General features: G+C 71.9%; 110 protein-coding genes and 2 tRNA genes (2 of these 112 running past the window's edge). 49 read left to right on the top strand and 63 right to left on the bottom strand.

Annotated features, from left to right (window positions below; all coding sequences use genetic code 11):
- The 5 genes from AC3ANS_RS19945 to AC3ANS_RS19925 all read right to left on the bottom strand — a co-directional run.
- Positions 1-516, bottom strand: the 5' portion of a protein-coding gene (locus AC3ANS_RS19945) for a hypothetical protein (protein WP_488293320.1). Its footprint begins 456 nt before the window's first position; the window shows 516 of its 972 coding nt (coding positions 1-516); it begins with the start codon at positions 514-516; the stop codon falls past the left edge of the window.
- Between the two features lie 2 nt (positions 517-518).
- A complete protein-coding gene (locus AC3ANS_RS19940; RefSeq protein WP_488293319.1) occupies positions 519-2,177 on the bottom strand; it encodes a hypothetical protein in 1,659 nt (552 codons plus the stop codon).
- A 70-nt stretch (positions 2,178-2,247) separates the two neighbouring features.
- The gene (locus AC3ANS_RS19935) at positions 2,248-4,398 is read right to left on the bottom strand and encodes a glycosyltransferase (RefSeq protein WP_488293318.1); all 2,151 of its coding nucleotides are present in this window, start codon (positions 4,396-4,398) and stop codon (positions 2,248-2,250) included.
- On the bottom strand, positions 4,395-4,676 hold the full coding sequence (locus tag AC3ANS_RS19930; RefSeq protein WP_488293317.1) for a hypothetical protein: 282 nt from the start codon (positions 4,674-4,676) through the stop codon (positions 4,395-4,397). The genes AC3ANS_RS19935 and AC3ANS_RS19930 overlap by 4 nt, the downstream gene beginning before the upstream one ends.
- Before the next feature lie 231 nt (positions 4,677-4,907).
- On the bottom strand, positions 4,908-6,092 hold the full coding sequence (locus AC3ANS_RS19925) for a glycoside hydrolase family 5 protein (RefSeq protein ID WP_488293316.1): 1,185 nt from the start codon (positions 6,090-6,092) through the stop codon (positions 4,908-4,910).
- Positions 6,093-6,150: 58 nt separating this feature from the next.
- Here AC3ANS_RS19925 and AC3ANS_RS19920 point away from each other — a divergent pair, with 58 nt between their 5' ends.
- The 6 genes from AC3ANS_RS19920 (at position 6,151) to AC3ANS_RS19895 (ending at position 13,929) form a co-directional block, all read left to right on the top strand.
- Complete coding sequence (locus AC3ANS_RS19920) at positions 6,151-7,407, top strand: hydroxyacid-oxoacid transhydrogenase (protein WP_488293315.1); 1,257 nt, start codon at positions 6,151-6,153, stop codon at positions 7,405-7,407.
- A 1-nt stretch (position 7,408) separates the two neighbouring features.
- On the top strand, positions 7,409-10,147 hold the full coding sequence (locus AC3ANS_RS19915) for an FAD-binding and (Fe-S)-binding domain-containing protein (protein WP_488293314.1): 2,739 nt from the start codon (positions 7,409-7,411) through the stop codon (positions 10,145-10,147).
- Between the two features lie 90 nt (positions 10,148-10,237).
- Positions 10,238-11,461, top strand: a complete 1,224-nt coding sequence (locus AC3ANS_RS19910) for a class I SAM-dependent methyltransferase (RefSeq protein ID WP_488293313.1) — start codon at positions 10,238-10,240, stop codon at positions 11,459-11,461.
- Positions 11,461-12,432, top strand: a complete 972-nt coding sequence (locus AC3ANS_RS19905; protein WP_488293312.1) for a hypothetical protein — start codon at positions 11,461-11,463, stop codon at positions 12,430-12,432. The genes AC3ANS_RS19910 and AC3ANS_RS19905 overlap by 1 nt, the downstream gene beginning before the upstream one ends.
- Positions 12,416-13,420 (top strand): DNA topoisomerase IB, encoded by a 1,005-nt coding sequence (locus AC3ANS_RS19900; protein ID WP_488293311.1) that lies wholly within the window; start codon positions 12,416-12,418, stop codon positions 13,418-13,420. Before AC3ANS_RS19905 ends, AC3ANS_RS19900 begins: the two co-directional genes overlap by 17 nt.
- Entirely contained in the window at positions 13,420-13,929 is a 510-nt protein-coding gene (locus tag AC3ANS_RS19895) for an O-acetyl-ADP-ribose deacetylase (protein ID WP_488293310.1), read from the top strand. The genes AC3ANS_RS19900 and AC3ANS_RS19895 overlap by 1 nt, the downstream gene beginning before the upstream one ends.
- 6 nt (positions 13,930-13,935) lie before the next feature.
- Here AC3ANS_RS19895 and serC read toward each other — a convergent pair whose 3' ends face one another.
- Positions 13,936-15,057, bottom strand: coding sequence for a phosphoserine transaminase (serC, locus tag AC3ANS_RS19890; RefSeq protein WP_488293309.1), 1,122 nt, complete (start codon positions 15,055-15,057; stop codon positions 13,936-13,938).
- Positions 15,058-15,159: 102 nt separating this feature from the next.
- On the opposite strand from serC, the gene AC3ANS_RS19885 reads away from it, so the two are divergent.
- Positions 15,160-15,534, top strand: a complete 375-nt coding sequence (locus AC3ANS_RS19885; protein ID WP_488293308.1) for a zinc-ribbon domain-containing protein — start codon at positions 15,160-15,162, stop codon at positions 15,532-15,534.
- Positions 15,527-16,027, top strand: a complete 501-nt coding sequence (locus tag AC3ANS_RS19880; RefSeq protein ID WP_488293307.1) for a GNAT family N-acetyltransferase — start codon at positions 15,527-15,529, stop codon at positions 16,025-16,027. Before AC3ANS_RS19885 ends, AC3ANS_RS19880 begins: the two co-directional genes overlap by 8 nt.
- Here AC3ANS_RS19880 and AC3ANS_RS19875 read toward each other — a convergent pair.
- Positions 15,985-16,593, bottom strand: coding sequence for a class I SAM-dependent methyltransferase (locus AC3ANS_RS19875; protein ID WP_488293306.1), 609 nt, complete (start codon positions 16,591-16,593; stop codon positions 15,985-15,987). The two genes, AC3ANS_RS19880 and AC3ANS_RS19875, sit on opposite strands and share 43 nt — an antisense overlap.
- A gap of 111 nt (positions 16,594-16,704) precedes the next feature.
- On the opposite strand from AC3ANS_RS19875, the gene AC3ANS_RS19870 reads away from it, so the two are divergent.
- Positions 16,705-17,286 (top strand): VldE C-terminal domain-containing protein, encoded by a 582-nt coding sequence (locus AC3ANS_RS19870; RefSeq protein WP_488293305.1) that lies wholly within the window; start codon positions 16,705-16,707, stop codon positions 17,284-17,286.
- On the opposite strand, the gene AC3ANS_RS19865 is transcribed toward AC3ANS_RS19870, so the two are convergent.
- Together AC3ANS_RS19865 and AC3ANS_RS19860 are read right to left on the bottom strand one after the other, a co-directional pair.
- Positions 17,283-18,140 (bottom strand): SDR family NAD(P)-dependent oxidoreductase, encoded by an 858-nt coding sequence (locus tag AC3ANS_RS19865; protein ID WP_488293304.1) that lies wholly within the window; start codon positions 18,138-18,140, stop codon positions 17,283-17,285. The two genes, AC3ANS_RS19870 and AC3ANS_RS19865, sit on opposite strands and share 4 nt — an antisense overlap.
- Positions 18,125-19,231: a citrate synthase 2 gene (locus AC3ANS_RS19860; RefSeq protein ID WP_488293303.1), complete on the bottom strand. Its 1,107-nt coding sequence runs from the start codon at positions 19,229-19,231 to the stop codon at positions 18,125-18,127. The genes AC3ANS_RS19865 and AC3ANS_RS19860 overlap by 16 nt, the downstream gene beginning before the upstream one ends.
- A gap of 84 nt (positions 19,232-19,315) precedes the next feature.
- Here AC3ANS_RS19860 and pdxH point away from each other — a divergent pair, with 84 nt between their 5' ends.
- From pdxH to AC3ANS_RS19840, 4 genes are all read left to right on the top strand, one after another.
- Positions 19,316-19,963 (top strand): pyridoxamine 5'-phosphate oxidase, encoded by a 648-nt coding sequence (gene pdxH, locus AC3ANS_RS19855; protein ID WP_488293302.1) that lies wholly within the window; start codon positions 19,316-19,318, stop codon positions 19,961-19,963.
- Positions 19,964-20,471: 508 nt separating this feature from the next.
- Positions 20,472-21,077 carry a TetR/AcrR family transcriptional regulator gene (locus AC3ANS_RS19850; RefSeq protein WP_488293301.1) on the top strand — a complete coding sequence of 202 codons (606 nt, stop codon included), beginning with the start codon at positions 20,472-20,474 and terminating at the stop codon, positions 21,075-21,077.
- Entirely contained in the window at positions 21,074-22,810 is a 1,737-nt protein-coding gene (locus AC3ANS_RS19845) for an ABC transporter ATP-binding protein (protein ID WP_488293300.1), read from the top strand. Before AC3ANS_RS19850 ends, AC3ANS_RS19845 begins: the two co-directional genes overlap by 4 nt.
- 122 nt (positions 22,811-22,932) lie before the next feature.
- Positions 22,933-24,792: an ABC transporter ATP-binding protein gene (locus AC3ANS_RS19840; RefSeq protein WP_488296533.1), complete on the top strand. Its 1,860-nt coding sequence runs from the start codon at positions 22,933-22,935 to the stop codon at positions 24,790-24,792.
- Between the two features lie 293 nt (positions 24,793-25,085).
- Here the strand turns inward: AC3ANS_RS19840 and AC3ANS_RS19835 are convergent, their stop codons facing one another.
- The 30 genes from AC3ANS_RS19835 to AC3ANS_RS19690 form a co-directional block, all read right to left on the bottom strand.
- On the bottom strand, positions 25,086-25,382 hold the full coding sequence (locus tag AC3ANS_RS19835; protein WP_488293299.1) for a hypothetical protein: 297 nt from the start codon (positions 25,380-25,382) through the stop codon (positions 25,086-25,088).
- 67 nt (positions 25,383-25,449) lie between these two features.
- Entirely contained in the window at positions 25,450-27,489 is a 2,040-nt protein-coding gene (gene flhA, locus AC3ANS_RS19830; protein WP_488293298.1) for a flagellar biosynthesis protein FlhA, read from the bottom strand.
- A gap of 91 nt (positions 27,490-27,580) precedes the next feature.
- Positions 27,581-28,726 carry an EscU/YscU/HrcU family type III secretion system export apparatus switch protein gene (locus AC3ANS_RS19825; RefSeq protein ID WP_488293297.1) on the bottom strand — a complete coding sequence of 382 codons (1,146 nt, stop codon included), beginning with the start codon at positions 28,724-28,726 and terminating at the stop codon, positions 27,581-27,583.
- 18 nt (positions 28,727-28,744) lie between these two features.
- On the bottom strand, positions 28,745-29,506 hold the full coding sequence (locus AC3ANS_RS19820) for a flagellar biosynthetic protein FliR (protein WP_488293296.1): 762 nt from the start codon (positions 29,504-29,506) through the stop codon (positions 28,745-28,747).
- Positions 29,507-29,515: 9 nt separating this feature from the next.
- On the bottom strand, positions 29,516-29,785 hold the full coding sequence (gene fliQ, locus AC3ANS_RS19815; RefSeq protein ID WP_488293295.1) for a flagellar biosynthesis protein FliQ: 270 nt from the start codon (positions 29,783-29,785) through the stop codon (positions 29,516-29,518).
- A 10-nt stretch (positions 29,786-29,795) separates the two neighbouring features.
- Positions 29,796-30,533, bottom strand: coding sequence for a flagellar type III secretion system pore protein FliP (gene fliP, locus AC3ANS_RS19810; protein WP_488293294.1), 738 nt, complete (start codon positions 30,531-30,533; stop codon positions 29,796-29,798).
- Positions 30,534-30,598: 65 nt separating this feature from the next.
- On the bottom strand, positions 30,599-31,018 hold the full coding sequence (locus AC3ANS_RS19805) for a flagellar biosynthetic protein FliO (protein ID WP_488293293.1): 420 nt from the start codon (positions 31,016-31,018) through the stop codon (positions 30,599-30,601).
- Positions 31,018-31,764, bottom strand: a complete 747-nt coding sequence (fliN, locus tag AC3ANS_RS19800) for a flagellar motor switch protein FliN (RefSeq protein ID WP_488293292.1) — start codon at positions 31,762-31,764, stop codon at positions 31,018-31,020. Before fliN ends, AC3ANS_RS19805 begins: the two co-directional genes overlap by 1 nt.
- Positions 31,761-32,732, bottom strand: coding sequence for a flagellar motor switch protein FliM (locus tag AC3ANS_RS19795; RefSeq protein ID WP_488293291.1), 972 nt, complete (start codon positions 32,730-32,732; stop codon positions 31,761-31,763). The genes fliN and AC3ANS_RS19795 overlap by 4 nt, the downstream gene beginning before the upstream one ends.
- 157 nt (positions 32,733-32,889) lie before the next feature.
- Entirely contained in the window at positions 32,890-33,357 is a 468-nt protein-coding gene (locus AC3ANS_RS19790) for a flagellar basal body-associated FliL family protein (RefSeq protein ID WP_488293290.1), read from the bottom strand.
- Positions 33,358-33,359: 2 nt separating this feature from the next.
- Complete coding sequence (locus AC3ANS_RS19785; RefSeq protein ID WP_488293289.1) at positions 33,360-34,268, bottom strand: OmpA/MotB family protein; 909 nt, start codon at positions 34,266-34,268, stop codon at positions 33,360-33,362.
- Positions 34,268-35,035, bottom strand: coding sequence for a motility protein A (locus tag AC3ANS_RS19780; RefSeq protein WP_488293288.1), 768 nt, complete (start codon positions 35,033-35,035; stop codon positions 34,268-34,270). The genes AC3ANS_RS19785 and AC3ANS_RS19780 overlap by 1 nt, the downstream gene beginning before the upstream one ends.
- Complete coding sequence (locus AC3ANS_RS19775; RefSeq protein WP_488293287.1) at positions 35,035-35,325, bottom strand: flagellar FlbD family protein; 291 nt, start codon at positions 35,323-35,325, stop codon at positions 35,035-35,037. Before AC3ANS_RS19775 ends, AC3ANS_RS19780 begins: the two co-directional genes overlap by 1 nt.
- Before the next feature lie 193 nt (positions 35,326-35,518).
- Positions 35,519-36,382 carry a flagellar hook protein FlgE gene (locus tag AC3ANS_RS19770; protein ID WP_488293286.1) on the bottom strand — a complete coding sequence of 288 codons (864 nt, stop codon included), beginning with the start codon at positions 36,380-36,382 and terminating at the stop codon, positions 35,519-35,521.
- Positions 36,383-36,415: 33 nt separating this feature from the next.
- Positions 36,416-36,904, bottom strand: coding sequence for a flagellar hook assembly protein FlgD (locus tag AC3ANS_RS19765; RefSeq protein WP_488293285.1), 489 nt, complete (start codon positions 36,902-36,904; stop codon positions 36,416-36,418).
- Positions 36,905-36,914: 10 nt separating this feature from the next.
- Positions 36,915-38,153 (bottom strand): flagellar hook-length control protein FliK, encoded by a 1,239-nt coding sequence (gene fliK, locus AC3ANS_RS19760; RefSeq protein ID WP_488293284.1) that lies wholly within the window; start codon positions 38,151-38,153, stop codon positions 36,915-36,917.
- Entirely contained in the window at positions 38,150-39,103 is a 954-nt protein-coding gene (locus tag AC3ANS_RS19755; RefSeq protein WP_488293283.1) for a transglycosylase SLT domain-containing protein, read from the bottom strand. The genes fliK and AC3ANS_RS19755 overlap by 4 nt, the downstream gene beginning before the upstream one ends.
- A 2-nt stretch (positions 39,104-39,105) precedes the next feature.
- Positions 39,106-39,552 carry a flagellar FliJ family protein gene (locus tag AC3ANS_RS19750; RefSeq protein WP_488293282.1) on the bottom strand — a complete coding sequence of 149 codons (447 nt, stop codon included), beginning with the start codon at positions 39,550-39,552 and terminating at the stop codon, positions 39,106-39,108.
- Positions 39,552-40,856, bottom strand: a complete 1,305-nt coding sequence (locus tag AC3ANS_RS19745) for a FliI/YscN family ATPase (protein ID WP_488293281.1) — start codon at positions 40,854-40,856, stop codon at positions 39,552-39,554. Before AC3ANS_RS19745 ends, AC3ANS_RS19750 begins: the two co-directional genes overlap by 1 nt.
- A complete protein-coding gene (locus tag AC3ANS_RS19740) occupies positions 40,853-41,518 on the bottom strand; it encodes a FliH/SctL family protein (RefSeq protein WP_488293280.1) in 666 nt (221 codons plus the stop codon). Before AC3ANS_RS19740 ends, AC3ANS_RS19745 begins: the two co-directional genes overlap by 4 nt.
- Entirely contained in the window at positions 41,502-42,518 is a 1,017-nt protein-coding gene (fliG, locus tag AC3ANS_RS19735) for a flagellar motor switch protein FliG (protein WP_488293279.1), read from the bottom strand. The genes AC3ANS_RS19740 and fliG overlap by 17 nt, the downstream gene beginning before the upstream one ends.
- Positions 42,518-44,110, bottom strand: coding sequence for a flagellar basal-body MS-ring/collar protein FliF (fliF, locus tag AC3ANS_RS19730; RefSeq protein ID WP_488293278.1), 1,593 nt, complete (start codon positions 44,108-44,110; stop codon positions 42,518-42,520). Before fliF ends, fliG begins: the two co-directional genes overlap by 1 nt.
- Positions 44,111-44,117: 7 nt before the next feature.
- Positions 44,118-44,441, bottom strand: a complete 324-nt coding sequence (gene fliE, locus AC3ANS_RS19725) for a flagellar hook-basal body complex protein FliE (protein ID WP_488293277.1) — start codon at positions 44,439-44,441, stop codon at positions 44,118-44,120.
- The gene (locus tag AC3ANS_RS19720) at positions 44,441-44,833 is read right to left on the bottom strand and encodes a flagellar basal body rod protein FlgC (protein ID WP_488293276.1); all 393 of its coding nucleotides are present in this window, start codon (positions 44,831-44,833) and stop codon (positions 44,441-44,443) included. The genes fliE and AC3ANS_RS19720 overlap by 1 nt, the downstream gene beginning before the upstream one ends.
- Positions 44,833-45,189 (bottom strand): flagellar basal body rod protein FlgB, encoded by a 357-nt coding sequence (gene flgB, locus AC3ANS_RS19715; RefSeq protein ID WP_488293275.1) that lies wholly within the window; start codon positions 45,187-45,189, stop codon positions 44,833-44,835. The genes AC3ANS_RS19720 and flgB overlap by 1 nt, the downstream gene beginning before the upstream one ends.
- Positions 45,190-45,480: 291 nt before the next feature.
- The gene (locus tag AC3ANS_RS19710) at positions 45,481-45,834 is read right to left on the bottom strand and encodes a hypothetical protein (protein ID WP_488293274.1); all 354 of its coding nucleotides are present in this window, start codon (positions 45,832-45,834) and stop codon (positions 45,481-45,483) included.
- A 76-nt stretch (positions 45,835-45,910) separates the two neighbouring features.
- Complete coding sequence (gene fliS, locus AC3ANS_RS19705) at positions 45,911-46,300, bottom strand: flagellar export chaperone FliS (RefSeq protein WP_488293273.1); 390 nt, start codon at positions 46,298-46,300, stop codon at positions 45,911-45,913.
- Between the two features lie 17 nt (positions 46,301-46,317).
- Positions 46,318-47,661 (bottom strand): flagellar filament capping protein FliD, encoded by a 1,344-nt coding sequence (gene fliD / locus AC3ANS_RS19700; RefSeq protein WP_488293272.1) that lies wholly within the window; start codon positions 47,659-47,661, stop codon positions 46,318-46,320.
- Between the two features lie 131 nt (positions 47,662-47,792).
- The gene (locus AC3ANS_RS19695; RefSeq protein WP_488293271.1) at positions 47,793-48,989 is read right to left on the bottom strand and encodes a flagellin N-terminal helical domain-containing protein; all 1,197 of its coding nucleotides are present in this window, start codon (positions 48,987-48,989) and stop codon (positions 47,793-47,795) included.
- Positions 48,990-49,151: 162 nt separating this feature from the next.
- Entirely contained in the window at positions 49,152-50,003 is an 852-nt protein-coding gene (locus AC3ANS_RS19690; RefSeq protein WP_488293270.1) for a sigma-70 family RNA polymerase sigma factor, read from the bottom strand.
- 230 nt (positions 50,004-50,233) lie between these two features.
- Between AC3ANS_RS19690 and flgN the strand changes: the two genes are divergently transcribed.
- The 7 genes from flgN (at position 50,234) to AC3ANS_RS19655 (ending at position 55,942) form a co-directional block, all read left to right on the top strand.
- A complete protein-coding gene (flgN, locus tag AC3ANS_RS19685) occupies positions 50,234-50,710 on the top strand; it encodes a flagellar export chaperone FlgN (protein WP_488293269.1) in 477 nt (158 codons plus the stop codon).
- 1 nt (position 50,711) lies between these two features.
- Positions 50,712-52,058: a flagellar hook-associated protein FlgK gene (gene flgK / locus AC3ANS_RS19680; protein WP_488293268.1), complete on the top strand. Its 1,347-nt coding sequence runs from the start codon at positions 50,712-50,714 to the stop codon at positions 52,056-52,058.
- Entirely contained in the window at positions 52,058-52,972 is a 915-nt protein-coding gene (locus AC3ANS_RS19675; RefSeq protein ID WP_488293267.1) for a flagellin N-terminal helical domain-containing protein, read from the top strand. The genes flgK and AC3ANS_RS19675 overlap by 1 nt, the downstream gene beginning before the upstream one ends.
- Positions 52,969-53,394 (top strand): flagellar assembly protein FliW, encoded by a 426-nt coding sequence (gene fliW, locus AC3ANS_RS19670; protein WP_488293266.1) that lies wholly within the window; start codon positions 52,969-52,971, stop codon positions 53,392-53,394. Before AC3ANS_RS19675 ends, fliW begins: the two co-directional genes overlap by 4 nt.
- 107 nt (positions 53,395-53,501) lie before the next feature.
- Positions 53,502-53,744 carry a carbon storage regulator CsrA gene (gene csrA, locus AC3ANS_RS19665; RefSeq protein WP_488293265.1) on the top strand — a complete coding sequence of 81 codons (243 nt, stop codon included), beginning with the start codon at positions 53,502-53,504 and terminating at the stop codon, positions 53,742-53,744.
- Between the two features lie 93 nt (positions 53,745-53,837).
- Positions 53,838-55,460: an MDR family MFS transporter gene (locus AC3ANS_RS19660; RefSeq protein WP_488293264.1), complete on the top strand. Its 1,623-nt coding sequence runs from the start codon at positions 53,838-53,840 to the stop codon at positions 55,458-55,460.
- On the top strand, positions 55,457-55,942 hold the full coding sequence (locus AC3ANS_RS19655; protein ID WP_488293263.1) for a MarR family winged helix-turn-helix transcriptional regulator: 486 nt from the start codon (positions 55,457-55,459) through the stop codon (positions 55,940-55,942). Before AC3ANS_RS19660 ends, AC3ANS_RS19655 begins: the two co-directional genes overlap by 4 nt.
- Positions 55,943-55,971: 29 nt before the next feature.
- On the opposite strand, the gene AC3ANS_RS19650 is transcribed toward AC3ANS_RS19655, so the two are convergent.
- From AC3ANS_RS19650 to AC3ANS_RS19635, 4 genes are all read right to left on the bottom strand, one after another.
- Entirely contained in the window at positions 55,972-57,528 is a 1,557-nt protein-coding gene (locus AC3ANS_RS19650) for a glycoside hydrolase family 13 protein (RefSeq protein WP_488296532.1), read from the bottom strand.
- A gap of 41 nt (positions 57,529-57,569) precedes the next feature.
- The gene (locus AC3ANS_RS19645) at positions 57,570-58,304 is read right to left on the bottom strand and encodes a hotdog family protein (protein WP_488293262.1); all 735 of its coding nucleotides are present in this window, start codon (positions 58,302-58,304) and stop codon (positions 57,570-57,572) included.
- A gap of 51 nt (positions 58,305-58,355) precedes the next feature.
- On the bottom strand, positions 58,356-59,351 hold the full coding sequence (locus AC3ANS_RS19640; RefSeq protein WP_488293261.1) for a hypothetical protein: 996 nt from the start codon (positions 59,349-59,351) through the stop codon (positions 58,356-58,358).
- Positions 59,352-59,420: 69 nt separating this feature from the next.
- Positions 59,421-60,794: a cryptochrome/photolyase family protein gene (locus tag AC3ANS_RS19635; RefSeq protein ID WP_488293260.1), complete on the bottom strand. Its 1,374-nt coding sequence runs from the start codon at positions 60,792-60,794 to the stop codon at positions 59,421-59,423.
- A 46-nt stretch (positions 60,795-60,840) separates the two neighbouring features.
- On the opposite strand from AC3ANS_RS19635, the gene AC3ANS_RS19630 reads away from it, so the two are divergent.
- Together AC3ANS_RS19630 and AC3ANS_RS19625 are read left to right on the top strand one after the other, a co-directional pair.
- A complete protein-coding gene (locus tag AC3ANS_RS19630; RefSeq protein ID WP_488293259.1) occupies positions 60,841-61,527 on the top strand; it encodes an iron-dependent transcriptional repressor DtxR in 687 nt (228 codons plus the stop codon).
- A gap of 170 nt (positions 61,528-61,697) precedes the next feature.
- Entirely contained in the window at positions 61,698-62,036 is a 339-nt protein-coding gene (locus tag AC3ANS_RS19625) for a hypothetical protein (protein WP_488293258.1), read from the top strand.
- 3 nt (positions 62,037-62,039) lie between these two features.
- Here AC3ANS_RS19625 and AC3ANS_RS19620 read toward each other — a convergent pair whose 3' ends face one another.
- A complete protein-coding gene (locus AC3ANS_RS19620; protein WP_488293257.1) occupies positions 62,040-62,879 on the bottom strand; it encodes a Sir2 family NAD-dependent protein deacetylase in 840 nt (279 codons plus the stop codon).
- Positions 62,876-63,145 (bottom strand): DUF2277 domain-containing protein, encoded by a 270-nt coding sequence (locus AC3ANS_RS19615; protein WP_488293256.1) that lies wholly within the window; start codon positions 63,143-63,145, stop codon positions 62,876-62,878. Before AC3ANS_RS19615 ends, AC3ANS_RS19620 begins: the two co-directional genes overlap by 4 nt.
- 60 nt (positions 63,146-63,205) lie before the next feature.
- Between AC3ANS_RS19615 and AC3ANS_RS19610 the strand changes: the two genes are divergently transcribed.
- Complete coding sequence (locus tag AC3ANS_RS19610; protein WP_488293255.1) at positions 63,206-64,390, top strand: saccharopine dehydrogenase family protein; 1,185 nt, start codon at positions 63,206-63,208, stop codon at positions 64,388-64,390.
- 9 nt (positions 64,391-64,399) lie between these two features.
- On the opposite strand, the gene AC3ANS_RS19605 is transcribed toward AC3ANS_RS19610, so the two are convergent.
- On the bottom strand, positions 64,400-65,521 hold the full coding sequence (locus tag AC3ANS_RS19605) for a PAS domain-containing sensor histidine kinase (protein WP_488293254.1): 1,122 nt from the start codon (positions 65,519-65,521) through the stop codon (positions 64,400-64,402).
- 506 nt (positions 65,522-66,027) lie between these two features.
- Positions 66,028-66,100, bottom strand: a tRNA-Arg gene (locus AC3ANS_RS19600).
- 199 nt (positions 66,101-66,299) lie between these two features.
- On the opposite strand from AC3ANS_RS19600, the gene AC3ANS_RS19595 reads away from it, so the two are divergent.
- Both AC3ANS_RS19595 and AC3ANS_RS19590 read left to right on the top strand, forming a co-directional pair.
- Complete coding sequence (locus AC3ANS_RS19595) at positions 66,300-67,487, top strand: LCP family protein (RefSeq protein ID WP_488293253.1); 1,188 nt, start codon at positions 66,300-66,302, stop codon at positions 67,485-67,487.
- The gene (locus AC3ANS_RS19590; protein WP_488293252.1) at positions 67,484-67,681 is read left to right on the top strand and encodes a hypothetical protein; all 198 of its coding nucleotides are present in this window, start codon (positions 67,484-67,486) and stop codon (positions 67,679-67,681) included. The genes AC3ANS_RS19595 and AC3ANS_RS19590 overlap by 4 nt, the downstream gene beginning before the upstream one ends.
- Before the next feature lie 3 nt (positions 67,682-67,684).
- Here the strand turns inward: AC3ANS_RS19590 and AC3ANS_RS19585 are convergent, their stop codons facing one another.
- The 3 genes from AC3ANS_RS19585 to AC3ANS_RS19575 all read right to left on the bottom strand — a co-directional run bounded on the left by AC3ANS_RS19585 (position 67,685) and on the right by AC3ANS_RS19575 (position 69,066).
- On the bottom strand, positions 67,685-68,074 hold the full coding sequence (locus AC3ANS_RS19585) for an MscL family protein (RefSeq protein ID WP_488293251.1): 390 nt from the start codon (positions 68,072-68,074) through the stop codon (positions 67,685-67,687).
- Between the two features lie 9 nt (positions 68,075-68,083).
- Positions 68,084-68,719: an SAF domain-containing protein gene (locus tag AC3ANS_RS19580; protein ID WP_488293250.1), complete on the bottom strand. Its 636-nt coding sequence runs from the start codon at positions 68,717-68,719 to the stop codon at positions 68,084-68,086.
- A gap of 65 nt (positions 68,720-68,784) precedes the next feature.
- Positions 68,785-69,066, bottom strand: coding sequence for an FmdB family zinc ribbon protein (locus AC3ANS_RS19575; protein WP_488293249.1), 282 nt, complete (start codon positions 69,064-69,066; stop codon positions 68,785-68,787).
- Positions 69,067-69,171: 105 nt separating this feature from the next.
- On the opposite strand from AC3ANS_RS19575, the gene AC3ANS_RS19570 reads away from it, so the two are divergent.
- A complete protein-coding gene (locus AC3ANS_RS19570) occupies positions 69,172-71,793 on the top strand; it encodes a penicillin acylase family protein (protein WP_488293248.1) in 2,622 nt (873 codons plus the stop codon).
- 9 nt (positions 71,794-71,802) lie between these two features.
- On the opposite strand, the gene AC3ANS_RS19565 is transcribed toward AC3ANS_RS19570, so the two are convergent.
- On the bottom strand, positions 71,803-72,393 hold the full coding sequence (locus AC3ANS_RS19565; protein WP_488293247.1) for a 5-formyltetrahydrofolate cyclo-ligase: 591 nt from the start codon (positions 72,391-72,393) through the stop codon (positions 71,803-71,805).
- Positions 72,394-72,431: 38 nt separating this feature from the next.
- Between AC3ANS_RS19565 and AC3ANS_RS19560 the strand changes: the two genes are divergently transcribed.
- The 7 genes from AC3ANS_RS19560 (at position 72,432) to AC3ANS_RS19530 (ending at position 77,702) form a co-directional block, all read left to right on the top strand.
- On the top strand, positions 72,432-73,796 hold the full coding sequence (locus tag AC3ANS_RS19560) for a UTP--glucose-1-phosphate uridylyltransferase (RefSeq protein ID WP_488293246.1): 1,365 nt from the start codon (positions 72,432-72,434) through the stop codon (positions 73,794-73,796).
- Positions 73,789-75,039 carry a molybdotransferase-like divisome protein Glp gene (glp, locus tag AC3ANS_RS19555; protein WP_488293245.1) on the top strand — a complete coding sequence of 417 codons (1,251 nt, stop codon included), beginning with the start codon at positions 73,789-73,791 and terminating at the stop codon, positions 75,037-75,039. Before AC3ANS_RS19560 ends, glp begins: the two co-directional genes overlap by 8 nt.
- 53 nt (positions 75,040-75,092) lie before the next feature.
- Positions 75,093-75,521 carry a cyclic pyranopterin monophosphate synthase MoaC gene (moaC, locus tag AC3ANS_RS19550; RefSeq protein ID WP_488296531.1) on the top strand — a complete coding sequence of 143 codons (429 nt, stop codon included), beginning with the start codon at positions 75,093-75,095 and terminating at the stop codon, positions 75,519-75,521.
- Positions 75,522-75,523: 2 nt separating this feature from the next.
- Positions 75,524-75,994, top strand: coding sequence for a MogA/MoaB family molybdenum cofactor biosynthesis protein (locus AC3ANS_RS19545; protein WP_488296530.1), 471 nt, complete (start codon positions 75,524-75,526; stop codon positions 75,992-75,994).
- Positions 75,991-76,590: a GNAT family N-acetyltransferase gene (locus AC3ANS_RS19540; protein ID WP_488293244.1), complete on the top strand. Its 600-nt coding sequence runs from the start codon at positions 75,991-75,993 to the stop codon at positions 76,588-76,590. The genes AC3ANS_RS19545 and AC3ANS_RS19540 overlap by 4 nt, the downstream gene beginning before the upstream one ends.
- A 61-nt stretch (positions 76,591-76,651) precedes the next feature.
- Entirely contained in the window at positions 76,652-77,479 is an 828-nt protein-coding gene (gene sepX, locus AC3ANS_RS19535) for a divisome protein SepX/GlpR (protein WP_488293243.1), read from the top strand.
- Between the two features lie 150 nt (positions 77,480-77,629).
- Positions 77,630-77,702: transfer RNA gene (locus AC3ANS_RS19530), tRNA-Ala, on the top strand.
- A 157-nt stretch (positions 77,703-77,859) separates the two neighbouring features.
- Here the strand turns inward: AC3ANS_RS19530 and AC3ANS_RS19525 are convergent.
- Positions 77,860-78,867 (bottom strand): hypothetical protein, encoded by a 1,008-nt coding sequence (locus AC3ANS_RS19525; RefSeq protein ID WP_488293242.1) that lies wholly within the window; start codon positions 78,865-78,867, stop codon positions 77,860-77,862.
- A gap of 180 nt (positions 78,868-79,047) precedes the next feature.
- Between AC3ANS_RS19525 and AC3ANS_RS19520 the strand changes: the two genes are divergently transcribed.
- From AC3ANS_RS19520 to AC3ANS_RS19505, 4 genes are all read left to right on the top strand, one after another.
- On the top strand, positions 79,048-79,395 hold the full coding sequence (locus tag AC3ANS_RS19520; protein ID WP_488293241.1) for a VOC family protein: 348 nt from the start codon (positions 79,048-79,050) through the stop codon (positions 79,393-79,395).
- 228 nt (positions 79,396-79,623) lie between these two features.
- Positions 79,624-80,025, top strand: coding sequence for a Fur family transcriptional regulator (locus AC3ANS_RS19515; protein ID WP_488296529.1), 402 nt, complete (start codon positions 79,624-79,626; stop codon positions 80,023-80,025).
- Positions 80,026-80,054: 29 nt separating this feature from the next.
- On the top strand, positions 80,055-82,346 hold the full coding sequence (gene katG / locus AC3ANS_RS19510) for a catalase/peroxidase HPI (RefSeq protein ID WP_488293240.1): 2,292 nt from the start codon (positions 80,055-80,057) through the stop codon (positions 82,344-82,346).
- Between the two features lie 114 nt (positions 82,347-82,460).
- Positions 82,461-82,958, top strand: coding sequence for a peptidase inhibitor family I36 protein (locus AC3ANS_RS19505; RefSeq protein WP_488293239.1), 498 nt, complete (start codon positions 82,461-82,463; stop codon positions 82,956-82,958).
- 12 nt (positions 82,959-82,970) lie between these two features.
- Here AC3ANS_RS19505 and AC3ANS_RS19500 read toward each other — a convergent pair whose 3' ends face one another.
- From AC3ANS_RS19500 to AC3ANS_RS19485, 4 genes are all read right to left on the bottom strand, one after another.
- Positions 82,971-84,119 carry a hypothetical protein gene (locus tag AC3ANS_RS19500; protein WP_488293238.1) on the bottom strand — a complete coding sequence of 383 codons (1,149 nt, stop codon included), beginning with the start codon at positions 84,117-84,119 and terminating at the stop codon, positions 82,971-82,973.
- A complete protein-coding gene (locus AC3ANS_RS19495; protein ID WP_488293237.1) occupies positions 84,116-84,637 on the bottom strand; it encodes an RNA polymerase sigma factor in 522 nt (173 codons plus the stop codon). The genes AC3ANS_RS19500 and AC3ANS_RS19495 overlap by 4 nt, the downstream gene beginning before the upstream one ends.
- 341 nt (positions 84,638-84,978) lie before the next feature.
- Positions 84,979-85,947, bottom strand: a complete 969-nt coding sequence (locus AC3ANS_RS19490) for an N-acetylglucosamine kinase (protein WP_488293236.1) — start codon at positions 85,945-85,947, stop codon at positions 84,979-84,981.
- Positions 85,944-87,206 carry a 6-phospho-beta-glucosidase gene (locus tag AC3ANS_RS19485; RefSeq protein WP_488293235.1) on the bottom strand — a complete coding sequence of 421 codons (1,263 nt, stop codon included), beginning with the start codon at positions 87,204-87,206 and terminating at the stop codon, positions 85,944-85,946. The genes AC3ANS_RS19490 and AC3ANS_RS19485 overlap by 4 nt, the downstream gene beginning before the upstream one ends.
- A gap of 100 nt (positions 87,207-87,306) precedes the next feature.
- Between AC3ANS_RS19485 and gtfA the strand changes: the two genes are divergently transcribed.
- Positions 87,307-88,743 (top strand): sucrose phosphorylase, encoded by a 1,437-nt coding sequence (gene gtfA / locus AC3ANS_RS19480; RefSeq protein ID WP_488293234.1) that lies wholly within the window; start codon positions 87,307-87,309, stop codon positions 88,741-88,743.
- 24 nt (positions 88,744-88,767) lie between these two features.
- On the opposite strand, the gene AC3ANS_RS19475 is transcribed toward gtfA, so the two are convergent.
- From AC3ANS_RS19475 to AC3ANS_RS19465, 3 genes are read right to left on the bottom strand one after another with little or no spacing between them, the layout of a single operon-like run.
- Positions 88,768-89,385: a class II aldolase/adducin family protein gene (locus tag AC3ANS_RS19475; RefSeq protein WP_488293233.1), complete on the bottom strand. Its 618-nt coding sequence runs from the start codon at positions 89,383-89,385 to the stop codon at positions 88,768-88,770.
- Positions 89,382-90,536, bottom strand: coding sequence for a four-carbon acid sugar kinase family protein (locus AC3ANS_RS19470; RefSeq protein WP_488293232.1), 1,155 nt, complete (start codon positions 90,534-90,536; stop codon positions 89,382-89,384). The genes AC3ANS_RS19475 and AC3ANS_RS19470 overlap by 4 nt, the downstream gene beginning before the upstream one ends.
- Positions 90,523-91,275 carry a DeoR/GlpR family DNA-binding transcription regulator gene (locus tag AC3ANS_RS19465; protein WP_488293231.1) on the bottom strand — a complete coding sequence of 251 codons (753 nt, stop codon included), beginning with the start codon at positions 91,273-91,275 and terminating at the stop codon, positions 90,523-90,525. Before AC3ANS_RS19465 ends, AC3ANS_RS19470 begins: the two co-directional genes overlap by 14 nt.
- Before the next feature lie 85 nt (positions 91,276-91,360).
- Between AC3ANS_RS19465 and AC3ANS_RS19460 the strand changes: the two genes are divergently transcribed.
- The 10 genes from AC3ANS_RS19460 (at position 91,361) to AC3ANS_RS19415 (ending at position 104,846) form a co-directional block, all read left to right on the top strand.
- The gene (locus AC3ANS_RS19460; RefSeq protein WP_488293230.1) at positions 91,361-92,755 is read left to right on the top strand and encodes an FGGY-family carbohydrate kinase; all 1,395 of its coding nucleotides are present in this window, start codon (positions 91,361-91,363) and stop codon (positions 92,753-92,755) included.
- Positions 92,752-93,651 (top strand): hypothetical protein, encoded by a 900-nt coding sequence (locus tag AC3ANS_RS19455; RefSeq protein WP_488293229.1) that lies wholly within the window; start codon positions 92,752-92,754, stop codon positions 93,649-93,651. Before AC3ANS_RS19460 ends, AC3ANS_RS19455 begins: the two co-directional genes overlap by 4 nt.
- Entirely contained in the window at positions 93,648-94,322 is a 675-nt protein-coding gene (locus AC3ANS_RS19450; protein ID WP_488293228.1) for an aspartate/glutamate racemase family protein, read from the top strand. Before AC3ANS_RS19455 ends, AC3ANS_RS19450 begins: the two co-directional genes overlap by 4 nt.
- Positions 94,323-94,441: 119 nt before the next feature.
- Positions 94,442-95,827, top strand: a complete 1,386-nt coding sequence (locus tag AC3ANS_RS19445; protein WP_488293227.1) for an ABC transporter substrate-binding protein — start codon at positions 94,442-94,444, stop codon at positions 95,825-95,827.
- 44 nt (positions 95,828-95,871) lie between these two features.
- Positions 95,872-96,837, top strand: coding sequence for a carbohydrate ABC transporter permease (locus AC3ANS_RS19440; protein WP_488293226.1), 966 nt, complete (start codon positions 95,872-95,874; stop codon positions 96,835-96,837).
- Positions 96,834-97,748 (top strand): carbohydrate ABC transporter permease, encoded by a 915-nt coding sequence (locus AC3ANS_RS19435; RefSeq protein ID WP_488293225.1) that lies wholly within the window; start codon positions 96,834-96,836, stop codon positions 97,746-97,748. The genes AC3ANS_RS19440 and AC3ANS_RS19435 overlap by 4 nt, the downstream gene beginning before the upstream one ends.
- Before the next feature lie 10 nt (positions 97,749-97,758).
- Positions 97,759-100,272, top strand: a complete 2,514-nt coding sequence (locus tag AC3ANS_RS19430) for a glycosyl hydrolase 2 galactose-binding domain-containing protein (RefSeq protein WP_488293224.1) — start codon at positions 97,759-97,761, stop codon at positions 100,270-100,272.
- Positions 100,269-101,624 (top strand): GH1 family beta-glucosidase, encoded by a 1,356-nt coding sequence (locus AC3ANS_RS19425; RefSeq protein ID WP_488293223.1) that lies wholly within the window; start codon positions 100,269-100,271, stop codon positions 101,622-101,624. The genes AC3ANS_RS19430 and AC3ANS_RS19425 overlap by 4 nt, the downstream gene beginning before the upstream one ends.
- On the top strand, positions 101,617-103,341 hold the full coding sequence (locus AC3ANS_RS19420; protein WP_488293222.1) for a hypothetical protein: 1,725 nt from the start codon (positions 101,617-101,619) through the stop codon (positions 103,339-103,341). Before AC3ANS_RS19425 ends, AC3ANS_RS19420 begins: the two co-directional genes overlap by 8 nt.
- On the top strand, positions 103,326-104,846 hold the full coding sequence (locus AC3ANS_RS19415) for an FAD-dependent oxidoreductase (protein ID WP_488293221.1): 1,521 nt from the start codon (positions 103,326-103,328) through the stop codon (positions 104,844-104,846). The genes AC3ANS_RS19420 and AC3ANS_RS19415 overlap by 16 nt, the downstream gene beginning before the upstream one ends.
- A 111-nt stretch (positions 104,847-104,957) precedes the next feature.
- Here AC3ANS_RS19415 and AC3ANS_RS19410 read toward each other — a convergent pair whose 3' ends face one another.
- From AC3ANS_RS19410 to AC3ANS_RS19395, 4 genes are all read right to left on the bottom strand, one after another.
- Positions 104,958-106,049 carry a threonine aldolase family protein gene (locus AC3ANS_RS19410; RefSeq protein ID WP_488293220.1) on the bottom strand — a complete coding sequence of 364 codons (1,092 nt, stop codon included), beginning with the start codon at positions 106,047-106,049 and terminating at the stop codon, positions 104,958-104,960.
- Positions 106,050-106,244: 195 nt separating this feature from the next.
- Positions 106,245-107,009, bottom strand: a complete 765-nt coding sequence (locus tag AC3ANS_RS19405; RefSeq protein ID WP_488293219.1) for an amino acid ABC transporter ATP-binding protein — start codon at positions 107,007-107,009, stop codon at positions 106,245-106,247.
- Positions 107,006-108,478, bottom strand: coding sequence for an ABC transporter substrate-binding protein/permease (locus tag AC3ANS_RS19400; protein WP_488293218.1), 1,473 nt, complete (start codon positions 108,476-108,478; stop codon positions 107,006-107,008). The genes AC3ANS_RS19405 and AC3ANS_RS19400 overlap by 4 nt, the downstream gene beginning before the upstream one ends.
- A 380-nt stretch (positions 108,479-108,858) precedes the next feature.
- Positions 108,859-110,073, bottom strand: a complete 1,215-nt coding sequence (locus tag AC3ANS_RS19395; protein ID WP_488293217.1) for a protein O-GlcNAcase — start codon at positions 110,071-110,073, stop codon at positions 108,859-108,861.
- A 16-nt stretch (positions 110,074-110,089) separates the two neighbouring features.
- On the opposite strand from AC3ANS_RS19395, the gene AC3ANS_RS19390 reads away from it, so the two are divergent.
- A protein-coding gene (locus AC3ANS_RS19390; protein ID WP_488293216.1) for an MBL fold metallo-hydrolase crosses the window boundary here: on the top strand, positions 110,090-111,120 show its 5' portion. The gene runs 814 nt beyond the window's last position; 1,031 of the gene's 1,845 nt are visible here — the first part of the coding sequence; its start codon is at positions 110,090-110,092; the stop codon falls past the right edge of the window.

The following is a 111,120-nucleotide window of genomic DNA, read 5'->3' as shown; positions in this document are numbered from 1 at the left end:
TGGCCCGGCGTCGGACTCGGGACCGGACGCTGGCTCCTCAGGGACGGGCTCCTCGGCGATGGGCTCCTCGGCGATGGGCTCCTCGGCGATGGGCTCCTCGGCGACCGGCTCTTCCGCGACGGGCTCGTCCGCGGCCGGCTCCTCGACGAGCTCCTCGACCACCGAGAGCGGCTTGCGCGGTGTGCGGGCGCGTCGGGCCCGGGGCCGCGCCGGCTCGGGCTGAGGCTCGGGCTCGGGCTCAAGAGCGGGCTCGGGCTCAGGAGCGGGCTCGGGCTCGGGCGACTGCTCGGCGCGCGGCCGCGGCTCGGTGATCGGCGCCGGCACCGGCTCGGGCACCCGCCGCAGCGCGGCTCGGGCCTCGGCCTGGCTGTTCAGGCGCGAGGTGCGTGGCTCGACGACCTCGGTGGCCAGCGCGGCGGTGAAGTCGACCTTCCCGATCCGGGACTGGTCGGTCAACGCGGAGAGCACGTCGTCGACGGACGGCGGGGGCGCGATGCGCGGCTTCTCGTCGGTCATCACTACCCCCCGAGCTGCCCGGTGGTCACGCCGCCGGGCTGGTAGTTGGCGGGCACACTGACCAGCACGTAGCGCGGCGTGCGGAACACGACCTGCAACAACGCGTCGGACCCGGCGGCGGCGTCCGGGTAGAGCTTGGTGAGCAGGTCGCCGTTGTCCGAGACCGACATCAGCAGGTAGTCGACGCCGTGCGCGGCGGGATCGCGGGCCGCGATCTTCCACGGACCGTCGCTCTGGTCGACCCGGTCGAAGAAGTACTCCGGGTGGCCGGTCAGCATCATCACCGCGTATGTCTGCGCGTTGTCGGTGAGGATGGAGTTGTCGCGCGAGACGTTGTTGGAGATGTACTCGGCCATCGCCTGCTCGGAGAAGATGCCGACCTTCTCGTTGTTGAGGGTCTCGGCGCCCTCCTGCGACTCGCCGGTCGTGATCGCGGCCGCGAACGGGGCCTCGAGGTTCTGGTAGCGGTAGGTCTTCATCTCCTGGATCGTCCAGGGGATGCTCACCACGAGTGCGACGACGATGAGCGCCGCGACCAGGGTGCTGCCCTCCTCGGCGGAACGGGCCAGCCAGATGGCCCCGATCATGCTGATCATCAAGATCGGCAGGGCGTTGCGCATCAGCATCGGGGAGTCGGTCAGTCGCAGCACGACCGCAGCCGACGGCAGCATGATCGCGGCACCGAGCATCACCCCGAGCCACAGCGCGAACGGGTTGCCGCGGGCCACGCCCGCGAAGATCAGCGCGGGCAGCACGATGATCGCGATCGGTGCGCCGTACAGCACGAGCTCGCCGGTGCTGCGGAGCAGCTCGACGGCGGAGAACGTGTCGAGGCCGCCGGACGCGGCGGCGTCGCTGGACCGGGTGATCCAGGCGAAGGGCTTGAACAGCAGGATGAAGTTGAAGACGGTCCACAGAGCGACGACGTACACCGTCGGCGAGGCGAACCCGACCACGGTGCCCTCGACCTCGGTGCCGTCGGCTCCGAGCCGCGCCAGGATCGCGCCGATCATGATCGCGCTCAGCACGAAGAACGTGAGGCTGGTGTAGCCGGCCAGCGCGGCGATCGAGAACGCGATCCCGGCCAGCATCACGAACCGGACGTCGGCGGTGATGTACCAGGCGAACAGCGCACCCAACGCCGTGACGACGAGGGCGATCCAGACGAAGTGCCGGGTGCCGGTGGTCGCGTACAGCAGCACCATCGGGTTGGCGCCGAGTGCCAGGAGCACCGCGTACCGAAGCGGACCGGCGATCAGGGCGCGCCGCATCATCGTGTTGAACGCGACCATCGTGAACGCCGCGAAGATCGCCGAGGCCAGCGGCACGACCGCGAGCGACGTGACCAGGCCGCGGAAGATCGCCAGCGGCGCGATGAGGAGCGTGGCGAGCGGCGGGTAGTCGAAGCCGATCGCGGACAGCTTCGCCGGGTCGTTGTGCCACACCATGAGGGCGCGGTTGAGACGGTCGAGCGTCTCGAAGCCGACCACGTGCAGGTCGACCACGATCCAGTAGCCGAACCAGGTGTAGGCGACCGTGAAGAACGCGAACACGAGCGCGCTCTCCCACCAGCGGCGCTCGACGTCGTTGGGCCGGCGGCCGACCAGCTGAACCACGCCGCTGAGGCGGTCCTTGGTGTGGACGACGGACACGGTGCTCATTCGGGGTCCCCGCGGAGGCGTGAGCTGGAGGAGCGCAGCGGGGGAAGCGAGCGGCTTCGTGGGGTGAGGCTCATGACTCGTGTCCTTCGTCGAGGCCGTGCTCGGTCTTCTCCCAGTAGAACGGGTTGGTGAACAACTGGATGAAGCCCTTCCAGGCGGCCCAGCTCATCAGGCCCCAGTAGAACGGCGAGAGCAGGGCCGTGCGGGTCAGGCCGAACTCACCGCGATGCAGGCTGCCGGCGACGTTGAGGTAGACGAACACGAAGTTGCCGACGAACAGCAGCGCGCTCGCGGCGTAGAAGATGATGCCCGGGAACAGCTGCTCGATGAATCCGGCCTGGGTGAACACGTACAGCGTCGTGAGGGCCCAGAAGATCGGGTTGAGCAGCAGCACGAACGCGCTGCCCATCGTGAGGTTGAAGCTGAGGAAGCCGCTGAGGCCGGTCTGGGAGAGCAGCCGGACCGGGTTGCGCATGTGGACCAGCCAGGTCTGGATGTACCCCTTGTTCCACCGGCTGCGCTGCCGGATCCAGTTGGGGACCTGGGAGTTCGCCTCCTCGAGCGTGGTCGAGTCGATCATCGCCGTCCGGTAGCCCTCGCGGTGCAGCCGGATCCCGAGGTCGGCGTCCTCCGTCACGTTGAACGGGTCCCAGGCGCCGAGCTCGCGCAGCTTGTCGGTCACGAAGTGGTTCGACGTGCCGCCGAGCGGGATCGGGGACTCGGCCGCGCCCATGGCGGGCAGCACCAGCTCGAAGTGCATCGAGTACTCGTTCGCGAACCACGCGGTGAGCATGTTCTGGTCCTGGTTGAAGTGGTTGAGCTTCGCCTGGACGCACACCACGTTGCTCGCGACCCGGCTGAACGCGATCACGGCCTTCTTCAGCTGGTCGGGGTCGGGCCGGTCCTCGGCGTCGAAGATCACGCAGAACGAGCCGTTGGCGAGCTGGAGGCCGTAGTTGCACGCCTTCGGCTTGGTCTTCGGCTGGCTGTCGGGCACCACCACGAGGTGGAAGTGCGGCGGCAGCTGCATGTCGCGGATCTTCTGGACGGTCTCCTCGTCGTCCTCCTCGCACAGCAGCTTCACGTCCAGGCGGGTGCGCGGGTAGTCGAGGGCGTTGATGTCGCGGACCAGCCGCGGGACGATGCCCGCCTCCTTGTAGAGCGGGACGAGGATCGTGTAGATCGGCAGCTGACGCTCGTCGATCGCCGCGATCTCCTCGTCGGTGACGTCGGTCTCCAGGTGGGTGCCCAGGGCCCGCAGCGTGAGGCGGAACTTGTAGAACGACACCACCAGGTAGAGCAGGCTGCACGCCGCGACCAGGCCGATCGCCGTCGGCATCGGCCAGATCACCCCGCAGAACACGATCACGATCAAGGTGAGCACCAGGCCCGCCTTCTGACCGCCGGAGATCACCACGTGCGCGGACTCCTCGGGCCGCGTCTCCATGAGCAGCCGGGTCGAGATCTCGGCGTAGTGGCGCGAGTGCACGCGCTGGATCAGCTGGTCGAGCTCGGTGCGGTTGGCCAGCAGCTGGCGGAACGGTGACCCGAGGGCCTCCTCGACCTCGGCCGACTGCTCGGCGTCGAGAGGACGGGCGACCGCGAGCAGCACCAGGTCGTCGGTCGCCGCGACCGGCACCGCCTGGAACCCGTGCGCGAGCGTCTCGGGCAGCCGGCGCGCGACCTCGAGGTCGGGGGTGAAGTCGGCGAGGCCGACGCGCTGCATCTGGTACATCTCCGACAGCGCCGCGACCAGGACGTCCTCGGTGATCGCCTCGTGGGAGACCAGGATGTCGCCGAGCGCGTCACCGGTCCGGGAGTACTCCAGCATCGCGCGCTGCAGCTGCTCGTCGGTGATCAGGCCGCTGCGCGTGAGCATCTGGGCCATCTGCATCCGCGCCCGGCGGGCGTCCGGGGACTCGACCTCCGTCTCCTGCGGCGGGAAGACCGAGTCGATCGCGGTCACGATCTCGTTGACGGTGTGGCGCACGAGCTGCACGGGACGGTCGATCCGCTCGGCGACCACCTGGGCGGTGATGGCGTCGTCGGCATCGGCGGCGGCCACCAGCACGGTGCCGTTCGCCGAGGCGTACGGCATCACCCGGAACGTGCGGCAGATGCCCTCGGGGATCAGGTGGCGCAGGTCCCGGTCGACCCCGTCGGTGAGCCGAGGGAGGCGGCGGGTCTCGGTGCCGGGCTTGCCGGACTGGGTAGTGGTCACGGTGAGGTCCCCGCTCCGAAGCCGAAGCCGCCGGGCGAGGTGCGCCCGGCCTGCTCTGAGTGTCCGGCGGCACCCGGCTGCGCGGGCTTGGGCCGCGTGCTGCTGCCGCGCGACCGCATCACGGCGTACGCGAGGTAGGCGACACCGAGCGCCACGAGCGGCGCGATGAGGAAGGTGAGCATGGCGACGACGAGGATCACCAACGTCAGCATCAGCCCCACGACCGCGGCGCCGACCGACTTGGTTGCCGGACGCGACGGACCCGCCTGCACCGACATGATGCTTCCCCCCTGCTCAGGTGCCATCCCCGGTCCCGAGCCCGCTTGCGGGCACATGGTGGCACGCCCCCACGGGTGCCGTTCACCGATCGATGTACCTCTCGAACACCTACGGTAGTGGGGTTTCGAGCCGATCTGGTGCGGTCTGGTCCAGCGTTGACGGACTGTTGACCGATCGTTGACCGCACGTGGACCGCCTGTGTATCTAGCAGCCCGCCCGGGTGGTCTGACTCACGTCGGGAGGTGTCCGGTGAGCCAGCCGCGCACCTCTCGTCCGTACGCCGTGGGGCGGCCGCTCTCGTCCGACACCAGCGCCATCGGGTCGGCCGGGTGGTCGGCCCAGACCCAGAACAGCGCGCCCAGACCGTGCTCGTCGGCCCAGTCGAGGTAGCGCCCGACGTACCCGTCCTCGGGCCGGCGGGCGCCGAGCTCGGCGGTGACGACGGGCACGGACTCGGCGAGGGGACCCAGCACCCGATCCCAACAGCCGGCGTCGGCGCACGCCTTGAAGTCGTAGGAGTGGAACGCCGCCACCAGCTGGTCGTCGTCGGGTGCGAACTCCAGCCAGTGGCTGAGGTCGTTGGCGTAGTCGAGCCCGCCCAGCAGGATGGGCTGCCCGGCGCCGGCGTCGCGGATCGCGCTGACCACGGCGGCCATGCCTTGCACCGGGTAGGTGACCTGGCCCTGCGTCGCGGTCTGGTCGTCCTCGACCGGCGCCTGGCAGCCGCCGTCGCGCCAGCACTCCCAGGTCAGGTCGAACAGGAGCCGGTCGCCGCCGGCGCTGTAGCGGGAGTAGGGCTCGTTGAACGCGTCGAACATCACCGACGGGTTGTCCTGGTAGGCCGTGGCCACCGAGGTCCAGAACGCGATCGACTCCGAGTCCGGCATCGCGAGGTTGCCGAACTCCGGCTGGCCGATCCGCTTGCGGCTGTGCAGGTCGAGCACCACGACCATGCCGGCGCGGTTGAGGGCCGTCACGAACCGGTGCACGTCGTCGCGGTAGCCCGCGACGGTGCGCTCCTCGTACTGGTCGCTGACCGGGGCGCCGCGGGTGCCCAGCCAGCAGTCCTGGTTGAGGGGCAGCCGCACGGTGTTGGCGCCCCACCGGCGGATCGCCGCGGCCTCGGCTTCCGGGGGATCGCTCGCCACCAGGTTGTCCAGGGCGGACATCCCCCAGCCCTGCGCGCAGGCGTACTCGAAGCTGCTCCAGTTCACCCCGCGCGGCACGAAGTCGCGGCCGCTGCGGGCATCGACGATCCGGTTGCCCTCCACCACCGGGCGCGCGGCACCGGTCTCGGCCTGGACGCCGGCGGCGATCGGGTTGCGCAGCTGCAGGTAGAGGACGGCGCCGGCGAGGAGCGCCACGACGACCGCCAGCACGATCCAGCGTGTCTGAGCCCGCGCGTGCACCAGCATGGAAGCCCCCCTTCCCGTCGCACATCGTACGGGCCGGTCCGGCGGTTATGTTGGCCGAATGAGCGAGACCGTGTTCACCTACGCAGCGCCCGCGCTCAAGTTCGGCCCCGGGTCGTCCGGCGAGGTCGGGCACGACCTGGCGTCGTACGGCGCGAAGCGGGTGCTCCTCGTCACCGACCCCGGTGTCGCGGCGACCGGCCACCCGGAGCGGATCGCGGACCAGGTGGCTGCGCGGGGGATCGCGGTCACGACGTACGACCGGGTGCACGTCGAGCCGACCGACGCGTCGATGGCCGACGCGATCGCGTTCGCCCGCGACGCCGGACCGTTCGACGCGATCGTCGCGGTCGGGGGCGGCTCCTCCATCGACACCGCGAAGGCCGTCAACCTGCTCACCACCAACCCCGGCGAGCTGATGGACTACGTCAACGCGCCGGTCGGCAAGGCACTCGCGCCGTCCCAGCCGCTGCTGCCGCTCGTCGCGATCCCCACCACGACCGGGACCGGCGCGGAGAGCACCACGATCTGCGTGCTCGACGTGCTGGCGCTGAAGGTCAAGACCGGGATCAGCCACCCCCGCCTGCGGCCGACCCTGGCGGTCGTCGACCCGGAGCTGACCCTGAGCCAGCCGGCAACTGTCACCGCGGCGGCCGGCATGGACATCGTGTGCCACGCGCTGGAGAGCTACACCGCGCGGTGGTACGCCGACTTCGACGCCAAGCAGCCGGAGCAGCGGGTGCCCTACTGCGGGGCGAACCCGATCGCCGACCTGTGGTCGGAGAAGGCGCTGGGGCTGATCGCCGGCGCGTTCCGCTCCGCCGTGCGGGACGGGTCGGACCGGGCCGCTCGTGAGCAGATGGCGATGGCGGCGACCTTCGCCGGGCTCGGCTTCGGCAACGCGGGGGTGCACATCCCGCACGCCAACGCCTACCCGATCGCGGGGCGGGTCCGCGACTACCGCCCCGAGAGCTATCCCGACGAGGCGATCGTCCCGCATGGGATGGCGGTCTCCCTGACGGCGCCCGCGGCGTTCCGGTTCACGTTCGACGCCGCCCCCGAGCGGCACCTGCGGGCCGCCCGCCTGCTCGACCCCCGGGTGGCGGACGGCCCGGACGCCCTGCCGTCGGCGCTGACCGCCCTGATGCGCGACATCGGCATCCCCAACGGCCTGGCGGCCGTGGGGTACGCCGAGTCCGACGTGGACGACCTGGTCGCGGGCGCGCTGCAGCAGCAGCGGCTGCTCGCGACCGCGCCGAAGAGTCCCACTCCAGAGGACCTCGCGTCGGTGTTCCGCGCGTCGATGGAACACTGGTGACGTGTCGCAGACGTCCCCGCCGGCCCCCTCCTCCCCGGCTGTGTCAGACCTCGTCGGGGAGCTGCGTCGCCGCGGCGTCTCGGACGTCGACGACTCGACGCTGACGCGGGCGCTGTACTCCTCGGATGCCTCGCTGTACCGCGTGGTGCCCCAGGTCGTCGTGCGGCCCCGTCACCGCGACGAGCTGCTCGCGGTGCTCGACGCCGCGCACGTCACGGGTGCGCCGCTGACCATGCGGGGCGCCGGCACCTCGATCGCCGGCAACGCGGTCGGCACCGGCATCGTGGTGGACACGCTGCGGCACCTCAACCGGGTGCTCTCGATCGACGCCGAGGCCCGCACGGCGGTCGTGCAGCCCGGTGTCGTGCACGCCGACCTGCAGCGGGCGGCCGCGCCGTACGGCCTGCGCTTCGGGCCCGACCCCTCGACCCACACCCGCTGCACGATCGGCGGGATGATCGGCAACAACGCCTGCGGGTCGCGAGCCCTCGGCTACGGCCGCACCGTCGACAACGTGGTCGCGATGGACGTCGCCCACGGGCCGGGTGCGACCGACGTCGAGGCGCGACTGGGGGCGCTGGTCGACCAGCACCTGGGCCACGTGCGGACGGCCTTCGGGCGGTTCTCGCGGCAGGTGAGCGGCTACTCGTTGGAGCACCTGCTGCCGGAGAACGGCCGCAACCTCGACCGCTTCCTGGTGGGGTCCGAGGGGACGCTCGCCGTCGTCCAGGAGGCGACCGTGCGCCTGGTCGAGGACGTCGCCGAGCGGTGGCTGGTGCTGCTGGGCTACCCGTCGATGGTCGAGGCCGCGGACGCCGTGCCCACGCTGGTCGCGGCCTGCGAGGGCCGCATGATCGCGTGCGAGGGCCTCGACGCCCGGATCGTCGACCTGGTGCGCGCGCGGGGCAACGCCGTCCCCGAGCTGCCCCGCGGCGCGGGCTGGCTGTTCGTCGAGCTGACCGGCGCGGAGGCTGAGTCGCTGGCCGCGCGGGTGGTCGCGCAGGCAGGCGCCCTCGGGCACCGCATCGTGCTCGACCCGGCCGAGGCCGCGGCCTTGTGGCGGATCCGCGAGGACGGCGCCGGGCTCGCCGCGCGCAGCCTGTCCCGTCCGGCCTACTCCGGCTGGGAGGACGCCGCCGTACCCCCCGAGCGCCTGGGCGCCTGGCTGCGCGACTTCGACGAGCTGCTGCGCGAGCACGACCTCGACGGCGTGCCCTACGGACACTTCGGTGACGGGTGCGTGCACGTGCGCATCGACTTCCCCTTCCAGGTCGACGGTGTCGACGGTGCCGGCCGCTTCCGCGACTTCCTCACCGCCTCGGCGCTCAAGCTCCGCGACCACGGCGGCTCGTTGTCCGGCGAGCACGGCGACGGCCGGGCCCGCTCCGAGCTGCTGCCGCTGATGTACGACGTGGAGTCGCTGCGGCTGTTCGCTGCCGTCAAGGAGATCTGCGACCCCGCGAACCTGCTCAACCCCGGCAACATCGTCGACCCGGCCCCGCTCGACGCCGACCTGCGCCCGGCCCGGCACCGCCCCGCGATCCCCTTGGCCGGAGCCGTGCACCGCTGCACCGGTGTCGGCAAGTGCGTGGCTCCGACGACCAACGGCGTGATGTGCCCGTCGTACCTCGCGACGCGTGAGGAGAAGGACTCGACCCGCGGCCGGTCCCGGGTGCTGCAGGAGGCCCTCGACGGCGAGCTCGTGCACGGCCTCGCCGACCCGGCCGTGCACGAAGCGCTCGACCTCTGCCTGGCCTGCAAGGGCTGCGCGTCCGACTGCCCCACCGGCGTCGACATGGCGACCTACAAGGCAGAGGCGCTGCACGCGACGTACGACGGACCGGGAGGCAAGCGCCGCCCGCGCAGCCACTACCTGCTGGGCCGGCTGCCGAAGTGGGCCCGGCTCGCCGCCCCCGTGGCGCCGATGGCGAACCGGATGATGCGGTTGGGCCCGGTCGCCCGGCTCGCCAAGGCGACCGCCGGCATCGACCAGCGGCGCTCGATCCCGGCCTTCGCGCCGCGCACGCTGCGCCGGACGACGGGCGTCGCGGAGGTCGTGCCCGACGTGTGGATCTGGGCCGACTCGTTCACCGACCACTTCTTCCCGGTCAACGCGCTGGCGGCGATCCGGTTCCTGGAGTCGGTCGGCGTGACCGCCCGGGTGATCCGGGAGGACGCGTGCTGCGGTCTGACCTGGGTGACCACCGGCCAGCTCGACGAGGCTCGGGCGATCATGACCCGGACGGTCCGGACGCTGAGGCCGTACGTCGAGTCCGGGGTGCCGGTCGTCGGCCTGGAGCCGTCGTGCCTCGCGACGTTGCGCAGCGACCTGCCGGAGATGATCGGGGAGCACCTGGACGTGCTGACGTTCGCCGAGCTGCTGGAGCGGCTCGACGTGCCGCTGCCCTCGCTCGCCGGGGTCGAGGTCGTCGCCCAGCCGCACTGCCACCACGCGTCCGTGCTCGGCTGGGCGGCCGACAAGCGGCTGCTGGAGAAGGCCGGCGCGAGCGTCACCCAGGTCGCCGGCTGCTGCGGCCTGGCCGGCAACTTCGGCATGGAGAAGGGCCACTACGAGGTGTCGGTCGCGATCGCGGAGACCCACCTGCTGCCTGCGGTGCGCTCCCACCCGGACGCCGTCGTGCTCGCCGACGGCATGTCCTGCCGGGTGCAGCTCGACGACCTCGCGGACGTCCCCACGATGCACCTCGCCGAGCTGCTGGCTTCTAAGGTGACCGGGTGAACCCCCGTCATCGACGACTCGTCATCCCGATCGCGCTGGCGGCTCTGCTCCTCGTGGTCGTGATCGCGGCGGTCACGAAGTGAGCGTGCGATGAGCGAGCCGCTGCTCCGTGCGCTGAACCGGCTGCGCGAGCACATCCTCGACCCCGAGGTGCTCGTCCGCGCGGTGGCCTCGGGCCGCCAGAAGGGCACCCAGCCCACGTGGCGCCGCGCCGAGCTGAGGTACGTCGACCTCAAGGCCGGCCGGCACCTGCAGATCACGACGTACGACGAGACCCAGGCGCACACCGCCAACCATGCTGTGGCCGCCTCCGACGGGTCGAGCGCGGCTCGCGACGCCGTGGACGCCCTGCTCGACGAGCCGTTCGCCAACTGGCACGTCGACACCACCACCGAGAGCCACCAGCTGCGGGTCACCAAGAAGCTCGAGGCGGTCGTGCACACCACCGACCGGGCCGAGCCGGTGGAGATCGAGCGCGGGCACGACCGCGACAAGGCGCGACTTCTGCCCGAGAACGACCCGGTGTTCGTCGCGCTCGGGATCTCCGACGGGTCGGGCCGGCTCAAGCCGAGCCGCCAGGCCAAGTACCGCCAGGTCGAGGAGTTCCTCCGGCTGCTGGACGCCTCGATCACCGACGCGCTGGACAAGGGGCACCTGCGCCGCCCGACGCCCGAGGACCCGCTGCGGATCGTCGACCTCGGCTGTGGCAACGCCTACCTGACGTTCGCGGCCGAGCGCTACCTCAGCGGCGTGCGCGGGCTCCCGGTGCGGCTCACCGGCGTCGACGTCAAGGAGCAGTCGCGCGAGCACAACGCGGAGGTCGCTCGCGGCCTCGGCGTCTCGGCGGAGTTCGTCGTCGGCACGATCGGCGGCGTCCAGCTCGATCCGGCACCCGAGGTGGTGCTCGCGCTGCATGCGTGCGACACCGCGACCGACGAGGCGCTCGCCCAGTCCGTCGCGTGGGGCGCCCAGCTGGTGCTGGCCGCGCCGTGCTGCCACCACGACATCGCCGCCCAGATGCGGCGCTCGCCGACACCCGCGCCGTACGCCATGATCACGCGGCACGGGATCCTGCGCGAACGGCTGGCCGACACGCTCACCGATGCGCTGCGGGCCTCGCTGATGCGTCAGCAGGGCTACCGGGTCGACGTCGTGCAGTTCGTCGAGAGCCAGCACACCCCGCGCAACACCATGCTGCGTGCCGTGCGCACGGGTGCGCCGGTCAAGGGCGGCTCGGTGCGCAAGGAGTACGACGACCTCGTCGACACCTGGGGCATCAGCCCCGCACTGGCTCGGCTGCTTGACGCGCGCTGATGCTCGACCGGGTCCTCGGTCTCGCCTCGGCCGTCTCGTTCGCGATCGGCTCGCTCGCCGGGCCGGCGGGCCCGCGCGCCACGGTCGACCTGAGATTCTCCGACCCCGAGATCGTCGAGTCCAGCGGGCTGGTGGTGAGCGACGGGCTGTTCGTCACCGTCAACGACTCCGGTGACAGCGGGCGGGTGTTCGTCGTCGACGGGTCGGGACGGACGGTCGGGGTGACCTCCTGGGCCGACGACCCGGTCGACGTCGAGGCGCTGGCCCCGGCCGGGCCGGGGGAGGTCTGGGTTGGCGACATCGGCGACAACGGCGCCTCCCGGGACTCGGTGCGGGTGCTCCGGGTGCCTTATGGCCGCGGTGACCGGACGGTCACGCCCACGGCGTACACGCTGGTCTATCCCGACCACGGCCACGACGCCGAGACCTTGCTCGCGCAGCCGCGCACCGGACAGCTGTTCGTGGTCACGAAGAACATCTTCGGTGGCACCGTGTACGCCGCTCCGCGCACTCTCTCCGCCGACCACCCCAACCGGCTCCGGCCGGTGGCGGACTCGCTGGCCATCGCCACCGACGGCGCCTTCTTGCCGGACGGGCGGCACTACCTGGAGCGCGACTACGGGTCGGCCGCGGTCTACACGTTCCCCGGCCACGAGCGGGTCGCGTCGTTCCGGCTGCCCTCGCAGCAGCAGGGGGAGGGCATCTCGGTCGCCCCGGACGGGTCGGTGCACATCAGCACCGAGGGGCAGTTCAGCCAGGTGCTGCGCGTCGCCCTCCCAGCCGAGGTGGAGAAGGCGCTCGCGCCGCCCGAGCCCGCGGCTCCGACACCCTCGGCGAGTCCCGCTCCCGCGGCGGATCGCGCCGGAGGCGACGACCGACCGTGGTGGCCCTGGGCGCTCGGTGGCCTCGCCGGGCTCGGGTTTGTGGCTGGTCTCGTGCGGCTACTGACGCGCCATGGTGCGGCTGCGTAGGACGTCGCCCGACCAGCCGGGCTGGACCCGGCGCCGGGCCGGGAAGGGGTTCGTCTACCTCGACGAGCACGGCAGCCGGCTGCCCGAAGAGGACGCCCAGCGCGTCCGCGACCTCGTGATCCCGCCGGCGTGGACCGACGTGTGGGTCACGCCGTACGACAACGGCCACCTGCAGGCGGTCGGCACCGACGACGCCGGGCGGCGGCAGTACCTCTACCACCCGGACTGGCGGGCCCGACGGGACGCGGAGAAGTTCGACCGGATGCTGGAGTTCGGCAAGGCGCTGACCAAGGCGCGTGAGCTCGTCGTGCGCGACCTCGGACGCGAGGGGATGCCGCTGGAGCGAGCGTGCGCGGCCGCCGTACGCCTGCTCGATCTCGGCTACTTCCGGATCGGCAACGACGTGTACGCCGACACCAACGGCTCGTTCGGCCTGACCACGCTCGAGCGCCGGCACGTGCGGCGACGACAGGACAAGCTGGTGTTCGCGTTCGTCGGCAAGTCGGGTGTCGAGCACCGCATCGAGATCGACGACGCCGTGGTGGTCGAGACCCTCGAGGTGATGCGCCGGCGTCGTGGCCAGGACGCCCGGCTGCTGGCCTACAAGCTCGGGCGCGGCTGGCGGTCGGTGCTGCCCGAGCTCGTCAACGAGTACGTGCGCGCCTCGACCGGCATCGAGGCCACCGCCAAGGACTTCCGCACCTGGCACGCGACCGTGCTGGCCGCTGCGGCGCTCGCCGAGACACCCGAGCCCGGCCACACCAAGGCCTCGCGCAAGAGGGCGGTGGCGGGCGCGATGAAGGAGGTGTCGTGGTTCCTCGGCAACACCCCCACGCTGGCCCGCTCGTCGTACGTCGACCCCCGGGTGATCGACGCCTACGAGGAGGGCCGGACGATCCAGCGGGCGACCCGGCGCACCTACGACACCCCCGACGAGCGGCAGGGCGCGCTGGAGCGTGCGACGCTGAAGCTGCTCAAGGAGGCCTGATGGACATCACCGCGGTGCAGGGTGACATCACCCGGCAGGACGTCGACGCGATCGTCAACGCGGCCAGCAGCGCGATGCGCGGCGGTGGCGGGGTCGACGGCGCGATCCACCGGGCCGGCGGCCCGGCGGTCCTCGAGGACTGCATCGCCCGGTTCCCCCACGGCTTGCCGACGGGGGAGGCCGGCTGGACCACGGCCGGCGACCTCCCGGCGCGCTGGGTGATCCACGTCGTGGGACCCAACCGGCACGCCGGGCAGACCGACCGCTCGCTGCTGCTCTCCTGCTACACCCGCGCGCTGGCGGTGGCCGGCGAGCTCGGCGCCACCACCGTCGCGTTCCCCCTGGTCTCCGCCGGGGTCTACGGCTGGCCCAAGGACGACGCGATCGCGTGCGCGCTCGAGGGGTTCCACTCCGCCGACGCCGCCGGCACCGCCGTCACCGAGGTCCGGATCGTGGCGTACGACGCGGCGACGTACGAGCTCGTCCGCGCCGCTCTCGACGCTCGCTGACCAGCCTCAGAGACGCTCGACGACCCAGTCGATGCAGTGGGTGAGGGCCTCGATGTCGGCGGGGTCGACCGCCGGGTACATCGCGATCCGCAGCTGGTTGCGGCCCAGCTTGCGGTAGGGCTCGGTGTCGACGATGCCGTTGGCTCGCAGGGCCGCGGCGATGCGGGTGGCGTCGATGGAGTCGTCGAAGTCGATGGTGCCGATGACCAGCGAGCGGTGGGCCGGGTCGGTGACGTACGGGAACGCGTAGGGCGACTTCTCCGCCCAAATGTAGAGCGCGTCCGAGGAGGCGGTCGTGCGCGCGACCATCGCGTCGAGCCCGCCGGAGCCGTTCATCCAGTCGAGCTGCTCGGCCATCAGGAACAGCGTGGCGACCGCGGGGGTGTTGTAGGTCTGGTTCTTCGCGGAGTTGTCGATCGCGGTCGGCAGGTCGAAGAACGCCGGGATGTGGCGGCCGGACGCGGCGATCGAGGCGGCCCGGTCGAGGGCGGCGGGGGAGAACAGCGCCAGCCAGAGGCCGCCGTCGGAGGCGAAGCACTTCTGGGGCGCGAAGTAGTAGACGTCGGACTCGGTGACGTCGAGCGGAAGCCCACCCGCGCCGGAGGTGGCGTCGACGAGCACCAGGGCGTCGTCGGCGGCACCGGCGGGGCGGACGACGGGCGCCATCACCGCGGTCGAGGTCTCGTTGTGCGCCCAGGCGTAGACGTCGACGCCCTCCTCCGCGACCGCCGTGGGACGCGAGCCGGGCTCCGACGCGATCACCGACGGGTCCGCGAGCCAGGGGGCGGCCGCCGCGGCCTTGGCGAACTTCGAGGAGAACTCCCCGAACGTCAGGTGCTGGCTCTTCTCGCGGATCAGGCCGTACGTCGCGATGTCCCAGAACGCGGTCGCCCCACCGTTGCCGAGCACCACCTCGTAGCCGTCGGGCAGCGAGAACAGGTCGGCGAGCCCGCTGCGCACCCGGCCGACCAGGTCGCGCACCGGCGCCTGGCGGTGCGACGTACCCATCAGCGACGAGCCCGTCGCGGCGAGCGCGTCGAGGTGGGAGGTCTGGATCTTCGAGGGCCCGGCGCCGAACCGGCCGTCGGCGGGGAGGAGATCGCGAGGAATCTGCAGAGCGTCGGTCATGAGTGGCCTTCCGTGGGTTCGAGGTGGCGCTCGCCTGACGACGCTGTCGGCGGCCCTATTGTGTCACTCGCACCGTTTCGGACCACTCGGGGGAGACAGATCATGAGCAGCACCCAGCCCGCGCGCACGCGCACCGCGGCCCAGACCGCACTGATCGGCCTCGGCGCGCTCCTGATCGTGGGCGGCGTCGTCTGCGCGGCTCTCGGGTTCATCGCCTTCGGCAACTTCGCCGACTCCAGTGACGACCATGCCGCCCGGGACATGGGGTTCTTCGTGGGCGGTGGGTTCGCCATGGTGGTGGGCCTCGCGATCGTCGGCTTCACCCGGGCCCGGATGCTCATGGGGAACGGCGGCTATGCCCGGGTGACCTACGAACAGGGGGTCGCTCCGGCCGGTGGTCGTTACTGCTCCACCTGTGGTCGGCCCACCTCCCCGTCCGCGCGGTTCTGCGACGCCTGCGGGTCCGCGGTTGGCTGAGCTCGAGATCCGGCGCGTCGGCTACGGCCACCCCGACGCGCTGCGCCTGATCGACGAGGTCCAGGCGGAGTACGTCGTCCGGTACGGCGGCCCCGACGAGACCCCGCTCGACCCGCTGATGTTCGAGCCTCCGGACGGCAGCTTCTTCGTCGGCTACCTTGACGGCGAACCGGTCGCCAGCGGGGCTTGGCGTCGCTCCGGGGTCGAAGCACTCGGCACGACCGACACCGTCGAGGTCAAGCGGATGTACGTCGCTCCGCCCGCGCGGGGCAGGGGCATCGCGCGGCGGATGCTCGCGCACCTCGAGCAGACCGCCCGCGGCGGTGGCGCTCGCGCCGTGCTGCTCGAGACCGGGCTGCGCCAGCCCGAGGCGATCGCGCTCTACGAGTCGAGCGGCTACACGCCGGTCGCACCGTTCGGCTACTACCGCTGCGCGCCGTTGTCGCGCTGCTACGGGCGGCTGCTGCCCGCGAGCCTGCCCACCACCAGGTAGCGCTCGTCCTGGATCGGCCGGCCCCAGTAGGCCCGGTCGGGCAGCGGTCGGTGCTCGTGGGCCAACCCGGCGCCCTCCACCAGGGCGGTGGTCTCCGCCGCGGGCAGGCCGGCGCCGGTGGACCACTGGCCTTCGACGAGCACCAGCCGGCCGCCGGGGCGGAGCAGCCGCACCCAGCGCGCGAGCACCTCGGCCGGCGACGGCAACGCCCACAGGACGTGGCGGCATAGCACGACGTCGTACGTCCCTGTCTCGAGCGGCGGGTCGGCTGCGTCGCCGACGGTGAAGCTCGTGCCGGGGAAGGTGCCGACCTTCGCGCAGGCCCGGCGCACCATCTCGGGGGAGAAGTCCACGCCGTCGACCTCGTGCCCCTCCTCGGCGAGGAGCAGCGACAGCGTCCCGGTGCCGCACCCGAGATCGGCAACCCGGGACGGCACCGGCGGCAGCACGGAGCGCAGCAGCGTGCGCCACGCGTCGCGGATGACGGGAGTGCGGAGGCCGTGGTCGGGCTCGTCGTCGAAGGTCGCCGCCTCGGCGTCCCAGTGGTCGCTGTCCCGAGAGGTCATCTCCCGACCCTATGCCGGCCCCGAGGCCGGAGCCGGTGTGTGACGAACTGGGCGTTCGGGATCCAGTCGATCCGCCACGCGCGCACTGGTCTAGACCTACGCTTGTCGATCGTGCGCCTCTCGGTCCCCCTGCTCCTCACCCCTCTCCTCGGCCCCGTCGTCGGACTGCTCCTCGGCCTCGCGGTGGCCGCCCCCGCGGCCGCGGACATCGAGGACTACGCGTCGTACCAGGCGCCCCGGACCTGCCACCCTCACCCGCGGCCCGGCACGGTGGTCCTCGGGCACTGGGCGGCGCGCCACTACGGCGGTGGGTACGTCGGGTACGGCCGCAGCTGCTCGAAGAAGGACGGGCCGACCTCGGAGCACCAGACGGGCCAGGCGTTCGACCTGAGCCTGGACGCCACGAGCCCGCGGGGCCGCCGGGTCGCGGGCCGGCTGCTGGATCGGCTCTTCGCGGCCGACGGCCGCGGCAACGAGGACGCGCTCGCGCGCCGGATGGGCGTGATGTACGTGATCTGGGACGACCAGATGTACCCCGCGTGGAACGGGTTCGAGCCCGAGCCGTACCTCTCCTCGGGGTGCAGGACCCGCCGCACGTGCTCGACCACGCTGCGGCACCGCGACCACGTGCACGTGTCGTTGAGCAGGCGCGGCGCCCGGGGACTGACCAGCTGGTACGACGGGCGGCTCTAGCCCCGGCGCGCGCGCCGTTCCTGCAGGCGGCGCTGCTTGGCGACGAACCGGATCGAGGAGCGCTGGATGAAGCCCGGGAAGTAGCGGCCCAGGCGCCACTGGATCCGCGCCGTGCGCGGCGTGACCAGCATCGCGCGGTTCTCGGCGACGGCCGTCAGCACCTGGTCGACGAAGACCGCGGGGTCGAGCGGCCGCCGCACGCCCTGGCCCTTGAGGTAGAAGTCGCGGCCGTGGAACTTCCCGATGTACCCCTTGTCGAGGATCGGGGTGTCCACCGCCGAGGGGCAGACGACGGTCACGCCGACGCCCTTGGCCGCGGCCTCCGAGCGCAGCGCGAGCGAGAGGCCGACCACGGCATGCTTGGTCATCACGTACGACGTGATCAGGCCCGCCGCCATCAGCCCGCCCATCGAGGCGGTGTTGACGATCTGGCCACCGGAGACGCCGGTGCCGCCACGGGCGACCATGAGCGGGTACGCCGCAGCGACGCCGTGCACGACGCCGCGGATGTTGACGTCGATGATCGCGTCCCACTGCTCGAGCGTCAGGTCCTCGGTCTCGCCCCCGAACGTGATCCCGGCGTTGTTGAACAACAGGTCGGGGGCGACCTCCGCGACCAGGGCCTGGACCGCGCTCGCGTCGGTGACGTCGAGGGCCACGGCACGCGCGCCGATCGGGTCGGCCACCCGGGCGGCCGCGGCCGCGTCGAGGTCGGCGCAGACCACCTGGGCGCCCGCCGTGGCCAGTGCCCGGGCGAGGCAGGCGCCGATGCCGGAGCCAGCACCCGTGACGAGCGCGGTCTTGCCGCGGTAGTGCTCGGTGAGCGCGCCCGGAGGCGTCACTCGTGGCGCCACGCGGGGTTCCAGCCCGGGACGTCGGTGGCCGGCCGCGAGGCCGGGCCGGTGTAGACGGCGGAGGGCCGGATCAGCCGCCCGGTGCGCTTCTGCTCGAGGATGTGGGCCGACCAGCCGCCGGTGCGGGCGCAGGTGAACATCGAGGTGAACATGTTCGCGGGCACCTCGGCGAAGTCGAGGACGATCGCCGCCCAGAACTCCACGTTGGTCTCCAGGACCCGGTCAGGCCGGCGCTCGCGGAGCTCGGCCAGCGCCGCCTGCTCCAGCGCCTCGGCGACCTCGTAGCGGGGGGCCGAGAGCTCCTTCGCCGTGCGCCGCAGCACCCGGGCCCGCGGGTCCTCGGCGCGGTAGACGCGGTGGCCGAAGCCCATCAGCCGCTCGCCGTCGTCGAGCAGCTCCTTGACGTAGGTCCGCGCGTCGCCGCGCTTCTCGACCTCCTCGATCATGCCGAGCACCCGCGACGGCGCGCCGCCGTGCAGCGGACCGCTCATCGCGCCGATCGCACCCGAGAACGCCGCCGCGACGTCAGCACCGGTGGAGGTGATCACCCTGGCCGTGAACGTGGAGGCGTTCATGCCGTGCTCGGCGGCCGAGGACCAGTAGGCGTCGATGGCGTGCGCCTGCTTGGGGTCGGCCTCGCCCTTCCAGCGGATCAGGAACTTCTCGGCCAGCGTCGCACCCTTGTCGACCTCGGTCTGCGGCACGACCGGCTGGTGCAGGCCGCGCGCGGACTGGGCGGCGTACGACAGCACCATGACCGCCACCCGGGACAGGTCGGCGCGTGCCTGCTCGTCGCTGATGTCGTAGCTCGCGCGGAAGCCGAACGCCGGTGCGAGCATCGCGATCGCGGCCTGGACGTCCACGCGGACGTCCCCGGTGTGCACCGGGATGTTGTACGCCTCCGCGGGGGGCAGGCCGGGCGCGTAGGTACCGTCGATCAGCAGCCCCCAGACGCTCTCGAACGGGACCCGGCCCACGAGCTCCTCGATGTCCACGCCGCGGTAGCGCAGCGCCGAGCCCTCCTTGTCGGGCTCCGCGATCTCGGTCTCGAAGGCGACGACGCCCTCCAGCCCGTGGTGCACCTCGGTCATGGGACTCCTTCGTCTGGGTTCGGCGCTGGGTCAGCGGACGGCGCCGGACGCATTGTGCACCGGGCCAGGGCTAGATTCGAGGGCATGTCACACCTCGATCTCGCTGCGCTACGTGAGGAGTATGCCCGGGCGGGCCTCGACGAATCCGACCTGGCCCCCGACCCGATCACGATGTTCGACCGCTGGATGGGGGAGGCGCACGACGCCATCCGCCACGACGCCAACGCGATGGTGCTCAGCACCGTCGGCCCCGACCTGGCTCCCGCGTCCCGGGTGGTGCTGCTCAAGGGCGTCTCCGAGGCGGGCTTCGTGTTCTTCACCAACACCGCGTCCGCGAAGGGCCGCGAGCTCGCGGCCAACCCGCGGTGCTCGCTGCTGTTCCCCTGGCACCCGCTCGAGCGGCAGGTCCGCGTCGACGGGGTGGCCGCCCCGCTGCCCCGGGCCGAGGTGGAGGAGTACTTCTCCTCCCGGCCGCGTGCCTCCCAGCTGGGCGCCTGGGCCTCGCACCAGTCCGAGCTCGTGTCCGGACGGGCCGAGCTCGAGGCAGCGTTCGCCGACGCCGAGTCGCGGTTCCCGGGGGAGACGCCCATCCCCGTGCCCGAGGAGTGGGGCGGGTACGCCGTACGCCCCGAGAGCGTGGAGTTCTGGCAGGGCCGGCCTGGCCGGATGCACGACCGGCTGCGCTACCGCCGCGCCGGGGACGGCTGGACGGTCGAGCGTCTGGCTCCCTGATGGCCTGCGCGGGTGCGCGTGTGGTTCCGCTTCTTGGTTTTCGAGGAGGCGTGGTTGCGGTTCGCTGTGGTTGGGGCGGCGTGGTTGCGGTCCGCGGTCGGGTTGCGGCTGTGCGGTGGCCCGGGTGCTGTGGTGCGGGTTCACTGGCAGCCACCGCCGAAGCCTGGGGGCAGAAGTGTCACCACCAAGACCACCAAAAGCGTCACCGATGTCCTGATGCAGAACTGTCACCGATGTCCTGAGACATAACAGACGGGTGGAAACCCGATCTGCGAGGGGTGGTCTCGAGGCTCGGGCCTGGGGGCCCTCGCGCCTCAACCACCGTGCTGCGAGGTGGCGACCGGGAGGCCGGGGGCGGGGCCGGAAGCGCGCGTACCCGCTTTGCTGCTACGAGCGCGGCCACCGACGACCTGAAGCCGACCCACATGTCGAGGTGGCCGGCACGCCGGGAGTGACGGTGCGGAGAAGAACTTGTGAGTGAGTGCTCACTCACTTATCCTCGATCCTCGTGGACACCAAGAGGGAGCGGGCGCGGCCGCTGTCGCCGGAGGAGCGGCGGGCGGAGATCATCGCCGCGACCCGGCCGCTGCTCTACGCGCACGGGCGGGACACGACGACGCGGCTGATCGCGGAGGCCGCCGGCATCGCCGAGGGCACGATCTTCCGGGCGTTCGCGTCGAAGGAGGAGCTCTTCGACGCGGTGCTGGAGGCTGAGTTCGACCCGACCTCGTTCCTCGACGACGTGCTGCGGATCGACCCCGACCTCGAGCTGCGCGAACGCATGGTCGTCTTCACCACCCTTCTCCAGCGGCGCTTCGTGGGCATCTTCGGGCTGATGTCGGCGATGGGGATGCGCAAGCCGCCCGAGAACCTGCGCGACCCCCAGGTCCGCGAACGTCTGGCCGGAGGCGGCCTGGCCACGCTGCTCGCCCCGGACGCTCACCGCTTCACGGTCCCCGTCGAGCGCGTCGCCGACTTCGTCCGGCTGCTCACGTTCTCCGGCAGCCACCCCCACATCTCCGACCAGCGTCCGCTCTCCCCCGAGGAGATCGTCGACGTGGTCCTCCACGGCGTTCTGAAGGGCAGTGACGTGAAAGGCAGTGACCCACGATGATGCTCCGACTCCTGCGCGAGCGGCTCGCGCCGTACCGCTCCTGGCTGGCGCTGGTGGTGGTCTTCCAGTTCATCGGCGTGGTGGCGATGCTCTACCTGCCCAGCCTCAACGCCGACATCATCGACGAGGGCGTCACCAAGGGCGACACGGGCTACATCGTGCGCGTCGGCGCGCTGATGCTCGGTGTCTCCCTGGTGCAGATCGTGTGCTCGGTCAGCGCGGTCTGGTTCGGCGCGCGTACGGCGATGGGCTTCGGGCGCGACGTCCGGGCCGCCCTGTTCCACCGGGTGGGGACGTTCTCCGCCCGGGAGGTCCAGCACTTCGGGGCGCCGTCGCTGATCACCCGCAGCACCAACGACGTCCAGCAGGTGCAGATGCTGGTGCTGATGGCCTGCACGATCGCGGTGTCCTCGCCGATCATGATGGTCGGCGGCGTGATCATGGCGCTGCGCGAGGACGTCGGGCTCGGCTGGGTGCTCGCCGTGGTGGTCCCGGCGCTCTTCGCGAGCGTGGGGTTCGTGGTCAGCAAGATGGTGCCGAACTTCCGGGCGATGCAGGCCCGCATCGACGAGGTCAACCGGGTGCTGCGCGAGCAGATCACCGGCATCCGCGTGGTGCGCGCGTTCGTCCGGGAGCCCTACGAGGCGGCCCGCTTCGGCACCGCCAACGACGAGCTCACCGACGTCGCCGTCCGGGCCGGACGCTGGATGGCCACGATGTTCCCGCTGGTGATCCTGGTCGTGAACGCCTCGAGCGTCGCGGTCATCTGGTTCGGCGGCCACCGGGTGGACAACGGGCAGATGCAGGTCGGGGCGTTGACGGCGTTCCTCAGCTACCTGATGCAGATCCTGATGTCGGTGATGATGGCGACGTTCATGCTGATGATGATCCCGCGGGCCTCGGTGTGCGGTGACCGCATCGTCGAGGTGCTCGACACCCACACCTCGGTGCCGCTGCCCGAGGACCCGGTGGCCCCCGACCCGGCGCTGCGGGGCCACCTCGACCTCGAGCACGTCACGTTCGCCTACCCGGGCGCGGAGTCGCCCGTTCTGAGCGACGTCTCGCTGAGCGCACGACCGGGGCAGACGATCGCGGTCATCGGCTCGACCGGTGCCGGGAAGTCGACGCTGGTCAACCTGGTGCCGCGGCTCTTCGACGCGACCGAGGGTGAGGTCCGCGTCGGTGGCACCGACGTACGCCGTGTCGACCTCGACCTGCTCTGGGAGCAGATCGGCCTGGTGCCGCAGCGGGCCTACCTGTTCACCGGGACCGTGCGCAGCAACCTGCTCCATGGCAAGCCCGACGCCACCGACGAGGAGATCTGGGCCGCGCTCGAGATCGCCCAGGGGCGCGAGTTCGTCGAAGCCATGCCCGAGGGCCTGGACGCGCCGGTCGCCCAGGGCGGGACGAACTTCTCCGGTGGCCAGCGACAACGCCTGGCGATCGCCCGGGCGTTGATCCGCCGGCCCGGGATCTACCTGTTCGACGACGCATTCTCGGCGCTCGACCTGGCCACCGATGCCCGGCTGCGGGCCGCGCTGAAGCCCGTCACCACCGATGCGACCGTGCTGATCGTCGCCCAGCGGGTGTCCACGATCGTCGACGCCGACCTGATCCTCGTGCTCGAGGACGGCCGGGTCGTCGGGCGCGGCACCCATCACGAGCTGCTCGCCGGCAACGAGACCTACCAGGAGATCGTCACCTCCCAGCTCACCGCCGAGGAGGCAGCATGAGCACCCCGCAAGGTCGCTCGCAGGAGACCCCGGACAGCGGGAGCGAGAAGACCAAGAAGACGCAGGGCTTCCAGGCGACCGAGCGCATCGAGGCCCCGCAGGGCGGGCCCGGTCGCGGGCCGATGGCCGGCGGCATGGTGGGCCAGAAGGCGATGACGTTCGTGCCGTCGGCCAAGCGACTGGTCGCCCGGATGCGTCCCGACCGGGCCAAGGCGATCGTCGTGGTGGTGCTCGGCGTCGCCAGCGTGGCGCTGATGTCATCCGGGCCACGGATCCTCGGACATGCCACCGACCTGGTCTTCGACGGCTTCATCGGCCGGCAGGTCCCGGCAGGCACCCCGGAGTCGGCGCTTCCCGACGCCGTGCAGGGACGCGACGTCGTGCCCGGCCAGGGCGTCGACTTCACAGCGGTCGGCCACGTGCTGATGGTCGTGCTGGCGATCTACGCGGCCGCCTCCCTGCTCGGGTGGCTCCAGGGCTTCGTGCTCAACACCGTCGTGCAGAACACCGTGCGCCGGATGCGACAAGACGTCGAGGACAAGATCAACCGGCTGCCGCTCGGCTACTTCGACCGCTCGCCCCGCGGCGAGCTCCTCTCACGCGTCACCAACGACATCGACAACGTCAGCCAGACCCTGCAGCAGACGATGAGCCAGCTGCTCACGTCGCTGATGACGGTCGTGGCCGTCCTCGGGATGATGTTCTGGATCTCCCCGCTGCTGGCACTCGTGGCGCTCGTGTCGGTGCCGGTGTCGCTGATCGTCACCGCACAGATCATGAAGCGCTCGCAGGGCCAGTTCGTCGCGCAGTGGCGGCGAACGGGCAGCCTCAACGCCCAGGTCGAGGAGGCCTACTCCGGCCACGCGCTGGTCAAGGTCTTCGGCCGCCGTGCCGAGATCGAGCAGACCTTCGCGGAGGAGAACGACGAGCTCTACAAGGTGAGCTTCGGGGCGCAGTTCGTGAGTGGCCTGATCATGCCGTCGATGATGTTCATCGGGAACCTCAACTACGTCGCGATCGCCGTGATCGGCGGCCTGCGGGTCGCCAACGGCTCGCTGTCGCTGGGCGACGTGCAGGCGTTCATCCAGTACACCCGGCAGTTCACCCAGCCGCTCACGACCGTCGCGTCGATGGCCAACCTCCTGCAGTCCGGCGTGGCCTCCGCGGAGCGGGTCTTCGAGCTGCTCGACGCCGACGAGGAGCCGGCCGACCCTGCCGAACGTCGTACGCCGACGCGGCGCCGCGGCGAGGTCGCCTTCGAGCACGTCTCGTTCCGCTACGACGAGGACCGGCCCCTGATCGACGACCTGTCGCTGGTCGCGCGGCCGGGCCAGACCGTCGCGATCGTCGGGCCGACCGGTGCGGGCAAGACCACGCTGGTCAACCTCGTGATGCGGTTCTACGACATCGACGGCGGCCGGATCACCTTGGACGACGTGGACATCTCGGCGATGCCCCGCTCCGCGCTGCGCGGCCAGGTCGGGATGGTGCTCCAGGACACCTGGCTCTTCGAGGGCACCATCCGCGACAACATCGCCTACGGCCGTCCCGACGCCACGGACGAGCAGGTCCTCGAGGCCGCCCGTGCGACGTTCGTCGACCGCTTCGTGCACTCACTGCCCGACGGCTACGACACCGTGATCGACGAGGAGGGCTCGAACCTCTCCGCGGGTGAACGTCAGCTCGTCACGATCGCGCGGGCGTTCCTCACCGACCCTGCGCTGCTGATCCTCGACGAGGCCACCTCGTCGGTGGACACCCGCACCGAGCTGCTCGTCCAGCACGCGATGGCGGCACTGCGCACGGACCGTACGTCGTTCGTGATCGCCCACCGGCTCAGCACGATCCGAGACGCCGACCTGATCTTGGTGATGGAGGACGGCGCGATCGTCGAGCAGGGCACGCACGACGAGCTGCTCCGCACCGGTGGCGCGTACGCCCGGCTCTACAACGCCCAGTTCCAGGCGGCCGAGGTGGCCTGAACCCGATGCCGGACCCGAACGGGTGAAGCCCTCATTAATCCCTTGATCACCCGAGGAGCCCGACCTACCGTGATCACACACGGGAAAGGAGGTGGTCCGAGGAATGAGTTCTTCTTGGATGCGTGAGGTGGCTGCCCGCTAGCAGCCCCAGCAACATCGGGGGCGGAAGTGCCCTCGAAGGCTGCTGGTGAATCCCAAGCAGTCACCCGACCCGCAGGCGATCCGGTCTTCACATCCACCGGAGCGGTCTCCCCGGAGGCCAGCGCCTGCGGGTCGCTGCATGTCCGGACCGATCAGGCGGAGCTGTCGGCTGCCGCCTCGGCGTCCCGCGCCTCGGCGGCTGCCCGCTCGGTCGCGGCCTTCTCCGCGGCGGCTTGGTCGGCGGCTGCCTGTTGGACCCGGTTGGTCTCCAGGGCCTGGGCCGAGAACGACGCGAACATCGAGCACACGGCCCAGACCGCGGCCGCGCAGATCAGCAGCCGCATGAGCGCGGTGTCGACCGACAGGGTGCCGGCGACCCGGGCCGCGTAGATCGCCGGTGAGCCGACGAGCAGCGTGCCGGTCACGACCGGCCACGAGAGCGGGCTCATGCGAGGTCCCGGTGGGTGCGTGTGCCGGGGGAGCACAGCGGGGGGAGCGCGCGAGGGGATCGGATCATCATGCGGTCACCGCCAGTGGCACGTCGGCGCCGACGATGCCCTCGGAGCGGATCTGCTCGGCGCCGAGCAGCTCCTGGTAGGAGAGGACAGCGAGCCGCGGCACGATGGGGTGCACCAGGCGGTGCACCGCCGCACGCAGCTGCGGAGCGCAGACCAGCACGGGTCGCAGGTTGCGGTTCTCGACCGTGGCGACCATCTGCGCGAGGTTGGTGAGGAGCGCCTGGCTGGACTCGGGGTCGAGCGCGATCGAATGACCGTGCTCGGAGGGCCGGAGCGACTCCAGGATGCGCTGCTCGAGCTGGGGCTCGAACGTGATCACGTGCAGCACCTTGTCGACGATGTACGGCGCGGCGATGGCCGCTCCGAGGGCCCTGCGGGCGGCCTCGACCAACGGGTCGAGGTCCTTGGTGCGGGTAGCCTGGAGCGAGAGGGCCTCGTAGATCCGGACCAGGTCGCGGATCGACACGCCTTCGTCGAGCAGCTGCTGGAGGACCCGCTGGATCTCGCCGAGGCTGAGCACGGTGGGCGTGAGCTCCTCGACCACCACGGGGTGGGAGCGCTTGACCACGTCGGTGAGCATGCGGACGTCCTCACGGCCGAGGAGCTGGGCGGCGTTCTGGGTGACGACCTCGGCCAGGTGCGTGGTGATGACCGAGGCACGGTCGACGACCGTCGCGCCGGAGAGCTCGGCCTGGCTGCGCAGGGCGGCTGGGATCCACCGCGCCTCCAGCCCGAAGACCGGCTCACGCGTGGCCTCGCCCGGCAGGGAGCCGAGGAAGTCGCCGATGGCCAGCACCGTGCCGGGCGGCGCCTCGCCGCGGGCGACCTCGATGCCGAACAGCATGATCGCGTAGGTCCGCGAGGGCAGCTGCGGGTTGTCGCGGGTGCGCACGGGCGGCGCGACGATGCCGAGATCGGTCGCGATCTTGCGGCGCAGCGACTTCACCCGCTCGAGCAGGTCGCCACCGGTGGTGGGATCGACCAGGTCGATGAGGTCCGCGGAGAGCTCCAGCCCGAGCGGGTCGACCTGGATCTCGGCGGCCAGCAGCTCGGGGGTGTCGACGGACGCGAACGTGCTGGTCGTCGCGGCGGGGTCCTCGGCCTCCGGCGCCTCCTTGATGCGGGAGGAGGCCACGAGCATCAGCCCGCCGGCGAGCATGAACGGGATCTTCGGCAGGCCGGGGATGAGGCACAGCGTCAGCGCCGCGAAGCCGGCGATCCGCAGCGGGGTCCGGTTCGCGGTCATCTGGCGCATGATGTCGCTGCCCATGTCGCTCTCACCCGTGGCCCGGGTGACGATCAGGCCGGTGGCGACCGAGAGCAGCAGGGCGGGGATCTGGGAGACCAGGCCGTCACCGACCGAGAGCAGGCTGTACGTCGTGACCGCCTCGCCGAACGGCATGCCGTTCTGGCCGACGCCGACAGCGAACCCGCCGATGAGGTTGACGAGCGTGATGATGATCGCGGCGATCGCGTCGCCCTTGACGAACTTGGACGCACCGTCCATCGCGCCGTAGAAGTCGGCCTCGGCGTGCACCTCGGCTCGCCGGCGGCGTGCCTCGTCCTCGTCGATGAGTCCGGAGTTGAGGTCCGCGTCGATCGCCATCTGCTTGCCGGGCATCGCGTCGAGGGTGAACCGGGCACCGACCTCGGCGACCCGGCCGGCACCGTTGGTGATCACGACGAACTGGATGACGAGCAGGATCGCGAACACGATGAGGCCGACGATCAGCGATCCGCCGACGACGAAGTGGCCGAAGGTGTCGATGACCTTGCCGGCGAAGCCGTGGAGGAGCACGAGGCGGGTGGCGCTCACGTTGAGCGCGAGCCGGAACAGCGTCATCACCAGGATCACCGCGGGGAAGGCGGCGAAGTCGAGGGGCCCGCGCACGAACATCGTGGTCATCAGGACCAGGAGGGCGACCGTGATGTTCAGCGCGATGAGCAGGTCGAGCAGCATCGCTGGGAGCGGCACCACGAGCATCACGACGATCATCACGATGCCGACGGGCACCGCGAGCTGGCTCAGCCGCTTCAAGGGCACGAGCTCCTCCAGGGGAAGACGGGGGTTGGCGAGATGAGTGCCATCCGTGGCACCGCGAACCGACTCCGTCCTGGGGTCGGGTCTTCTATCGGCCGGTCGGAGCCTCGCCTGAGGGGTTCGGGCGGCGGCGGCCGGCGGCGAGCACCTCGGGGAGGTCCTCCATCGTCCGTGGGGTGCGGTGCTCCCCGCCGCGCTGACCGCGGACCCGGCGGCTGATGACGAACGCGAGCACCTGGGCGACGGCGGCGAACAGCTCCGCAGGGATCTCCTGGCCGACGGTCGTCGACGTGTAGAGCGCCCGCGCCAGCGGGATGTCGCGCACCAGTGGGACCCGCGCCTCGGTGGCACGCTCGCGGATCGCGGTGGCGATCACGCCCGCACCCCGGGCGACCACCCGAGGAGCGCCGCGCTCCGGGTCGTAGCGCAGTGCCACCGCCACGTGGGTCGGGTTGACCAGCACGACGTCGGCTGTGGGCACGTCGGCCATCATCCGGTTGCGGGAGACCGCGAGCTGGCGCGAGCGGATGGCTCCCTTGAGCAGCGGGTCGCCCTCGGACTGCTTGTACTCCTGCTTGACCTCGTCCTTCGACATCTTGGTCTGCTTGCCGATCCGGCGCCGCTGCACGATGTAGTCGACGACGCCGAGCAGCACGCCGGCGACGCCGATGTTGCGGATCATGCCGACGGCGTGGGTGCTGAACTCACCGAGCACGAAGGGGATCGGCATCAGGCCGCCGATCAACGGCAGCATCGACTTGACGGCGCTCCAGACCAGGAGCGCCACGATGCCGCTGCGCAGGATCATCTTGGCGCCTTCCCACACAGCGCGCGGGCCGAAGATCCGCTTGAAGCCGGGCAGGGGGTTGATCTTGGAGAGCTTGGGCTTCACTGCCTTGGTCGCCAGGAAGAAGCCGCCCTGGCCGAGCGCGCCTGCGACGCCGATGAGAGCGATGGCGCCGCCGAGCATCACCAGGGTGAAGAGCACGTGGCCCAGGCCCTTGCCGAGCAGGCTCAGCGCGAGGTCAGGGTTGGCCTGCGAGCCCGAGGTGAGGGCGAGGGTGGTCAGCTCGCGGAGCTTGCCGATCTCATGGCCGACCAGGCCGGGGAGGAACATCGCGATCAGGAGGAGCGCCGCCCATGCGCCGAGCTCGGGCGTCCGGGGGACCTGACCCTCCTTGCGGTTCTCCTTGCGACGCTTGGTGGTCGGCTGCTCGGACTTCTCGCCGCTCACGGAGTGCTCACCTCCCGCTCACCCTGCGCCCGAGAGCGTGGACATCGCCTGGGTGGACAGCGCCACGAGCCGGTCCACCGCCTCCGGGAGCACCGGGAAGGAGAGCCCGACGAGCAGCAGCGTCATCCCGACCTTGACCGGGAACATCACGTTGAAGGCGTTGAGCTGCGGAGCGACCTTCGTCAGCAGCGCGAGGCCCAGGTCGGACAGGAACAGCACGGCGATCATGGGGAGCGCGATCTGGACCGCGGTGGTGAAGAACAGCCCGAACGCCGTCAGGAGCACGTCTGGAGCGGTCTGCCAGTCGGGCGTCGTACCGAGCGGCAGGAAGTGGAACGTGCGCAACAGGCCGCCGATCACCACCAGGTGGCCGCCGCTGACGAACAGCAGGACCATCGCCAGCATCTGGTGGAACTTGCCGAACACCGTGTTGGTGTTCATCGACAGCGGGTCGAAGCCCTGTGCGAGCGAGAAGCCGCCGAACACGTCGATGAGGCTGCCGGCGGCCGCGATCGCGCCGAGCAGCAGCTGGGTCACGAACCCCATCGCCACCCCGATCAGCACCTGGGTCCCGGTGTTGAGCATCAGACCCACGGTGTTGAGCGGGATCGAGCTCCCGTCGGGCACGGCGGCGAAGGCCAGCCCGAGCCCGAGCACGACCTTCGCCATCGTCGGGATGCCACGTCCGGAGAACGGAGGCACCACGGAGAGCCAGGCGAGGATGCGGACCGAGGCGAGCAGGTACGCCACCAGGGGCTCGCCCGAGACGGTCAGCGTCATGAGCCGGGCTCAGCCGAGGAGCGCGGGGATGCCCGCGAAGAGGTCGTTGGTGAACGACACGAGCGTGTGCATCATCCAGTTCCCGCAGAGCAGGAGCGCGATCCCGATGCCGATCAGCTTCGGCACGAACGCGAGCGTCGCCTCCTGGATCTGCGTCAGCGACTGGAACAGCGAGATGGCGAATCCGATGACAAGCGCGGTCACCAGGATCGGGGCGGACAGCTTGAGCGCCACGACCATGGTGTGCAGCGCGATCTCGATGACGGCGGTGTCGGACATGTCGCCGCCCCTAGCTCGCGTAGCTCGCGACGAGCGACTTGATGACGAGCGCCCATCCGTCCACCAGGACGAACAGCAGCAGCTTGAACGGCAACGAGACCATCACCGGCGGCATCATCATCATGCCGAGGGCCATCAGCGCTCCGCTCACGACCAGGTCGATGACGAGGAACGGGATGAAGATGATGAACCCGATGATGAAGGCCTGCTTGAGCTCGGTGAGCACGAACGCCGGGATCAGGGTCGCGGTCGACACGTCCGACCGGTCCTTGGGCAGGTCGCGGTCGGCGACGTTGGTGAGCAGCATCAGCTCGTCGTCGTCGGTGTTGTCGAGCATGAAGCCCCGGAGCGGCTCGAGGCCGTCCTGGATCGCGACCGACGTCGTCTTGTCGCCGTTGAGGTAGGGCTGCAGGGCGAGCTCGTTGATGTCGGACAGCACCGGGCCCATCACGAACAGGCTGAGGAACAGGGCGAGGCCCGCCAGCACCTGGTTGGGCGGCGTCTGCTGCAGACCGAGGGCGTTGCGGGTGAGCCCGAGCACCACGAAGATCTTGGTGAACGCGGTGCAGCTGAGCAGGATCGCCGGCAGCAGGGAGATCAGCGTCAGGCCGATGATCACCGTGACCGACGTGCTCGGGCTGTCGGTGAGGCCGCCGAGGTCGATGGTGACGCCAGCTCCGCCGGCGTTCGGCCCGGCGGGGCCGGTGGGTCCGTTGGGGGCGGCGTACGCCGCTGCTGGTGCTGACACTACGGCGCCCACCCCGGCGCCGAGTGTCACGATTCCCAGCAGCAGCCTCCGCCGCACGCGGCCGATCATGAGCTCCTCCGGGTGGCTGCGGCGAGGGCCTGTTTCCAGGTCGCGGCGCTGAGCACGGATCCTGACAGTGGACTGTCGGTCGGGGCCGTCGCGGCTGGTGCCGGGCCGGGTGGGGCGCTGCGAGCAACGGGTCCGTCGGCGAGCGAGAGCACGTCGGCGTCGGTGGCGGCGAGGTCTTCGGGATCGAGCTCGGTGAGGACCCGCACCTGGTGCTCGGTGGCACCGAGGACCAGCAGGCGGCTGCCGACGGCGACGACCGAGATCGTGGAGCTCCGGGACAGGTGGTGGCGGTGCAGGACGCGGACCATCGAGTCGCGGTTGCCTCGGAACCGGCGCCCGCCGAAGCGGGCGATGAGGAGCAGGAGGCCGATGACCAGCGACAGCGAGACCAGGAGTCGGACGGTGAGCTCGAGCATCAGCCGGCCGTCGTGTCGGTGACGATCTCGGTGATCCTCAGACCGAAGTCCTCGTCGATCACCACGACCTCGCCACGGGCGATGAGCCGGCCGTTGACGAGCAGGTCTGCCGGGCTGCCGGCCGCGCGGTCGAGCTCGAGGACGGCGCCCGGCGCCAGGTCGAGGAGCTCGCGCACCGTCATCTGGGCGCGACCGATCTCGACGGTGACCTCCATGTCGACGCCGTGCAGCATCTCGATGCCGCGCCGGTTGGCGCCCGCGAGAGCAGGGGAGGCCACAGGGGCCGCGGCCTGGTCGCCGCCGGTCGCGGCGAGGAGCGTCTCGGGCACCAGCAGGGCCGCGACGGGTCCGGCGCCATCGAGCGGGATGACCACGAACGACGTACCGATCTCGGCTGCGACGGCGCCGGGCTCGACCTGACGAGCGGCGCCGACGCGGGCCCCGAGCTTCTGTGCGGCCGCGTCGAGGCTGGGCTGCAACGCGGCGGCCAGGTCGAGGCCGCCGAGCGGGCTGGCGGCGAGGGCAGCGACGAGATCCGCGCCCACGAGGACGACCAGCGGCGCCGAGGCGACGCCGTCCAGGTCCGCGACGACCGCGCCGGCGAACCCGGCCAGGGCCGGGTCGCTGGGGTCGCCCTGGCGCGGGGCGCCGACGGTGAGGGGCTCGGCGGCGGGCAGCACCGCGATGGCGGCGGTGGCGGCGCCGACGGCGAGCTCGAGGTCCACGGTGATCTGCGCGGTGGTCATGCGTTCTCCTTCGGGGTGCCCACGATCAGGGCGGCGAGCCGGAACCCGCTGGTCCCGGGTGTGGCGTGCGCGAAACAGGTGCCGTCGACGACGACCTCGAGAGGCGCGGCGGCGGGATGGTGCAGACGAACGGCGTCGCCGGGGCGGAGCGCGGCGAGGTCGCCGGGGCTGAGCTTGGTCGGCCGCAGGCTGACGGCGACCTGGAGGGGAACCCGCTCGAACTGGTCGGCGAGCTCGGCTGCCGCGCGAGCACGCTGCGCGCGCTCGCGTTCGGAGACGGGGGCAGGAGCCGCCGCCCTCAGCAGGTGCGGGAGCAGGCTGGAGAACGGCATGCAGACCGTCATCCGGAAGCTGCGCTCGTTGATGCGCAGCTCCAGGCTCGCGGCCACCATCACGTCGGAGGCGCCGGCGACCTGGATGAACTGGGGGCTGTACTCGACGCCCCGCACGACCGGCTCGAAGGTGGCGATCGAGGCCATCGAGTAGCGCATCTCGCCCAGGAGGCGGTTGATCATGCCGCTCGCGACACCCGCCTCGATCTCGGTCAACGGGCGTTCGGGCTGCTCCTCGCGGCCGGGGCCGCCGAGCATGTGGTCGACGGACGTCATCACCGCGATGAGCGGGATCTCGAGCACGCCCCGGTCGAACAGCGGGTCGGCGGAGAACGCGGTCAGGTACGTCGAGCTGTCCAGGGAGTCGATGTACTCGGCGTACGTGCGCTGCTCGATCGAGGACAGCGTGACCGAGCACACGGTGCGCAGTGACGAGGTGAACACCGTCGTCGCCTGTCGGCAGAAGTCGTCGAACGCCAGCTGCAGCATCCGTGAGTGCTCGCGGGAGAGCTGGATCGGTCGTCGGAAGTCGTAGGGCTGAGGGGTCGCGGCGGCGCGCCGGGACCGCCGGTCGGCCGCGGGCGCGGCACCGGGCTGAGCGACAGGAGCGTCGGAGGAGGCCACGATGACTTCCATCGGCCCGTCCGCCGGGTTCCTGAGAGAAGTCGGCACGCGAAGTCGCGTGCCGGCCCCGGCGGCGTGGTGGGGATCAGGTCACCCGGTGACCGGATCCGTCAGAGCGGTGTCGACCGCTCCGCGAAGGGGCCCGTGAGCGGGCCCGCGGGGAGACCCGTCACTGGGTGACGAACTCGGTGAAGTACACCCCCATGACCTCCTCGTCGTAGGCCTTCTCCAGCGTGGACTCCAGCTCCTCCTTCAGCGCGCGGCGATCCTTCGCGGTGGCGATGTCCTCCATCGTGAGCCCGCTGAACAGGTCGATCGTCGCGTCCAGCGCCTTGCTGCCGTCGACCTCCGCCGGCGCTCCCTCGGTGAGCTGCAGCGCGATGCCGATCTTGAGGTAGTGCCCGGACGCGAGGTTGATCTGGGTCGAGTCCAGCGGGAGGATCACGCCGGGCTTGGGGGCCTCGTTCGCCGAGGCGTCGGGCTTCAGCAGGAACCAGTACGCCGCTCCCGCGACGACGAGCACTGCAGCGACGATGATGAGCAGCTTCTTCTTGCCGGGCTTCTTGGTGTCCGACGTGGCGTCGGCCCCGTCGGCCTCGGCCTTCTTCGCGGCCTTCTTGGCCTTGATGGCAGTCACGCTCATTCCTCTCCCCCCTGTCCGCCCGGTCGGGCGTTCAGCACGTTGTCGATCAGCTGCGTGGCCTCTGCGCTGGTCTGCGGGAGGACGACGATGTCGACCCGCTTGTTGATGTCCTGCGAGCCCGGCAGGGACGGGTCGATGAGCGGCCGCTCGTGGCCGAAGGCCGAGACCGAGAGTCGCCTCTGGGGCAGTCCGTCCAGCTCGTTCAGGCGCCGCAGCACGGTCACCGCACGGGCCGCCGAGAGGTCCCAGTCGGTGGCGTAGAAGCGCGGCTTGACCGGCTCCTGGTTGGTGTGACCGTCGATCCGCAGGTCGTTCGGCACGTCGATGAGCACCTTGGCGAGGGTGTCGACCACGCGCTGGCCCCGCGGGCTCAGCACCGCGATGTTCGGCTGGAAGACCACGTGCCGGGACACCAGGCTGACCACGAGGCCGCGGTCGTCGATCGTCGCCTGCACGTCCTTCTGCAGGCCCGCCTTGCGCAGGGCGGCCATCAGCTTGGCGCGGACCGCCTCGAGCCGGCGGGCCTCGGCCTCGGCCTCGGCGTACGTCGTCTGCAGGCGGCGCTTCTCCTCGGAGTCGATCGCGGACCGCACCATCTGCTGCTGGGCCGCGGGCATCGCCTGGAACGCCGCGCTCGAGACCACGTCCAAGCCCTGCTGGGCGAGGTCGTTCTCGAGGACCGAGTCGTTGCCCTTCAAGATCGACGCCTGTCCACCGAAGCCAACGGCCAGGCCGGACTTGAGGGCGTCGTACTTGTCCTCGCTGACCTGGCTCATCGCGAACATGATGATGAACAGCACCATCAGCAGGGTGAGCATGTCGGCGTACGTGACGAGCCAGCGCTCGTGGTTCACGTGCTCCTCGGGCTCCTCGGCCTTCTTGCGCCGACGTGGCGGGCTGCTCATCAGGCGGCCTCCTCCTCACGCTGGCCGACCGGGAGCAGCGAGCGCAGCCGCTGGGCGACGATGCGCGGGTTGGAGCCGGCCTGGACGGCGGCGACGCCTTCGATCACCAGCTCCATCTGGGCCGCCTCGAGCTCGCCGAGGCGGGTCAGGCGGGAGCCGATGGGCAGGAAGATCACGTTGGCGGAAGCGACACCCCACAGGGTGGCGACGAAGGCGCCGGCGATGAGGGGGCCGAGCTTCTCCGGCTCGGCAAGCTGCTCGAGCACGTGCACGAGGCCCATGACCGTGCCGACGATGCCGATCGTGGGCGCGTAACCGCCGCAGGCGTTCCAGTAGCGGGCCGCCTGCTTGGCCTCGGCCTTCTTGGCGTGGACCTCGGCCTCGAGGATGTCGCGGAGCTCCTCGGGGTCCGTGCCGTCGATGGCCATCGTCAGAGCCTTGGAGAGGAACGGGTCGTCGAGCTGCGCGACCATGTCCTCCAGGGCCAGCAGGCCCTCGCGACGGGCCTTGTCGGCCGCGGCGACCAGCTGGGGGACCAGCTGCGCGCCGTTCGGCGCGGGAGCGGTGAAGGCGCGGACCAGTCCGCGGTAGGCGAGCTTGGCGTCGCCCATGGTGCCGCCGGCCAGCGAGATCAGGAGGGTGGTGCCGAACACCAGCAGCATCGGCGGGAGCAGCAGCAACGCCATCGGGTTGCCGCCCTCGAGGACGTTGGCCACGATGACGACGAGGAACCCGACGAGGACTCCGATCAGGGTTGCCGGGTCCATCAGGCGTCAGCCCTGTCGATCCGGCTCAGGTGCGCGGCCGGGTGCTCCGTGACGGTGCCCAGCCGCGGGTGCTCCTGCGGCCAGGGCTCGACGTCGATGTAGGAGCTGAGAGCGAGGACCTCGCCGCGGTAGTAGCGCACCGCAGCGACCACGTCCTCGAGGGAGTCGGTGACGACGTACTTCTTCCCGTCGACCAGCGTGACCACAGTGTCGGGGGTGGAGTCGACCCGCTCGATCAGATCGGAGTTGAGTGCGAACACCGTTCCCGAGAGTCGCCTGAGTGTGATCATGTGCACCATCCTTGGGCCGTTCCGAGCAACCGTCCGTGGCGCTCGCAATGTTGATCGGCGATCGCAGCCTGGACCTGAGCGGTCCAGCCCACCCGCCGGGCTGGCCTTCGTGCCGCAACGACTCGTGGCCTCGAGCGGGTGCTCGAGGCCACGAGGCGGACTGGGGAGAGGCGGATGGGACCCGCCTCGCCGGCTACCGCTTGATGTTGACGAGGTCCTCGAGCACCTGGTCGGAGGTGGTGATGACCCGCGAGCTGGCCTGGAAGCCACGCTGGGCGAGGATCAGGTTGGTGAACTCGGCCGCCAGGTCGACGTTCGACATCTCCACCGAGCCGGGGCTCAGGCTGCCGAGGCTGCCCTGGCCGGCCACGCCGTACTCGGCGTCGCCGGAGTTCGCGGTCGTGGTGAAGCTGGTCTCGCCGACCTTGGCCAGACCCATCGGGTTGTTGAAGTCCGCGAGCACGACCTGGGCGATGACCTTCTTGGTGCCGTTGTCGAACGTGCAGGTGAGCTTGCCGTCCTTGCCGATCTCGTACGACGAGAGCTCGCTCGGAGGGGTGCCGGCGTCATCCTGCGGGAGCACGATGTCGGTGAGCGCCGGCGTGGCGGGGAGGGTCCCGTCCGGTGCCGTGGCGTAACCCTGGACGCGGCCGCCGCCCGGGGACACCAGGGTGCCGTTCTTGTCCCAGCTGAAGGCGCCGGCGCGGGTGTAGGTCATCTCGTTGCCGCGCGCGACGACGAACATCCCGTCACCGTTGATCATCAGGTCGGTGGGCCGGCCCGTGGTCTGGTTCGAGCCCTGGTTGAAGTTCGTGTTGGTCGCCGCGACCTGGACGCCGAGCCCGACCTGGATCGGGTTGGTGCCGCCGAGGCCGGTGTTGGTGGCGCCGCTCGGGCCCGAGCTCGCGGTGAGCATCTGGGAGAGCGTGTCCTGGAAGACCGTCGAGCTGGACTTGTAGCCGATCGTGTTCGCGTTGGCGATGTTGTTGCCGGTCACGTCGAGCATGGTCTGGTTGACCCGAAGGCCGCTGATGCCGGCGAAGAGGGAGCGAAGCATGGGTGTCTCCTGGTGGGTGGGTGTCGCGGATGGTCAGACGGTGGTGGTCGCGGCGGGCGTGGACCCGTCGGTGGCAGGGGCAGTGGGGGCCGGGGAGTCAGCGGGCGCCGTGGCGCTGACCGACTGGACCTGGCCGAGGGACACGTTCGCGCCGTCGACGACGAGCATCGGTCCGCTGGCGTCGTAGCTCACCGAACCGACGAGGCCGGACGTCGAGGTCCCGTCAGCGTTCAGGTAGGTGACCTGTCGGCCGACCAGTCCGCTGGCACCGAACGAGATCTGGGCCGCGAGCAGCGCCGAGGTCTGGTCGGCGACCTGCTGCATCTTCTCCAGGGCGGTGAACTGGGCATTCTGGGCGAGGAACTCGCCCGAGTCGGCCGGGTTCATGGGGTCCTGGTAGCGCAGCTGCGCGACCATCAGGTTCAGGAACATCTCCTTGTCGTCGCCCGACTTGGTGGTGGTCGCCGGCTGGTACATGCCAGCAGGCGGTGTGGTGACGGCTTCGGTTGCCGGTACGGACACGGGTCTCTCCTCACATCGTCACGTCGAGGCCCGGTCGGGCCCCCGTGACCGTCTCGGTGGTGCGCGACGAGGTCGTCGCAGTGGTGATGCCGTCGGTGGCGTTGGTGCCGCCGGGCGTGGGACCGCGCCGCTGGTCGCCGGTCTCACCGCCGCGCCCCGCACCGGCTCCGGCGCCGCCGGAGAGGTCGGTGGACCAGGAGCTGCCGTGACCCGGCTGGCCGGACGACAGGCCGGACGACGAGGCCGACGACGGCGCGCCGACCGGGAGCCCGGCGGTGTCACGCACGACGATGCGCGAGTCACCGCGCCCCACCGCGTCGAGGAGGCGCTGCAGCTCGGGGGTGCCCTCGATCAGTGCGCGCCGCGCCTGGTTGCCGGCGCTGAGGCTGACCTCGAGGGTGCCGCGACGCTCGGTGAGCACGACCCGGACCTCGCCCAGGGCCTCGGGGTGGAGCCGCACGGTGACCCGCTGCGGGCCGTCCGGGTTCGTGGTCAGGCGGACGACCTCGGGGAACACCTGGTGGGCGACCGGTCCGGACTGCTGGACGGTCGGGGTGCTGACCGTGGCCGTCGCGGTGGTGGCGACCGGACCGGCAGCCAGCGGCGTCGTACCGGCTCCGGTGGGCGTCGCCGGTGCGGCGGGCGCCACCGCTGCGGGCGCCGGAGCGCCCGGCGTGGTCTCCTCGGCGACCGGAGCGCCGGGTTCGGCGGTCGCGGCGTCTGCGGCGGTCGCCGCGAGACGGTGGGCCGACGCGGACGATCCCGCCCCGGTCCCGGTGCCAGCGGCCAGGGCCGGCACGGCGGTCGCGGCCGCCTGTCCGGGTGCGGTGCTCGTGGCGGCCGGGCCGCCGATGGCGTCGATCCCGCCTGGGGCCCCTGTCTCGGGCCCGGCGGTTCGGGCCGCGGGAGCAGGCGACACCAGGCCCGGGGCCAGGGCGGCCACGAGGCCCGGCATCAACGAGGCGGCCAGGGTCGCGTCCACCTGCTCGCCGGTGTCGGTCGGCTCGGCTGCCTTGCCGGTGCCGGTGTCTGCGGCAGCTTTGGCGGTCTCGCCCGCCAGCGCGGCGGCCTGCGGTGTCGCGGCGCCCGGCTGGCCGGTGCCCGGGACCGCCGGCTGGGCGTCGAGGATGCCCTGGATCAGGGCGAGGAACACGTCCCCGCCTCCCGAGGGCCCGGAGGACCCGGCGCCTCCGGGGGCGCCCTGGTCGACGGCCGGTGCGGACGGGCCGATCGGTGTGGTGGTGGTCATGCGGCGGCTCCCAGCATCGACATCACGGAACGGACGTAGTTGGTGGTCTCGGGGTAGGGCGGGATGCCGCCGTACCGGAGCACGGCGCCGGGCCCGGCGTTGTAGGCGGCCAGCGCCAGCGGCGTGCTGCCGAAGCGGTCGAGCAGGCTGCTCAGCAGTCGCGCCGCGCCGTCGACGGCCTGCGCGGGGTCGTAGGCGTTCTCGACGCCCAGGCCGGCGGCGGTGCCGGGCATCAGCTGCATGAGCCCCTGCGCGCCGGCCGGGCTGGTCGCCCGCGGGTTGTAGCCGGACTCCTGCCGGGCCACGGCCGAGAGCAGGTCGGCGCTGACGCCGTAGCGCTGGGCGGCCGAGTCGAAGAGCGAGGCGTACGGCGTACCCGCGGCGACCCGGCCGGACACGCCACCGGCGATCGGTGCGATCGCACCGGTCGACCCGGCGTCCGGGACGATCCGGCGGATCGCGGTCGGGGCCTCGTAGACCGGCCCGATCCGCACGTCGAGCCCGGGCCGGGGTGCCTCGATCATCTGGTTGTCGCCGATGTAGATGCCCACGTGGTGGACGGGTGACCCGAACGCGAGGACGTCGCCGGGCTGTGCGTTCGCCAGCCCTCCGGTCACCGGGCGGCCGGCCTCGGCCTGCTGGTAGGACACCCGCGGCAGCTGGTAGCCCAGGTCCCCGTAGACCTGCTGGACCAGGCCGGAGCAGTCCAGGCCGGTCTTCGGGTCGGTACCGCCCCAGACGTAGGGGACGCCGAGGTACTTCTTCGCATCGGCGACGACGGCGTCGCCGGCAGTGCTCGAGCCGGTGGTCGTGCCGGCCGTGCCGGAGGCGCTCGCCGCCTGCAGCGTCGCCGCGAACGCGGCCGAGGAGGTGGAGGTGGTGGCCGGCGCGAGCAGGGTGAGCTGGGACTGGATCTGGCTGATCCGTGCGGTGACGTCGGTGACGCTCATGGTCAGGACACCTCCGATGCGCCCTGGGCGCGGAGCCACAGGTCCTGGCCGATCGCGTCCATCTCGCGGTTCTCACGGCGCCTGCGCTCCTCGCGGACCGCCGCGGCGCGGCGGGCCACGAGCGACTCGACCGCGGCCAGCCGGGTGCGGTCCTCCATCCAGCGGCTGCGGGCGGCGAAGGCGATCTGCTGGGCCGACGCGTGGGCGGCCCGCGCCTCGGAGAGCGCGGTGACGAGCGCGTCGAGCCGGTGCTGGCGGGCGCGGAAGGTCTCGAGGTCGCTCTCCTGGTGCCCGGGGGTCCCCGCCATCTGCTCCTCGATCGCTCGGACCTGGGCGGCGGCGACGTTCTCCTCGATGAGGGCGGTGGCGAGCCCGAGCCGGCTGTCGCGCTCACGGAGGCTGCGCAGCCGGACCAGGCCGCGCAGGCTGCTGTTGCCGTGGTTCGTCATCAGTTCACCAGCTCGTGCAGGGCGGACCAGGTGTCCGCGGTCTCGGTCACGTCGGACATGTCCTGACGCAGGAAGTCGTTGATGCGCGGCATCAGCGCCAGCGCGGCGTCCGCGTCGGCGTCGGTGCCGCTGACGTAGGCGCCGATCTCGACCAGCTCGCGCACCGAGCGGTACGCCGCGAGCAGCCGGCGCAGGCGTGCGGCGTCCTGCCGGCCCTCCGGGCTGATCACCGCCGTCGCCACGCGCGAGATCGACTCGAGCACGTCGATGCTGGGGAAGTGCCCCGACGTCGCCAGGTCGCGCGACAGCACGATGTGCCCGTCCAGGATGGAGCGAGCGGCGTCGCCGATCGGGTCCTGCATGTCATCGCCCTCGACCAGGACCGTGTAGAGGCCGGTGATGCTGGCCGCGGGGGAGGTGCCCGCGCGCTCCAGCAGGCGGGGGAGCAGGGCGAACACGCTGGGCGGGAACCCGCGGGTCGCCGGCGGCTCGCCGGCGGACAGGCCGATCTCGCGCTGCGCCAGCGCGACGCGGGTCAGGCTGTCCATCATCAGCACGACGTGGCGACCGGAGTCGCGGAACCACTCCGCGATCCGGGTGGCGACGAACGCGGCTCGCAGGCGCACGACCGGCGGCTCGTCGGAGGTGGCGACCACGACGATCGAGCGCTTGAGCCCCTCGGGGCCCAGGTCGTTCTCGAGGAACTCCCGGACCTCGCGCCCCCGCTCACCGATCAGTGCGATGACCGAGATCTCCGCCTCGGTGCCGCGGGCGACCATCGACAGCAGGCTCGACTTGCCGACACCCGAGCCGGCCATGATGCCGAGCCGCTGGCCCCGGCCGCAGGAGTTCAGGCCGTCGAGAGCGCGTACGCCGAGTCCGAGCTGCTGGTCGATCCGCGGGCGGCTCAGTGCGCCGGGCGGCAGGTTGTCGACGACGACCGTGGGGAGGTCGCCGAGGTCGGGTCCTCCGTCCATCGCACGACCGAGCCCGTCGAGGACGCGGCCGCGCAGCGCCTCGCCGACCGGGATCCGCAGTCCTTCGCCGCTGTTGAAGACGTGGTCGCCGGCCCGCAGCCCGGTGGTGTCGCCGAGCGGGAGGCAGGTGAGGAGGCCGTCGCCGCTGGCGACGACCTCGACGGGAACGGGTCCGCCGAGGCCGCGGATCTCGAGCAGGTCGCCGAGTGCCGCGGTCACGCCGGCGACCGTCACCCGAAGGCCCAGCAGGCCGACGACGCGACCCATGGTGACGGGCCGGATCGCGAGCCGCGCCGCCTCGCGGTGGGACTGGAGCAGTGCGCTCATCCGAGCACCTCCCGGAGCCGGTCGAGCGCGGTGCTGACGCAGTGGTCGATCGCCACGGTGTCGGTCTCGACGATGGCGTCCGCGGGGCCGAGGCCGGGGTCGACGACCAGGCGGATGCCGTGCTCGAGGAGCAGCACGGCCGCGTGCGAGTCGCCGGTCGTGGGGTGGACCCGCACCACCGTGGACGGGTCGTCGGGCAGTGCCGCCAGCACGCGGGCGATGACCGCGGCGCCGGGGTCGGCGGCGACGGACAGCTCGTGAGCGACGAGGGTCCGGGTGAGCTCGAAGGCGAGCTCGGTGGCCTGGTCGGCGATCCGCGCCGTGGCTTCGTGGGTGGCGCTCCGGAGCGTCTCGGCCGCGTCGGCGAGGGCCGCGATCGCGGCCCGGTGCTCGAGCTCACGGCGGTGCTCCTCGTCCCGGTGCCGCTCCTCGACGGCCGAGGCCGCCTCGGTCGCACGCACCAGAGCCTCCTGGCGGCCCTCGGCCCAGCCCACGGCGTACCCCTGCGCGCGGGCGGCGCTGTGGGTGCGCTCGGCGAGCCCGTTCAGCGCCGCCTCGGTGACCGAGTCGCCGAGGACCGCGGAGCCCCCGAGCCGGGTCCACACGCCCGAGCGCAGGTCGGGGCGCTCGACGGTGCGGTAGGCGTCAGGAGACGAGCTCATCGTCGCTCCCGCGGTTGATGATGATCTGCCCCTGCTCCTCGAGCTGGCGGATGCGGCGGATCACCGACTGCTGTGCCTCCTCGACCTGGGCGAGGCGGACCGGACCGAGCAGGTCGACCTCCTCGAGCAGGGTCTCGGCGGCACGGCTGGAGAGGTTGGAGGTGATCTTGGCGCGCACGGCGTCGCTGACGCCCTTGAGCGCCATGGCCAGCTCGGCCTGGTCGACCTGGCGCACGACCAGCTGCACCGAGCGGTCGTCGAGCTTGATGATGTCCTCGAACATGAACATCCGGCTGCGGACCTCTTCGGCCAGCTCTGCGTCGAGGGCTTCGAGCCCCTCCACGATCTGGCGTTCGGTCACCCGGTCGGAGCGGTTGATGATGCTCACCAGGGGGTCGACGCCGCCGACGCGCGACATCTCGGCGGGCTGGAGCACCGAGGACAGCTTGCGTTCGAGGCTCTGCTCGACGGCGTGGATGATCTCGGGTGAGGTCCGGTCCATGACCGCGATCCGGTGCGCGACCTCGGCCTGGAGGCTCGAGGGGAGCCCCGAGAGGACCAGGGAGGCCTTCTCGGCCGTCATGTGGGCGAGCACGAGGGCGATCACCTGCGGGTGCTCGTCGGCGATGAACGTGCGCAGCTGGGAGGGGTCGGCCCGGTGCACGAACTGGAACGGCATCTGGATCGCGGCGGCCTGCAGCCGCTCCATGATCTCCCCGGCCCGGTCGGCACCCAGGGACTGCTCGAGCATCGTGCGGGCGAAGGCGAGCCCGCCGCGGGCGATGTTCGCCTTGGCGTTCGCCATGTCACGGAACTCGGCGAGGGCGGCGCTGCTCTCGGCGGCGTCGACGTACTCGAGGCGGGCGATCTCGGCCGAGATCGCCTCGACCTCGGCGTCGGAGAGGTGGCCGAGCACGGCAGCCGCGCTGTCGCGCCCGAGCTGGATCAGGACGACCGCTGCCTTGCGCACGCCGGCGGCGGTGAGGCTTATCGTCGCCATCAGGGACGCTCCACCAGCCAGCCGCGCAGGAGCGCGGCGACATCCTCGGGCTGGTCCTCCGCGAGCTCGGCGAGCTCACGGCGCAGGTCGTCCTGGGCGCTGTCCGCGCTCTCGAGAGCTGCGAGTGCCGGGCTGGCCTCCATCGCGGCGACGGCGGCGGCGTTGCGGTCGGCGGCGTCGTTGCGCAGCTGCTCCACGAGATAGGTGGTCGTCTGCTCGCGCTTCTTGGCCTTGCGGCGTCCCCGCAACCACGCGATGAGGAGCATCGCCAAGATCGCGAGCGCGATCCCGCCGTTGCGGACCATCGACCACATCTTCGCGGTCTTCGCGGCCTTGGCCGCGGCGGCGAGCTCAGCCGCGGCCGCCTTGTCGGCGGTGCGGTCGAACGGCATCGTGGTCACCTGCACGGTGTCGCCCCGGTTGGGGTCGATGCCGACGGTGGCGGCGATCAGGTTCTGCACGTCGGTGGCGTTCAGGCTCTGGGCGGCGGTGGCGTCGAGGACGACGCCGACGTGGAGCGAGTTCACGCTCCCGGGTGCGGTCTCGCGGTGCTCGACGGTCGTCTCGACGGCATTGTCGGAGGTCTGCGACTCCTTGACGTAGGACGACTTGCCGCCGTTGCCAGCGGTCCCGAAGCTGTCCATCTGCCCGTCGGGGCCGACGACACCGGTGCTGCTGGAGCCGCCGGCGGGGCCGTTGTACTTCTCGGTGCTGGTCGCCGAGGAGAGCGGCACCTTGGTCTTGGCGCCGTAGGTCGTGGACTCCGAGGTCGACTTGTCGAAGTCGAGGTCGGCGGTCACCTGGACGGTGGAGTTGCCGGGGCCCACGACCCGGTCGAGCATGGACTGGATCCGCTGGCCGGTCTCGGTCTGGAAGGCGCTGACCTGCTGGTCGCGGGTGCTGGCGCCGAGGGCACCGGCATCGCTGGAGGAGAGCACCTTGCCGGAGGAGTCGGCGACCGTCACGTTGGCGGGGTCGAGGCCGTCGATGCTCGAGGCGACCAGGTGCACGATCGCCTGGACCTGCTCGGGGTCGAAGGTGGTGCCGGCGGTGGTGTCGATGAGCACCGAGGCGGTCGGCGGGTCCTGCTGGTCGGCGAAGACCTTGGCGGGCGGGAGCGCGAGGTGGACCACGGCGGTGTTGACGCCGTCGACGGCCTCGATGGTCGAGGCGAGCTCGCCCTCCATCGCCCGCTTGAAGTCGGTCTGCTCCTGGAACTCCGAGGTGGAGATGCTCTGGTTGTCCAGCAGCGAGTAGCCCTGCTTGGCACTCTGCTCGGGCAGGCCCTGGCCGCTGAGGGAGATCCGGGTCGCGTACACCGAGTCGCGGGGCACCATGATCGTGGAGCCGTTGTTGGCGAGCTTGTACGGCGTGCCCTGCGAGTTGAGCTCGTCGACGATCGCCGAGGCGTCGGAAGACGCCAGGTTGCTGAAGAGCGGGGCGTAGTCGGGGGTCGAGACCCACCGGAAGACGAGGAACGAGGCGATCAGGATCGCCGCCGTCCCGACCACGGCGACGACCTGCTGGCCGAGCGTGAACGACGTGAACGTGGTCCGCAGGCTGCTGAAGCCGCGGTTCAGTTTCTGCTTCATCAGTGGTTCATCCGATCGGCATCCGCATGATCTCGTTGAACGCCTCGAGCGCCTTGTTGCGGACCGCGACGGTGAGCTGCGTGGTCACGGAGGCCTCGGTCGCGGCGATGGTGTAGTCGTGGATGTTGTCGAGGTTGCCGGTGGCTGCCTGGACCGCGAGCTTGTCCGACTTGTCCTGCACGGCCTCGAGACGGTCCAGGCCGTCGATGACCAGGTCGCCGAACGACGACGACGAGCCGACCTTCGAGCTGCCGTGGAGGGCGCTGGCGGCGTCGAGCTGCGGGGCGACGAACGGCGTGAAGCCGACGGCCTCGATGGGGTTGACGCTCATCAGGCACGTCCGATCTGCAGGGCGGCGGTGTAGGTCTCTTGGGCTTGCTTGGTGACCTGGACGGAGGCCTGGAAGCCGCGCTGGGCCATCACGAGCTGGGTCATCTGGGAGGACATGTCCATGTCGGGTGCGCGGACGTAACCGTTGGCGTCCGCCATCGGGTTGCCCGGGTCGGACACCAGGCGACCCTGCGGGTCGCTCTCGGCGAGGCCAGCGACCTCGACGCCGCCGCCGGGGGCGGAGCGCACGATGAGCATCTGCGCCTGGAAGGCGCTCTGGCTGGTGGGTGTGACCGTGTTGACGTTCGCGATGTTCGAGGCGAGCACGTCGAGCCACGTCTGGTGGACCCCCATCGACGAACCGGCGATGGCGAGGGTGTCGAAGGCGCCCATCAGGCGATGCCTGCAGCCGTCTTGATCAGGGCGAACCGGTCGGTCGTGGCGCGGGTCAGGATCTGGTACTGGAACTGGGACTGCACGGCCGCGAGGGTCTCCTTGCGTAGGTCGACGTTGTTGTCGTTGGCGCCCACGGGGGTGTCGGTGGGGGACAGCGTCGCGCCCTCGGCGGACGCCGGGTCACCCGCGGCGATGGCCGCGCGGAGGCTGGACTCGAAGTCGACGCTGCTGGCCCGGTAGCCGGGCGTGTCGACGTTCGCGATGTTGTCCGCGGTGACGCGCTGGCGAAGGGCGACCCCGTCGAGGGCGGCGTTGAGAACGGCGCCAACGGGATCGGAGAACGCGAACGGCATGCCAAGGCCTCCGTGAAGAAGGTGGTTGGTTGCCGGTCCATCGGCGGGGGGTGAGCAGTCCGTGCTCGACTGGTCCTTCGGCGCTCCGCGCCTCGACCTGAGGAATCCGACGAGCTCGATCCGATTCGATTCGGGGGCTCCCGCCACGGTCTAGACAACCGGTGCGGGAAGGGTGCCCACGAGCGCGCCGCCCAGGCGCTCCACGGAGACGAGGGGCCCAGGCTGTGGAGACGCCGGCAGCCCGTACGTCGGCGGGGACGTCGGGCCGTGGTGGGCGGCGTCGAGGGTGGGTCAGGCCTCGAAGTCGACGTACACGGCGCGGCCGGGGCCGCGCCCGGTGGCGCGATCGACGCGGTCGGCGAACCGGTGCTGGCGACGTGCCGCACCCACGGCCCGTGCGAGCTCGGCCTCGACCCGGAGCTGACGCTCCCGGATGGCGAGAGCCCGCTCGATGAGGTCGGCCGGGATCGGCCCGGCGAGCATCGGCTCGTCCCAGGGGTCCTCGGCCCGGTGACCGGCGCGGCTCGGGTCGGCGAGGAGCCGCTCGGCGAGCATCACGTCCAGCTCGAGCCGGTCGAGGGCGGTCTCCCAGTGGAGGTGCTCGTCGGAGTCGGGAACGGTGCGGGAGACGGCCTCGGTGCTCATGCGGGGTCCCCGACGAGGCGTGTGCGGAGCGAGCGCAGCGAGCGCAGCGATTGGAGCGCGCGGCTCGGTGGGGTGTTCATGCCGATTCCGCGATCAGGCCCATGGCGGCGTCGCGCCAGGTGTCGCGCAGCGTGGAGACGATGTTGAGGCAGAAGTCGGTGATGCGGAGGTTCTTGCCGATGTTGGCCTTGACCAGCTCGCTGTGGAGGTAGTCGTAGAGCGCCGCGAGGCTGCTCGCACCGTCCCATGCCCCCTGGTCGAGGCTCGCGTTGAGCTCGAGCACGATCTCCTGCGCGTGCAGCAGCGGCTCGTGGGCCTTGCTCGGCTCGCCGTTGCGCAACGCGTCCGAGGCCCGCTGGAGGTCGAGCGTCAGCCGCTCGTAGAGCATGACCAGCAGCTGCTGCGGGCTCGCGGTGGAGACCGTGGCGGCGAGGTAGGTCTCGCGCGGGTTGAGGTAGGAGTTCATCGGTGTTCCTTCCGTGGTCACGATGAGTAGGACGGCAGCGATGCGATCTGGCCGGCGAGCCAGTTGCCCTGGCTCTGCAGGCCGTTGAGCGCGGTCTCGAGCGCGGTGTAGGTGTGCTCCAGGGTCGCGCGGCGCAGCTCGAGCCGGTCGTCCCAGTCCGCGATGCTCTTCGTGAGCCTCTCGATGTTCGTGTTGCGACCGTCGATCGCGCTCGCGATGCTGCCGGTCCTCGGGGCGCTGGCCGCCTTGGCGACGGCGGCGACGCGCGCCGCCCAGCCGTCGGTCGCGGTGGTGGCGCCGCTGGTGAACTTGGCCGCTACGCCGGCGGGATCCGCGGCGTACGCCTTGTCGAAGGCCGCGCCGTCGAAGGTCAGCTTGCCGTAGCGGTCGGTCTGGATGCCGAGCGAGGACATCGAGGTGTTGCCGGTGCCGAAGACGGTGTTGAGGAGGGCGTTGCGCAGGCTGCGCGCGGTCGAGTCACCGGCGAGCACACCAGCTGCGGTGGTGGCTGTCTTGCCGGCGGTCTGGCTGTCGATCGAGGTCAGCAGGTTGTTGACCTGGTCGACGAGGGCGCTCAGCGAGGACTTCACCGTGGAGGAGTCCTGGGCGACGGTGACCGTGGCCGTCGTGGGGGTGGTGCCCGCGACGACGCCGTCGGCGAGGGTGACGGTGACGCCGGGGACGAGGTCGGCGAAGACGTTCGTGGTGGACTCCGCCAGGATGCCGCCGACGTCGACCTGCGCGCCGACGCCGGTGCGGACGGTGGCCGCGCCGACCTTCGCGGGGTCGAGGTTCGTGACGTCGAACGCCGAGGCGCTGCCGACCTGGTCGGCGGTGATCTGGAGGCGGTAGGCGCCGTCGGCGGTGCGGACCGGCGTGGCTGTGACTCCGGCCTTGGCGGCGTTGATCGCCTTCACGACGCCGCCGAGAGTGCCGTCCGAGGTGAGGTTCTGGGTCTTGCCGCCGACCGTGAGCGCGAACGTGCCGTCCGAGCTGGTCAGGACGGGCGCGTCGATCGCCACGGCGGTCGCGAACGTCTGCTGGTGGGCGACGGCGGGCCGGACCACCGTGAGACTGAGCTTCGTCGCCAGGGCCGAGGCGGTGGTGCTCACGGTGACGAGGCTGTTGCTGCTGGTGGCCTTCATGCTCTGCCAGGTGTCGGCCTTGGCGAGGATCTCGGCCTTGCTCTGGAGCAGCGAGGTGTCGGTGTTGAGCGACCGGAGCGCGGCGAGCACCGACTTCTCGGTGGCCTGCTGGGTCTTCAGGCGGTCCTGCGGGACGGCCTCCAGCTGCATGAGCTGGTCGATCATCGTGGCACTGTCGATGCCGCTGGAGAGACCGCTGATGCTGCTGGTGGCCACCGGGGTCCTCCTGGTCGGGTCTGGGAGCGGGACCGGTCGGCCCCGATTGCCCCCGGGAGAGCGGGGTGGCGCTCTCCCGGGGGTCGGGTGCTGCTACGACGGATCAACCAGAGGCGGATCCGCCGGTGGGATCACCGCAGGAGAGACAGGACGCCCTGGGGGGCCTGGTTCGCCTGGGCGAGCATCGCGGTGCCGGCCTGCGACAGGATCTGCGAGCGGGTGAAGCTCATCATCTCCGAAGCCATGTCGGTGTCGCGGATGCGGCTCTCGGACGCGGACAGGTTCTCGACCGCGACGTTGAGGTTGTTGACGGTGTGCTCGAACCGGTTCTGCATGGCACCGAGGTTCGCGCGCGTGTTGGAGACGGTCTTGATCGCGTCGTCGATCTTGTCGATCGCAGCCGTGGCGCCGGACTGACCGTCGAAGGTCACGTCCGCCGAGGCGATCTCCGCGGTGGTGCTGCCCGCGGGCACCGAGCCGGTGAAGACGATGTCGGTGGTACCGACAGCGGCCGTCACCTTGCTGGTCGTTCCGTCGGCCTGGAACCCGAAGGTGTCGTCCAGGGCCTTCTTCAGGACCGCGGTGTTCTTGGCGTCATCCCAGCCGACGGTGGTGTCGGCCTTCTTCAGGGAGCCCAGGTCGAGCGACTTCCCACCCGAGGAGAGCGTGCCGTTCAGGACGCCAGTCGTGTCGGAGTAGTCACCGCTGTTCGCGGCCGTCACGGTGATCACCGCGGCGGTCGAGGCGTCCGGCTCGGTGGTGCGCACGCCGGTAGCGGCGCCGGTCGCCGTCTTGGTGACGTCGACGCCGGCAACGCCGAGGCCCTTCGCGCCCATGCTCGTGCCGATGCCGACACTGATGGTCTCGCCAGCGTTGGCGCCGACCTGGAAGGTGCCCTTGTAGGAGCCGTCCAGCAGGTTGGTGCCGTTGAACTGGGTGGTGCCGGCGATGCGGTCCAGCTCGCTGTTGAGCTGGGTGAGCTCCGACTGGATGTTGGTCTTGGCGTCGGAGTTCAGGCCACCGTCGTTGGAGGCCTGGACGGACAGGTCGCGCATACGCTGGAGGATCGAGTGGGTCTCGGTCAGCGCACCTTCAGCGGTCTGCACGACGCTGACGCCGTCCTGGGTGTTGCGGACGGCGACCTTCAGACCGCCGACCTGCGAGCGCAGGCCCTCGCTGATCGCCAGACCGGCGGCGTCATCGGCCGCACGGTTGATGCGGTAGCCGCTCGACAGCTTCTCGAGGGACTTGGACATCTGGCCCTGGGTGACCGACAGGTTGCGGTAGGAGTTGAGGGCGTCGATGTTCTGGTTGATGCGGAGACTCATGATGATTTCCTTCCTGGAATGCGAGTCGAAGGGGAACCCGTCCGTGGGTTCCTTCACGATCACCTTCGGCAGCTCCAGGAACGGCCTGAGGCGGTCGGCCCAGGAATTTCGAAGAATTTTCCGGACCGGCCGCCTCAGGGGCAGAGCTCGGGGACGAGCGGGCTACGCGCTGGCAGACACCGACTCGTTCGTGGGCTGGGGCGCGTACCTCCGCAGGCCGGCGCTGTGCCGGTTCGCCACCGCGGCGAAGTACGCCTCGCGCCGCTTGGCGGCGCAGCCGTCGGGCCGGGCGTGGGCCGTCAGCAGGTCCGGGTCCAGCTCGTGGTTGAGCGCGTCGCGCAGCAGCACCAGCGCCTCGGCGCGCAGCTGGGAGATGCGCGACTCGGTGACACCGAGCGTCTCCGCGATCTCGGCCATCGGCCGCTCGTTGAGGAAGTACTGCTCCACGACGAGCCGGAGGCGTTCGGGGAGCTCGGCGACGGCCTCGGTCAGGTAGGTCAGCCGCTCGCCGTGCTCCAGCGCCCGCTGCGGGTCGGGAGCGTTGCCGACCAGGGTCTCGCCGATGCCGTCGTCCTCGGAGGCGTGCAACGAGAGCACCTGGGCCCGGGCGATGTCGTCGTCGTTGCCGACCACCTCTCCGACGCTCAGGCCCGCTGCGTCGGCGACCTCGGCCTGGGTGGCGGGCCGGCCGAGTAGGGTCGCCAGCCGCGACCGCGTGGCGTCGAGCTCACGGGAACGGCGGCGTACGGACCGAGACGCCCAATCGATGCTGCGCAGCTCGTCGACGATGGCACCGCGGACCCGGGTCGCGGCGTAGCGGTTGAACGGCACACCTCGATCGCTGTCGAACGCCTGGGCGGCCTGGACGAGGGCGAACAGCCCGGCGGAGGTCAGGTCGTCGCGGTCGACGTGCGACGGGACGCGGCTCATGGTCTCGCGGACGATGTGTCCGACCAGTGCCGTGTTGCTGACGATCATCGCCTCGACCTCGGGGGTCATGCTGTGCGCGCTCACGCAACACAGTGTGCACCGACTGGCGGGTAGTTGACGGGTGACCTTGGTCCCGACCCCTACACCCCATTGGTCCAGGATCCCTTTACCGACACGCCGGAAACGCGTCCGATCTGATCCCGAGATTCCCACCGCGTCTCTCGCGCGAGACGCGCCAGAACCCCTCAGCAACGGCCCGGGCCGTCCGATTGGACTCTCGCACCGAGAAACCGATCTGACAGGAGAGCGGCATCGTGGAGAAGCTGACGTGGGTCCTCTGGCGGGAGCGAGAGCTCCTGGAGGGCCTGCTGTACCGGCTCGAGACGGAGGCGCTGGTGATGTCCAGCGGGCGGACCCGGTGGCTCCCCGCCGCGGCCCGTGACGTCGAGGATGCGGCACGGCAGGTCCGCGAGATCGAGCTGCTGCGTGCGGTGGCAGCGGACGAGGCGGCAGCCGGGGTCGGGCTCGGCCCCAACCCGAGCCTGCGCGCCCTGGTGGCCGTCGCCGACGAGCCGTGGGCCTCGATCCTGGCCGAGCACCGCGAGGCATTCGCCACGCTCAGCGACGACATCGTGCGGGCGGCCGACGTGAGCCGGAGCCTCATCTCGGCCGGTCTCCGGGCTGCGCACGAGTCGCTCCTGGGCCTGGGCAACGACGCACCGACCTACACCGCCGCCGGCGCGGTGGCGGTCGCTGTCGGCGCGCCGGCGTACCTGGACAGGAGCCTGTGAGGTGGCCGGCTCCTTCGCCTCGATCAACACCGCGCTGACCGCGCTGCGCTACCAGCAGACCGCGCTCGACATCGCGAGCACCAACGTCGCGAACGTCGGCACCGACGGCTACGTGCGCCGCCGGGTCGTGGGTGAGACCCTCGGCGCCGCGAGCGCGCCGGCGCGGTGGTCGCGCTCCACCGAGACCAGCAGCGGGGTGCAGGCCTCCCGCGTCGACCGGATGACCGACACGCTGCTCGACAGCCGGGTGCGTCGTGAGCACGGACGCCAGACCAACCTCGACACCGTGGCCAACGCCCTCGACCGGATCGAGACCGGCCTTGCGGAGCCCGGCCCCTCCGGGATCTCGGCGGCGCTCGCGGACTTCCGCAAGACGCTGGCCGACCTCGGCAACGCCCCCGGCAGCGCGGCGGCGCGCAGCCAGGCCCTCGAGGCAGCGAAGACCATCGTCGACGCTGTCGGGCTGCAGTCCGCGCACCTCGACGACGAGCTCGGGGACCAGCGTGCGCACCTGCTCGCCTCGGTGAACGAGGTGAACTCGGTGGCGACCGAGCTGGCGGCGACCAACCGGACCATCTCGGCGGCGCTCAACGGAAGCTCCGACACGACCACGCTGATGGACGAGCGCGATGCCCTCGCCCTCCGGCTCTCGGAGCTGACCGGCGCGAAGGCCACCGTCCAGGACGACGGCGGCATGCTGGTCGAGCTCGACGGCAAGCCCCTCGTGTCGGGCAGCACCGCGGCGCAGCTCGCCGTCACGGCCGGGGACACGGTGGCGTTCACGTCCGATCTCACGACCCCGATCACGACTCTCGGCGGCGACCTCGGGGCCACCACCCAGGTCATCACCGACACGCTGCCGACGTACAAGGCCGGGCTCATGGCGGTGGCGAAGTCGCTCGCCGACAACGTCGAGGCGGCGCAGAAGAAGGGGTTCGACGCCTCGGGTGCGCCCGGCGACAAGATCTTCGACTTCGACGCGAGCGGCAACCTCGTCGTCGCGATCACCGACGCCTCCAAGATCGCTGTCTCGGCGATCGCCGGCGGCGGCAAGGACGGCAACAACGCCGCCGAGCTGATCAAGGCGGTGAACGTCGACGACCAGTACCAGCAGCTCGTCAACGGGTTCGGCAGCAAGGTGGCGGCTGCCCGTCAGCTCGCCAAGAACCAGCAGGCCCTCACCGACCAGGTCGACTCCGCTCGCGAGCAGCTCGCCGGGGTCAGTCTCGACGAGGAGACAGTGAACATGATCTCGGCTCAGCACGCGTACGAGGCCGCCGCTCGCGTCATGACGACGCTGGACTCGGTGCTCGACACACTGATCAACCGGACCGGGCTGGTGCACTGATGACCACGGTGCGCATGACCCAGGGGATGATGAACCGCGGCGCTCAGAGCGGTCTGCAGGCCGGGCTCAACCGGCTCGCGAAGGTCCAGGAGCAGCTCACCACCGGCCGGGTGATCAACCGGCCCTCGGACGACCCGACGGGCGCGACGTCCGCGATGCGGATCAGGGCCTCGGTCGTGGAGCAGCAGCAGTACGTCCGCAACGCCAACGACGGCCTCGGCTGGCTCAACCAGGCCGACTCGACCCTCTCGAGTGCGACCGACCAGCTCCGCCGGGCTCACGAGATCGCGCTGCAAGGGGCGAACGACGGCAGCATGGGACAGCAGGCCCGCGACGCGCTCGCGACCGAGGTCGACCAGATCCGGCAGGGTCTCGTGTCGACGGCGAACGCGGCGTACCTCAACCGGCCGATCTTCGGCGGCGTCACCAACGACGCCGTCGCCTATGGGCCCGACACTCTGGATCCCACGAAGATCAAGTACCTCCCGACCGATGCGACCTCGGGTGTGCTCCGCTCGGTGTCCGACGGTGCGACCGTGCGGGTGGACGTCGAGGGACCCACGGTGTTCGGCGCTGACGGTGACTCGGTCTTCGACCACCTGTCCGCGCTGTCCGTCGCCCTCAAGACCGGTGATGCCGCGGGGATCAGTGCCGCGGTCGGCGTGGTCGAGAAGGATCGCGAACGGGTCACCAACGCCCAGGCCGACATCGGTGCTCGGACCAAGCGGGTCGAGCAGGCCCGCGACGCCGCGAGCGACGCCGAGCTCCGGCTGACCTCGTCGCTCTCCGAGGTCGAGAACACCGACCTGGTCAAGGCGAGCGTCGACCTCAAGCTGCAGGAGGTGGGCTACCAGGCCGCGCTCTCCGCCACCGCTCGGGTGATGCAGCCCAGCCTGTTGGACTTCCTCCGATGACCGCCGGTGCCATGATGGCCGCGATGCCTGCCCACGAGACCGACCTGCCGGTGATCGAACTGGTGCGCCCGATGCCGGGCTTCCAGGACCTGCGCGAGTTCGCGCTCGTCCGTCTCGACGACGCTGGCGACCTGTGTCGGCTGACGTCGGTCGACCAGCCCGGGGTGAGCTTCCTGGTGGTGCCGCCGCATCGCTTCTTCCCCGACTACGCACCTGTCGTGGACGACGACGTCCTGACGGAGCTCGAGATCCGGTCGGCCGAGGACGTGCTGCTGCTCGTCGTGCTCAACGCCGGCACCTCGCTGTCGTCGACCACGGCCAACCTGGCCGCGCCGGTGCTGGTCAACACCGTGAGCCTGCGCGGGGGACAGATCGTGCTCGATGACGCGGACCTGTCGCTCGCGGCCCCGCTGATCTCCTGAACGGGCGGCCGGGCCAGGCGCCCGGCCGTGCCAGCCGGCGCGAGGTGGCGCGACCACCAACGGCCTGCCGGGCCCCAACGCTCGGCTGCGCCAGGTAGCGTGCTCGCATGCTGGTTCTCAGTCGTCGTGCCGGAGAGAGCGTCGTGCTCGGCGACGACGTCGTGGTGACGATCCTCGAGGTGCGAGGAGACGTCGTCCGGGTCGGCATCGAGGCCCCCCGCTCGGTGAAGGTCCACCGCGCCGAGTTGCTCGCCCAGCTCGAGGAGACCAACCGCCAGGCGGCCTCCCCCAGCGAGGACGTCATCGCCAACCTGGCCCGCGCCCTCGACACGGGGTCCGAGAGCGACTGATCGGTTCCGTCACGCGACGTTGGTTGGCCAGGTCAACCAATCGGGAATATAGTTGCCCACGACAACCTTCTATGTGTCGTGAAGCGAGCCCCCGTGTCCCAGGTCCCACCCGTACGCCCGACGTCGACTCCCTCCTCGGCCGAGGAGGCCGGGCAGATGTCGCACCGCGAGATCCTCGAGGCGCTCAGCGGCCTGCTGCTCGCGATGTTCGTCGCGATGCTCTCGAGCACCGTCGTCACCAACGCGCTGCCGCGCATCGTCAGCGACCTGGACGGCAGCCAGACCGGCTACACGTGGGTCGTCGTCTCGACGATGCTCGCGATGACCGCGACCACCCCGATCTGGGGCAAGCTCTCCGACCTCTTCAGCAAGAAGCTGCTCGTCCAGCTCGCGCTGGTCATCTACATCATCGGCTCGTTGATCGCCGCCTTCGCACCCAGCATGGAGGTGCTGATCGGCGCCCGCGCCGTCCAGGGCCTCGGCGTCGGTGGCCTCACCGCGCTGGTCCAGGTCGTGATCGCCACGATGATCTCGCCGCGTGAGCGCGGCCGCTACTCCGGCTACCTCGGTGCGGTGTTCGCGCTGGCGACCGTGAGCGGCCCGCTGATCGGCGGTGTCATCGTCGACTCCGCTCTCGGGTGGCGCGGCTGCTTCTTCGTGGGCCTGCCGATCGCCGTCGCGGCGTTCTTCCTCCTCCAGAAGACCCTGCACCTGCCGGTCGTCAAGCGGCCGGTCCGCATCGACTACCTCGGCGCCACGCTCCTGGTCGGCGGCGTGTCGACCCTGCTGGTGTGGGTGAGCCTGGCCGGCAACCAGTTCGCCTGGACCTCCGGCACCACGGCGCTGCTGGTCGCTGCGGGCCTGGCGATGCTGATCGCCGCGGTGTACGTCGAAGCCAGGGTGGCGGTCGAGCCGGTGATCCCGCTGCGACTGTTCCGCGACCGCACCACGGCGCTGGCCACGGTCGCGTCGGTGATGATCGGCGTGGCCATGTTCGGCTCCACGGTCTACCTGAGTCAGTACTTCCAGAGCGCGCGCGGGATGAGCCCGACCGAGGCCGGTCTGATGTCGATCGCGATGGTCGGCGGCCTGTTCGTCTCCAGCGTCGTCAGCGGCCGGATCATCAGCGACACCGGCGTGTGGAAGCGGTGGCTGGTCGGCGGCATGGTGCTCGTCGTGATCGGTCTGGCCCTGCTGGGCACGATCGACGAGACGACGAACCTGGTCGTGATCGCCGGCTTCATGGCGATCCTCGGCGTCGGCCTGGGCGCCACCATGCAGAACCTCGTGCTGTCGGTCCAGAACAACGTCACGATGGCCGACATGGGAGCCGCCAGCTCGGTCGTCGCGTTCTTCCGCTCGATGGGCGGGTCGATCGGGGTGTCGGTGCTGGGCGCTCTGCTGAGCCACCAGGTCGCCAGCCAGGTCACCGACGGCTACGTAGCCGCCCAGCGGCCGCCGTCGTTCGACGCGGGCAGCCACGCGGTGCCCGACGTCGCGTCACTGCCCGGCTGGGAGCAGAGCATCTGGGAGCACGCGTTCGGCACCTCGTTCGGCCACATCTTCCTGGTGACGGCGCCCTGCGCGCTGATCGCCCTCCTGTGCGTGCTCTTCATCCGCGAGGTGCCGCTGCGCACCTCCAACCTCGAGGCCGAGGCCGAGGCCTCCCCCGAGGTGGCCGCCGAGCTGCACTCCGCGATCGCGATCAAGTCGTGAGCGAGGTCATGACCGAGGCCACGCCCCGCACCGACCTGCTCCGCGGCCTGGAGCAGGAGGTCGGGGTGATGATCCGCCGGATCCGGCGGGTGCTGCGCGAGCGCGCGCAGGCCGTCCACCCCGAGCTGCCCTCCTCGTCGTACCTGATGCTGTCCTGGCTGCTCCACCACGGGCCCCAGCGCGCCTCGGTGATGGCCGACGCGTTCGGCATCGACAAGGGCGCGATCAGCCGTCAGGTGCAGCACCTGGTCGACCTCGACCTGGTGGACCGTACGCCGGACCCGGCCGACGGCCGCGCGACGCTGATCTCCGCGGGCGCGACCGCGGTCGGCCGGATGTCGGCCGTCGCGGACGAGCGGCGACGGTGGCTCGACGAGCGCCTCGACGACTGGTCCGAGGAGGACCTCACGTCGTTCCTGGAGCTGCTGCGCCGCTACAACCTGGCGCTCGAGGAGCACCCGCCCGAGCGGGCGCTCCCCTGAGCCGCGAGCGCTGAGCCGGAGGCCTGCGCTCAGCCGAGCCAGACGGCGGTGTCGGGGGGCAGCGTGCTGCCGACCGGGCCGCTGGAGATCAGCACGGAGCCGGACGGGAGCTCGACCGGCTCGGTGCCGCAGTTGAGCACCACGGTCACCGGTCCCCGGCGGAAGCACAGCACGTCCTCGCCCGCCTCGACCATCTCGACGTGCTCGCCGGCGGTCTCGGAGAACTCGCGGCGGGCGGCCAGCGCCGCACGGTAGAACGCGAGCGTCGAGTCGGGGTCGGCCGCCTCGGCCTCGACCGTGAGGTCGGCCCACTCCGCGGGCTGGGGGATCCACGGCTGGCCCGCGCCCGGTCCGAAGCCGAACGGTGGGGTCGACCCGCTCCAGGGCAGCGGCACGCGGCAGCCGTCGCGCCCGGGCTTGCCGGTGCGGAACCAGGACGGGTCCTGGCGGAACTCCGGCTCGACCTCGACCTGCTCCAGCCCGAGCTCCTCGCCCTGATAGATGTACGCCGAGCCGGGCAGGGCGAGCATCGTCAGCGTGGCCGCCCGGGCGCGGGCCAGGCCGGTCGCGCCGCCGCCGTAGCGGCTCGGGTGCCGGTCGACATCGTGGTTGGACAGCACCCAGGTGGGTGAGGCGTCGACGTGCTCGACGGCCTCGAACGTGCTGGTGATGACCTTCGCGAACTCCGCGGCCGACCACGGGGCGAGCAGCCAGGCGAAGTTGAACGCCTGGCTGAACTCGTCGGGCCGGATGTAGCGCGCCATCGACTCCGCGCTCTGGGTCCACGCCTCGGCGACCATCATCCGGTCGCCGTCGTACTTCGTGAGCACCTCGTGCCAGCGGCGGTAGACCTCGTGGACCTCGGGCTGGTCCCACATCGGCTCGTCCACCGCGGACCGCTCGACCATCGAGTCGCTCTCGGCCTCCTGCTCGGGGCGCAGCTGGTCGCGCAGGCCCTCCTCCTTGTAGAGCCCGTGGGCGACGTCGACGCGGAAGCCGTCGACGCCGCGGTCGAGCCAGAACCGCAGCACGTCGACGAACATGTCGCCGACCTCCGGGTTGCGCCAGTTCAGGTCGGGCTGGGTGGAGTCGAAGAGGTGGAGGTACCACTGGCCATCGGGGACCTGGGTCCACGCCGGGCCGCCGAAGACCGAGTGCCAGTTGTTGGGCGGCCCGTCCGGGCTGTCGCGGAAGATGTAGCGGTCGCGCTCGGGGCTGCCGGGCCCGGCGGCCAGTGCGGCCTGGAACCACACGTGGTCCTGCGAGGTGTGGTTGGGCACCAGGTCGACGATCACCTTCAGGCCGAGCTCGTGGGCCCGCTCGATCATCGTGTCGGCGTCGGCGAGGGTGCCGAAGAGCGGATCGATGTCGCAGTAGTCGGCGACGTCGTAGCCGTGGTCGTGCTGGGGGGAGGTGTAGAAGGGGTTGAGCCAGATCGCGTCGACGCCGAGATCGCGCACGTGCTCGAGGCGTGAGGTGATCCCCGGCAGGTCGCCGATGCCGTCGCCGTCGGCGTCGGCGAAGCTGCGGACGTAGATCTGGTAGGTGACGGCGTGCCGCCACCACTCGCTGCCCGGGACCTCCATTTGATCGTTCAAATTCATGGTGCCCATCTTAGGGGAGCGGATCATCGGAAGTTCGCGGGATCGACCGCGACCCACACGTGCTCGGCGCGCGCAACGACGCGCCCGTCGGCGTCGAAGAGGGTCGACGAGGTGTGGGTACGACGGCCCTCGGCGCTGCCGGCCAGCCCGACGACCACGTGCTCCTCCCCGATCCGGGGGAGCGCGTCCACCCGCGCGGTCATCCGGGCCAGGACCATCAGCCGCTCCTCGAGGTCGCCGGCCCACCCGCCGACGCAGTCGAGCGCCGCCCAGGTCACCGGCAGCGTCGCGTGGGCTTCCTCGCCCTCGTCGGCGACGTCGGGGCCGGGCGTCCAGGTCGCCGCGACCCGCGCGGCGCCGTCCTGGTCCGCGACCCGGCCGGGGAAGATCCGCAGCCCGTCGCCGGCAGCCCGGTCGACCCCGCAGGAGAAGCAGGTCGGGAACGGGTGGAAGCCGAGCCCGGCGTACGACGCCTCGGCGGCGCGCGCCACCTCGGGCGACACCGGCTCGGCCAGCGGCGGCTCCGTCTCGGTGAGCTCCGCGCGCGCGACCACCTCCTCGCCCCAGCTGGCCAGGGTCACGCCCTCGGCGACCGAGACGGGCATCGGGGTGTCCAGCGGCGGTGGCCGGCGCAGCGAGACCGTGATCCCGGCGCCCGGGCCGGCCTCGACGAGCGCCGCCAGGGCCCCTGCTGTCCAGCCGCCGTTGCCCGAGGACGGGGGGCCGCAGTAGCGGCGTGGGACGAGCAGATCAGCCATGCGTGGGGCCTCCTGGGGTCGGCGCGCACCGGCGGCGCGGGCCGGAGGGCCTCACGCTGGCATGCGGACGCGCCGAGGTCCACCCCGTCGCTCGCGCCGGGCTGCCGCGGCGCACAGGGCAGCGACCAGCAGCAGGAGCGTGATGTTGTGGCCGTACTTCCGCGCGTCGCTGACGTCCCCGATGGGTGTTGTGAGGAACGCGTAGGCGCCGGCGGCCAGGAGCGCTCCGGCGGCGAGCGCGAGCACGTGCCGCTGGCTCCAGTCTCCGCGCGCCGCGAGCTGCCCGACGGCGCCAGTGGCACCGAGCGCCAGCAGGACCACCAGCGTGGTCCCGATCCGCGACGGTGGGATCGCGACCCAGCCGAGCATGGCCACCCCGGCCGCGGCCGCCACCACGCCGGGACGCGGCACCCGTCCCGGGACGATCGGGCCCGGGCGCCCGCCGACGACCACGGCCGCGACCACCAGGGCGATGGCTGCCACGGCGGAGCCGGCCAGCTGCCCCCAGGTCGCGCTCGCCTCGCCGGTGTCGTAGGCGTCCTTCGCGACCAGCACGCACGCTGCGGCGTACAGGAGGACGACGACCGGGAGCGTGACCGGGCCGAGCCACGGCTGGTGGCGGCGGCGCCCGCTCAGCGTCTCGACGAGCGCGACGGGCGAGCCGATGCTGAGGATCACGTGCCCGCCGACGAACGACACGGCCAGGTAGACGCTCAGGCCGACGGGGGCGAGGTACGTCGGCGCCGACATGTCGGACCAGTACGGGATGTCGCGGTAGCCGGTGCTCCACATCGACTGGTCGACCAGCCCGGCCTCCACCACCCCGAACGCGCCGGCCAGGAGCAGCAGGCCCGGCCACCCCAGCCCCCGCCGACGGGCCGCCTCGCGGATCAGCAGTGCCGGGGCGCCGTACAGCGGGGAGAACACGACGAGGTTGCCGACCAGCGTGGCCGGATGCCCCGTGCTGTCGTCGTAGCCCCAGAGGTACTCCGCACACACCGGCGCCAGGAGGAACAACCCGAGGGCGGGGAGCCAGGCCGTGCGCACTCCTCCGACGCTACGAGCCGGAGGCGCCCGGTGGATCGGCCCTGAGTAGCCCGTGGCCCCCGACCAAAGTCAGCGGATCTCCTCCCAGCGGTCGAGCGCCTCGCGCCGCTCGGCCGGGTGGTCGACGATCGGATCGGGGTAGCCCGCGGCCGCCCGTTCCGTCGGGGCCGGGTCGTGCGGGTCCGACACCGCGGCGAGCTCCGGCACCCACCGGCGCACGTAGTCGCCGCGCGGGTCGAACTTGCGGCCCTGGGCGGTCGGGTTGAAGACCCGGAAGTACGGCGACGCGTCCGTGCCGCATCCGGCGGTCCACTGCCACCCGTGCTGGTTGGAGGCCAGGTCGGCGTCGACCAGCCAGCGCATGAAGTGCCGGGCCCCGTGCTGCCACTCCAGGTGCAGGTCCTTGACCAGGAAGCTCGCGACGATCATCCGCACCCGGTTGTGCATCCAGCCGGTCGCGCGCAGCTGTCGCATCCCGGCGTCGACGAGCGGGAAGCCCGTGCGGCCTTCCTGCCACGCCTCTAGCCGGGTGCCGGGCTCGTCGTAGCGCATCCGGGCGAACTCGGGCCGCAGGTAGTCCCGGGCGGTCTCGGGCCGGGCGTGCAGCACGTCGGCGTAGAACTCCCGCCAGGCCAGCTCCTTGCGATATGTCGTGGCTCCGTCGCCGGCCAGCCTCGACAGGTCGGCGAGCATCGTGCGGGGGTGGATCTCGCCCCACTTCAGGTGCACCGACATCCGCGAGGTGCCCTCGACCCCGGGCCGGTCGCGGTCCTCCGCGTAGCCGTCGACCCGGTCGAGGAACTCCGCCCAGCGTCGCCGGGCCGCGGCCTCGCCGGCCTCGGGCAGCGTCAGGCCCTCCGGTGGCTCGGAGCGGGGGAGGTCCGCGACCTCCTGCAGCGTCAGCCACTCGGCCCCCTCGGGCGTGCCGGCCGGGCCGCGCCACCCGTGCTCGGCCCAGGCCCGGTGGTACGGCGTGAACACCCGGTAGGGCTCGCCCGCGCCCGTGGTCACCCGCCCCGGTGCCACGGCGTACGGCGAGCCCGTGCGCACCAGCTCGGCACCCGCGCGGGTGAGAGCCTGCTCGACCGCGGCGTCCCGGCGCTGCCCGTACGGGCCGTAGTCGGCCGCGACGTGCACCCGCCGCGCGCCGACCTCGCGGACGGCCAGGGCCAGCTGGGCCACCGGGTCGCCACGCAGCACCGAGAGCCGGGCACCGAGCTCGCGCAACGATGCGTCGAGCGCGTGCAGCGACGCGGTCAGGTGGGCGCGCCGGCTCGGGCCCGCCGGTCCCCACAGGGCGGGGTCGAGGACGAACAGCGGGAGCACCGGGCCGTCCGCCGCGGCCTCCAGCAGGGCAGGGTTGTCGCCCAGTCGCAGGTCGCGGCGGAACCAGTGGATCGCGGGCGTCGGTCCCGGCGTCGGTCCAGATGTCGGATCGGGCATCGCGTCCACGATGCCAGCAGGTTGGTGAATAGGAGAGGATGGGCAGGTGAGTGACCTGATCGACACCACCGAGATGTACCTCCGGACCATCTATGAGCTGGTCGAGGAGGGCATCGTCCCGCTGCGCGCCCGGATCGCCGAGCGTCTGCACCAGAGTGGCCCGACGGTCTCCCAGACCGTCGCCCGGATGGAGCGCGACGGCCTGCTGACGGTGCAGGGCGACCGGCACATCGAGCTCACCGACGAAGGGATGCGTCTGGCGACCCGGGTGATGCGCAAGCACCGGCTCGCCGAGCGCCTGCTCACCGACCTGATCGGCCTCGACTGGGAGCTGGTGCACGAGGAGGCCTGCCGCTGGGAGCACGTGATGTCCGAGACGGTGGAGCGCCGCCTGATCGAGCTGCTCGACCACCCCACGGAGTCGCCGTACGGCAACCCGATCCCGGGCCTCGACGAGCTCGGCGACCACGGGGCCGGGGAGCACTTCATGGAGGGCGTCGAGCCGCTGTCGAGCGCCGCCGGGCCCGACGAGGGGCGGGTGCTGGTGCGCCGCATCTCCGAGGAGATGCAGAAGGACGAGGTGCTGATGAGCGCGATGCGCCGGGTGGGCGCCCTGCCGGACAAGACCATCACGGTGGTGGCGACCGAGGAGGGGGTGCTGGTCGGTTCCGGGGGCGAGACGGCCGAGATCGTCCCGGAGGCCGCCGACCACATCTTCGTCCGCAAGCTCTGAGTCGCACCGCAGGTTTTACTTTCGAGCACCAACATCGCGGGCGCTCGTGTTGCCATACTTTTACCAATCTGTGCATCGCTCGTGGAAATGCTCGGAGTACTTTTTCGGCAAGCGGGTCCGTCCTGGGCGTGCATGTCGTCGGTCGGGGGTGGACGACGTGGGGGAAGTCAATGGAGTTCATCGAGCTGAATAGCCCTGCCCGCATATCGGGCGAGCACGTGCTCGTCATTTCCCATTCGTCGACCGCACTGACCCGTGGCCTGGACCACGGTGAGGCCGTCGTCCTGCAGACCGACCGTGGTGAGCTCTACGCCGCCGAGGTGATCGACATCGGGTTCTGGCCCGAGGACACCGTCTACACGCTCGCGCTCGGCGCGCGCCTGCCCGAGAACCTCGCCCGCGAGCGGATCGCCGGGCTCGACCCGTCGACCCACGACCTGGCGCTCCACGAGATCGTCGACCTGCTCGGCGAGCTCGCCCGCCCGCACGACCCCGACCGGCGCGACTGACGATCAGGTCCGGCGCGCCGCCAGCTCGGTGAGGAACTCGCTGCACCCGGCGTGGACGGTGCAGGCGGCATGCTCGTCGCCGCGGGTCGCACCCCGGTTGACGATCACCACCGGCGTGCCGGCCCGCGCGGCCCGGCGTACGAACCGGAACCCCGACATCACCGTGAGGCTCGACCCCGCCACCAGCAGGGCGCCGTCACGTCCGGCCAGCGCGTCGACCGCGGCGTAGCAGCGCTCCACGCGCGGCGCCGGCACGTTCTCGCCGAAGAAGACGACGTCGGGCTTGAGGATGCCGCCGCAGCCGGTGCACTCGGGCACCTCGAAGCCGGTGGTCTCCTCGAGCTCGACGTCACCGTCGGGCCGTACGGCGGCCGCGGCGTGCCGCTCCGCGAACCCGGGGTTGAGCTCGGTGAGCCGGGTCTGGAGCTCGGCCCGGGACGTGGTCGCCCGGCAGCCGAGGCAGATCACGTCGGCGATCCGGCCGTGCAGGGCGACCAGGTGTGGCGTGCCGACCCGCTCGTGCAGGCCGTCCACGTTCTGGGTGATCAGCAGGTCCGGGGCGATCCGCGCGAGTGCGTGGTGCCCGGCGTTCGGCTCGGCCTGACGCATCCGGCCCCAGCCGAGGTGGCTGCGGGCCCAGTACCGCTGGCGCGCGGGCGCCCCCGACACGAACTCCTGGTAGGTCATCGGCCGACGGTCCGGGGCGCCCGGCCCCCGGTAGTCGGGGATGCCCGAGTCGGTGGACAGCCCCGCGCCGGTGAGCACGACCAGCGGCCGGTCGGCGAGCAGGCCCAGGGCCGGGGCTAGGTCCGGGGCCGTGGCGGGGCCGGTGGCCAGGGTCAACGGGCGTACCGCATCTGGGCCTTGGCGCGGGCCTTGGCCGCCTCAACCTCGCGGTCCTTCGGCGGTGCGGCCGTGACCAGGTCATCGAGCAGGTGCTCGGTGATGTGGGCGATCTCGGCGACCGCCCGGTCGAACGCCGCCTGGTTGGCCTGCGACGGCTTCGTCGTACCGCTGACCTTGCGCACGTACTGCAGCGCGGCGGCGGTGACCTCGTCGCGGGTGGCCGGCGGCTCGAAGTTGTTGAGCGGTCGGATGTTGCGGCACATGCGACGAGGGTACGTCGAGACGCCCTCGGCGGACCGGTCAGAACCTGGCAGGGTGGGCTCATGGCTGACGCACGCGAGCTCGACCGGGAGTACGACATCGTCCTGTTCGGCGCCACCGGGTTCACCGGGCGCCTCACCGCCGAGTACCTCGCCCGGCATGCGCCCGCCGGGCTGCGCTGGGCGCTGGCCGGCCGCAACCCGGAGAAGCTCGGGGCCGTACGCCGGCACCTGGCGACGATCGACCCGGTCGCGGGCGACCTGGCGCTCCTGCACGCCGACGTCACCGATCCCGCCTCGCTCGCGGACGTGGCCGCCGGGACCCGGGTCGTGATCACGACCGTCGGGCCCTACCTCGAGCACGGCGAGCCGCTGGTCGCGGCGTGTGCCGCGGCCGGCACCGACTACGTCGACCTCACCGGCGAGCCCGAGTTCGTCGACCGGATGTACCTCGCCCACCACGCGACCGCCGAACGCACCGGCGCCCGGATCGTGCACGCGTGCGGCTTCGACTCGATCCCGCACGACCTCGGCGCGCTCTACACCGTGCAGCAGCTCGCTGCCACCGGCCCGGTGCGGCTGCGCGGCGTCGTCCGCTCGGCGGGCACGTTCTCGGGCGGCACGTTCCACTCGGCGCTCGGCCAGTTCTCGCGGGCCCGGCAGATGCGGGCGGCGATGCAGGAGCGCCGCCGCGCTGAGCCCCGCCCCGAGGGGCGCCGCTCCCGCGCCGTCTCGGGCAAGCCGCACCGCGACTCGCTGCTGGGGTACTGGCTGCTCCCGCTGCCCACGATCGACCCGTTCATCGTGGCGCGCAGCGGTGCCGCGCTCCCGGCGTACGGCCCGGACTTCGCCTACACCCACTACGCCGGCACCAAGACCCTGCGGTACGCCGCGGGTGGGGCCGCAGCGGTCACCGCGATGTTCGCGAGCGCTCAGGTGCCGCCGCTGCGCAACGTGCTCCTCGGCCGGGTCAAGCAGGGCGACGGCCCCAGCGAGCGCCGCCGATCGAAGTCGTGGTTCACCGTCGACTTCGTCGGCGAGGGCGACGGCCGCACCATCCACACCCGGGTCTCCGGGGGCGACCCCGGCTACGACGAGACCGCGAAGATGCTCGCCGAGTCGGCGCTGTGCCTCGCGCTCGACGACAACCCGACCACGGCGGGTCAGGTCACCACGGCCCAGGCGATGGGGGACAACCTGATCGCCCGCCTCCAGGCCGCCGGCATGCGGTTCGAGACCCTCGTCTGACGCGTCGGCTCAGCCGGAGGGCGCCGGCACGCCGCGGACCGGGGGTCGCCTGGGGAGGGACATCGTGACTCGCAGGCCGTGCGGCACGTGGTCCCCCAGCTCGAGCCGCCCTCCGTGTGCGGCCGCGACGGTCGCGGCGAGCGCCAGACCCAGGCCCCGGCTGTGCACGACCCCGCTCTCGTCCGGTCCGACCTCGAACGGCTCGAGGAGCCGCTCCCGGTCGGCGACCGGTATGCCCGGGCCGTCGTCCTCGACGACGAGCTGCAGCGTGTCGCTGTCGCCGTCGCCGCCGTCGCCGCCGGCCTGCCGGACCGTCACGTGGGTGCCGCCGGGGCAGTAGGCGAGGGCGTTCTCCACGAGCGCGTCGACCGCGCGGGCGATCAGGCCGCGGTCGACCAGCGCGGTCAGGCGCTCGGGCAGGTCGACGCTCAGGGTGATGCCGCGGTCGAGCGCGCGGCGCTGCTGGGCCGCGAGCACGGGTCGCAGCACGTGCATCAGGTCGGCGTGGGTGGTGGTCGCGCGGGTCGCGGCCTCGAGGTCGACCAGCTCGGAGACCGCGCGGGTGAGGTCCGCCAGCCTGCGGCTCGCCGAGAGCACCCGCTCCAGGCTCTTCGCGGCGGCGGGCGGCAGGTCGACGTCCATGTCCTCGAGCAGCTCGATGTTGCCGAGGATCGAGGTCAGCGGCGTCCGGAACTGGTGGTTGATCACGTCGATGAGCCGGCGGCGAAGGTCCGCCTCGCGCAGTGCGAGGGCGTGCTCGTCGGTGACGTCCCGGACGATGATGACCGCGCCCTCGATCGCCCCGCTGGCCCCGTCGACGTGCGGCGCGGCGCTGATCCGCTGGTAGCGCACCGAGCCGCCGGGATCGCGCACGCTGACGAGCATGTCCTCGACGACCTCACCCGCGAGGGCTCGGCTGCCGGCGAGCTCCGCGAGGGTGAGCGGGGTGACCCCGTCCTCGCCGTACAGCGTGCGCCGCTGCAACATCTCGGCCTGGTCGGCCGGGGACTCGTCGAGGCCGAGCTGCTCCAGCGAGGTCTCGGTGAGCACCTGGAAGCGACCCTCGCGGTCGATGATCGTGACCGTCGTGCCCTGGAGAGAGCTGAGCAGGGCGAGCAGCGTTCGCTCCATACCCGCTCACCCCGAATCGGTCGGATCAGACGACGTCGTGCCCCAGGCCAGAGTCGAACTGGCGACCTTTCGCTTCCAGACTAGGACAGAGCGCGGCTGCTCCATCGATCTGGTCGTGCCCAGGCCAGAGTCGAACTGGCGGCCTTTCGCTTCCGGACTTGGACAGAGCGCGGCTGCTCTATCGACCACGCCGTGCCCCAGGCCAGAGTCGAACTGGCGACCTTTCGCTTCCGGACTTGGACAGAGCGCGGCTGCTCTATCGACCACGCCGTGCCCCAGGCCAGAGTCGAACTGGCGACCTTTCGCTTCCGGACTTGGACAGAGCGCGGCTGCTCTATCGACCACGCCGTGCCCCAGGCCAGAGTCGAACTGGCGACCTTTCGCTTCCAGATTTTGACAGAGCGCGGCTGCTCCATCGATCTGGTCGTGCCCCAAGGCCAGAGTCGAACTGGCGACCTTTCGCTTCCAGATTTTGACAGAGCGCGGCTGCTCCATCGATCTGGTCGTGCCCCAGGCCAGAGTCGAACTGGCGACCTTTCGCTTAGGAGGCGGCTGCTCTATCCACTGAGCTACTGGGGCCCCGCCCGGCCGAGGTCGGGCGTCGGCGGACAGTGTTCCACGACTCCACCGGCCGCCACACGGCTGGACCGCCCAGGCGGCTCATTTTGTCCCGAGGTGCCGCTCACAGGGACACTTAAGGTTCGCGACCTACCCTCGCCCTGCACCTTGACCTGCCCCTTGACCTGCCCCGACCGTCCCCGTGAACCCCGAGGTTGCCATGTCCGACGCTGTGCCCGAGAGCGCTCAGCCGGACAGCGGCGCCCCGAAACGCCGGGGGAAGGCGCGCAAGCGGCACACGATCGGCAAGGTGCTGCTCGCCTCGGCCCTCGTGCTGGCGATGGCGAGCGGCCTCGGGACGGTGTGGCTCTACCGCCACCTCAACAACAACATCAACGTGCTCGACGTGAGCCAGCAGCTGACCGACCAGCCGACCAAGCAGGCGGTCGAGGGCCCGCACGAACCGCTGAACGTCCTGGTCATGGGGTCCGACAGTCGCGACTGCCAGGGCTGCAACATCGACAACCTCACCGGCGGCGGTCAGCGCTCGGACACCACGATCCTGTTCCACCTCTCGGCCGACCGGAAGCGCGCCTACGGCATCAGCATCCCGCGCGACTCGATCGTGGACCGGCCCGACTGCCTCGACGAGAAGGGCAACACGATCCCGGGCGCCGACGGCGTGATGTGGAACGAGGCCTACTCCCTGGGTGGGCCGGCCTGCACGATCCAGCAGTTCCAGCAGCTGACCCACATCAAGATCGACCACTTCGTGGTGGTGAACTTCGAGGGGTTCCGCGGCATGGTCGACGCGATCGGCGGCGTCGAGATGTGCATACCCCAGCCGATCGTCGACCCCGCCCACGGCATCAACATCGAGGCCGGCACCCGCAAGCTCAAGGGCTACGAGGCCCTCAACTACGTGCGCGAGCGGTACGTCGTCGGCAACGGCTCCGACGTCGGCCGGATGAAGCGGCAGCAGGCGTTCATCGGGTCGATGGCCCACCAGGTGGTGACCGCCGGCACCCTGGCCCGCCCCGACCACCTGGTCTCGTTCCTCAACTCCGCGACCAAGTCGCTGACGGTCGACCCCGGCCTGAAGAACGTCTGGAAGATCGCCAAGCTCGGCATCGAGTTCAAGGGCATCGGCCTGGACAACATCCAGTTTCTGACGATCCCGAACATCCCCGACCCCGCGGACCCCAACCGCCTGGTCTGGAAGGACCCGGAGGCCAGCCAGGTCTGGGCGAAGGTCGCCCGCGACGAGCCGCTGACCAAGAAGCTCAGCGGCGACGTCATCAGCGCCGGCAACCTGCCCGGGTCGAACTCGGGCTCCGGATCGGGCTCGGGCGGCGGCAAGAGCGAGGCCGACAAGCAGGCGCTCCAGGACGCGGGGCTGTGCACGTGAGTGAGCACGTGACCGGGAAGGGTCCCGAGACGGACTGGGAGCGTCGCAAGCGGCTGGCCGAGGTCTTCGGCGACGTGCTGCCCGACACCACGAGCGACGGGCGCGACGACTCCGCCCCCGAGAGGCAGACCGGAGCGGAGTCGCCGAGCGAGCGGTGGTTGCGAGAGCAGGTGCCCCCGCACCACGGTTCCTGAGGACTACCCGATGTCGGAGTTGCCCGAGGTCGGGCGGCCCTGCTGGGCGGCGAGCAGGTCGCGGATCTCCTGGAGGAGCTTGACGTCCTCCGGCGTGCCCGGAGCGGGGCTGGGGAAGTACTTCTCCTTCGCCGCCGTGTAGGGAAGCACGATCAGGTAGTAGACGACCGCCGAGATGATGAGGAACGACACGACGGCGGTCAACCAGATGCCGATCGAGATCCCGTGCCAGGAGTAGGTCGAGAAGTCGGGAGTTCCGCCGACCTTCCCGATCAGATCCATGATCAGGCCGACGGTTGCGGTGACGACGGTCGCGAAGGCGCCGGCCATGATGAAGGCGACGGCGAGCTCGACGAGGTTGCCGCGGAGGATGAAGTTCTTGAAACCGGTCATCCCAGCACGCTAGTCGGGGAAGGCGACGCTGAGGAAGGTGTGCGCAGAGGCGTCCGCGATCCGCGGCACGTCGGCGGGTGGAGCGCCGATCACGACGAGCCGGCCCGGGAGCCCGGACGCACCCGCGTCGACGGCGGCGGCGGGCACCGCGAGCACCGGGACGGCCGACGCCACCACCACCGCCTCCCCGCCCTGCGGGTCGGCCGAGACCAGGTCGACCACGTCGCCGACCCGCAACAGGTCGGCCATGCCCGGGTCGGGGAGCCGCACCGGCACCGCCGACAGGCCGGGGTAGCCCTGGGTCAGAGCGGGCCCGACCACGCGGACGTCGGTCACCGGCTCGCCCGCGCGCAGCGGGCCGGCCAGCGTGCGGCCGACGAGGTCGCCGGCGTCGTGGGTCGCGCCGTGGGGGTCTGAGCCCGGGCTGAAGCCGGCGGTGCGCAGGTCGCCCGGCTCGAGAATGCCGCCCGCGGGCAGGTCGTGGGCGGCCACGACGACCTCGACCGTGGCGGGCGGGGGAGCGGCGGCGGCGTGGATGCCGGTGGCGACCGCGACGGCGGTCAGCAGCGCCGCGAGCAGCCGGCGTCGGGACAGGACCGCACGGCGTACGGAGCGGAGCGGGGCGAGCAGGCGGTCACGGCGCATGCCGCGACGCTAGGAGAATCCCGGCGGCGGTGCGCCGGCTCTCCACAGGTCCTGGGGCGGACCCGTCAGTCGGAGGAGGCGGTGCTCGCGGCGACGGCCGGCTTCGACTCGGTCTTGGTCACCGGCTTGGCGTCGGACTTGGGGGCCGCGGTGTCGCTGGCGGAGCTGCTCGACCGGCTGTCGGTGCGGTAGAAGCCCGAACCCTTGAAGACGACACCGACCGCGTTGAACAGCTTGCGGAGCCGGCCCTCGCAGGCGGGGCACTCCGTGAGAGCGTCGTCGTGGAAGCTCTGGAACTCCTCGAAGGCGTGGCCGCACTCGGTGCAGGCGTACTGGTAGGTCGGCACGGTTCTCCTCCGGACTCTCGTCGATGCTCTGCCGCTGCTGGTGACCACTGCTGGCACTCAACCCTGGCGAGTGCCAATGATACGACACGGCACAATGGCTCGACCATGTCAGCAGCGACGAAGGACAGCCCTCCCGGGGGGCGGTGGCAGCGCTTCCGGGGTGCGCCGCGCCTGGTGCGGGTCGCGTCGTACGTCGCCGCGGGCCTGGTGCTGGTGCTGCTCGCCGGGCTCGTGACCGTCGTGCAGCTCGTGCGCGAGCCGTTCCCGCAGACGACCGGCACGGTGGACGTCCCCGGCCTCGACGGCCGGGTCGAGGTGGTCCGCGACGACCACGGCATCCCCCAGCTCTACGGCGACTCGGTCGAGGACCTGATGCGTGCCCAGGGCTACGTGCACGCCCAGGAGCGCTTCTTCGAGATGGACGTGCGCCGTCACGAGACCGCCGGCCGGCTGGCCGAGATGTTCGGGTCCTCGGCGGTGGCGAGCGACGCCTACGTGCGCACCCTCGGCTGGCGCCGGGTGGCCGAGCAGGAGCTCGCGCTCCTGCAGCCGGAGACGCGCGCGGCGCTCGAGGCGTACGCCGAGGGGGTCAACGCCTACCTCGACACCCACGCGCCGCGCCAGATCGCGGTCGAGTACACCGTGCTGAACGCGCACGGGCTCGACTACGAACCCGAGCACTGGACCCCGGTCGACTCGCTGTCCTGGCTGCAGGCCATGTCCTGGGACCTGGGTGGCAACCTGACCGACGAGGTCGACCGAGCCCTCGCGCTCGCGGGGCACACGCCGGCCGAGGTGGCCGACCTCTACCCGGCGTACCCGGCCGACGAGCACGCGCCGATCGTGGGACAGGGCGCGGTCGTCGACGGCGTCTTCGAGCAGGACGCGACGATGACGACCACCCGCAACCCGCGCCGCCCGGCGTACCTCACCCGCACCCGCGGGGAGGCCCGCGCGACCCTCACGCGGCTGCGCGCGGCGCTCGACCGGATGCCGGCGCTGCTGGGGCGCGGCGACGCCCTCGGCAGCAACGCCTGGGTCGTCTCCGGTGACCACACGACCACCGGCGGCCCGGTGCTGGCCGACGACCCTCATCTCGGCACGTCCGTGCCCGGGGTCTGGATGCAGATGGGGCTGCACTGCCGGGCGGTCACCTCCGACTGTCCCCTCGACGTCGCTGGCTTCACGGTCTCCGGTGTCCCCGGCGTCCTGATCGGCCACAACGCCGACATCGCCTGGGGCTTCGCGAGCCTCGGCGCCGACGTCAGCGACCTCTACCTCGAGCGCGTCGACGGCGACCGCTGGCGCTACGACCGACGCTGGCGGCCACTGCGCTCGCGGACCGAGACCATCCACGTGCACGGCGGGGACGACGTCACGATCACCGTGCGCTCGACGACCCACGGCCCCCTGCTCTCCGACGTCGACAGCGACCTGGCCGACGTCGGCCACGACCCGCCCCGGGTGCCCGGCGTGCCCGACGGCGACTACGCGGTCGCGCTCGACTGGACCGGGCTGCACCCGACCCGGACCGCCGACGCGATCCTCGCGCTCGACGCCGCGACCGACTGGGAGTCCTTCCGGACGGCGGCGGCCTCGTTCGAGGCGCCGGCGCAGAGCGTGGTGTACGCCGACCGCACCGGCCACATCGGCTACCAGGCGACGGGCCGGATCCCGATCCGGCGCTCGGGCAACGACGGGCTGGTCCCGGTGGCGGGCTGGAAGCCGGAGAACGACTGGACCGGCGAGCACGTGCCGTTCGACGGACTGCCGCGGCTGTTCGACCCCGAGGACGGGACCATCGTGGCCGCCAACCAGCAGGTGGTCGGGGGCGACTACCCCTACGACCTGGGCGAGGACTGGGATCTCGGCTTCCGGGCGCAGCGGATCCGCGACCTGCTGCAGGGGCAGATCGAGGCCGGCGGGGTCTCGGTGGCGAGCACGTCCGAGCTGCAGCTCGACGACCTCGACCCGATGGGGTCGGTGCTCACGCCGTACCTGCTCGACGTGCGGCTGCCCCGCGGCTACTACTCCGCCGGTCAGCGGCTGCTGCGGCACTGGGACTTCCACCAGCCGGCCGACAGTGCGGCGGCGGCGTACTTCGACGTGGTGTGGCGCGAGCTGCTCGCCGCCCTCTTCCATGACGACCTGCCCGAGGCCGCCTGGCCCGACGGCGGCGACCGGTGGATGGGGGCTGTCGCCGGCCTGCTCGAGAGGCCCACCGATCCGTGGTGGGACGACAAGCGCACCGAGGACGTGCAGGAGACGCGCGACGACATCTTGCAGCGCGCGCTGCGCAACGCCCGCGACGACCTGACCCGTCGCCAGGCCCTCGACCCCGACGAGTGGACGTGGGGTCACCTGCACCGGCTCGCCCTGCATGCCCCCGGCCGGGACGGCCCGTGGCCGCTGCGGTCCCTGACCGACCGCGGCGGCTGGACGGTCGGCGGCGGGTCGGCGGCGGTCGACGCGACCGCGTGGGACGCGGCGCGGGGGTACGCCGTCACCAGTGCGCCGTCCATGCGGATGGTCGTCTCGCTGGCCGACCTCGACGCGTCGCGCTGGATCAGCCTCACCGGCGTCTCCGGCCACCCGTTCAACGCCCACTACACCGACCAGACCGACCTGTGGGCCGATGGCGACACGCTGCCGTGGCCGTTCACCCCGGACGCCGTCGACGCGGCCGGTGAGGACGTGCTCACCCTGGAGCCGGCCGCCCAGGAGTGACGTCCCGCCTCATCGGAGGCGGACGACCCCCGACGGGCTGGCGGCGAAGCCGACCGGGCGGTCGTGGGGCTCCACGGGGACCTCGACGCCGACCTCGTCGTCGTACAGCAGCACGCAGGTGAACGTCCCGGCCGGCACCCGGCCGAGCGCCCGGTCGTAGCAGCCGCCCCCCTGCCCCAGGCGATCGCCGGTCGGTGAGACGGCCAGGCCCGGCACGAGGACGACGTCCGCCGTGGCGATCGCGTCCACGCCGAGCCGCGGCCCCGCCGGCTCCAGCAGACCCCGGCGGGCCGACACGAGCCGGCCGTCGTCGGCGGCCCAGTCGAGGTCGAGGTCGGGGAGCACCACCGGCAGGATCACCCGCTTGCCCGCGGCGCGCAGCGCCTCGAGCAGCGGGCCGGTGCCGGGCTCGGCGCTGACCGACACGTACGCCGCCACGGTCGCCGCCCGGCGTACCTCCGGACGTGTCATCAGCTGCTCCGCGAGCGCGTCCGCCGCCTCGACCACCTCGACCAGCGGACGCCGGTGACGGGTCGTCAGCAGACGGTCGCGGACCGCCGACTTGGCGGGCGATGCGATGGGTGATTGGGAGCCGGTCACGGGGGAAGCCTACGATCGTGAACATGGGAAGCCCTGGCTTGAAACGAGCCCGCGACAAGATGGCCGCCGAGGGCGTCGACGAGGTCGCGATCGAGACGTTCGCCCACTACTTCCGCCTCCTCGAGCACGGCGAGACCGGGATGATCCCCGAGTCGTCGATCGACCCGGTGGACATGGAGTCGCTGCGGTCGGTGGACGTGTCCGACGAGGCCGCGGCGGAGGCGATCCGCACGACCGCGGTGATCAAGCTCAACGGCGGGCTGGGCACCTCGATGGGCATGGACCGCGCGAAGTCGCTGCTGTGCGTGCGGCGCGGGCTGTCCTTCCTCGACATCATCGCGCGCCAGGTGCTGCACCTGCGCAAGGAGTACGGCGCGACCCTGCCGCTGATCTTCATGAACAGCTTCCGCACCTCCGCCGACACGATGGCGGCGCTGGCGCGCTACGAGGACCTGCCGGTCGAGGGTCTGCCGCTGGAGTTCCTGCAGAACAAGGAGCCCAAGCTGCTCGCCAAGGACCTCTCGCCGGCCAGTTGGCCCAAGGACCCCGACCTGGAGTGGTGCCCACCGGGCCACGGTGACCTCTACACCGCGCTGCGCGGCACCGGCCTGCTCGAGCGGCTGCTCGAGGCGGGCTACAAGCGGGTGTTCGTGTCCAACTCCGACAACCTCGGCGCGGTCCCCGACGCCCGGGTCGCCGGCTGGTTCGCGACCTCGGGCGCGCCGTTCGCGATCGAGGCCGTGCGACGTACGCCGTCCGACCGCAAGGGCGGCCACTTCGCGCGCCGCAAGATCGACGGCCGGATCGTGCTGCGCGAGACCGCGCAGACCCCCGACCAGGACAAGGACGCGCTCGCCGACCTCGACCGGCACAAGTTCTGCTCGACCAACAACCTGTGGTTCGACCTCGTGGCGATGAAGGAGGCCCTCGACGTGCGTCAGGGCATCCTCGGGCTGCCGCTGATCCGCAACGTCAAGACCCTCGACCCCGGCGACCCGTCGACGCCCGAGGTGATCCAGATCGAGACCGCGATGGGCGCGGCGATCGAGATCTTCGAGGGGTCGCGGCTGATCGAGGTGGGTCGCGAGCGGTTCGTGCCCGTCAAGACCACCAACGACCTGCTCGTGCTGCGCTCGGACGTCTACGACATCGGCACGGACTTCGTGCTCGACCAGGCGGCCGCCGAGCTGCCGTACGTGGACCTCGACGGCCACTTCTACAAGCTGGTCGGTGAGTTCGACAAGCGCTTCCCCGACGGCGCGCCGTCGATGAAGAAGGCTCGGTCGCTGCGGGTCGAGGGCGACTGGACGTTCGCCCACGGCGTGCAGGTCATCGGTGACGTGACGCTGGAGGCCACCTCCGCGCAGCGCATCGGCGCCGACGCCGTCCTCGCCGATGGCTGAGCAGCCCGCGGAGCTCACCTCGGTCGACGACCACCTCGCCCGGATCCTCGCGGCCATCGAGCCGCTGCCGGACTTCCCGCAGCCGCTGATGGACGCGCTCGGGCTCGCCGTGGCCGAGGACGTGGTCGCGCCGATCGGGCTGCCGTCGTTCGACAACTCCGCGATGGACGGGTACGCCGTACGCCACGAGGACGTCAGCACCGCCACCGAGGAGACCCCGGTGCACCTGCCCGTGGTGGGCGAGATCGGAGCCGGCCAGGCGCGGCTGCTGGCGATGTCGCCGGGCACTGCCGTCAAGATCATGACCGGAGCGCCGATGCCCGCCGGGGCCGACAGTGTCGTGCCCTACGAGTGGACCGACCGCGGGGTCGCGCAGGTCCGCATCGAGCGGCCCCCGGCGCTGGGGCAGCACGTCCGGCCCGCCGGTGAGGACGTGTCGGCCGGCGACCTGGTCGTGTCCTACGGCACCGTGCTCGGCCCGCGGCACCTGGGACTGCTGGCCTCGATCGGCCGGGCCGCGGTCCGGTCCCGGCCGCGCCCGCGGGTGGTGGTGATCTCGACCGGCTCGGAGCTGCGTGAGCCCGGGAGCGAGCTCGGCCACGACTCCATCTACGACGGCAACTCCTTCCTGCTGGCCGCCGCGGCCCGGGCGGCCGGCGCGATCGCCTACCGGGTCGGGATCGTGCCCGACGAGCCGCGGGCGTTCCTGGACGCGCTCCACGACCAGCTGGTCCGAGCCGACCTGGTCGTGACCAGCGGCGGGGTGTCCCAGGGCGACTTCGACGTCGTCAAGGAGGCGCTGCGGCCGCTCGGCACCGTGTGGTTCGGCGGGGTGGCGATGCAGCCCGGCAAGCCGCAGGGCTTCGGGCACGTCGGCGAGGACCGCACGCCGATCTTCACGCTGCCGGGCAACCCGGTGTCGTCGTACATCTCCTTCCAGCAGTTCGTGCTGCCGGCGATCCGCAAGCTGATGGGTCGTACGCCGTACGCCCGGCCGACCACCACGGCCAGGCTCACGCACGCGATCGGCTCGCCCGCCGGCAAGCGGCAGTTCGTCCGCGCGGAGTACTCCCTCGACCTCGCCGGCCGCGCCGGCGCGTCGGTGACGCCCGTCGGTGGCCACGGTTCCCACCTGATCGGCGATCTGGCATCGTCCGACGCACTGGTCGTCGTGCCCGAGGACGTCACCTCCCTCGAGGCCGGCGCGCAGGTCCAGGTCCAGAGGCTCGACGAGGAGTTCTAGTGTCCGCACCCTCCGAACGGCTCACCCACGTCGACGAGGCCGGGGCCGCGCGGATGGTCGACGTCTCCGCCAAGGACGTGACGGCCCGCGTCGCGACCGCGTCCGGCCGGGTGCTGGTGTCACCCGCGGTCGTCGCCCTGCTGCGCGGCGAGGGCGTGCCCAAGGGGGACGCGCTCGCGGTCGCCCGGATCGCCGGAATCATGGGCGCCAAGCGGACGCCCGACCTCGTGCCGCTGTGCCACCCCCTCGCGATCTCGGGGGTGAGCGTCGACCTCGCGGTGACCGACGAGGCGGTGGAGATCCACGCCACCGTGCGCACCACCGACCGCACCGGCGTCGAGATGGAGGCGCTCACGGCGGTCTCGGTCGCGGCGCTGACTGTCGTCGACATGGTGAAGGCCGTCGACAAGGGCGCGGTGATCACCGACGTGCGCGTCGAGACCAAGGCCGGGGGCAAGTCCGGCGACTGGAGCCGGTCGTGAGCATGCGCGCCGAGGTCGTCGTCGCCTCCAACCGCGCGGCCGCCGGGGTCTACGAGGACACGACGGGCCCGCTGATCGAGGAGTTCCTCCGCGAGCTCGGCTTCGTGGTCGGTGCCCCGGTCGTCGTACCCGACGGCGAACCCGTCGGTGCCGCGATCGCCGCGGCCGCCGAGGGAGGCGCCCGGGTCGTGCTCACCACCGGCGGCACCGGGCTCACGCCGACCGACCGCACCCCCGAGGTGACCCGGCCGCTGCTGGACCGGGAGGTGCCCGGCATCGCCGAGGCGATCCGCGCGTACGGCGTCGCCCAGGGCGTCCCCACCGCCGTGCTCTCCCGCGGTCTGGCCGGCGTCGTCGGCACCTGCCTGGTGGTGAACCTGCCGGGCTCTCGCGGGGGAGTGAAGGACGGTCTCGAGGTGCTCCGGCCGGTGCTGGTGCACGCGGCCGAGCAGGTCGTGGGGAGCGACCATTGAACGGCTGGCCCGCGACGCTGCGCTCCGACGAGGTCACGGTCCGCCCGCTCGCGACCTCCGACGCTGCCGCGTGGCGTGAGGCGCGTCGCCGCAACACGGTCTGGCTGCGCCCCTGGGACGCCACGGTGCCCCCGGGAGCCGACGCGCGGCCATCGACGTTCCGCCAGCTGGTCCGGCGGCTGCACCGGCAGGCCCGGGCCGGCACGACGTACCCCTTCGCGATCGAGGTCGACGGCCGCTTCGCCGGCCAGGTGACCGTCAACAACATCGTCCGCGGGTCGGCGCAGTTCGCCTCCGTCGGCTACTGGCTCGACCGCGAGTACGCCGGCCGCGGGGTGATGCCGCGCGCGGTGGCGCTGGTGATCGACCACTGCTTCACCCGGGCCGGCCTGCACCGCATCGAGATCGCGATCCGCCCGGAGAACTCCAACTCCCTGCGGGTGGTGGAGAAGCTCGGCCTGCGCGAGGTCGGTTACGCCCCGAAGTTCCTGCACATCGACGGCGACTGGCGCGATCACCGGCTCTACGCGGTGACCGTGGAGGAGTGTCCGGGAGGCCTGCTGGCCCGGGTTCGGTCACACCAGTCACACGAGTGAATTTGCGACACACCTGTGGACATCCGAGGTGGCGTGCGCTAACACTCCTAACCTCTGACCTGTGGACGCCAGCGCTCTGATCTTCGTCGCCCTTGCCGTGGCGTGGGCTGCCTACCTGGTCCCGATGGCGCTCCGACGCCACGAGGACGCCGCGAGCAGCCGTTCGGTGGACCGCTTCTCGCACACGATGCGCGTGCTGGCGCGCCGGGAGCCGGTCGACACCCGCAGCGCCCGGCTGGTCACCCCCGGCCGCCCCGCCGGCGAGGCCGTCCCGGTCGCCGCGTCTGTCGAGACCCCCGCTCCCGTCCTCACCCCGGCCCAGGTGCGCGCCCGGCGCGCGGCCGCGAAGCGAGCGACCAAGCGGCGCCGCAACGTGCTGGGCCTGATCCTGCTCGCCAACCTCGCGGTCGTCGGCGTCGCGGCGTTCGGGTTGATCAGCTGGTGGTACGTCGCGATCCCCGCCGGTCTGCTCGTCGCCTGGCTCGTCACCTGCCGGATCATGGTCAAGGGCGAGCGCCGGGCACTGAACCCCGCCGCCCGGATGCCCGTCGAGATCCCGGCCGAGGACGTGCCCGCCGAGGCACCCGCGGCCCGGATCCTCCTCGACGACACCGACGAGGTCGACCCGCTGGCCGACACCTCTGCAGGCATGGCGGCCATCGTCGACCCGGCGCTGTGGGACCCGGTGCCGGTCACGCTCCCGACGTACGTCAACAAGCCCGCCGCGACCCGTCGCACGGTCCGCACGATCGCGCTGGACGACAGCGGCGTGTGGACCTCGGGCCGCACCGACGCCGACGCCCAGATCGCCCGCGAGGCCGACGAGGCCGACCGCGTGGCTCGCCAGGCCCGCAAGGACGGCGACGACCACCGCGCCGTCGGCTCCTGACCCCGGTCGATTCGGGACAACTGCTCGTCGAGTCGGGGGTTCTGACCGTCGAGCCGGGAGTTCTGACCGTTCGCTCGGTGGTTCGGGGAGCCGATTCGGTGCACGCGTGGGGCTGGTGCTAACGTTTCCCACCGCGTCGTAGGACGCACTGGGGCTGTGGCGCAGTTGGTAGCGCGTCTCGTTCGCAATGAGAAGGTCAGGGGTTCGAATCCCCTCAGCTCCACCGACCGACGAGATCAGGTCCGGCACCCAGCGCAGCTATGGGTGACCGGGCCTGTCTCGTTTCTGTACGACGCCGACTCGGCGTGCTGGGGCGTGCAGTTGCGCCGACTCGGCGTGCTGGGGCGTGCAGTTGCGCCGACTCGGCGGGCCCTGCAGCCTCAGCCGGACAGGCGAGCGAGGGCTTCGCGCAGGACGTGATCGGGCACGCGGGGCAGGAACAGCCGCCGAGGCAGGGCGGAGAGCCTGGTGATCTCCTCGTCGAGGCGACGCATCAGGTCGGGTGCGGCGGGCCGGGGGCGACTGCGGACGACGGAGAGGTCGACGCGGTCGAGCACGCCGGCCCGCTGGAGCGCCTCGCCGTCGTCTCGGATATGGCGGGCGTAGAGCTCGCGCTGGCGGGCCTCTCGGACCTCGGCGGGTTGCCCCTCCAGGTCCCGGAAGGCCTCCAGGATCTCGCCTCGCCGCCCACGGACGCCCGGCGGCGAGCCCGAGGTCGCCAGCGCGTGCCACTTGCGGACGAAGTCGTCGTACGTCGTGGACTGGAAGTGGAGGTGGCGCAGGGTCGGATGCTCGAACGCGGGCAGCTCCTCGCCCTCGAGGTCCACGGCTGTGTGCACGCGGAAGCGCGCGGGCCGGAAGGGTCGGATGCCGACCTTGCCGGAGAGGTGGCCGTGGAAGTAGCGGGCGTTGCTGGGACGAGACAGCAGGCCCGCGCGGGTCAGGCTGCCCAGCTCCTGCTTCGTCAGGGGGCGTTTGAAGAGCGTCTCGTCGGTGTCGGGGTCGCTCACGGACTCCAGCGGGGTGAGGCGGACCGCTGACAGCGCCGTCGGGACCGTGTCGAGGATCGTGCGGTCCAGCAGGGCGACCTCGTCGCCGTCGATGAAGAACAACCAGTCGACGCCGCCGACCCGCGCGCACGCGACCCGGGCGAGGTTGGCGACCATGCGCTGGCGGCCGTTGAGCGGTGGAGCGCCGGCCCGCCCCCAGTCACGGTCGCCGAGCCGCACCACCACGGTGTGAGCCTGGTACGCCGGTGGCACCACCAGATCCGGGGTGTCCGTGTCCAGGAACAGCAGCACCCCGTCGGCGCCGTTCGTGAGGTTGAGCTCCAGGAACCGCTCGATGTTGGCTTGGACGTCCTTGACCAGTGCCACGATCACCAGCACGCGCGACCCCCCTGCTGTCGTCCCCCGAAACCTGCATCCGACGGCGTCTCCCTTCCAGTGGACCACCCGAACCTGAACGCCGCCCAAGCGCTCGCTGGCGTGCCCGCGCGACGGCGCTGGCCGGGGCGTGCGAGGCTGCTGCCGAGCCGGACGACACGTGAGAGGGAATTGGAGACGCCGATGAGCGAGCACGAGGTGCGCCAGATCGTCCTGTCGACGGAGGACCTCGACGAGTCGATCCGGTTCTACACCGAGACCCTCGGCTTCGCGCTGAAGTTCCGCGACGGCACCCACTACGCCGCGCTCGACGGCGGCTCGATCACGATCGCGCTCGCCACCGCCCTCGACCACCCGCTGCCCGGCAAGACCGTGGTCGCCGTCCGGACCGACGACGTGGACGGGTTGGCCCGGTCGATCGAGGAGAGCGGTGGCGCGATCGTCACCGCGCCGTACGACGACGCCCACGAGCGTCGCGCGGTCGTGTACGACAACCAGGGCAACGGCCTGGTGCTCTACAAGTCCCGCTGAGGACCTGGCGTCTCGCCGTGTGACGGGCGCGCCCCACAGGTCACGGCGAGGGAGGGATCGGTGAAACCGAGCATGTCGGGCCACTCCGTGCGGCGGACGTGGGACGACGTCAGGCGTCGCTGACCTCCTGCTAGGCGGCGGCCTTGCGATTTCACCTGCTTTTTCTTGACTCGTTCAAGAAAGGCGAGCAGGATGCGGGGCGTGCAGACGCCATCGGACTACCCGCGGATGCTGCGGGAGGCCGCGCTGCGGGTGACCCGTCCACGGGTCGCGGTGCTGGGGGCCGTGCACACCCACGCGCACGCGGACACCGAGTCGATCATCGGCGCGGTGCGCGAGGAGCTGCCCGAGGTGTCCCACCAGGCCGTCTACGACTCCCTGCACACCCTCACCGCTGCCGGGCTCGTCCGCCGGATCCAGCCGGCCGGCTCGGTCGCGCGATACGAGGCGCGCACCGGCGACAACCACCACCACCTGGTGTGCCGCTCCTGCGGGACCGTGGCCGACGTCGACTGCGCCGTCGGCTCGGCCCCCTGCCTGCATGCCTCCGACGACCACGGCTTCACCATCGACGAGGCCGAGGTCGTCTTCTGGGGCCTGTGCCCCTCCTGCTCGCCCACCCGTTCGTGACACGTGAACAACCGCCCGGAAGGAAGATCATGACCGACAGCCAGGACAACGTGACCACCCCCAGCGAGGAGGGCTCCAGCCCGCAGGGCGTGGACCGCAAGGCCGAGGGTGGATGCCCGGTGGCGCACGACGGCGCCACGGGTCAGGGCAGCGAGAGCGAGAACCCCGCGATCGACTCGCCGACGCCCAAGAACGGCGGCCGCCCGCACACCAACAAGGACTGGTGGCCCAACCAGATCGACCTGTCGGTCCTGCACACCCAGTCGTCGAAGAGCAACCCGCTCGGTCCGGACTTCGACTACTCCGAGGAGTTCAAGAAGCTCGACCTCGCCGAGCTGCGCCGCGACATCGTGAGCGTGCTCAACACCTCCCAGGACTGGTGGCCGGCCGACTTCGGGCACTACGGCGGCCTGTTCATCCGGATGAGCTGGCACGCCGCCGGCACCTACCGCATCTACGACGGCCGTGGCGGCGCCGGCGAGGGCAGCCAGCGGTTCGCGCCGCTCAACAGCTGGCCCGACAACGCCAACCTCGACAAGGCCCGCCGCCTGCTGTGGCCGGTCAAGCAGAAGCACGGCCAGGCGATCTCCTGGGCCGACCTGCTCGTCTACGCCGGCACCGTCGCGATGGAGGACATGGGCTTCTCGACCTTCGGCTTCGGCTTCGGCCGTGAGGACATCTGGGAGCCCGAGGAGGTCATCTGGGGTCCCGAGGACACCTGGCTGGGCGACGAGCGGTACGCCGAGGAGCGCTCGCTCGACGAGATGCTGGGCGCGGTCCAGATGGGCCTGATCTACGTCAACCCCGAGGGTCCCAACGGCAACCCCGACCCGGTCGCGTCGGCCAAGGACATCCGCGACACGTTCGCGCGGATGGCGATGAACGACGAGGAGACCGTCGCGCTGATCGCCGGCGGCCACACGTTCGGCAAGACCCACGGCGCGGGTGACGCCGACCTGGTGGGTCCCGAGCCGGAGGCCGCGCCGCTGGAGGAGCAGGGCCTGGGCTGGAAGAGCTCGTTCGGCTCCGGCAAGGGCGCCGACGCGATCACCTCGGGTCTCGAGGTCACCTGGACCACCACGCCGACGCGGTGGAGCAACGACTTCTTCAAGATCCTGTTCGGCTACGAGTGGGAGCTGACCGAGAGCCCGGCCGGCGCCAAGCAGTGGGTCGCCAAGGACGCCGAGGACATCATCCCCGGCCCGACGGCGGACTCGCCCAAGCGCAAGCCGACCATGCTGACCAGCGACCTCGCGCTGCGCTTCGACCCGGCGTACGAGAAGATCTCGCGCCGCTTCCTCGAGAACCCCAACGAGTTCGCGGCCGCCTTCGCCAAGGCCTGGTACAAGCTGCTGCACCGCGACATGGGCCCGGTCTCGCGCTACCTCGGCCCGTGGGTGCCCGAGCCGCAGCTGTGGCAGGACCCGGTGCCGGCGCACCAGGGCGAGCTGATCTCGGACGCCGACGTCGCGACGCTGAAGTCGAAGGTCCTCGAGTCGGGGCTCACCGTCTCCGAGCTGGTCACCACCGCCTGGGCGTCGGCGTCGACGTTCCGCTCCACCGACAAGCGCGGTGGCGCGAACGGCGCCCGCGTCCGCCTGGAGCCGCAGCGCAGTTGGGCGGTCAACCAGCCGGAGCAGCTGGCCGCCGTCCTCGCGAAGCTCGAGGCGATCCGCTCGGAGTTCAACGCCGCCGGCGGCGCCCAGGTCTCCCTGGCCGACCTGATCGTGCTGGCCGGCAACGCGGCGGTCGAGAAGGCCGCCCGGGACGCCGGCGTCGAGGTCACGGTGCCGTTCCACGCCGGGCGCACCGACGCCACCCAGGAGCAGACCGACGTCGACTCCTTCCGCGTGCTCGAGCCGCGTGCCGACGGGTTCCGCAACTACCTGCGCACGGGCGACAAGCTGCAGCCCGAGAAGCAGCTGGTCGAGCGGGCCTACCTGCTCGGCCTGACCGCCCCCGAGATGACCGCGCTCCTGGGCGGCATGCGAGCGCTGGGCACCAACGTCGGCGGCGCCGCGCACGGCGTGCTCACCGACCGGGTCGGTGTGCTGACCAACGACTTCTTCGCCAACCTGCTCTCGCCGGGCACGGTGTGGAAGGCCTCGGAGTCGGAGGAGAGCGTCTACGAGATCCGCGACGTCGCCACCGGAGCCGTGAAGTGGACCGCCACCGCGGTCGACCTGGTCTTCGGCTCGAACTCCCAGCTGCGTGCGCTCGCCGAGGTCTACGCCAGCGAGGACGCCCGCGAGAAGTTCGTGCACGACTTCGTCGCCACGTGGGTCAAGGTCATGGAGCTCGACCGCTTCGACCTCGCCTGAGGATCCAGGTCCGGGCCGGCTCGCGGAGCCGGCCCGGACCGGGCGGTCCAGACCGCCCATGACCCGAGGTGCGAACGCCTGCGGCGTCATCGCGACCTCGACAGGATGCAGGGCGTGGTTCGCCGTTCCCTCCTCCTGCCCCTGCTCACCCTCCTCGCGACCTCGCTCGCCGCGGTTCCCGCCAGCGCGACAGGAGGTGTCGCCAGGGCACCGGCACCCACCGCCACCGCCGCACAGGCGTTGTCCGCCCAGCTGCGCGCGGTTCCGGGCGGCACCGTGGTGGGCAACCGCGTCTACTACGGGGACGGCACGGTCTTCGTCGCGGTCGACGCCGGGGCAAACTCGATGGGCCAGTGCGCGTCCGGACAGTTCTGCATCTGGGCCGCCGGCGGCTACATCGGCTCGTTCGCCTACCGGACCGGCCAGGACGTCACCCGCACGCTCGACGTCGCGGTCGGGTCGATCTACAACAACCGGGCCAAGTCCGCGCGGCTTTACTCCAGCAGCGGCACGACCTCGACCTGCTACGCCCCGCAGGCCCAGGACTCCAGCGTCGACCCGGCGTACGGCGCCGCCGTGAAGGTCTACCTCTCCGACACCACCGGCTGCTGAGCCGGCCAGCCCTCAGCGCTGGCGTTCGGGAACCTCGGTGAAGGGGATCCGCCGCGACTCCACGAGGGCGGTGAAGGCCGTGACCGCCGGAGGCGTGACGCCGAAGTCGTTGCCGCCGCGCAGGAGCACGTCCTCGTTGCCCAGCAACGCACCGGTCTCCGGATCGGCGTAGAGGATCGTCGTCCGCGTGCCGTCGGCCGACGGCACGCTGAACCCGACCGCCGGACGGTCGAGACGGTCGACGGTCGTGCCGAGGTAGGTCACCTCGGGTTGGCCGACCAGGGTCCGCCAGAGCGCCGCGACGAGATCGGGCGGCAGCACCCAGGTGTAGTGCAGGTTGACCAGCTCGAAGCTCAGGCAAGCGGCGAGCACGGGGCAGTCCACCGGACTGGACACGAGGCGGTGGATCAGCCTGGCCGGGTCGCGGGGCAGGTGTGCCGGGTAGTCCGCGCCCTCGCTCGGGCCGGCGAAGGTCTCGTCGGTGGTCGGCTCGGGACCGGCGCTGGGGTCCTCGACCTGGCCGTGCACGTCCAGAGGGGCGCCGCGCGTCTCGAGGCTGCGCATGCGCCCGTCCGGGAAGAGGTAGCGTCGCACGATCGTCGGCACCAGGTCCGCCCCCGCGACGGGGGCGTCCTTCGCGCGTTTCGTGAGGAACCACCCGTCGAGCACGACCTCCTGGACGGGACCGTCGCTGCTGGCGGGCTGCGCGGCGGCCCGGTCCGCGAGATCCTCCAGCGCGTCGTCAGCGGCCACGCCGTGGAGGGTGGAGTCGTCGTCGAAGGACGCGAGCGAGAACGTCGGGAGCGGCGGGCTCGTCCAGGTCGTGGGCTCGGCCTGGGGAGGACGCGACCGCTCGCGGTCCTGCTGCCAGGGCTGGGCGAGGAGCGTGATCGTGAGAATCACCGCGAGCACGGCGGCGAGCGAGCCGAGCGCCAGCGAGCGCACCCTGCGGTGTGCGTCGAGCCGGCCCGGACGGGCCGGTCGACCGGGCGTCTCGTCACGCGGGCTGGCCACGATCCGCTCGAGGGCGGCGCGCGCCACCTCGTCGGTGCGGAGCGTCTCGTCCTGGGTCAGCTCGCGGGGAGCGGGCTGCGATGCGCCGGCTGAGGCGAGGAGCGCGCGGACGTCGTCCTCGAGTGCTGCGGCCTTCTTCCGCCTCATCGGTCCACCTCCCCACGGATCACCTGGGCGAGCCGGTTGCGGGCTCGCCGGAGACGCATGCTGACCGCGCCGGGGGAGCTGTCGAGGATCTCGGCGATCTCGGCCACCCGGAACCCCTCGACCACCAACGTGACGACCGCGCGCTCGCGCTCGGGCAGCTGGGCGAGCAGCAGGCTGGCCGATTCCTCGGCCTCCCGCTCCTGCACCTGGTCGGCCACGTCCGGCTCCGCCGTGCGGTCGGTCAGGTGGTGCTCGGCGACGGCATCCAGCAGGCGGGCCCGCCGGGCGCTGGCGCGTCGGGCGTTGCGGATGTTGCCCTCCAGGACCCGGTAGGCGAACGCGTGGAGCTGCAGCTCCTCGGTAGGGGTCGAGGGAGCCGGCAGGTTCTTGGTCCAGATGGTGTGCAGGGCCGAGATCGCCGCCTCGTTGGCGGTGTCGGCGTCCAGGCTGCGCATGGCGTGGCGCAGCAGCCGAGGTCGCATGAGCTCGAAGAACTCCTCGAACTCCCCGACGTCCACGCCGATCCCTTTCCTGGCCCGATCCGGTCAGATCTGCGGCGTTCATCGAAGCACAACACCGTGCCCCCACAGGCACGCGCTGGCGTCTCCGACGCGGAGACGCCAGCGCGTACGGCGGTGATCCCCCGGGACATCACCGCGCTCAGGCCGATGACCACCCCCGTGACATCACGGCCCTGGGAAGGAAGCTCTCGGGGTGGGGGAGCGGTGGTCGGATCGACCGGTGGGGACCTGGTCGTCTGCGGGGTCGTCGGACCTCGCTGTCATCCGCTGCCGTCACACCTGGAACTGTCCGGCACCGCCGCGGATCTCACGCGCGGCCCGGATCTCGGCCCGATGGTCTAGACCTCGAGGGCGGTGCGCGCGGCGGCCGCTAGGACCGGTACGTCGGCGGCGGCTGCGCCGACCAGGTCGAGGGCCATCAGGGCGGCGCCCACGACCGGAGGGATGTCGCTGACGCGCACCTCGACCGGCAGGTCGTCGAAGACACCGCGGATCCGGGCGACCAGCAGCGGGTCGCGCGACTGGAGGAGACCACCTCCCAGCACGACCGTGGCCGGGTCCTCGCCCCAACCGAGACGCTCCAGCGCGGTGCGCGCGAGCAGTCCGACCTCGTCGGCGAGGTGGTGCGCGATCGAGATGGCGGCCGGATCCCCCTCCGCGGCCGTCGCGAACACCACCGGTGCGAGCTCGAGGAGCCGGTCGACTCCGAGGTCCCCGGTCATCATCGCCTCGGTGACCTCCAGCGGACGGGCGAGCCCGAAGTGCTCGGGCACCCGGAGGCGCAGCAGCGTGTCCTCGCCCCGGCCGTCCTCGGCGCGGCACGCCAGCGCCAGGGCGTCGCCGCCCACGTCGTAGCCCCCGCCCCAGTCGCCGCTGAGCCGGCCCATCGCGTGGAACCGGGCCACCCGGTCGCCTCGGACGCCCACGCAGTTGATGCCGGCGCCCGCCACCACCGCGACCCCCTCGCCGGATGCCGACCCGGTGCGCAGCACCGCGAACGTGTCGTTGCGGACCGTCACGCGCCCGGCCACCGCCGCGGCCTCGACCAGCGCCGACATCTCCTGCTCCTGGCGCGGCAGGTCGAGCCCCGCCATCGCGAACGCCGCGGCGGCGAAGCCGGTCCGGACGCCGCAGGCGCGCCGCGCCAGCTCCAGTGCGTGCTCGACCGAGTCGGAGGGGGACAGGTGACCGGTCACGAGCCCTGGCCCGGCGGCGACGCCGGCGAGCCGGCCGTCGGCGTCGGTGACGGCCACGTGGGTCTTGGAGTTGCCGACGTCGACCGCGAGGACGCCGGCGTCCCCGCTCACCGCGCGAAGCGCGGGAGGTACGCCGCGCTGGTCTCCAACAGCCGTGGGACCAGGCCCTCGACGAGCTCCCACTGCCCGACGAGCGGGTGCGCGAGCAGGGCCCGGCGTACGTCGTCGGGGTCGCCCGAGAGCGCGGCCCGGGCGGCCAGCCGCTCGTAGGCGCTGACCGCCTGCACCGGCCCGAGCATCAACGGCGACATCTCGGACTGGGGGAGCGGCTCGATGCCGGCGGCGCTGACCAGGCAGCGCGTCTCGATGACGTCGTCGTCGGCGAGCCCCGGGATCAGGCCGTTGTTGCGGACGTTGATCACGTGCGCGCTCTGCTCCGGTGCGTGCAGCGAGGCGAGCAGGTCGACGGCCGCCTCGCTGTAGAACGCACCACCCCGGTGCTCGAGCTGGGCGGGCTTCTCGACCAGGTCCGGCGACCGGTAGAGCTCGAGCAGCTCGGCCTCGAGCTCGGCGACCACGGTGGCGCGCGGCTTGTCGGCCTTCATCTGGGCCACGGTCTGGTCGTGGAAGTAGTAGTAGCGCAGGTAGTAGGACGGCAGGGCGCCGAGCAGACGGACCAGGTGCTCGGGGAACGGCGAGCGGCCGAGCAGCTCGTCCATCCGGTCGCGGAACAGCGTGGGCAGCACGTCCTCGCCGTCGAGGAACACCCGGCGCATCCAGGAGAAGTGGTTGAGCCCGACGGGGTCCACCTCGATGCGTGCCGGGTCGACCTCGAGCAGCCGGGCCATCCAGCGCTGGACCCCGATCGCGTAGTTGCACAGGCCGATCGCCCGGTGCCCCTCGTCGAGCAGCGCCCGGGTCACGATGCCCACGGGGTTGGTGAAGTCGATGAACCACGCGTCGGGCTTTGCCAGGCGGCGCACCTCCTCGGCGATCTCGAGCACGACCGGCACCGTCCGCAGCGCCTTGGCGAGCCCGCCGGCCCCGGTGGTCTCCTGGCCCAGGCAGCCGCACTCGAGGGGGAACGTCTCGTCGGCCAGCCGCGCGGTCTGGCCGCCGACCCGCAGCTGGACCAGCACGGCGTCGGCGTCGCGGACCGCCTCGGTGCGATCGGTGGTCAGGCGGACGTCGGTGGCGAGCCCCTGGTGGGCCAGCATCCGGCGGGCGAAACCGCCCACCACCTCGAGCCGGGCGCCGTCGATGTCCATGAGCACCAGCTCGTCGACGGACAGCCGGGCCTGCTGGGCGGCGAGGCCCGAGACCAGCTCGGGGGTGTAGGTGGAGCCGGCGCCGATGACCGCGACCTTCATGGACTTGCTACCTCTCGTGCTCACGGGGCGTGTGGAGGTGCCATCGTGGCACCAGGAGACCAGAGTATGGGATCGTTTCCACAAACACGAGAGGACCACGGTGGAACAGCGACGCAACGGGGTGCACCTGCTCACGTACGCAGACCGGTTCGGAGGTGACCTCGCCGGGCTGCGGCGGCTGCTGACCGACAGCCCGTTCGCGGTGTTCGCGGGCGTGCACATCCTCCCGTTCTTCACACCGTACGACGGCGACGACGCCGGCTTCGACCCCGTCGACCACACGACGGTCGACCCGCGTCTGGGCGACTGGTCCGACGTCCTCGCCCTGCGCGAGGCCGGTCTCGAGGTCACCGCCGACGTGATCGTCAACCACGTCTCGGCCGACTCCGCGGAGTTCCAGGACTGGCTGGCGCGGGGGGAGGAGTCGCCGCACGCCGGGATGTTCCTCACCTTCGACACCGTCTTCCCCGACGGCGGCACCGAGGCCGGGATCACCGCGATCTACCGGCCGCGTGCTGGACTGCCGTTCACGCCGTACGCGATGGCCGACGGCACCCGCCGCCTGGTGTGGACCACGTTCATGCCCTCCCAGGTCGACCTCGACGTCGCTCACCCGGTGGCGCGCGAGTACCTGTCCCGGGTGATGCGCACCTTCGCCGAGGCCGGTGTGCGCACGGCCCGTCTCGACGCCGTGGGGTACGCCGTGAAGACCGCCGGCACGGACAGCTTCATGACCGAGCAGACGCTGGAGTTCGTCCACGAGGTCACCGAGCTCGCGCACGCCGAGGGCCTCGAGGTGCTGGTGGAGGTGCACGCCCATCACAGCCAGCAGCGCGCGGTCGCGGCGGTGACCGACCTCATCTACGACTTCGCGCTCCCGCCGCTGCTGCTCGAGGCGCTCGAGACCGGGGCGGTCGACAAGCTCGACGAGTGGCTGCGGGTCCGCCCCACCAACGCGATCACGGTCCTCGACACCCACGACGGCATCGGGGTGATCGACGCCGGACCGGCGCGCGAGTGGCCCGGTCTCATGGACCACGACGAGATGGCCGCGGTGTTCGAGGCCGCCGCGCGACGTACGAACGGCGAGTCCGCACGCGCCTCGACCCCGGTGGCCTGGGCGGCGCTCCCGCACCAGATCAACTCGACGTTCTACAGCGTGCTCGGCGAGGACGACGACGCCTACCTGCTCGCTCGGGCCTTTCAGCTGTTCACGCCCGGGCGCCCGCAGGTCTACTACGTCGGCCTGCTCGCCGGCAGCAACGACGTCGCGCTCGCCGAGCAGACCGGCGTGGGCCGCGAGATCAACCGCCACCGCTACACCGCCGCGGAGATCGACGCCGCCCTGGCGCGCCCCGTCGTCCGGGCCCAGCTCGACCTGATCCGCCTGCGCGGCAGCCACCCGGCGTTCGACGGCGAGTTCACCGCCACCCGGGACGGCGCCGGCGTGCTCGTGCTGACGTGGACCAACGGTGAGCACCGGGCCGAGCTGCGCGCCGACCTCGCCTCCCGCGTTCACACGGTGACCGCCACCTGACGCCGGGGCCCGGGGTGGGGGACCTCAGAGTCGCGCGCGCAGCTCGTTGACCTGCGCGTCGGTGAGTGCGACGAACGGCAGGGCGCGCAGCGTCAGCACGAGCTGGGCGGCGGCCTCGATCTCCTCCGCGGTGTCGACCGCGGCGCCGAGCGAGGCGGCCGCCGCGATGCTGCCGTGGTTGGCCAGCAGCAGGCACGGCGCCTGACCGGCCAGCTCCGCGACGCCGGTGGCGAGCTCGGCCGAGCCCGGCAGCGCATAGGGCGCGCGCGGGAGCGGCCCGACCTTCGTCACCTGGTACGGCGTGAGCCACGGCGCGGGATCGGTCAGGCAGCTGAGCGCCGTGGAGCACGGCGCATGCAGGTGCACGACCGCGGCCGCGTCGGGGCGGGCGGCGTACACCGCCCGGTGCAGCGGCAGCTCCTTGGACGGCCGGCCCGACTCCGGGTCGCCCTCGGCGACCGGGGCGAGCGCGAGGTCACCGGGCCGCACGTCGGACATGCCGATACCGGTGGGGGTGATCAGCAACCGGTCGCCGACGCGAACGCTGATGTTGCCGGAGCTGCCGGGCGAGAGCCCGCGCGCGGCCAGCCGCCGGGCCGCTGCCACCACGGCCGCCCGGAGGTCGTCCATCGTGGGGCTCACAGCCACGCCTCCTCGAACAGGCCGTCGTCGCCGAAGTTGCCGGACTTGAGCAGCAGCCGCAGGCCGGGGTCGGGGCGCGGGCTGCACCAGGCGAGGCCCGGAGCGACGTGCTCGCGGACCTCGAGCGCACGCAGCCCCAGGGCCCGGCCCACCGCACCGGACGTCTCGCCACCGGCGACGAGCAGCTGGGTGACGCCGAGCTCCGTGACCGCGCGCCGGGCGACCTCGGCGAGGGTGGCCTCGAAGTCGCCGGCGCGCCCGGGCAGGCGCTCGTCCGGGGCGGCCGTCGAGTACACCAGAGCCGGCTCGTGCGTGCTCGCCAGGAACGCCAGCGCCGCGTCGGCCCCGCCGGGCTCGACGCGGTACGCCGGCCCGGTGAACCGGGCGACCTGGGCGCGGGTCTGCTCCGAGCAGGAGCCGGCCACGACGAGCCGGCGCCCCGGCGGGACCGGCATGGCCGTGGGGGCGTGGGCCCCGCGGCCGAGGGCCCGGGCGAGCGCGGCGGCGAGTCCGGCGGCTCCGCCCCACAGGTCCACCCGGCCCTGCGTGGCCCGGTCGAGCAGCGACCGGGCGTGCGCGTCGAGGTCGGCGTCGTTGAGGGCGTCGAGCACCACGTGGCCCGGGGCGAGGGAGCCGCGCGAGACCGGCCGCCGGCTCTGTCGCGCGAGCACCCGCACCAGGTCGGGGTCGGTCATCGGGGTCAGCGGGTGGTCGCGCAGCGAGGACTCCGAGAGCAGCCGGTCGCCGACGAAGAGATGCCCGCGGTAGACGGTCCGCCCGACCTGCGGGGTGGCGGGCGTGGTCAGGTCGGTCTCCGCGCCGAGCTCGTCCATCAGCGCGTCCGCGACCGGCCCGATGTTGCCCTCGTCGGTGGAGTCGAACGTCGAGCAGTACTTCTGGTAGATCCAGCGGGCGCCGGCGGCTCGCAGCGCCCGCGCCGCCGCGACCGAGTCGGTCACGGCCTCCCCGACGGGGGCCGTGCGCGACTTCAGGGCGACGACCGCGCACGCGACGTCCGGCACCGGCTCCTCCGGGTCGAGCAGCACGGCGGCGGGAAGTCCGGCCAGGTCGACGGCGGCGGCGAGGTCGACGGCCCCGGTGAAGTCGTCGGCCACCACCCCCAGCTGGAGCCCGGGGTCAGGCACGGGCATGCAGCACGTCGGCGTACGGCCAGCCGGCCAACGCCTCCGGGGACGCGTCGGTGACGAGCACGGTCACGGCGTCGGGAGTCGCGAACCGCACCGAGGCGCGGGCGCCGAGCTTGTGCCGGTCGGCCAGCACCACCACACGGTCGGCGCCGGCGATCAGCGCGCGCTTGATCTCCGCATCCACGGGGTTGGCGGAGTAGAGCCCACGCTCGTCGACGGCCGTGCAGGACACCACGGCGACGTCGACGGCCAGGTCGCGCGCCGCGGTCCACGTGGCCGGGCCCGTGAACGAGCGGGTCGTCGGCTCGTAGAAGCCCCCGAGAGCGACCAGCTCGCGGCCGTCGCCCGGACCGCAGGCCATGATCACCGGCAGCGAGTGGGTCACCACGGAGACCTCGTCGGGCAGGAACTCCGTGATCGCGGCGACCGTCGTGCCCGCGTCGAGCGAGACCCAGCCCGCGCCGTCCAGCAGCCGGGCCGCGGTCCGCGCGATCGCGCGCTTGGCCGGGGCCGCGCTCGCCCGGCGCTCCTCGAACGGCTCGGCTCCGCCCGCGCCCGGGAGGCTGGCGCCCCCGGGAACGCGACGCGCGAGGCCCTCGTCGGCGAGCCGCCGCAGGTCGCGCCGGATCGTCATCTCCGAGACGCCGAGCTCGGCCGCGACGTCGGCGGACGAGACGTACCCGCTGGCCGTGAGCCGGTCGAGGACGTCCTGCCGGCGGGCCGGCGCATCGGAGTAGCGCACGGGCGCCATCCAAGGCCGACGCGCGGCAGATGTCAAGATCTGCACATACTTGCCAAGATTGTCCAGTTTCGAACACACTGCTCGGGTGGCACTCCGGGACTCCGGCTTACGCGTCGCCGGCCTCGACCTCGGCACGTCGTACCTCAAGGCCGTCTGCGTGGACCTCGACCCCACGTCGGACCGGCCCGCGGAGACCGTGGTGCTTCGCCGTACGCCGACCCCGTCGGCCGCGGACGACCTGGTCGCGGCGGCCCTCGGCCTGCTGCGCGAGGTGACCGAGACCGGTGGGGCGGTGGCGGCCATCGGCATCGCGTCGATGGCCGAGACCGGGGTGCCGCTCGACGCGGCCGGCCGGCCGCTCACCTCCCTGCTGACCTGGGACGCCCGGCGGCCCACCAGCAGCGCCCTGGACGGCCTCGACCCCGCCGACCTGTTCGCCCGCACCGGCGTCCGCCTCTCCCCGAAGGTCCCCCTGGCGACCTGGGCCTGGCTCGCGCACTGGCATCCCGACGTCCGTGCCCGGATGCGCCACTGGGCCGGCGCGGGTGACCTGGTCGCCCACGCGCTCACCGGCCGGGTCGTCACCGACCACACCCTGGCCGGGCGCACCGGGGCACACCTGCTCGACGAGGACCGGTGGGCCGAGGACCTGCTCGGCCTGGTGGGCCTGCGACCCGAGCTGCTCCCCGAGGTCGCCGGCGCCGACGACATCGCCGGGCTCACCGACGGGGTGCCGGTGGTGGTCGCCGGGCACGACCACCAGGTCGGGGCGCACGCGTGCGGGGTCCGAGCCGCGGGCGACACCGCCGACTCGCTGGGCACGACCGAGGTCGTGCTCCGGGTCCTCGACGGAGCGCCGGATCCCGACGAGGTGCGCGCGGCCGGCATGAGCCTGGTGCGGACCGTCGGGGGGCGAGCGCGGGCGCTGATGGCCGGCAACGGGTCGGCGGGAGCGGCGTACGCCGCCTGGATCGCCGAGCACCCCGAGAGTGCCGACCTGCCGCACGGCCCGAGCGGCCTGCTGGTGCTGCCCTACCTGCGCGGCCGTCAGTGCCCCGACCCCGACCCCGGCGCGACCATGCGCGCGGTCGGCGACGTCGCGAGCGCCACGCCGGGCGCGCTCACCAAGGCGGTCCTGGAGGGCCTGTGCCTGCAGACCCGCTGGATGTACGACGAGCAGCGGCGGCTCGATCCCGGCCCGGCCGACGGTCCGGTCGTGCTCTTCGGCGGCCCCGGCGCGCGCAACGGCGACTGGACGCGGGTGAAGGCCGAGGTCCTGCCCCGCCCGCTGACCGTGGTCGCGCAGGACGAGCCGGTCGCGGTCGGGGCGGCGATCGTCGCGGCGGAGCGCGCCCGGCTCGTCGAGCCCGGCGCGGTCGTCCTGCCCGCGGTCGGGGTCGCCGCGCCCGGGGGCGACCCCTATCACCGGACCTATGAGGAGTTCGTGCGTCAGGCACGACGAGGAGAGAGAAGCAGATGACCCAGACCCAGCAGCCCACGCTCGACGCGATCGCCCGCCCCGGGGGTGGGTTCGCGATGGTGGCGATGGACCAGCGCGAGAGCCTGCGCGCGATGTACGACGCCGCCGGTGCCGGGCGGCCCGGTGACGAGGTGCTCGTGGACTTCAAGCTCGACGTGGCGCGGGTGCTCGCGCCCCACGCGTCCGGCTTCCTCATCGACCGCCACTACGGGTTCGACCGGGTCCGCGACGAGCATCTGGTGCCAGCCGGCTGCGGCCTGATCCTCGCTGCCGACGCGCTCGAGCAGGAGCCCGGGGGACCCGTCGAGGAGACCGGCCTGGACGAGGTCCCCCTCGCCGAGGGCTTCGACCTGCGCGGGGTGAGCGCCCTGAAGCTGCTGGTGATCTGGCGTCGTGACGCGAAGCGCCAGCAACGGGTCGAGCTGGCACGACGGTTCGCCGCAGAGGCCCGGGCGCGCGGCGTGCTCTCTGTGCTCGAGCCGGTCGTGCGTGCCACCCCCGAGGAGGCGGCGGCCGGCACCTGGGACCTCGACGACGCGATCCGCGAGGCCGCCCGTGAGCTGTCCCCGATCGGCGCCGACCTCTACAAGGTCCAGGTGCCCTCGTGCGGTCGCGGCAGCGACGCCGAGCTCCTCGAACGCTGCCAGGCGCTCGCGGCCGACATCACCGGCCCGTGGGTGGTGCTGTCCCAAGGTGTCCACCACGATGACTTCCTGCGCGCGGTCACGCTGGCCTGCCAGGCCGGCGCCAGCGGGTTCCTCGCCGGCCGCGCGCTCTGGTCGGACCTGGTCGGCTCCGCCGACCTGCCCGAGGCGCTGCGTGAGGTCGCCGTACCCCGCCTCGAGCGGCTCGGCGCCGCCGTCGACGAGCACGCGCGGCCCTGGCGGGACGCATGAGGGCGGGCCTGCTGCACACGGTCCCCGCGCTGGCCGAGGTGTTCCAGTGCCGGGTGACCGAGCTCGCGCCGGAGCTCGAGCTCACCCACGTGGCGGACCCCTCGCTGCTGGCCCGGGCCATCGCGACCGGGGTCGACGAGGAGGTGTGCGAGCGGGTGCTCGCGCACGTGCGGCACCTCGTGGCGACCGGCGCACAGGCCGTGATGGTCACCTGCTCCTCGATCGGGGAGGCCGCCGAGGCGGCCGCCCGAAGTGTCGAGGTGCCGGTGCTCCGCGTGGACGAGGCGATGGCCGAGCGCGCGATCGAGACAGCGGCGAGCGGTCAGGGTCGGGTCGTCGTGCTGGCCACGCTCGAGTCGACGCTCGGCCCGACCGGGCGGCTGCTGCGCCGCCGTGCGGAGGGGCGGCCCGGGGTGTCGATCGCCTCGGTGCTCGTCGCGGGCGCCGCGGCGGCGCGTGGCGCGGGCGACGTCGCCGAGCACGACCGACTGGTCCGGGCCGCGGTCGAGCGTGCTGCCGACGGGGCCGACGCGATCGTGCTCGCCCAGGCCTCGATGGCCGCGGCGGTGGACCAGTCCGGCCCGGTGCGCGTGCCGGTGCTGGGGTCCGTCGACACGGGCGCGGCGCGCCTGGTCGCAGGTGTCACAGGAGTGTTATCGAGAAAGTGTTGACCATCACCGGACAGTGTGGGTACGTTCTCACATGGAATCGATGCCACAGTGATTGGCGTCACTGATCCACCTCGAGCCGGGCGTCTGGAGGCGCCCCTCAACCATCGGAGGAACGGTCCATGAAGACTCGTCAAGCCCTGAGCGTGGCCGCCTGTGCCTCGCTGCTCGCGTTGTCCGCCTGCGCCCAGGGCTCCAGCGACGACAACAAGACGAAGTCCAGCGACTTCGACCCAGCCAACAAGTACAGCGGCAGCATCCAGGCCATGGGCTTCGGGGCCGGCGACGAGATCGCCACGACTCGCATGGACATCGCGCAGAAGTCGCTCGGCGGGGCGAAGGTCAAGCTCATCGAGGGTGACCTGGACGTCCAGGCGTTCCTCACCTCGGTGGCCTCGGGCGACGCCCCCGACATCGTCTACGCCAACCGCGACCAGATCGGCACCTTCGCCAGCCGAGGTGCGATCATCCCGCTCACCGACTGCATCAAGGGCGAGGGCATCGACACCAGCGTCTTCGACAAGTCCGCGCTGGGCCAGGTGACCTTCGGCGGTGACGTCTACGGCATCCCGGAGTTCAGCACCGTACAGGTCGTGCAGGCCAACCAGAACCTGATGGACGCCGCCGGCGTGACCATGGACGACCTCAACGGCAGCGACCCCGACGCGGTCACCGAGGCCGCCAAGAAGATGTACTCCGCACCCGGCGGCAAGCTCAAGGTCATCGGCTACGACAGCAAGCTGCCGGAGTTCCTGCCCCTGTGGTCCCACATCTTCGGCACCGACCTGATCTCCCCCGACGGCCGCACCGCGCAGCTCAACGACCCCAACGTGGTCGCCGCGCTGACCTGGGCGGTCGGGATCTACGACGAGCAGGGCGGCTTCCCGAAGGTCAAGGCCTACCGCGACTCGGCCGACTTCTTCGGAGCCGGCAACCAGTACGCCAGCAACACCCTGGGCGCCATGCCGATGGAGCAGTGGTACATCAACGTGCTCAACGACGTCTCGCCCGACGCCCCGATGGCCTTCGGTCCGGTCGAGGACGCCGACGGCAACCCGGTCGCGTTCAACTCCGGCTCCGCGTGGGCGATCCCGAAGGGCTCGCCGAACCCCGGCGCCGCCTGCCGCTTCGCCAAGGAGATGACCGCCACGGACTCCTGGGTCGCCGCGGCCCAGGCGCGCATCGACCTGCACAAGAAGGACAACAAGCCCTTCACCGGCGTCATCACCGCCAACACCGAGGCCGATGCCAAGATCGAGGCGATGACCACCGCGAACGAGGAGCCGTGGAAGGACGGCGTGGACGCGGTCTACGCGGCGAGCAAGAACACCTTCGCCTACCCGGCCAACCCCGCCGACGCGGAGTTCAAGACCGCCTGGCAGGACGCCGTGAACCGCGTGCTCAACGGTCAGCAGGACCCGCAGGAAGCGCTCGACCAGGCCCAGCAGGAGGCGCAGGACGCCCTCGACACCGCCTGGGGCAAGTGGGACGACAAGTCCTCGTCCTGACCGGACGACTTCATCGACAAAGATGACGGATCGGTAAGGAAGACATGTCGTCGACCCACCAGGACACCCCCGCCGCGGACACTCTCCGTCGTCCGCGGCGGGGGCGGTCCACCCTGCAGCAACGCTCCGACACCCGCGCCGCGTGGCTCTTCATCAGCCCGTGGGTGATCGGGTTCCTCGTCTTCACGCTGTGGCCGGTGATCTACAGCGGCTACCTGTCCTTCACCGACTACGACGTCATCAACCCGCCGACGTACGTGGGCCTGGACAACTTCCGCCAGATGCTTGACGACCCCAAGGTCTCCCTTGCCCTGCGCAACACCTTCGTCTTCACGCTGATGTCCGTGCCGGCGAAGGTGATCATCTCGGTGCTGCTCGCACTGCTGCTCAAGCAGGCGTCGAAGGCCACCGGCTTCTTCCGCACGGCCTTCTTCCTGCCGCAGATGACCCCGCCGGTGGCGATCGGCGTGCTCATCCTGATGCTGTTCAACGGCCAGCAGGGCCTGATCAACGAGCTCCTGGGCTTCTTCGGGGTCAACGGCCCCGCGTGGACGACCGACCCGCACTGGGTCAAGCCGGGCCTGGTCCTGATGAACATCTGGACGGTCGGCTCGACGATCATCATTTTCCTGGCTGCGCTCAACGACGTGCCGCAGGAGCTCTACGACTCGGCAATGGTCGACGGCGCGAGTGCGTGGCAGCGCTTCTGGCGCATCACGCTGCCGATGATCAGCCCCTCGCTGTTCTTCGTCATCATCATCAACACGATCAGCGCGCTGCAGTCCTTCACCGAGGCGTACACCGCGTTCTTCGGGTCCGGCAACACGACGTACAGCAACGACGCCGCGCTGTTCTACGGCATCTACCTGTTCCAGCAGGCCTTCCAGTTCCTGCACATGGGCTATGCCGCGGCGCTGGCGTGGCTGATGTTCGTGATCATCATGGTGGTCACCGCGGTGCAGTTCTGGGGCAGCAAGAAGCTCGTCTACTACGAAGGTGGGTCGCGATGAGCACCGCGCAGGAAGCGCCGCGGATCGAGACGGTCGCGCAGGGCGCGGCCGTCCCCGGTGGCGGGAGGCCGCGGGAGGGGGCGCGGATCACGCTGAAGACGATCCTGGTGTGGATCGGTCTGACGATCTGCACGTCGGCGTTCCTCTACCCCTTCGTCTGGCTGGTCAGCGCGTCGTTCAAGCCGCGCGGGGAGGTCTTCGACAACAAGCTGATCCCCCACACCTTCACGTTCCACAACTACGTGACGGTGTGGGACTCCGCGCCGCTGGCGACCTGGCTGCTCAACACCGTGCTCGTCACGGTGCTCGCGGCCGTCACCGTGACGATCTCGAGCGCGATGGTCGCCTGGGGCTTCAGCTACTACCAGTTCCGCTTCCGCGGGGTGCTGTTCTCCCTCGTGCTCGGCACGATGATGTTGCCGGGCGCGGTGACCATGGTGCCGACGTTCCTGATCTGGAACGACCTCGGCCAGGTGGGGCACATGACGCCGCTGTGGGCGCAGAACCTGTTCGGCAGCGCGTTCTACATCTTCCTGCTGCGCCAGTTCTTCCTCGGCCTCCCACGCGACGTCTTCGAGGCCGCGAAGGTCGACGGGGCCGGGCACTGGTCGCTCTTCTGGCGCATCGCGGTGCCGCTGTGCAAGCCGGCCCTGATCGTGACGCTGCTGTTCGAGACGCAGGCGGCGTGGACCGACCTGATGCGACCGCTGATCTACCTGCGCGACTCCAGCAGCTTCACCGTGCCGCGGGGCCTCAAGGCCCTGATCGACCAGTACGGCTTCGGCGGCGAGTGGCACTGGGAGGTCATCGTGACCGCCAGCGTCATCACCACCGTCCCGATGATCCTGCTGTTCTTCCTCGGCCAGAAGCAGTTCATCAACGGCATCGCCACCACCGGGTCGAAGGGGTGACTTCGGTCCGGTGACAGAGCTCCACGACGGGTGGACCGTGCGCGAGGCGCTCGGTCGCACCTGGCAGTGGTACGTCGATGCTGCGCTGCCGGTGGCCGGCAACAACGTCGCCGACGCGGCCGCCTCCGCGGCCGCCGCCCCCGGCTGGCTGCCCGCGCGGGTGCCCGGTTCGGTGGTCGGGGCGCTGGTGGACGCCGCCGAGGTGGCCTCGCCGTACGTCGGTCGGCAGAGCCGCCAGGCCGAGTGGACCGCCAACCGGCACTGGGTCTATCGGCGGCCTCTCGACTCAGTCGACCTCGGGCCGGACCAGCGGGCCGTCCTCGAGCTCGACGGCGTCGACCCGGGCGGCCGCGTGTTCGTGGACGGCACGGAGGTAGGCCGGGTCACCGGCCTGTTCCACTCCTTCCGCGCCGACGTCACCGACCTGCTGCGTGGTCCGGGGCCGCACCGCCTGGCCGTCGTGGTCGACCCGGTGCCGGCCTCGGAGCCCCAGGTCGGCCGCACCGAGGACGTGCGCGTGCATGCCCCGCGGCTCAACCAGGGCTGGGACTTCAGCCCGCGGCTGCCCCACCAGGGGATCTGGCGGCCGGTCCGGCTCAGGGTCGGTACGGCGGGCCTGCACGACGTCGTGGTGGCCGCGGAGGTCGTCGACGAGGTCGGCCGGCTGCGCGTGGACGCGTCGGCCGCGGCGGCGGTGGAGGTCACCGACCCCGACGGGGCGGTCGTCGCCACCGGTCGCACCGGCGTCGCGATCGAGGTGAGGGAGCCGCGGCTGTGGTGGCCGAACCGCCACGGGGACCAGCCGCTCTACTCGGTCACCGTGATCGCCGGCGACGAGCGGTGGTCGGGCCGCACCGGCTTCCGCACCGTGCGCATGCTCCCGAACCCCGGGGCCCCGGCTGGCGCGCTGCCCTACACCGCCGAGGTCAACGGGACGACCGTGCCGCTGGTCGGCTGGAACTGGGCGCCGGTGGACTCGCTGCACGGGGACGTCACCACGGACCGGGTGCGCCACCTGGTCGGTCTCGCCGCGGCCTCGGGAGCCCGGCTGCTGCGGGTCTGGGGTGGCGGACTGCTCGAGACCCCGGAGTTCTACGACGCCTGCGACGAGGCCGGGCTGCTGGTCTGGCAGGAGTTCTCCCAGTCCAGCTCGGGGTTCCAGAGCGCGCCGGCCACCGACGAGGCGTTCCTCGCGATGATGGCGGCGGAGGCCGAGGTCGTCGTACCCCCGCGGCGCCGGCACCCCAGCCTGCTGATGTGGGGCGGTGGCAACGAGCTCGACGTCGACGGTGTGCCTGCCGACGAGGAGACCTCCCCGGTGCTGGCCGTGCTGCGCGACGCGGTCGCGTGCCTCGACCCGGGCCGGCACTGGGTCGCGACGTCCCCGACCGGCCCCGCGTTCGGCAACCGCCTCGACGTGATCGAGGCCGATCCCGACTCCCAGCACGACGTGCACGGGCCGTGGGAGCACCAGGGCCTGGCGGTGCACTACCGGCTCTACAACGCCGGCACCTCGCTGGCCCACACCGAGTTCGGGGTCGAGGGGATGGCCAACGCCCGCTGCTTCGACGACGTCGTGCCGGAGGACGCTCGGTGGCCCTGCGACCGCAGCAACCCGGTGATGCGCCACCTGGGGGAGTGGTGGGACAACGAGCCGGTCGTCCAGGAGGCCTTCGGGCACCGGCTCACCGACGTGCCCTCGCTGCGCCGGGCCAGCCAGCTGCTGCAGGCGACCGGGCTGCAGTACGCCGTCGAGGCCGACCGTCGTCGCGCGCCTCGGTGCAGCATGGTGATCCCCTGGCAGCTCGCCGAGTCGTTCCCCAATGCCTGGTGCACCGCGGTCGTCGACCATCTCGGCGAGGCCAAGCCCGCCTTCCACGCGGTCGCGCGGGCGTTCGCCGACGACCGGGTCACGCTGCGCGTCGACCGGGCGGTCTGGCCGGACCGGGCACCCGCCGCCGAGGCCTGGCTGTGGTCGGTCGGTGGCGTCGCCGCCGGCTCGAGCGTGACCCTCCGGCTGCTCGACGACCGGGGGCGTCCGCTCGAGCGCTGGGTGTGGGAGGACCTGCCGCCGGTGAGCCGCCCGGTCGGTGTCGGTGTCGGTGCGGTGCCCGCACTGCCGGCCGGGCACAGTGAGGTGCTGCTGTGGGAGGCCGTCTGGTCGGCGGCGGACGGCACCGTGGTCGACCGGACCGTCGAGGTGCTCACCACGGGCACCGACTGGTCGGGTCTGCTCGACCTCGAGACCGCCATGCTCCACACCAGCGTGCGACCGGCCGGCCCGGGCGCCGCGATCGTCGACGTACGCCACGTCTCCGGCCCGGCTGTCGTCGGGTTCCACCTCGCCGATGCGCGGCCTCCGGGGGATCTCGGGCTCCTGCACTGCAGCGGCGACCCGCGCCCCCTCCTGCCGGACGAGCAGCGGTCCTTCGAGGTCTCCTGGACCCCGGGTGCCGCACCGAGCCTCCGGCAGGAGGGCTTCAACGTCCCCGACCTGACCCTCGACCGGAGCGACCTCACGTGACCTTCCCCGACGACTTCCTGTTCGGAGCCGCGACCTCCGCCTACCAGATCGAGGGCAGCCTCGACGTCGACGGACGCGGGGAGTCGGTGTGGGACGTGTTCGCCCGGATCCCGGGTGCTGTGGAGGGCGGAGGCGACGGGTCGGTGGCCTGCGACTCCTACCGCCGGTGGAGCGAGGACGTCGCCCTCGTCAAGGAGCTCGGACTGCGGGCCTATCGCTTCTCGGTCGCCTGGGCGCGGGTGCTCCCCGAGGGTCGCGGGCGGGTCGAGACCCGAGCCCTGGACCACTACGAGCGACTCGTCGACGCGCTGCTCGCCGAAGGCGTGACGCCCGTGCTCACGCTCAACCACTGGGACATGCCGCAAGCGCTGATGTCCCACCAGGGCTGGGCCGGGCGCGAGTCGGTCGACGCGTTCGCGTCGTACGCCGCCGTCGTGGCCGACCGGGTCGCCGACCGGGTCGAGTGGTGGGTGACGCAGAACGAGCCGTGGATCATCACGCTGCTCGGCTACCAGCTCGGCCTGCATGCGCCGGGCATCGCCGACCTCGAGCTGTCCGCTCGAGCAGCGCACCACGTGCTGCTCGGCCACGGCGCCGCCGCCGACGTGCTCCACCAGCACGCCGGGGTGCGCGCGGGCTGCGCGCTCAGCCTGTTCCCGCACGACCCGGCGAGCGACTCCCCGGAGGACGTGGCCGCGGCGTGGGCCTCCGATGGCTACGTCAACCGCTGGTACCTCGAGCCGCTGCTCGGGGCGGGCTACCCCGACGACATGCGCGCCCACTACGAGCGCGCGATCGGCCGCCCGCTGGACTTCGTGCGCGACGGCGACGAGGCCGCGATCGGCGGTCGCAGCGACTGGCTGGGCGTCAACTACTACACGCGCCGCGTCGTCGCCGCCGCCGAGGTCGGCCCCGACCGGCCCTTCCCGTGGCAGGTCGTCGGACCGCGCGGCGACGTTCCGCGCACCGACGAGTCCTGGGAGATCGTGCCGTCCTCGCTGACGTCGCTGCTGGTCCGGCTCCACGAGGACTACCCCGGCACCCCGCTGATGATCACCGAGAACGGCGGGGTGTTCGGCGACGCGCCCGGCCACGACGGTCGCGTCCACGACGTACGCCGCACCGCGCTGCTGCGCGACCACGTGCTGGCCGTGGCGGAGGCGATCGACGCCGGCGCCGACGTCCGCGGCTACCTGCACTGGTCGCTGCTGGACAACTTCGAGTGGTCGCTCGGCTACCGCCCGCGCTTCGGGCTGACCCACGTCGACTACCGCACCGGACAGCGCACGATCAAGGAGTCCGGTCGCTACTACGCCGAGCTGATCCGCAATCACGGGGTGCCCGATGCCTGACCTGACCCTCACCACCGACGACCGCGAGCTCGTCGTCACCGGCGCCGCCTGGACGCTCACCGTGCGGCGCGACGCCCCCGAGGCCCGGCTGGTCGCCGGCGGCACCGACTGGGGGCGGCTCTCCCTGCTGGCCGGCGTCGACCGCGCCGAGTGCCGCGACGAGACGCATCACGTCGGCGAGGTCGCCGTGCGTGATCGCGGGCCCGAGCGGATCGTGCTGGTCCTCCCGCAGGTCACCTCGGCCTGGCACCGCAAGGCGACCGTCGTCACCTGCACGCCCGGCGGGGTCGAGGTGCACGTCGAGGTCGAGGGTGCCGGCACGATCAGCGAGGTCACGCTGCTCGGCGCGCGGGCGGTGCTGCCCACCGGTGCGGCCGGGACGTTCCGGTCCCAGCTGGTCGCGACCCGGGTCTTCGACCCGACCCCGACCCAGCCCGTCGCGGTGGTGCGGCCGGCGATGGCGGCCGTCACGCTGGGAGTGGTGGGTGACGCCGAGCCCGGGCGGCTGAACGGCATCTTCTCCCCGCCGCCGCTGCTGGTCGCCCTCGGCGCCGCCGACCCGGACGGCGCGTGGCTGAGCCTGGCGCTGCGCGACGAGGTCGAGCGGCTCACGTTCACCCAGCTGCGCTACGAGCCGGTGGACGGCGGGTTCCTGGTGCGCCTCGACTACGAGGGGCACACCCGCGTGGCCGGACCGTGGGAGTCGCCGCGCCTGGTGCTCGCGGCCGCTGGGTCGCCGTACGACGCGGTGAGCGACCATCGCGTCCACCTCGCGCAGCACGGGCTGGTGCGCGGACCGCAGCGACCGCGCGAGGACTGGTGGTCGCGCACGATCTTCTGCGGGTGGGGCGCCCAGTGCGCCGAGGCCGCGGTCTCCGGGGGCTCGGCGGCGGAGCTGGCGCGGCAGGACCACTACGACCGGTGGCTCGCCCGGCTCGAGGAGCACGGGCTCCGGCCCGGCACGATCGTGATCGACGACCAGTGGCAGACGGACTACGCGCTGCCCGGCGTCGACAGCGACAAGTGGCCGGACCTGCGCGGCTGGATCGCGCAGCGGCACGCCGCCGGGCAGAAGGTGCTGCTGTGGTGGCGGGCCTGGGCGCCGCACGGCCTGCCGGTCGACGAGTGCGTGCTCGGGGCGACGGGTCGGCCCGTCGCCGCCGACCCGACCAACCCCGCCTACCGCGACCGCGTGCGCCGCATCATGACCGAGCTGCTCGGGCCGGACGGGCTCGACGCCGACGGGCTCAAGGTGGACTTCACCCAGCGCTCGCCGAGCGGCTCGACACTGGTGGCCTACGGCGACTCCTGGGGCGTCGCCATGCTGCACGAGCTGCTGGCGACGATCTACGACGCGGCGAAGGCGGCCAAGCCGGACGCCCTGGTGATCACCCACACCCCACATCCCTCGTTCGGCGACGTCTGCGACATGGTCCGGCTCAACGACGTGCTCGACAGCGACCCGGAGGGCCGGCCGGTGCCGGCGGTCGAGCAGCTGCTGTTCCGGCACGCGGTGGTCAGCCGGGCGATGCCCGAGCACCTCATCGACACCGACCAGTGGCCGATGCAGACGCGTGCGGACTGGCTGGGCTACGCCGAACGCCAGGCGGGGCTCGGCGTTCCGTCGTTGTACTACGTGGAGCGCATCGACAACAGCGGCGAACAGATCACCGGCGCCGACCTCGAGCAGGTGGCCACCTGGTGGGCCAGTCCGTGACCGACGTCTGCGTCTACGCCGCGACGTCGGGCGGAGTCTGTGCGGCGGTGGCCGCGGCTCGGGCCGGCGCGACGGTGGTGCTGCTCGAGCCCGGGCGGCACGTCGGCGGGATGACGTCGGGTGGACTGGGCTACACCGACGTCGGCGACGTGCGGGTGCTCGGGGGGATGGCCGCGGAGCTCCGGGCGTCCGTGGCCACGGCGTACGACGTGCCGGTCGGTCGCTACGCGGGTCCGGAGCCGCACGTGGCGGAGGAGATCTTCCTGCGCTGGCTGGAGTCCGCGGGTGTGATGCTCGTGCTGGAGGCCGCGTTGCTCTCGGTCGAGGTCGACGACGGCGTGGTCGGGTCGGTGACGACCGGGGCCGGGGTGTTCGCGGCCGCGGTGTTCGTGGACGCGTCGTACGAAGGCGACCTGCTGGCGGCGGCCGGGGTGCCCTACTCCGTGGGCCGGGAGTCGCGGTCGCTGCACGGCGAACGTTTCGCCGGCCGGCGCGAGGTCGTGCCCGGGCGGCACAGCATGCCGGACTGGGTCTCGCCGTTCGACGACGACGGCTCGCTGCTGGCCCAGGTGAGCGACCGGCCGCTCGCGGACGTCGGGGAGGGCGATCACGGGGTGATGTCCTACGGCTACCGCGTCTGCCTGACCACCGCACCCGACCGCGTCCCGGTGCCGCGGCGCGAGGGGTACGACGAGGCGCACTGGGAGCTGGGCCGGCGGATCTTCCGCCGCTGGGCGGCGTCGGGTCTCGACGTCCCCGCCGGGCACCTGCTCGGGCTGGAGCCCAACCTCCCCCACGGCAAGTGCGACGGCAACTCGCTCGGGCCGTTCTCGCTCAGCGTGCTGGACACCTCGGCGTGGTCCTATCCCGACGCCGGCCCCGAGGAGCGCGAGCGGATCCGCCTGCACCACCTCCACCACGCCCAGGACTTCCTGTGGTGGCTCACCCACGACGCCGGCGTGCCCGCGGCCGTGCGGGCGGAGATGTCGCGGTGGGGGCTGCCGGCCGACGAGTTCGCCGACACCGGCCACTTCCCCCACCAGCTCTACGTTCGTGAGGCACGCCGGATGCACGGGGAGGTCCACCTCACCGAGCACGACCTGCTGTTCCCGTTCCCCTGGCCCGACGTGGTGGCGCTGGGGTCCTACCACCTCGACGTACGCGAGGTGCAGCGCGGCTGGCGCCTGGTCCACGAGCACCCCGACCCGGTCCCGCAGGTCGTCAGCGAGGGCTACTACTCCGTCCCGGTACCGGCGTACCCCATCCCCTATCGCGCGCTCACCCCGCGCCGCGAGGACTGCCGCAACCTGCTGGTGCCGGTGTGCGTCTCCGCCTCGCACGTGGCCTTCTCCTCGATCCGCATGGAGCCGCAGTACCAGATGCTCGGCCACGCCGCCGGGCTGGCGGCCGCCTCAGCCGCGCGGCGAGAGGTCGACGTGCAGGACGTCGACGTCGCTGCGCTGCAGGAGACGCTCGTGGATGCCGGGCAGGTGCTGGCGGTCTGAGGAGTGGCCGCCGTGCGCTCGGCGCGGGGTGGGCGGTGGGCTGTCCACCCGAGTTGGGGCGGACGGGGTGGATCGGGCACCGCCGGCCGGGTCGGGGCGCGGACCGACGAGTCAGCCGGTGACGGCGCGAGCGAGCAGGGCCGCCATGCCGGTGGGGTCGAGCTCCAGCGCCGCCGGAGTGACGACGATCTCGGCCTGCACGCGACCGGGCTCACGGGAGGCGTGCCAGGCGGGCAGGCCGGTCCCGTGCTCCTCGATCGCGGCGAGGGTGCGCTCGTTGACGACGTCCGCCTCGCCGGCCGTGAACAGCAGGAACTGGTTGGTCTGCGGCGTCCCGGGCTGGGTGGCGAGGTCGGCCGGCAGCGCTGCCGCGAACGCGCGCGCCCACTCGACGGTCGCAGGGATCAGCGGCAGCCGGTCACGCAGGCCGACCAGCGCCGAGACGGCCTCGGCGGTCACGCGGAACGTCGTGCCACCCATCCGACGCCGCCACAGCCGCGCCTCGTCGAGGAAGTCCTGAGAGCCGAGCAGGGCCGCGCCGGCCAGGCCACCGAGGCCCTTGTAGAACGAGACGTACATCGAGTCGAACTGGCCGGCGATCTCCGCGAAGGACCGGTCGAACCACGGCTGCGACTCCCAGATGCGGGCGCCGTCGGCGTGCAGCGCCACGCCCCGCTCCCGGCAGGCCGCCGACAGCTCGGTCAGCTCCGCCCAGCTCGGGAGCAGGCACCCGGCGTCGCGCAGCGGCAGCTCGACCACCACCGCGCCCAGGCGCCCCGGCAGCTTCGCCAGGTGTGCGGCGGTGGGCGCCTCGAACCCGCCGGTGAGGGACAGGATCTCCAGGTCGTGCAGGACGCGCGGCCCGTCCTCCTCGTGCACCAGCAGGTGGCTCAGGTCGGGCATCGCCACCCGGCGGCTCCCCGCGCGATCGCAGTGGACCCGCAACGCGGCCTGCTGGGCCATCACGCCGCTGGGGAAGAACGCCGCCGCCTCGACCCCGAACCGATCGACCAGGTCGGCCTCGAGTCGCGTGACGGCGCCGCCCTCGTCGTACCAGTCCCACTCGTCGATGCCGAGATCGCCTGCGGCTCTTGCCAGATGGGTGAAGACCTCCGACGGCGAGCCCGTGGGCTGGCCGGAGACCGCCTGGGGGCACCTTCGGGCGGCGTGGCGGACACGGGTCTCGAGGTCGTCAGCCGGCACGGCCCGACCCTACGCGCTTCGACGCTCGCGCTCGTGACTCCGGGCGCGGGACGTGTGGCGGTGTCATGCTCGTAGCCGGACAGGAAAAACTGCTCGGCGAGGTAGGCGCTGACGCGTGACGGCTCCTCTCGACGACGGCTTCGTCCTGTCCGGTTGCGGTGCCGGTGCCTGGCCGCGCGAAGAACAGCCACGGCCTCACCCCGCGTCGAGCACCCGCTGCAGGAACCGCCGCGTCCGCTCCTCGCGCGGATCGGTGAGCACCTCGACGCCGCCGCGCTCGGCGACGATGCCCCCGTCGAGGAACAGCGCCTGGTCGGCGACGTCGCGGGCGAAGCGCACCTCGTGGGTGACGATCACCAGCGTCTGACCCTGGGCGGCGAGGTCGCGGATGACGGCCAGCACCTCGCCGACGAGCTCGGGGTCGAGGGCGGAGGTGGGCTCGTCGAGCAGCAGCACCTCGGGGCGCAGGGCGAGGGCGCGGGCGATGCCGACGCGCTGCTGCTGGCCGCCGGAGAGCTGGGCGGGGTAGGCGTTCTCGCGCCCGGCGAGACCGACCTGCTCGAGCACGGCGCGCGCATCCGCCGCGGCCTCCTCGGGGTCGCGGCCCTGCACCTGCACCGGACCCTCGAGGAGGTTGCCGAGCACGGTCTTGTGGGGGAACAGGTTGTGCGCCTGGAACACCATGCCGCTGCGGGCGCGCAGCGCCTTGACCGCACGACGGTACGCCGCCTTGTCGGCCGGTGGGTCGGTGAAGTCGAGCACCGCGTCGCTGATCCGCACCGAGCCGGCCTCGGGTGTCTCCAGGACGTTCAGCGAGCGCAGCACGGTGGTCTTGCCCGAGCCCGACGGGCCGAGCAGCACGGTCGACGTACCGGTCGCGGCGGTGAAGTCCACCCCGCGCAGCACCTGGTGGTCGCCGAACGACTTGCTCAGCCCGTGCACCTCGATCAGGTCGGTCATGTGGCGTACCTGCTCAGTCGTCGTTCGAGGGGTCCCTGCGCCAGGCTCACGACGTAGCAGATCACCCAGTAGTACAGCGCGGCCATCGCGAACAGCGGCAGGTACTCGGTGGTGTTGGCCGCCGTCACCTGGGCCTCACGGAACAGCTCGGGCACCAGCACCAGCGAGGCGAGCGAGCTGTCCTTGATCAGTGACAGCAGCGTGTTGGAGAGCGGGGGCACGGCGATGCGCGAGGCCTGGGGCAGCACGATGCGCCGCATCGACTGCCGGTAGTCCATACCGATCACGGTCGCGGCCTCGAACTGTCCGCGCGGCACCGACAGGATCGAGGCGCGAATGATCTCCGCGGCGTAGCCGCCGACGTTGAGGCTGAACGCGATGCTGGCTGCGACGTACGGGTCGAGCTTGATGCCGACCTGTCCGAGCCCGAAGAACACCAAGAACAGCTGCACCAGCAGTGGCGTGCCGCGGATCACCGAGATGTAGACGCGAGCGACCGCGTCGAGGACGGGGTACGACGACATCCGCGCGAGCGCCGCGGCCAGCGCGAGCGCCAGACCGCAGACGAAGCTGATCGCAGTCAGCGGGATCGTCCCCTTGAGCACGCCGCGGAGCATCGGCCAGGCGGTGTCTTGGAGGACCTGCCAGGTCGACCGGGCGTCGGAGGCCTTGACGGTGACGTCGCGCGAGCCCTCCTTGACCGTCACGTCGGCCTTGAAGTACTTCTCCGAGATCTTCGCCAGGGTGCCGTCCGCCCGGAGCTTGCGCAGCGCATCGTCGGCCTGCTGCTGCAGCTCGGGGTCCGACTGGCGGAACGTCAGGGCCTGCTCGAGGGTCTCGTCGCCGGCGTCGCCGGCGATCTTGACCCGGTCGTTGCCGGAGGTCGCGAGGTAGTCGAGCACGGCGATGTTGTCGTTGACGATCGCGTCCACCCGGCCCTGCGCCAACAGCTCGACGCCGGGCCCGAAGTCCTGGACGTACTGGATCTTCGCGCCGGCGGCCTTGGCCACCTGCGACCAGTTGCTGCTCGCCGTCTGGGCCGTCGTGCGGCCCGACAGGTCGGCCAGCGTGGTGATGTCGTCGGTGTCCTTGCGGGTGACGATCACGCCGTGGGAGTAGGTGTACGGCGTGCTGAACAGGTAGCGCGCCTCGCGGTCGGGGTTGATCGTGACCTGGTTGGCGATCACGTCGATGCGGCCTGAGTCGAGGGCAGGGAACAGCGAGTCGAACGGCGCCTCCACGAACCGGACGTCCCAGCCGGCCTCCTCGCCGACCGCCTTCATCACCTCGATGTCGAAGCCGGTGAGCTGGTCGGTGCCGGGGTCGCGGTAGGTGAAGGGCGGGTAGGTGCCCTCGGTCCCGACGCGCACCACGCGGGGAGCCGACTCGTCGGCCGACGCCGCGCTGGGCATGCCGATGAGGAGCCCCCAGGCGAGGGCGATCAGCGCGAGCAGCCGGGTCACGGGCACCCGGCGACGGTACCCGGCGAGGTGTCGGACGAACCCACGTCCGGGTCCGGAGACAAAGCGAGACCCCGCTGGCGTCTCGGGTCACCAGCGGGGTCTCGAGAAGAAATCTACTCGACGTCGAGCCCGTTCCGCGACGGCTGAGCAACCTCTTGAGCGAACCTAGAGGTTCACGGGTTCGGGGCCGCGGCACCCGCGGCGCGGTCGTTGGTCGGGCAGCCGGCGTTCGTGCACACCCGGTCGTCGACGGTGTCGTCCGCCTCGTTGACGACCAGGCGGCTGTGCGGCCGCAGCTCGACCGGGGAGCCGCAGACCTCGCACGGCCCGGTTGTCGGAGTACATGCGACGGTCGTTCACCGTCGCCCGGGTCCGCAAACCTCCGATCAGTCCTCGAGCGCGGCCCGCACGTACGGCGCCAGCACGCCATGGAGGACCTTCGCCTCCACCGACTCGGCCTCGGCCAGCTCGGCCGCAGCGAGGGTGAGATCGCCGGTGGCCGCCGCGATCGCGGCCCGGGCGAGGGCGCGGCCGGCGACGACCCAGTCGTGGATCTCGCGGGCCAGGTCGTGGTCGAGGTCGGTGGGCATCTCGGCGAGGGGGACGAGCAGCCAGCTGATCGCGGCATGGTCGTCGGCCGCGATCGCCGCGGAGAGCGCGGGCCAGGGATCCGCCGACGGCGGCCAGGCGGAGCAGGCTTCGACAAGCGGGCGCAGCGGTGCCGGCGCGAGCGCCGCGACCGCGTGGGCGTGGGCCGAGACGGCGTCGTACGACGCGGGGTCGGCGGCGTACTCCGCCACCGTCGCCAGCGCGATCCGCGACGCCCGTGGCTGGACCATCGGGTTGGCCATGATCCCGACCAGCCCGTCCGGCCAGAGCCGCGTCGGGCGGTCGACGAGCGGGCCGAGGAAGAGCCGGGAGGGCTCGAAGTCGTTGACCGGGAAGTTGTCCCACAGTGCCAGCGGCCGACCGAACGCCGCCCGCGCCGCCGCAACCTCCTCGTCGGTGATCGCCCCGACCACGATGTCCGAGCCGGTCCAGAACACCACGCTGTGCTCGGGCAGGCCGGTGCCGAAGGCCGTGCGGTACGCCGAGGTCTGGGTGCCGGCGTAGTCGGTCGGGACCACGAGCAGCGGCCGCTCAGACGTCGGGTCCTCGCCCCGCGGAGCCAGGAACCCGGCCACGAACCGCCGGCACACGCCCGCGTGGGCGGTCCCGTCGACGGCCGGGTCGGTGGAGAGGTCGATGTCGTCGAAGAACAGCGAGAACCGGCGCACCCCGATGTCCCACAGCTGACCGGCCTTGGCGTGCAGGGCCTCCTGCTCGGCCGGGTCGTCCCAGCGCATCGACAGCCCGGGGTGGATCGCGTAGACGAGCTCGACACCCACGGCCTGCGCGTGCCTGACGAGAGCGGACAGGAGACCGAGCTCGACGTCGGGGTAGGGCTCGCGCCAGAGCGCCCGGTGCCACGGGTCGTCCTTCGGCCCGTAGACGTAGGTGTCCAGTCCGGCGTCGGCGCAGAAGTCGAGGTGCTCCAGCCGGTCGGCGTGGCTCCACGGGCGACCGTAGAACCCCTCCACAGTGGCCCGCAGCACCCGCATATGGGAACGTTACCGCATGGTCGACGAGCTGGCCCCCGGACTGTTCCGCGTGCGCGACACCTGCCACGTCTACGTCGTGGCGGGCCCGGACGGGCCGGACGGCAGGACCGGCATCGCGATCGACTTCGGCTCCGGGGAGGTCCTCGACCACCTCGCCGAGCTGGGGATCGACCGGCTGAGCCACGTGCTGATGACCCACCACCACCGCGACCAGGGGCAGGGCCTGCAGCGCGCGGTGGACGCCGGGATCGAGATCGTCGTCCCGCCGGTCGAGCAGGACCTGTTCGCCCGGGTCGACCGGATGTGGGAGCGGCGCCAGGTCATCGAGGACTACAACCTGCGCGAGGACCGGTTCTCGCTCCTCGCGCCGGTGCCGGTCGCCGGCCTGGCCCAGGAGTACCGGACCGCGACGTACGGCGGCGTCGACGTGCTCGCCCTGCCGACGCCGGGGCACACCCCGGGCTCGGTGAGCTACCTGGTCGAGGTGGGCGAGCGCCGCGTCGCCTTCACCGGCGACCTGATCTACGCGCCGGGCAAGGTCTGGTCGCTGGCCGCGACCCAGTGGTCCTACTCCGACCAGGAAGGCCCGGCCATGACGGTCCTCTCGGCGATGCTGCTGCAGCGGGAGGGTCTCGACCTGCTGTGCCCCTCGCACGGCGAGCCGATGGCGGACCCGGCCGGTGCTCTGGGGTCGCTCGAGGCCACCATGCAGCGATACGTCGACTCGCGGCGCGCGGACCCGTGGGACCTGCGGCGCCGGCTCGACGAGCCGTTCGAGCAGCTCACCCCCCACCTGCTGCGCAACCGCAGCAGCCTGGCCTACTCCTACGTCCTGGTCTCCGAGTCCGGTGCCGCGTTGCTGTTCGACTTCGGGTTCGACCAGACGACCGGCCTGCCGTCGGGGTTCGACCGAGCCGCCCGGCGGCCCTGGCTCGCCTCGCTGCCGGCGCTCAGGCGCGACCACGGTGTCACGCACATTGAGGTCGCGATCCCCACGCACTACCACGACGACCACGTCGCGGGAATGCCGCTGCTGCGCGAGGTGGA

The organism is Nocardia sp. 149-1B, assembly GCF_057747975.1.
The sequence above is the reverse complement of the archived record's forward strand: the minus strand, read 5'-3'. Positions and strand labels throughout refer to the sequence as shown.

What these genes read in the sequence shown, in the direction of transcription:
- AC3ANS_RS19940 (WP_488293319.1), bottom strand. Translation starts at nt 2,177, where the DNA reads ATGAGCACCGTGTCCGTCGTCCACACCAAGGACCGCCTCAGCGGCGTG.
- AC3ANS_RS19930 (WP_488293317.1), bottom strand. Translation starts at nt 4,676, where the DNA reads ATGTCGGTGCAGGCGGGTCCGTCGCGTCCGGCAACCAAGTCGGTCGGC.
- AC3ANS_RS19925 (WP_488293316.1), bottom strand. Translation starts at nt 6,092, where the DNA reads ATGCTGGTGCACGCGCGGGCTCAGACACGCTGGATCGTGCTGGCGGTC.
- AC3ANS_RS19920 (WP_488293315.1), top strand. Translation starts at nt 6,151, where the DNA reads ATGAGCGAGACCGTGTTCACCTACGCAGCGCCCGCGCTCAAGTTCGGC.
- AC3ANS_RS19910 (WP_488293313.1), top strand. Translation starts at nt 10,238, where the DNA reads ATGAGCGAGCCGCTGCTCCGTGCGCTGAACCGGCTGCGCGAGCACATC.
- AC3ANS_RS19905 (WP_488293312.1), top strand. Translation starts at nt 11,461, where the DNA reads ATGCTCGACCGGGTCCTCGGTCTCGCCTCGGCCGTCTCGTTCGCGATC.
- AC3ANS_RS19900 (WP_488293311.1), top strand. Translation starts at nt 12,416, where the DNA reads ATGGTGCGGCTGCGTAGGACGTCGCCCGACCAGCCGGGCTGGACCCGG.
- AC3ANS_RS19895 (WP_488293310.1), top strand. Translation starts at nt 13,420, where the DNA reads ATGGACATCACCGCGGTGCAGGGTGACATCACCCGGCAGGACGTCGAC.
- serC (WP_488293309.1), bottom strand. Translation starts at nt 15,057, where the DNA reads ATGACCGACGCTCTGCAGATTCCTCGCGATCTCCTCCCCGCCGACGGC.
- AC3ANS_RS19885 (WP_488293308.1), top strand. Translation starts at nt 15,160, where the DNA reads ATGAGCAGCACCCAGCCCGCGCGCACGCGCACCGCGGCCCAGACCGCA.
- AC3ANS_RS19875 (WP_488293306.1), bottom strand. Translation starts at nt 16,593, where the DNA reads ATGACCTCTCGGGACAGCGACCACTGGGACGCCGAGGCGGCGACCTTC.
- AC3ANS_RS19860 (WP_488293303.1), bottom strand. Translation starts at nt 19,231, where the DNA reads ATGACCGAGGTGCACCACGGGCTGGAGGGCGTCGTCGCCTTCGAGACC.
- pdxH (WP_488293302.1), top strand. Translation starts at nt 19,316, where the DNA reads ATGTCACACCTCGATCTCGCTGCGCTACGTGAGGAGTATGCCCGGGCG.
- AC3ANS_RS19845 (WP_488293300.1), top strand. Translation starts at nt 21,074, where the DNA reads ATGATGCTCCGACTCCTGCGCGAGCGGCTCGCGCCGTACCGCTCCTGG.
- AC3ANS_RS19840 (WP_488296533.1), top strand. Translation starts at nt 22,933, where the DNA reads ATGGCCGGCGGCATGGTGGGCCAGAAGGCGATGACGTTCGTGCCGTCG.
- AC3ANS_RS19835 (WP_488293299.1), bottom strand. Translation starts at nt 25,382, where the DNA reads ATGAGCCCGCTCTCGTGGCCGGTCGTGACCGGCACGCTGCTCGTCGGC.
- AC3ANS_RS19820 (WP_488293296.1), bottom strand. Translation starts at nt 29,506, where the DNA reads ATGACGCTGACCGTCTCGGGCGAGCCCCTGGTGGCGTACCTGCTCGCC.
- fliQ (WP_488293295.1), bottom strand. Translation starts at nt 29,785, where the DNA reads ATGTCCGACACCGCCGTCATCGAGATCGCGCTGCACACCATGGTCGTG.
- AC3ANS_RS19805 (WP_488293293.1), bottom strand. Translation starts at nt 31,018, where the DNA reads ATGCTCGAGCTCACCGTCCGACTCCTGGTCTCGCTGTCGCTGGTCATC.
- fliN (WP_488293292.1), bottom strand. Translation starts at nt 31,764, where the DNA reads ATGACCACCGCGCAGATCACCGTGGACCTCGAGCTCGCCGTCGGCGCC.
- AC3ANS_RS19795 (WP_488293291.1), bottom strand. Translation starts at nt 32,732, where the DNA reads ATGGAAGTCATCGTGGCCTCCTCCGACGCTCCTGTCGCTCAGCCCGGT.
- AC3ANS_RS19785 (WP_488293289.1), bottom strand. Translation starts at nt 34,268, where the DNA reads ATGAGCAGCCCGCCACGTCGGCGCAAGAAGGCCGAGGAGCCCGAGGAG.
- AC3ANS_RS19780 (WP_488293288.1), bottom strand. Translation starts at nt 35,035, where the DNA reads ATGGACCCGGCAACCCTGATCGGAGTCCTCGTCGGGTTCCTCGTCGTC.
- AC3ANS_RS19775 (WP_488293287.1), bottom strand. Translation starts at nt 35,325, where the DNA reads ATGATCACACTCAGGCGACTCTCGGGAACGGTGTTCGCACTCAACTCC.
- AC3ANS_RS19770 (WP_488293286.1), bottom strand. Translation starts at nt 36,382, where the DNA reads ATGCTTCGCTCCCTCTTCGCCGGCATCAGCGGCCTTCGGGTCAACCAG.
- fliK (WP_488293284.1), bottom strand. Translation starts at nt 38,153, where the DNA reads ATGACCACCACCACACCGATCGGCCCGTCCGCACCGGCCGTCGACCAG.
- AC3ANS_RS19755 (WP_488293283.1), bottom strand. Translation starts at nt 39,103, where the DNA reads ATGAGCGTCACCGACGTCACCGCACGGATCAGCCAGATCCAGTCCCAG.
- AC3ANS_RS19750 (WP_488293282.1), bottom strand. Translation starts at nt 39,552, where the DNA reads ATGACGAACCACGGCAACAGCAGCCTGCGCGGCCTGGTCCGGCTGCGC.
- AC3ANS_RS19745 (WP_488293281.1), bottom strand. Translation starts at nt 40,856, where the DNA reads ATGAGCGCACTGCTCCAGTCCCACCGCGAGGCGGCGCGGCTCGCGATC.
- AC3ANS_RS19740 (WP_488293280.1), bottom strand. Translation starts at nt 41,518, where the DNA reads ATGAGCTCGTCTCCTGACGCCTACCGCACCGTCGAGCGCCCCGACCTG.
- fliG (WP_488293279.1), bottom strand. Translation starts at nt 42,518, where the DNA reads ATGGCGACGATAAGCCTCACCGCCGCCGGCGTGCGCAAGGCAGCGGTC.
- fliF (WP_488293278.1), bottom strand. Translation starts at nt 44,110, where the DNA reads ATGAAGCAGAAACTGAACCGCGGCTTCAGCAGCCTGCGGACCACGTTC.
- fliE (WP_488293277.1), bottom strand. Translation starts at nt 44,441, where the DNA reads ATGAGCGTCAACCCCATCGAGGCCGTCGGCTTCACGCCGTTCGTCGCC.
- AC3ANS_RS19720 (WP_488293276.1), bottom strand. Translation starts at nt 44,833, where the DNA reads ATGGGCGCCTTCGACACCCTCGCCATCGCCGGTTCGTCGATGGGGGTC.
- flgB (WP_488293275.1), bottom strand. Translation starts at nt 45,189, where the DNA reads ATGCCGTTCGCGTTCTCCGATCCCGTTGGCGCCGTTCTCAACGCCGCC.
- AC3ANS_RS19710 (WP_488293274.1), bottom strand. Translation starts at nt 45,834, where the DNA reads ATGAGCACCGAGGCCGTCTCCCGCACCGTTCCCGACTCCGACGAGCAC.
- fliS (WP_488293273.1), bottom strand. Translation starts at nt 46,300, where the DNA reads ATGAACTCCTACCTCAACCCGCGCGAGACCTACCTCGCCGCCACGGTC.
- AC3ANS_RS19695 (WP_488293271.1), bottom strand. Translation starts at nt 48,989, where the DNA reads ATGAGTCTCCGCATCAACCAGAACATCGACGCCCTCAACTCCTACCGC.
- AC3ANS_RS19675 (WP_488293267.1), top strand. Translation starts at nt 52,058, where the DNA reads ATGACCACGGTGCGCATGACCCAGGGGATGATGAACCGCGGCGCTCAG.
- fliW (WP_488293266.1), top strand. Translation starts at nt 52,969, where the DNA reads ATGACCGCCGGTGCCATGATGGCCGCGATGCCTGCCCACGAGACCGAC.
- csrA (WP_488293265.1), top strand. Translation starts at nt 53,502, where the DNA reads ATGCTGGTTCTCAGTCGTCGTGCCGGAGAGAGCGTCGTGCTCGGCGAC.
- AC3ANS_RS19650 (WP_488296532.1), bottom strand. Translation starts at nt 57,528, where the DNA reads ATGGAGGTCCCGGGCAGCGAGTGGTGGCGGCACGCCGTCACCTACCAG.
- AC3ANS_RS19645 (WP_488293262.1), bottom strand. Translation starts at nt 58,304, where the DNA reads ATGGCTGATCTGCTCGTCCCACGCCGCTACTGCGGCCCCCCGTCCTCG.
- AC3ANS_RS19635 (WP_488293260.1), bottom strand. Translation starts at nt 60,794, where the DNA reads ATGCCCGATCCGACATCTGGACCGACGCCGGGACCGACGCCCGCGATC.
- AC3ANS_RS19625 (WP_488293258.1), top strand. Translation starts at nt 61,698, where the DNA reads ATGGAGTTCATCGAGCTGAATAGCCCTGCCCGCATATCGGGCGAGCAC.
- AC3ANS_RS19615 (WP_488293256.1), bottom strand. Translation starts at nt 63,145, where the DNA reads ATGTGCCGCAACATCCGACCGCTCAACAACTTCGAGCCGCCGGCCACC.
- AC3ANS_RS19610 (WP_488293255.1), top strand. Translation starts at nt 63,206, where the DNA reads ATGGCTGACGCACGCGAGCTCGACCGGGAGTACGACATCGTCCTGTTC.
- AC3ANS_RS19605 (WP_488293254.1), bottom strand. Translation starts at nt 65,521, where the DNA reads ATGGAGCGAACGCTGCTCGCCCTGCTCAGCTCTCTCCAGGGCACGACG.
- AC3ANS_RS19595 (WP_488293253.1), top strand. Translation starts at nt 66,300, where the DNA reads ATGTCCGACGCTGTGCCCGAGAGCGCTCAGCCGGACAGCGGCGCCCCG.
- AC3ANS_RS19585 (WP_488293251.1), bottom strand. Translation starts at nt 68,074, where the DNA reads ATGACCGGTTTCAAGAACTTCATCCTCCGCGGCAACCTCGTCGAGCTC.
- AC3ANS_RS19580 (WP_488293250.1), bottom strand. Translation starts at nt 68,719, where the DNA reads ATGCGCCGTGACCGCCTGCTCGCCCCGCTCCGCTCCGTACGCCGTGCG.
- AC3ANS_RS19570 (WP_488293248.1), top strand. Translation starts at nt 69,172, where the DNA reads ATGTCAGCAGCGACGAAGGACAGCCCTCCCGGGGGGCGGTGGCAGCGC.
- glp (WP_488293245.1), top strand. Translation starts at nt 73,789, where the DNA reads ATGGCTGAGCAGCCCGCGGAGCTCACCTCGGTCGACGACCACCTCGCC.
- moaC (WP_488296531.1), top strand. Translation starts at nt 75,093, where the DNA reads ATGGTCGACGTCTCCGCCAAGGACGTGACGGCCCGCGTCGCGACCGCG.
- AC3ANS_RS19545 (WP_488296530.1), top strand. Translation starts at nt 75,524, where the DNA reads ATGCGCGCCGAGGTCGTCGTCGCCTCCAACCGCGCGGCCGCCGGGGTC.
- AC3ANS_RS19520 (WP_488293241.1), top strand. Translation starts at nt 79,048, where the DNA reads ATGAGCGAGCACGAGGTGCGCCAGATCGTCCTGTCGACGGAGGACCTC.
- AC3ANS_RS19515 (WP_488296529.1), top strand. Translation starts at nt 79,624, where the DNA reads ATGCTGCGGGAGGCCGCGCTGCGGGTGACCCGTCCACGGGTCGCGGTG.
- katG (WP_488293240.1), top strand. Translation starts at nt 80,055, where the DNA reads ATGACCGACAGCCAGGACAACGTGACCACCCCCAGCGAGGAGGGCTCC.
- AC3ANS_RS19500 (WP_488293238.1), bottom strand. Translation starts at nt 84,119, where the DNA reads ATGAGGCGGAAGAAGGCCGCAGCACTCGAGGACGACGTCCGCGCGCTC.
- AC3ANS_RS19485 (WP_488293235.1), bottom strand. Translation starts at nt 87,206, where the DNA reads ATGAAGGTCGCGGTCATCGGCGCCGGCTCCACCTACACCCCCGAGCTG.
- AC3ANS_RS19470 (WP_488293232.1), bottom strand. Translation starts at nt 90,536, where the DNA reads ATGCCCGTGCCTGACCCCGGGCTCCAGCTGGGGGTGGTGGCCGACGAC.
- AC3ANS_RS19455 (WP_488293229.1), top strand. Translation starts at nt 92,752, where the DNA reads ATGACCCAGACCCAGCAGCCCACGCTCGACGCGATCGCCCGCCCCGGG.
- AC3ANS_RS19450 (WP_488293228.1), top strand. Translation starts at nt 93,648, where the DNA reads ATGAGGGCGGGCCTGCTGCACACGGTCCCCGCGCTGGCCGAGGTGTTC.
- AC3ANS_RS19445 (WP_488293227.1), top strand. Translation starts at nt 94,442, where the DNA reads ATGAAGACTCGTCAAGCCCTGAGCGTGGCCGCCTGTGCCTCGCTGCTC.
- AC3ANS_RS19440 (WP_488293226.1), top strand. Translation starts at nt 95,872, where the DNA reads ATGTCGTCGACCCACCAGGACACCCCCGCCGCGGACACTCTCCGTCGT.
- AC3ANS_RS19435 (WP_488293225.1), top strand. Translation starts at nt 96,834, where the DNA reads ATGAGCACCGCGCAGGAAGCGCCGCGGATCGAGACGGTCGCGCAGGGC.
- AC3ANS_RS19420 (WP_488293222.1), top strand. Translation starts at nt 101,617, where the DNA reads ATGCCTGACCTGACCCTCACCACCGACGACCGCGAGCTCGTCGTCACC.
- AC3ANS_RS19405 (WP_488293219.1), bottom strand. Translation starts at nt 107,009, where the DNA reads ATGACCGACCTGATCGAGGTGCACGGGCTGAGCAAGTCGTTCGGCGAC.
- AC3ANS_RS19395 (WP_488293217.1), bottom strand. Translation starts at nt 110,073, where the DNA reads ATGCGGGTGCTGCGGGCCACTGTGGAGGGGTTCTACGGTCGCCCGTGG.